At 50.0% G+C, this 115343-nt stretch carries 105 protein-coding genes (1 of these 105 only partly in view); 87 read left to right on the top strand and 18 right to left on the bottom strand.

Going from position 1 to position 115343, the window contains the following annotated elements:
* The 4 genes from H8B09_RS22790 to H8B09_RS22775 form a co-directional block, all read left to right on the top strand.
* Nucleotides 1-347, top strand: partial view of a BrxA/BrxB family bacilliredoxin gene (locus H8B09_RS22790; protein WP_110046026.1) — the 3' portion only. The gene continues 88 nt to the left of window position 1, outside the view; the window shows 347 of its 435 coding nt (coding positions 89-435); its start codon lies beyond the left edge, outside the window; the stop codon is at nucleotides 345-347.
* A gap of 39 nt (nucleotides 348-386) precedes the next feature.
* Nucleotides 387-1196 (top strand): NAD(+) synthase, encoded by an 810-nt coding sequence (nadE, locus tag H8B09_RS22785; protein WP_191205889.1) that lies wholly within the window; start codon nucleotides 387-389, stop codon nucleotides 1194-1196.
* Nucleotides 1197-1315: 119 nt separating this feature from the next.
* On the top strand, nucleotides 1316-1729 hold the full coding sequence (acpS, locus tag H8B09_RS22780; RefSeq protein WP_191205888.1) for a holo-ACP synthase: 414 nt from the start codon (nucleotides 1316-1318) through the stop codon (nucleotides 1727-1729).
* A gap of 104 nt (nucleotides 1730-1833) precedes the next feature.
* Nucleotides 1834-2046, top strand: a complete 213-nt coding sequence (locus H8B09_RS22775; RefSeq protein WP_191205887.1) for a hypothetical protein — start codon at nucleotides 1834-1836, stop codon at nucleotides 2044-2046.
* Between the two features lie 48 nt (nucleotides 2047-2094).
* Here H8B09_RS22775 and H8B09_RS22770 read toward each other — a convergent pair whose 3' ends face one another.
* Nucleotides 2095-2451 (bottom strand): c-type cytochrome, encoded by a 357-nt coding sequence (locus tag H8B09_RS22770; protein WP_191205886.1) that lies wholly within the window; start codon nucleotides 2449-2451, stop codon nucleotides 2095-2097.
* 147 nt (nucleotides 2452-2598) lie between these two features.
* On the opposite strand from H8B09_RS22770, the gene H8B09_RS22765 reads away from it, so the two are divergent.
* The 3 genes from H8B09_RS22765 to H8B09_RS22755 are packed head-to-tail and all read left to right on the top strand — an operon-like array spanning nucleotide 2599 to nucleotide 5430.
* A complete protein-coding gene (locus H8B09_RS22765) occupies nucleotides 2599-3531 on the top strand; it encodes an AraC family transcriptional regulator (RefSeq protein ID WP_191205885.1) in 933 nt (310 codons plus the stop codon).
* Entirely contained in the window at nucleotides 3518-4789 is a 1272-nt protein-coding gene (gene mutY, locus H8B09_RS22760) for an A/G-specific adenine glycosylase (protein ID WP_191205884.1), read from the top strand. The genes H8B09_RS22765 and mutY overlap by 14 nt, the downstream gene beginning before the upstream one ends.
* 5 nt (nucleotides 4790-4794) lie before the next feature.
* Nucleotides 4795-5430, top strand: a complete 636-nt coding sequence (locus H8B09_RS22755; protein WP_191205883.1) for a bifunctional 4-hydroxy-2-oxoglutarate aldolase/2-dehydro-3-deoxy-phosphogluconate aldolase — start codon at nucleotides 4795-4797, stop codon at nucleotides 5428-5430.
* Nucleotides 5431-5578: 148 nt separating this feature from the next.
* Here the strand turns inward: H8B09_RS22755 and H8B09_RS22750 are convergent, their stop codons facing one another.
* Nucleotides 5579-6112, bottom strand: coding sequence for a GNAT family N-acetyltransferase (locus tag H8B09_RS22750; RefSeq protein ID WP_191205882.1), 534 nt, complete (start codon nucleotides 6110-6112; stop codon nucleotides 5579-5581).
* A gap of 131 nt (nucleotides 6113-6243) precedes the next feature.
* Here H8B09_RS22750 and H8B09_RS22745 point away from each other — a divergent pair, with 131 nt between their 5' ends.
* Nucleotides 6244-7125 carry a LysR family transcriptional regulator gene (locus H8B09_RS22745; RefSeq protein ID WP_191205881.1) on the top strand — a complete coding sequence of 294 codons (882 nt, stop codon included), beginning with the start codon at nucleotides 6244-6246 and terminating at the stop codon, nucleotides 7123-7125.
* Between the two features lie 126 nt (nucleotides 7126-7251).
* Here the strand turns inward: H8B09_RS22745 and H8B09_RS22740 are convergent, their stop codons facing one another.
* Nucleotides 7252-7740: a hypothetical protein gene (locus H8B09_RS22740; protein ID WP_191205880.1), complete on the bottom strand. Its 489-nt coding sequence runs from the start codon at nucleotides 7738-7740 to the stop codon at nucleotides 7252-7254.
* Between the two features lie 287 nt (nucleotides 7741-8027).
* Between H8B09_RS22740 and H8B09_RS22735 the strand changes: the two genes are divergently transcribed.
* The 19 genes from H8B09_RS22735 to H8B09_RS22645 all read left to right on the top strand — a co-directional run bounded on the left by H8B09_RS22735 (nucleotide 8028) and on the right by H8B09_RS22645 (nucleotide 29989).
* Nucleotides 8028-8567, top strand: a complete 540-nt coding sequence (locus tag H8B09_RS22735) for a GNAT family N-acetyltransferase (protein ID WP_191205879.1) — start codon at nucleotides 8028-8030, stop codon at nucleotides 8565-8567.
* Between the two features lie 94 nt (nucleotides 8568-8661).
* A complete protein-coding gene (locus tag H8B09_RS22730; RefSeq protein ID WP_191205878.1) occupies nucleotides 8662-9525 on the top strand; it encodes a transporter substrate-binding domain-containing protein in 864 nt (287 codons plus the stop codon).
* A gap of 63 nt (nucleotides 9526-9588) precedes the next feature.
* On the top strand, nucleotides 9589-10383 hold the full coding sequence (locus H8B09_RS22725; protein ID WP_191205877.1) for an amino acid ABC transporter permease: 795 nt from the start codon (nucleotides 9589-9591) through the stop codon (nucleotides 10381-10383).
* Complete coding sequence (locus tag H8B09_RS22720) at nucleotides 10373-11083, top strand: amino acid ABC transporter permease (protein ID WP_191205876.1); 711 nt, start codon at nucleotides 10373-10375, stop codon at nucleotides 11081-11083. Before H8B09_RS22725 ends, H8B09_RS22720 begins: the two co-directional genes overlap by 11 nt.
* The gene (locus H8B09_RS22715; RefSeq protein ID WP_191205875.1) at nucleotides 11080-11832 is read left to right on the top strand and encodes an amino acid ABC transporter ATP-binding protein; all 753 of its coding nucleotides are present in this window, start codon (nucleotides 11080-11082) and stop codon (nucleotides 11830-11832) included. Before H8B09_RS22720 ends, H8B09_RS22715 begins: the two co-directional genes overlap by 4 nt.
* Before the next feature lie 16 nt (nucleotides 11833-11848).
* On the top strand, nucleotides 11849-12865 hold the full coding sequence (locus H8B09_RS22710; protein ID WP_191205874.1) for an LLM class flavin-dependent oxidoreductase: 1017 nt from the start codon (nucleotides 11849-11851) through the stop codon (nucleotides 12863-12865).
* A 32-nt stretch (nucleotides 12866-12897) separates the two neighbouring features.
* Entirely contained in the window at nucleotides 12898-14106 is a 1209-nt protein-coding gene (locus tag H8B09_RS22705) for an amidohydrolase (protein ID WP_191205873.1), read from the top strand.
* Entirely contained in the window at nucleotides 14103-15281 is a 1179-nt protein-coding gene (gene solA, locus H8B09_RS22700; protein WP_191205872.1) for an N-methyl-L-tryptophan oxidase, read from the top strand. The genes H8B09_RS22705 and solA overlap by 4 nt, the downstream gene beginning before the upstream one ends.
* Nucleotides 15282-15296: 15 nt before the next feature.
* Complete coding sequence (locus tag H8B09_RS22695; RefSeq protein ID WP_191205871.1) at nucleotides 15297-15938, top strand: DinB family protein; 642 nt, start codon at nucleotides 15297-15299, stop codon at nucleotides 15936-15938.
* Nucleotides 15938-17266, top strand: coding sequence for an LLM class flavin-dependent oxidoreductase (locus H8B09_RS22690; RefSeq protein ID WP_191205870.1), 1329 nt, complete (start codon nucleotides 15938-15940; stop codon nucleotides 17264-17266). The genes H8B09_RS22695 and H8B09_RS22690 overlap by 1 nt, the downstream gene beginning before the upstream one ends.
* A 2-nt stretch (nucleotides 17267-17268) precedes the next feature.
* The gene (locus tag H8B09_RS22685; RefSeq protein WP_224753895.1) at nucleotides 17269-18525 is read left to right on the top strand and encodes a M20 metallopeptidase family protein; all 1257 of its coding nucleotides are present in this window, start codon (nucleotides 17269-17271) and stop codon (nucleotides 18523-18525) included.
* Nucleotides 18526-18807: 282 nt separating this feature from the next.
* The gene (locus H8B09_RS22680) at nucleotides 18808-20163 is read left to right on the top strand and encodes an LLM class flavin-dependent oxidoreductase (protein ID WP_191205869.1); all 1356 of its coding nucleotides are present in this window, start codon (nucleotides 18808-18810) and stop codon (nucleotides 20161-20163) included.
* A 300-nt stretch (nucleotides 20164-20463) separates the two neighbouring features.
* On the top strand, nucleotides 20464-21816 hold the full coding sequence (locus H8B09_RS22675; protein WP_191205868.1) for an LLM class flavin-dependent oxidoreductase: 1353 nt from the start codon (nucleotides 20464-20466) through the stop codon (nucleotides 21814-21816).
* A gap of 18 nt (nucleotides 21817-21834) precedes the next feature.
* Complete coding sequence (locus H8B09_RS22670) at nucleotides 21835-23505, top strand: ABC transporter substrate-binding protein (RefSeq protein WP_191205867.1); 1671 nt, start codon at nucleotides 21835-21837, stop codon at nucleotides 23503-23505.
* A gap of 18 nt (nucleotides 23506-23523) precedes the next feature.
* Entirely contained in the window at nucleotides 23524-24450 is a 927-nt protein-coding gene (locus H8B09_RS22665) for an ABC transporter permease (protein WP_191205866.1), read from the top strand.
* A gap of 18 nt (nucleotides 24451-24468) precedes the next feature.
* Nucleotides 24469-25365: an ABC transporter permease gene (locus H8B09_RS22660; RefSeq protein WP_191205865.1), complete on the top strand. Its 897-nt coding sequence runs from the start codon at nucleotides 24469-24471 to the stop codon at nucleotides 25363-25365.
* A gap of 15 nt (nucleotides 25366-25380) precedes the next feature.
* Complete coding sequence (locus tag H8B09_RS31080) at nucleotides 25381-27471, top strand: ABC transporter ATP-binding protein (protein WP_191205864.1); 2091 nt, start codon at nucleotides 25381-25383, stop codon at nucleotides 27469-27471.
* Nucleotides 27468-28922 carry a DHA2 family efflux MFS transporter permease subunit gene (locus tag H8B09_RS22650; RefSeq protein WP_191205863.1) on the top strand — a complete coding sequence of 485 codons (1455 nt, stop codon included), beginning with the start codon at nucleotides 27468-27470 and terminating at the stop codon, nucleotides 28920-28922. Before H8B09_RS31080 ends, H8B09_RS22650 begins: the two co-directional genes overlap by 4 nt.
* Complete coding sequence (locus tag H8B09_RS22645) at nucleotides 28922-29989, top strand: LLM class flavin-dependent oxidoreductase (protein WP_191205862.1); 1068 nt, start codon at nucleotides 28922-28924, stop codon at nucleotides 29987-29989. The genes H8B09_RS22650 and H8B09_RS22645 overlap by 1 nt, the downstream gene beginning before the upstream one ends.
* Before the next feature lie 848 nt (nucleotides 29990-30837).
* On the opposite strand, the gene H8B09_RS22640 is transcribed toward H8B09_RS22645, so the two are convergent.
* The 4 genes from H8B09_RS22640 to H8B09_RS22630 form a co-directional block, all read right to left on the bottom strand.
* Complete coding sequence (locus H8B09_RS22640; protein ID WP_191205861.1) at nucleotides 30838-31872, bottom strand: dienelactone hydrolase family protein; 1035 nt, start codon at nucleotides 31870-31872, stop codon at nucleotides 30838-30840.
* 137 nt (nucleotides 31873-32009) lie between these two features.
* Nucleotides 32010-32132 carry a cytochrome bd oxidase small subunit CydS family protein gene (cydS, locus tag H8B09_RS30920; RefSeq protein ID WP_263576150.1) on the bottom strand — a complete coding sequence of 41 codons (123 nt, stop codon included), beginning with the start codon at nucleotides 32130-32132 and terminating at the stop codon, nucleotides 32010-32012.
* Nucleotides 32133-32150: 18 nt separating this feature from the next.
* The gene (locus tag H8B09_RS22635) at nucleotides 32151-33170 is read right to left on the bottom strand and encodes a cytochrome d ubiquinol oxidase subunit II (protein ID WP_191205860.1); all 1020 of its coding nucleotides are present in this window, start codon (nucleotides 33168-33170) and stop codon (nucleotides 32151-32153) included.
* Nucleotides 33167-34537 carry a cytochrome ubiquinol oxidase subunit I gene (locus H8B09_RS22630; protein WP_191205859.1) on the bottom strand — a complete coding sequence of 457 codons (1371 nt, stop codon included), beginning with the start codon at nucleotides 34535-34537 and terminating at the stop codon, nucleotides 33167-33169. The genes H8B09_RS22635 and H8B09_RS22630 overlap by 4 nt, the downstream gene beginning before the upstream one ends.
* A gap of 456 nt (nucleotides 34538-34993) precedes the next feature.
* Here H8B09_RS22630 and H8B09_RS22625 point away from each other — a divergent pair, with 456 nt between their 5' ends.
* From H8B09_RS22625 to H8B09_RS31075, 6 genes are all read left to right on the top strand, one after another.
* The gene (locus H8B09_RS22625; protein ID WP_191205858.1) at nucleotides 34994-35917 is read left to right on the top strand and encodes an ABC transporter permease; all 924 of its coding nucleotides are present in this window, start codon (nucleotides 34994-34996) and stop codon (nucleotides 35915-35917) included.
* Nucleotides 35918-36010: 93 nt separating this feature from the next.
* The gene (locus tag H8B09_RS22620; RefSeq protein WP_191205857.1) at nucleotides 36011-36319 is read left to right on the top strand and encodes a hypothetical protein; all 309 of its coding nucleotides are present in this window, start codon (nucleotides 36011-36013) and stop codon (nucleotides 36317-36319) included.
* A 45-nt stretch (nucleotides 36320-36364) separates the two neighbouring features.
* Complete coding sequence (locus H8B09_RS22615) at nucleotides 36365-37252, top strand: carbohydrate ABC transporter permease (protein WP_191205856.1); 888 nt, start codon at nucleotides 36365-36367, stop codon at nucleotides 37250-37252.
* A 107-nt stretch (nucleotides 37253-37359) separates the two neighbouring features.
* A complete protein-coding gene (locus tag H8B09_RS22610) occupies nucleotides 37360-38967 on the top strand; it encodes an extracellular solute-binding protein (RefSeq protein WP_191205855.1) in 1608 nt (535 codons plus the stop codon).
* Between the two features lie 205 nt (nucleotides 38968-39172).
* On the top strand, nucleotides 39173-41446 hold the full coding sequence (locus tag H8B09_RS22605; protein WP_191205854.1) for an AraC family transcriptional regulator: 2274 nt from the start codon (nucleotides 39173-39175) through the stop codon (nucleotides 41444-41446).
* A gap of 169 nt (nucleotides 41447-41615) precedes the next feature.
* Complete coding sequence (locus H8B09_RS31075) at nucleotides 41616-42794, top strand: transglutaminase domain-containing protein (RefSeq protein ID WP_191205853.1); 1179 nt, start codon at nucleotides 41616-41618, stop codon at nucleotides 42792-42794.
* An 83-nt stretch (nucleotides 42795-42877) separates the two neighbouring features.
* Here the strand turns inward: H8B09_RS31075 and H8B09_RS22595 are convergent, their stop codons facing one another.
* The 4 genes from H8B09_RS22595 to H8B09_RS22585 form a co-directional block, all read right to left on the bottom strand.
* Nucleotides 42878-43612 carry an SDR family NAD(P)-dependent oxidoreductase gene (locus H8B09_RS22595; RefSeq protein WP_191205852.1) on the bottom strand — a complete coding sequence of 245 codons (735 nt, stop codon included), beginning with the start codon at nucleotides 43610-43612 and terminating at the stop codon, nucleotides 42878-42880.
* Nucleotides 43613-43664: 52 nt separating this feature from the next.
* Entirely contained in the window at nucleotides 43665-44090 is a 426-nt protein-coding gene (locus H8B09_RS22590) for a hypothetical protein (protein WP_191205851.1), read from the bottom strand.
* 588 nt (nucleotides 44091-44678) lie between these two features.
* Complete coding sequence (locus H8B09_RS30915; RefSeq protein ID WP_263576149.1) at nucleotides 44679-44801, bottom strand: hypothetical protein; 123 nt, start codon at nucleotides 44799-44801, stop codon at nucleotides 44679-44681.
* Between the two features lie 6 nt (nucleotides 44802-44807).
* The gene (locus H8B09_RS22585) at nucleotides 44808-45962 is read right to left on the bottom strand and encodes a virulence factor (protein WP_191205850.1); all 1155 of its coding nucleotides are present in this window, start codon (nucleotides 45960-45962) and stop codon (nucleotides 44808-44810) included.
* A gap of 206 nt (nucleotides 45963-46168) precedes the next feature.
* On the opposite strand from H8B09_RS22585, the gene H8B09_RS22580 reads away from it, so the two are divergent.
* From H8B09_RS22580 to H8B09_RS22550, 7 genes are all read left to right on the top strand, one after another.
* Entirely contained in the window at nucleotides 46169-47248 is a 1080-nt protein-coding gene (locus H8B09_RS22580; RefSeq protein WP_191205849.1) for a Gfo/Idh/MocA family protein, read from the top strand.
* A 264-nt stretch (nucleotides 47249-47512) separates the two neighbouring features.
* A complete protein-coding gene (locus H8B09_RS22575; RefSeq protein ID WP_191205848.1) occupies nucleotides 47513-49135 on the top strand; it encodes an ABC-F family ATP-binding cassette domain-containing protein in 1623 nt (540 codons plus the stop codon).
* Between the two features lie 166 nt (nucleotides 49136-49301).
* Complete coding sequence (locus H8B09_RS22570) at nucleotides 49302-49970, top strand: zinc ribbon domain-containing protein (protein WP_191205847.1); 669 nt, start codon at nucleotides 49302-49304, stop codon at nucleotides 49968-49970.
* 138 nt (nucleotides 49971-50108) lie between these two features.
* The gene (locus H8B09_RS22565; RefSeq protein ID WP_191205846.1) at nucleotides 50109-50453 is read left to right on the top strand and encodes a hypothetical protein; all 345 of its coding nucleotides are present in this window, start codon (nucleotides 50109-50111) and stop codon (nucleotides 50451-50453) included.
* Nucleotides 50454-50467: 14 nt separating this feature from the next.
* Nucleotides 50468-50626 carry a hypothetical protein gene (locus tag H8B09_RS22560; RefSeq protein WP_191205845.1) on the top strand — a complete coding sequence of 53 codons (159 nt, stop codon included), beginning with the start codon at nucleotides 50468-50470 and terminating at the stop codon, nucleotides 50624-50626.
* Nucleotides 50627-50872: 246 nt separating this feature from the next.
* Nucleotides 50873-51796 (top strand): cation diffusion facilitator family transporter, encoded by a 924-nt coding sequence (locus H8B09_RS22555; RefSeq protein WP_191205844.1) that lies wholly within the window; start codon nucleotides 50873-50875, stop codon nucleotides 51794-51796.
* A gap of 399 nt (nucleotides 51797-52195) precedes the next feature.
* Nucleotides 52196-53281, top strand: a complete 1086-nt coding sequence (locus H8B09_RS22550; protein WP_191205843.1) for a C40 family peptidase — start codon at nucleotides 52196-52198, stop codon at nucleotides 53279-53281.
* A gap of 247 nt (nucleotides 53282-53528) precedes the next feature.
* On the opposite strand, the gene H8B09_RS22545 is transcribed toward H8B09_RS22550, so the two are convergent.
* Complete coding sequence (locus H8B09_RS22545) at nucleotides 53529-54452, bottom strand: helix-turn-helix domain-containing protein (RefSeq protein ID WP_318152710.1); 924 nt, start codon at nucleotides 54450-54452, stop codon at nucleotides 53529-53531.
* A 159-nt stretch (nucleotides 54453-54611) separates the two neighbouring features.
* On the opposite strand from H8B09_RS22545, the gene yicI reads away from it, so the two are divergent.
* From yicI to H8B09_RS22505, 8 genes are all read left to right on the top strand, one after another.
* Nucleotides 54612-56936, top strand: coding sequence for an alpha-xylosidase (gene yicI / locus H8B09_RS22540; protein ID WP_191205842.1), 2325 nt, complete (start codon nucleotides 54612-54614; stop codon nucleotides 56934-56936).
* Between the two features lie 328 nt (nucleotides 56937-57264).
* The gene (locus H8B09_RS22535) at nucleotides 57265-59091 is read left to right on the top strand and encodes a sensor histidine kinase (RefSeq protein WP_191205841.1); all 1827 of its coding nucleotides are present in this window, start codon (nucleotides 57265-57267) and stop codon (nucleotides 59089-59091) included.
* Nucleotides 59084-60754, top strand: coding sequence for a response regulator transcription factor (locus H8B09_RS22530; protein ID WP_191205840.1), 1671 nt, complete (start codon nucleotides 59084-59086; stop codon nucleotides 60752-60754). Before H8B09_RS22535 ends, H8B09_RS22530 begins: the two co-directional genes overlap by 8 nt.
* A gap of 275 nt (nucleotides 60755-61029) precedes the next feature.
* Nucleotides 61030-62304, top strand: a complete 1275-nt coding sequence (locus tag H8B09_RS22525) for an ABC transporter substrate-binding protein (RefSeq protein WP_191205839.1) — start codon at nucleotides 61030-61032, stop codon at nucleotides 62302-62304.
* Between the two features lie 113 nt (nucleotides 62305-62417).
* Nucleotides 62418-63302, top strand: coding sequence for a carbohydrate ABC transporter permease (locus H8B09_RS22520; protein WP_191205838.1), 885 nt, complete (start codon nucleotides 62418-62420; stop codon nucleotides 63300-63302).
* Nucleotides 63302-64126: a carbohydrate ABC transporter permease gene (locus H8B09_RS22515; protein WP_191205837.1), complete on the top strand. Its 825-nt coding sequence runs from the start codon at nucleotides 63302-63304 to the stop codon at nucleotides 64124-64126. Before H8B09_RS22520 ends, H8B09_RS22515 begins: the two co-directional genes overlap by 1 nt.
* 163 nt (nucleotides 64127-64289) lie before the next feature.
* The gene (locus H8B09_RS22510) at nucleotides 64290-65285 is read left to right on the top strand and encodes a type II CAAX endopeptidase family protein (RefSeq protein ID WP_224753894.1); all 996 of its coding nucleotides are present in this window, start codon (nucleotides 64290-64292) and stop codon (nucleotides 65283-65285) included.
* Nucleotides 65286-65404: 119 nt separating this feature from the next.
* A complete protein-coding gene (locus tag H8B09_RS22505) occupies nucleotides 65405-65695 on the top strand; it encodes a hypothetical protein (protein ID WP_191205835.1) in 291 nt (96 codons plus the stop codon).
* A 260-nt stretch (nucleotides 65696-65955) separates the two neighbouring features.
* Here the strand turns inward: H8B09_RS22505 and H8B09_RS22500 are convergent, their stop codons facing one another.
* The 4 genes from H8B09_RS22500 to H8B09_RS22485 form a co-directional block, all read right to left on the bottom strand.
* A complete protein-coding gene (locus H8B09_RS22500; protein ID WP_191205834.1) occupies nucleotides 65956-66390 on the bottom strand; it encodes a GNAT family N-acetyltransferase in 435 nt (144 codons plus the stop codon).
* A 179-nt stretch (nucleotides 66391-66569) separates the two neighbouring features.
* A complete protein-coding gene (locus H8B09_RS22495) occupies nucleotides 66570-67487 on the bottom strand; it encodes a 5'-nucleotidase (protein WP_191205833.1) in 918 nt (305 codons plus the stop codon).
* A gap of 438 nt (nucleotides 67488-67925) precedes the next feature.
* Nucleotides 67926-69338, bottom strand: coding sequence for an NAD-dependent malic enzyme (locus H8B09_RS22490; protein WP_191205832.1), 1413 nt, complete (start codon nucleotides 69336-69338; stop codon nucleotides 67926-67928).
* Between the two features lie 119 nt (nucleotides 69339-69457).
* Nucleotides 69458-70579 (bottom strand): MGDG synthase family glycosyltransferase, encoded by a 1122-nt coding sequence (locus H8B09_RS22485; RefSeq protein ID WP_191205831.1) that lies wholly within the window; start codon nucleotides 70577-70579, stop codon nucleotides 69458-69460.
* Between the two features lie 240 nt (nucleotides 70580-70819).
* Between H8B09_RS22485 and kapB the strand changes: the two genes are divergently transcribed.
* From kapB to H8B09_RS22470, 3 genes are all read left to right on the top strand, one after another.
* The gene (gene kapB / locus H8B09_RS22480; protein WP_191205830.1) at nucleotides 70820-71212 is read left to right on the top strand and encodes a sporulation phosphorelay system protein KapB; all 393 of its coding nucleotides are present in this window, start codon (nucleotides 70820-70822) and stop codon (nucleotides 71210-71212) included.
* A 452-nt stretch (nucleotides 71213-71664) separates the two neighbouring features.
* The gene (locus H8B09_RS22475) at nucleotides 71665-72255 is read left to right on the top strand and encodes a TetR/AcrR family transcriptional regulator (RefSeq protein WP_191205829.1); all 591 of its coding nucleotides are present in this window, start codon (nucleotides 71665-71667) and stop codon (nucleotides 72253-72255) included.
* Nucleotides 72256-72392: 137 nt separating this feature from the next.
* Complete coding sequence (locus H8B09_RS22470) at nucleotides 72393-74471, top strand: YhgE/Pip domain-containing protein (RefSeq protein WP_191205828.1); 2079 nt, start codon at nucleotides 72393-72395, stop codon at nucleotides 74469-74471.
* A 905-nt stretch (nucleotides 74472-75376) separates the two neighbouring features.
* Here H8B09_RS22470 and H8B09_RS22465 read toward each other — a convergent pair.
* Complete coding sequence (locus H8B09_RS22465) at nucleotides 75377-76684, bottom strand: stalk domain-containing protein (protein WP_224753893.1); 1308 nt, start codon at nucleotides 76682-76684, stop codon at nucleotides 75377-75379.
* Nucleotides 76685-77126: 442 nt separating this feature from the next.
* Between H8B09_RS22465 and gltB the strand changes: the two genes are divergently transcribed.
* The 3 genes from gltB (at nucleotide 77127) to H8B09_RS22455 (ending at nucleotide 82571) form a co-directional block, all read left to right on the top strand.
* A complete protein-coding gene (gene gltB, locus H8B09_RS22460) occupies nucleotides 77127-81722 on the top strand; it encodes a glutamate synthase large subunit (RefSeq protein WP_191205826.1) in 4596 nt (1531 codons plus the stop codon).
* Between the two features lie 477 nt (nucleotides 81723-82199).
* Entirely contained in the window at nucleotides 82200-82325 is a 126-nt protein-coding gene (locus tag H8B09_RS30910; protein ID WP_263576148.1) for a hypothetical protein, read from the top strand.
* Between the two features lie 93 nt (nucleotides 82326-82418).
* Nucleotides 82419-82571, top strand: coding sequence for a hypothetical protein (locus H8B09_RS22455; RefSeq protein WP_191205825.1), 153 nt, complete (start codon nucleotides 82419-82421; stop codon nucleotides 82569-82571).
* A gap of 145 nt (nucleotides 82572-82716) precedes the next feature.
* On the opposite strand, the gene H8B09_RS22450 is transcribed toward H8B09_RS22455, so the two are convergent.
* Nucleotides 82717-83094 (bottom strand): helix-turn-helix domain-containing protein, encoded by a 378-nt coding sequence (locus tag H8B09_RS22450; RefSeq protein WP_191205824.1) that lies wholly within the window; start codon nucleotides 83092-83094, stop codon nucleotides 82717-82719.
* A 267-nt stretch (nucleotides 83095-83361) separates the two neighbouring features.
* Here H8B09_RS22450 and H8B09_RS22445 point away from each other — a divergent pair, with 267 nt between their 5' ends.
* The 33 genes from H8B09_RS22445 (at nucleotide 83362) to H8B09_RS22285 (ending at nucleotide 115295) form a co-directional block, all read left to right on the top strand.
* Nucleotides 83362-84120 carry a tyrosine-protein phosphatase gene (locus H8B09_RS22445; protein ID WP_191205823.1) on the top strand — a complete coding sequence of 253 codons (759 nt, stop codon included), beginning with the start codon at nucleotides 83362-83364 and terminating at the stop codon, nucleotides 84118-84120.
* 40 nt (nucleotides 84121-84160) lie between these two features.
* Complete coding sequence (locus tag H8B09_RS22440; protein WP_191205822.1) at nucleotides 84161-84910, top strand: YveK family protein; 750 nt, start codon at nucleotides 84161-84163, stop codon at nucleotides 84908-84910.
* Nucleotides 84891-85580, top strand: coding sequence for a CpsD/CapB family tyrosine-protein kinase (locus H8B09_RS22435; protein ID WP_191205821.1), 690 nt, complete (start codon nucleotides 84891-84893; stop codon nucleotides 85578-85580). Before H8B09_RS22440 ends, H8B09_RS22435 begins: the two co-directional genes overlap by 20 nt.
* A gap of 241 nt (nucleotides 85581-85821) precedes the next feature.
* Nucleotides 85822-86718, top strand: a complete 897-nt coding sequence (gene galU / locus H8B09_RS22430; RefSeq protein ID WP_191206084.1) for a UTP--glucose-1-phosphate uridylyltransferase GalU — start codon at nucleotides 85822-85824, stop codon at nucleotides 86716-86718.
* A gap of 12 nt (nucleotides 86719-86730) precedes the next feature.
* On the top strand, nucleotides 86731-87426 hold the full coding sequence (locus H8B09_RS22425) for a sugar transferase (RefSeq protein WP_191205820.1): 696 nt from the start codon (nucleotides 86731-86733) through the stop codon (nucleotides 87424-87426).
* A 22-nt stretch (nucleotides 87427-87448) separates the two neighbouring features.
* Complete coding sequence (locus tag H8B09_RS22420; protein ID WP_191205819.1) at nucleotides 87449-88387, top strand: GDP-L-fucose synthase family protein; 939 nt, start codon at nucleotides 87449-87451, stop codon at nucleotides 88385-88387.
* A gap of 16 nt (nucleotides 88388-88403) precedes the next feature.
* Nucleotides 88404-89399, top strand: coding sequence for a GDP-mannose 4,6-dehydratase (gene gmd, locus H8B09_RS22415; RefSeq protein WP_191205818.1), 996 nt, complete (start codon nucleotides 88404-88406; stop codon nucleotides 89397-89399).
* Between the two features lie 70 nt (nucleotides 89400-89469).
* The gene (gene pssD / locus H8B09_RS22410) at nucleotides 89470-89943 is read left to right on the top strand and encodes a PssD/Cps14F family polysaccharide biosynthesis glycosyltransferase (protein WP_191205817.1); all 474 of its coding nucleotides are present in this window, start codon (nucleotides 89470-89472) and stop codon (nucleotides 89941-89943) included.
* Nucleotides 89940-90437 (top strand): PssE/Cps14G family polysaccharide biosynthesis glycosyltransferase, encoded by a 498-nt coding sequence (gene pssE, locus H8B09_RS22405; RefSeq protein WP_191206083.1) that lies wholly within the window; start codon nucleotides 89940-89942, stop codon nucleotides 90435-90437. The genes pssD and pssE overlap by 4 nt, the downstream gene beginning before the upstream one ends.
* A 14-nt stretch (nucleotides 90438-90451) precedes the next feature.
* Nucleotides 90452-91735, top strand: a complete 1284-nt coding sequence (locus H8B09_RS22400) for a TolB-like translocation protein (RefSeq protein WP_191205816.1) — start codon at nucleotides 90452-90454, stop codon at nucleotides 91733-91735.
* A gap of 10 nt (nucleotides 91736-91745) precedes the next feature.
* Nucleotides 91746-92882 (top strand): glycosyltransferase, encoded by a 1137-nt coding sequence (locus H8B09_RS22395; protein WP_224753892.1) that lies wholly within the window; start codon nucleotides 91746-91748, stop codon nucleotides 92880-92882.
* Between the two features lie 20 nt (nucleotides 92883-92902).
* Nucleotides 92903-93799 (top strand): ATP-grasp fold amidoligase family protein, encoded by an 897-nt coding sequence (locus H8B09_RS22390; protein WP_318152707.1) that lies wholly within the window; start codon nucleotides 92903-92905, stop codon nucleotides 93797-93799.
* Between the two features lie 47 nt (nucleotides 93800-93846).
* The gene (locus H8B09_RS22385) at nucleotides 93847-95022 is read left to right on the top strand and encodes a glycosyltransferase (RefSeq protein WP_191205814.1); all 1176 of its coding nucleotides are present in this window, start codon (nucleotides 93847-93849) and stop codon (nucleotides 95020-95022) included.
* A gap of 74 nt (nucleotides 95023-95096) precedes the next feature.
* A complete protein-coding gene (locus H8B09_RS22380) occupies nucleotides 95097-96554 on the top strand; it encodes a flippase (RefSeq protein WP_191205813.1) in 1458 nt (485 codons plus the stop codon).
* An 18-nt stretch (nucleotides 96555-96572) separates the two neighbouring features.
* Complete coding sequence (locus tag H8B09_RS22375) at nucleotides 96573-97916, top strand: hypothetical protein (protein ID WP_224753891.1); 1344 nt, start codon at nucleotides 96573-96575, stop codon at nucleotides 97914-97916.
* Between the two features lie 51 nt (nucleotides 97917-97967).
* Nucleotides 97968-99338 (top strand): UDP-glucose dehydrogenase family protein, encoded by a 1371-nt coding sequence (locus tag H8B09_RS22370; RefSeq protein WP_191205811.1) that lies wholly within the window; start codon nucleotides 97968-97970, stop codon nucleotides 99336-99338.
* Nucleotides 99319-100359 (top strand): SDR family NAD(P)-dependent oxidoreductase, encoded by a 1041-nt coding sequence (locus H8B09_RS22365; protein ID WP_191205810.1) that lies wholly within the window; start codon nucleotides 99319-99321, stop codon nucleotides 100357-100359. The genes H8B09_RS22370 and H8B09_RS22365 overlap by 20 nt, the downstream gene beginning before the upstream one ends.
* Before the next feature lie 129 nt (nucleotides 100360-100488).
* Entirely contained in the window at nucleotides 100489-101862 is a 1374-nt protein-coding gene (locus H8B09_RS22360) for a sugar phosphate nucleotidyltransferase (protein ID WP_191205809.1), read from the top strand.
* Between the two features lie 21 nt (nucleotides 101863-101883).
* Nucleotides 101884-102984 carry a hypothetical protein gene (locus H8B09_RS22355; protein ID WP_191205808.1) on the top strand — a complete coding sequence of 367 codons (1101 nt, stop codon included), beginning with the start codon at nucleotides 101884-101886 and terminating at the stop codon, nucleotides 102982-102984.
* A 36-nt stretch (nucleotides 102985-103020) separates the two neighbouring features.
* The gene (locus H8B09_RS22350) at nucleotides 103021-104214 is read left to right on the top strand and encodes a nucleotidyltransferase domain-containing protein (protein WP_191205807.1); all 1194 of its coding nucleotides are present in this window, start codon (nucleotides 103021-103023) and stop codon (nucleotides 104212-104214) included.
* Between the two features lie 274 nt (nucleotides 104215-104488).
* Entirely contained in the window at nucleotides 104489-106429 is a 1941-nt protein-coding gene (locus H8B09_RS22345) for an asparagine synthase-related protein (RefSeq protein ID WP_191205806.1), read from the top strand.
* 30 nt (nucleotides 106430-106459) lie between these two features.
* Nucleotides 106460-106642: a paeninodin family lasso peptide gene (locus tag H8B09_RS22340; protein WP_191205805.1), complete on the top strand. Its 183-nt coding sequence runs from the start codon at nucleotides 106460-106462 to the stop codon at nucleotides 106640-106642.
* 90 nt (nucleotides 106643-106732) lie between these two features.
* Nucleotides 106733-107659 (top strand): ATP-binding cassette domain-containing protein, encoded by a 927-nt coding sequence (locus H8B09_RS22335; protein ID WP_191205804.1) that lies wholly within the window; start codon nucleotides 106733-106735, stop codon nucleotides 107657-107659.
* The gene (locus H8B09_RS22330) at nucleotides 107656-107952 is read left to right on the top strand and encodes a lasso peptide biosynthesis PqqD family chaperone (RefSeq protein WP_191205803.1); all 297 of its coding nucleotides are present in this window, start codon (nucleotides 107656-107658) and stop codon (nucleotides 107950-107952) included. The genes H8B09_RS22335 and H8B09_RS22330 overlap by 4 nt, the downstream gene beginning before the upstream one ends.
* 66 nt (nucleotides 107953-108018) lie before the next feature.
* On the top strand, nucleotides 108019-108459 hold the full coding sequence (locus H8B09_RS22325) for a lasso peptide biosynthesis B2 protein (RefSeq protein ID WP_191206081.1): 441 nt from the start codon (nucleotides 108019-108021) through the stop codon (nucleotides 108457-108459).
* A gap of 9 nt (nucleotides 108460-108468) precedes the next feature.
* Nucleotides 108469-110271, top strand: a complete 1803-nt coding sequence (locus tag H8B09_RS22320) for an ABC transporter ATP-binding protein (protein WP_191205802.1) — start codon at nucleotides 108469-108471, stop codon at nucleotides 110269-110271.
* A 9-nt stretch (nucleotides 110272-110280) separates the two neighbouring features.
* Nucleotides 110281-111243: an LCP family glycopolymer transferase gene (locus tag H8B09_RS22315; protein WP_502572616.1), complete on the top strand. Its 963-nt coding sequence runs from the start codon at nucleotides 110281-110283 to the stop codon at nucleotides 111241-111243.
* A 96-nt stretch (nucleotides 111244-111339) separates the two neighbouring features.
* Nucleotides 111340-111813 (top strand): hypothetical protein, encoded by a 474-nt coding sequence (locus tag H8B09_RS22310; RefSeq protein ID WP_191205801.1) that lies wholly within the window; start codon nucleotides 111340-111342, stop codon nucleotides 111811-111813.
* Nucleotides 111810-112223 carry a hypothetical protein gene (locus H8B09_RS22305; RefSeq protein ID WP_224753889.1) on the top strand — a complete coding sequence of 138 codons (414 nt, stop codon included), beginning with the start codon at nucleotides 111810-111812 and terminating at the stop codon, nucleotides 112221-112223. Before H8B09_RS22310 ends, H8B09_RS22305 begins: the two co-directional genes overlap by 4 nt.
* Before the next feature lie 281 nt (nucleotides 112224-112504).
* Nucleotides 112505-112993, top strand: coding sequence for a hypothetical protein (locus H8B09_RS22300; protein ID WP_191205799.1), 489 nt, complete (start codon nucleotides 112505-112507; stop codon nucleotides 112991-112993).
* A 147-nt stretch (nucleotides 112994-113140) separates the two neighbouring features.
* Complete coding sequence (locus tag H8B09_RS22295) at nucleotides 113141-113467, top strand: hypothetical protein (protein WP_191205798.1); 327 nt, start codon at nucleotides 113141-113143, stop codon at nucleotides 113465-113467.
* Between the two features lie 123 nt (nucleotides 113468-113590).
* A complete protein-coding gene (locus H8B09_RS22290) occupies nucleotides 113591-114505 on the top strand; it encodes an ABC transporter ATP-binding protein (RefSeq protein WP_191205797.1) in 915 nt (304 codons plus the stop codon).
* On the top strand, nucleotides 114498-115295 hold the full coding sequence (locus H8B09_RS22285) for an ABC transporter permease (protein WP_191205796.1): 798 nt from the start codon (nucleotides 114498-114500) through the stop codon (nucleotides 115293-115295). Before H8B09_RS22290 ends, H8B09_RS22285 begins: the two co-directional genes overlap by 8 nt.
* Nucleotides 115296-115343 lie beyond the last annotated feature (48 nt).

Genomic DNA, 115343 nt, shown 5'->3' with positions numbered 1-115343 from the left:
CGCCGGAAGAAGTGCAAGAAAGCTTCGACAATGCCAAGGGCACGACGCTTGTTGTCGTTAACTCCGTATGCGGCTGCGCAGCGGGCCAATGCCGTCCAGGCGTTGCGGAAGCGCTCCAGTTTGATGTAGTGCCGGATAACCTGTATACGGTATTTGCTGGTCAAGACAAAGAAGCGACGGCGAAGGCACGCGAATATTTCGCGCCATACCCGCCATCGTCCCCTTCGATCGCACTGATGAAAGACGGCGAGCTCGTACACTTCATCGAGCGTCACCAGATCGAGAACCGTTCCGCAGCTGATATCGCAGCAGATCTGACTAATGCATTCGACCGCTTCTGCCGGTAATTTTTCAAAGATCCAGATGTCAGGAAGGAAGTTAGAACGATGAGCTTGCAGCGCGAAATTATTGAACGGTTCGGCGTTCAGCCGACGATTGACGTCGATGCGGAAATTCGCAAACGGGTCGATTTTCTGAAGGAGTACGTCCGCAAGTCTGGCACGACTGGACTGCTCATCGCGATCAGCGGCGGCATCGATAGTGCTGTTGCTACGGGTCTGTGCAAGCAGGCTACCGATGAGCTGTCGGCTGAGACGGGCAAGGAATATATTACGCTCGGCGTTTTCCAGCCGTACAATGAGCAGGTGGACATCTCTGACAGCTACGCTACAGCAGACGCATTCAACCTGACGCATCGGGTGGAGACGGATATCGGCGAGACGGTCGATGAGATCGCGCTTGAAGTAGAGCACAGCCTGAAGGCAATCGGTATCAGCCGTCACCTGAGCCGCGGAGGCAAGGGCAATGTGAAGGCTCGTACGCGCATGGTGATGCAGTACGCTATCGCATTCGACATGAACCTGCTTGTTGTCGGTACGGATCACGCATCCGAAGCGCTCACAGGCTTCTATACGAAGTGGGGCGACGGCGCCGTAGATATTACGCCGCTTAGCTCGCTTAACAAACGTCAAGTTCGCCAAGTTGCAGCGCGCCTCGGCGTACCGCAAAGCGTTCTCGATAAGGCGCCTACCGCAGGCTTGTGGGAAGGTCAGACGGACGAGAATGAGCTTGGCATCACGTATGAAGATAACAGCAACTACCTCGAGGGCAAGGAGATTGCGCCTGAAGCCCGCGAGAAGCTCGAGAAGCAATATTTGCGTACAGAGCATAAACGCTCACCTATTCCAGGCATCTAGAACGGTGCATCGAAGAGGGAGGAAGCCGGGTGACGGCCGTGCAGCAGCGCGGCGGCCCGGTTTTGTTGTTTTCTGCCCACTCAAGTTTTCAGAGTGTTAGTCGAACGGAGGAAGCGTGCTTGATTATTGGAATTGGGCATGACATTGCCGATATCGATCGGATTGCGGCGATTCTGGGGAAGCCCACGGGTGCCAAATTTATCGACCGGGTGCTTGCAGGTGCAGAGCGGGAACGTGCTGCAGCATTGACGGGAAGAAGGCTGGCTGAATTTGTTGCAGGAAGGTTCGCGGCGAAGGAAGCGGTCGTAAAGGCGCTCGGCTGCGGCATCGGCACGATAGCAGGGCTGCACGATATCGTAATCGGGCGGGACGAGAGAGGCAAGCCGGAGGTGCTTCTGTCGGCGTCTACATTGCACAAGCTTGGCTGGGAGGACGCTCAAGATTCTGGCAGAGTGATTCGCCGCGTTCATGTAACGATTACGCATGATCGGGGGCTCGCTTCTGCCTTCGCTGTTGCAGAACAACTCAGTTGAGTTGAACTAGTAATCGTTCGCGCCGTGGTATATCGGCTGCACCATCTGCCCATAGTAGGAATAGATTGCAACGAATACTAGCGGATGCAAAGGGGCGGATGTCGATGAATCAGCGTTGGACGACGAGCAGAACGAGATTCAAAACAGGCGCAAGTGTCGTATACGACGGCTTATATACCGATAGCTGGGGCGGACAACTCGTATTGTTTCGCGGCGACCGGTTTCCAAGTCATCCGGAAGCGGGACCTACGACATGGACATATGCCAGATTTGGAAACCGCTTACGCCTTGGTTCGTATGAGGAGTATGCACAATAGCTGGATTGCCGCAGAAACCTAAGCCGGACAGCATGATGCTGTTCGGCTTTATTGCTGTTTCGAGAGCCAATCAGCCAGTTTGTCGATATCGTCTGCTGACAGCTTGCTTGCGAATGCAGGCATGATGTCGCCGCCGTTCGTAATTTGCTTCGCAATCGCTTCTTTCGTCATTCTGCTTCCGACGGTCCGAAGATCGCTATCGGGGCCGACCTTGCCGCTTAGGTCGGATGCGTGGCAGCTGATGCAGCGCGCGTTGTACAGGGCGATTGCTTCCTTAGAACCTTCGAGCGAAGCTGAAGATTTGGATTGGCTGCCACAGCCTGCTAGAGCAATTAATGCAAGGGCTGCCGCCAGAAGCTTCCAAGGCACTGTACGCGACATGGCGGTACTTCTTATTTTGGTCATGGTTAAGCCTCATTTCTCGCAATATTTACCTATGAGTATAACATAATGTTTTTTAACTTCTCATTGCTGCGGAGTCTCTTTATAATTGGGGAGAACAACTACGACGCACAATGACAGCTTTGAATCTAACATTAGGAGTTTACAAACTTGATATACGACGACTTATTGCTCAGAAGGTTGAACCAGATCGAGGTCGAGCATGCATTAAGCGGTATTTCGCGCAAAGACTCCGGTTGGACGTATGATGCGAAAAATTCGGATCTGACCCGCCTGTTCTATCCTGTCAACGGGAAGGGCTGGCTTCGCATTGAACATAAAGAGTTTGTTATGGAACCGGGGTTTCTCTACATGCTGCCTGGTTCTGTGGATCTGGCTTATGGCACTGCAGGCGATGAGGAGCTAGTATTCTACTGGACTCATTTCAAAATGAACCTAGGCGGGTTCCAACTGCTTACGGAGCTTGACATTCCGTTCGTTGTTGCCGCGCCGGACAAGCATGAGGCCACAGATTTGTACGAGAAGCTGATCGGGCTGCAGCAGGTGGATACGCTGCTGCAGAGCTGGCGTACGAGAGCTGTGCTGCTGGAGCTGCTGGCCTGCTTCTTGGAAGGGGCAGGGCTTGAGCAAGCGTTCATGAACAAACGTGACAAGTTGGATCCGTTCCGGGATTCGCTTGCCTATATCGAGGAGCATCTGTCGGAGAGCATATCGATCGAACAGCTGGCTTCGATCGAGTGCATGCATCCGAATTATTTTACGACGATATTCAAAAGCGTTGTTGGCTCGTCGCCGGTTAATTATATGAATGAGCGGCGACTGGAGCAGGCGCGGACGCTGCTGGAGCAGACGACGCTCAACGTATCCGACATCGCGGGCAGGATTGGGATGCAGAATCATTATTTGTCCCGCTTGTTCAAGCAGCAGTACGGCATTACTCCTCGCCGTTACCGGGAGCTGTCGCAATCGATTGATGGCGCCATGCAGCCGATTCCAGAATTGCAGCGTCAGGCTAGAATGGAAACGGTGAAGAATACGGTCGAGGGAGTTAGGCAAGGAGTGGAAGCAGATGAGCGGGACTGAACTAGAGCAGGAGCTGTCGCAAGCGGAGTTGGCAGCGTTCTTCGGAAGAGAGCTGCTGGGCTGGTATGACGTTGTGAAGCGGAAGCTGCCTTGGCGGATCAATCGGGACCCGTACCGCGTGTGGGTATCGGAGATTATGCTTCAACAGACGCGCGTGGATACGGTTATTCCGTACTATGAGCGTTTCATGCAGCGGTTTCCGACGGTGCAGGCGTTAGCTGAGGCGCCTGAAGAGGATGTGCTGAAGCATTGGGAAGGGCTCGGCTATTATTCACGCGCACGCAATCTGCAGGCTGGCGCTCGAGAGGTAGTGGAGCGTTATAACGGAATCGTGCCTGACGATGCCGCATCGGTCGCATCGCTCAAAGGCGTTGGCCCCTATACAGCAGGTGCGATTATGAGCATTGCATTCAACCGATCAGAGCCGGCAGTCGATGGCAACGTTATGCGGGTGCTGTCGCGCTTCTGGCTGCTGGAAGACGATATTGCAAAGCCGGCGACGCGGGTGAAGATCGAGAAGTTAGCACGTTCAATCATTCCGGAAGGACGGGCTGGCGATTTCAATCAGGCGCTGATGGAGCTGGGTGCGCTCGTCTGTACGCCGAAGTCACCGGGCTGTCTCACTTGCCCGGTGATGGAGCATTGCGCAGGCAGATTGGCAGGCCGTGAGGCCGAGCTGCCGATTAAGACGAAGGCGAAGCCGCCGCGTCCGGAATGGCGGCTGGGCGTTGTGGTTGAGGGCAGCGGAGAGAATGCAGGACGCGTACTCGTTAGACAGCGTCCGGATACAGGGCTGCTCGCCCGCATGTGGGAGCTGCCGCATGTGCTCGTGCCGAAGGATGCGGAGAAGCGTCTTCGCAGCGACAAGAGCGAAGCGGAGAGCGAGCGTGAGCAAGCATCGCTTGCGGATCTTCTTGCCCGGATGCTGCACGAAGAAGCGGGGCTGCTCATCCGCCCGCTTCGTCATTGGACCAAAGCGGAGCATGTATTCAGCCACATCCATTGGCATATGGATGTATTCGAAGCGGACCTGCCATCGATCGGCGCCGTAGCGAGTGGTGATGTTAACGCATCTGAGCAAAGCATACTTGCTGAAGGACTCGGCCTCGTTGCAGAGGCGACAAGTTCATACGAAGGGGATAAGAAGCTGCCTTCCGGGTATGCTTGGATTGGTCCCGAGGCGATGGACACGCTGGCTTTTCCGAATTTGTTCTTGAAGCTGCTGCAGCAGCACTGGGGGATTAAAGGAAGGGGATAGAAGGAATGAGCGAACTTCTAGATATGCTTCATCAGCACAAGATCGTCGCAATTCTTCGCGGCATTGAGGCTCAGAATGCTGATCGGGCTGCGCAAGCGATTATTGACGGCGGCGTTCGGCTGCTGGAAGTGACGATGAACACGGAAGGCGCAACGGCCATTATTAATCAATGGCGGACGAAATTCGGCGACGGCGAAGCGCGCATTGGTGCGGGCACGGTTCTCGATGTGGAGATGGCACGCGAGGCAGTAGCCGCAGGCGCGCAGTTTCTCATCTCGCCGAACCTTGACGAAGAGGTCATTGCGTATGGTGTGGAGCGCGGCATCTCGGTATGGCCGGGCTGCATGACGCCAACGGAAATCGTTCGCGCTTGGAAAGCTGGAGCAGAAGCGGTGAAAGTATTCCCGATGGCCTCCCTAGGGGTCAAATATCTCGCGGAAATTCGCGCGCCGCTGAACAACATTCCGATGCTTGCAACAGGCGGCGTCGATATCGACAACATCGGCGACTACTTCCGCGCTGGCGCTTGCGCAGTTGGCATGGGCAGCAAGCTCGTGAATCTGGATTGGATTCGCGGTGGCGAATACGATCGCGTAACTGAGCGAGTCCGTCAGTTCGTGGAAGCGGCAGCTTCGGTGTAATTAAACAGGCAGACTGCTTAGCGAAGTATGAACGAATGAATCTTATAGCAAGCGGGAAGGGCGAGCAGAGAGCGGAATACGCTGTCTGCTCGTTTTTTCATTACGGGGAAATAGTAGTATGTCGGGGAAGTGGCTTGGGGGTTAAACGTTAGATTCGAAGCGCGGCTTCATCCAGCTCGATCCGGAAACCTTTCACGAGCGACTCACCGTTGTATATGTCGGTTTCATAGGCCCGCTCGAAGCCGAGATGCTCATACAGCCGGACGGCGGCGCTCATCATATCGGAGGAGTGGAGATTCAGGCGCCTCGCCCCAAGCTCGCGCGAACGACGGATGGATTCTCTAATGAGCAGCGTTGCAATGCCTTGGCCTCTGGCATGAGGGGATACGGCTAGGTACCGGATGACCGGATTCGGGATATGTAAGTCCGAACGACCGTAAGCTTCCTCCGAAGACGCGAACAGCTGGACGCTGCCGATAATCGCATTGTCCTTCTCCGCAATGATTCGCGCGATTGGCTGTCCTTCGTGGAATGACGCCCGAATCGCCTCCTTGTATGGCTCCCAGCGTTCGCTGGGGAGTTCATCCGCATACTGACCGTACGCATCCAACAGCAGTTGAACGAACGGCTCGTGATCTTCCTCTCTCGCATCTCGAATGATGATGTCCCCCTGGTTGCTCATCGCGGTCGCTCCTTTAATTGTGGTATTTTACAATTACTATATTCCATAATTCCGATTAATCCTATATGATAAAGATAATTTCTAATGCGCAATAGAAAAGGTCTATCGTTGACCACCTGAGGGGGATGCGAATGAATATTGAGAACATGGAAGCCTTTGTGTATGTCAATCACTATGGCAGCTTCAATAAGGCAGCCGAAGTGCTGTACCTGTCCCAGCCATCCGTCACCGCCCGTATACAGACACTTGAACGCGAGTTGGACTGCCGGCTTTTCGACAGACTGGGCAAACAAATCATGCTGACGGAGAAGGGAAAGCAGTTTCTTCCTTACGCGCAGCAGATCCTTCAGATCATTCAGAAAGGGCGGCTGCATCTGCAGGAGAAGGGGGCGCGCCCGCAAGAGCTGCGCATCGGAAGCACCGTGTCGGTATCGAACTATTTGATTCCGGATCTGGTGCCTAGGCTGAAGCAGCTGTTCCCGCAGCTTCGGTTCAAGCTGACGACTGCGCCGACCGACGAGCTTGTGCGCAAGGTTTTGGACCGCGAGCTGGATATTGCTTTTGTCCGTAAGGTAGCCCATCCGTCGGTCCAATCGTACCCATTCTATGAGGATCCGATTAAGTTATATGTGTATGAGGGGCATCCTTTTGCCTCGTTAGGCAAGGTGTCTATTCAGGAGATCCGCTATCAGTCGCTGTTGTTCTTCGAATGCGGGTCGCTTGATTGGCAGCGGCTGCACCGCGTGTTCGAGCAGCTGGAGTATTCGCCGAACATTATGTTCCATGCCGACAATTCGGAAACGGCCAAGAAGCTTGTTCTGCAAAAGGTAGGCATCTGCTTCCTGCCGGGCTTGTGCGTCAAAGAGGAAGTGAGCCAAGGCCGTCTCATTCCGATCGAGATCGAGGAGACGAAGGGCATCTCGCTTCATACGAATCTAATCGCGCTCACCGGCGAGAACGAGGAGTTCATCGAAGCGCTGCTGCCGAAGAGCGTGAGTTTTTATAGTATTTAAGTTACTATTTCATTGCATCCATAAGAAAAAAATATTAGTCAGGATTAATAGGGGAACCAGAGAAAACAAAAAGGACTTCGTCTCCAGCTAAACGTGGAATACGAAGTCCTTTTTCGTTCCGTTCACTCAGAAGCTTATGGAAGTTGAATGCTCCTTTACCATAGCGCTAGGTGTGCACCTTACCGTTCCATATTTCGACGATTGGATGTCCATATCGTATACACATACTTGTTTAAGTACTTGATAACGATCATTGATTCGAACGACCGAATATTCTACTGAGGGTAAGGGGCCAAAATCATCATCATATTTTAATTCTACGGAGGCCGTTGCCCGATCAGGCGAAGAGATATCCAAGTTTTGAATGGTAAAACCAGCAAGCGGCACTCCATCGCGATTGCCTGTCTTCATGATTTCCGTAAAATAATCATTAAATATAAGCTGGGCAGTTTCATGTGGGTTCTGCTGGAATTCGTCCACGGATCGACTTGTCTTTTCCTCTAAGGAATTAGTATTGCCATAAGCATTGGGGAATGAATACCCCGAACATAGAACAACTGCCAATGCGATAAAGAGACCGAACAAGATGGATGTATACTTTTTATTTACTAACATTTTTAACCTCCGTTTCTATATGCATGTAAACTACATAATATACGGTCTTAGAATGGATTATGTTTCATACGATCCAACGACTTGCCCAACTCCTAGCTAAATGCATTTTCTCCAAACCTTCAAACCGCGCTCCACCAATCACCATCCGTACAACCTATCGAACAATCAATCGAACAATAGAGAAAGTCTATTAGCGGGAATGCACGGCGGATGATACATTAGTAACATCCTAATCCTTACTAAGCTTATAGGAATTATTTGATTCACGAATTTAGAGGGGTGGAAACATGAGTGAACGGTTTCGGCAGGCGGGAGTCGAAGATGCAGAACGACTCCATGAAGTGATCCACGAGGCGTATTCGCTTATTCGCAAGCTCGAGCTGAAATGGCCGGCGGCGAATGCGGATGTGTCGCAGATTCGGGACAACATCGTGAACAACGAGTGTTACGTGCTGGAGGCGGACGACCGCATCGTTGCGACGATTACATTGTCCAAGGGAGACGAGGTGAAAGCAGTTACCGAGTTTCCATTCATCAAATGGTTCGCCGTTCATCCGGGCGAGCAAGGCAAAGGATACGGAGATAAGCTGCTGAACTGGGTCGAGACAGCGATCATTCGAGACAAAGTCGGCGCCGCGGCTGTGACGCTCGGAACAGCTGAGAAACATCCTTGGCTGCTGCCCATGTACAAACGCAGAGGATACGAGACCATCCGAGCGTTCGATCCGGGCAACGGCGACGGCACGATGCATCTGCTTCGTAAGGTTGTAGATGCAGCGGCGTACGCGCTGTCCAGAGAAGCGGCGGGCGAAGTTAGCGCAAGCTGATCACATTTTGTACCAACCACAACTACGAACAATCGAACCAATAAACAATAAACCATTAAACCATTAAACCATTAAACCGTTGGGGGTTATCACGATGAAGAAGATGAACAAATTCAGGAAACCGCTGCTTTACTCCGCAAGCTTGATGCTCGTACTGGTGGCTGCAGGATGCGGCTCGTCAGATAAATCGGCAAGCACGTCAGGTGCGGCGACTTCAGATGCTGGATCGTCCACTGGCAAAGTAACGAAAATCGTTGTCGGAACAGGCACAGCCTTCCCGCAAGTGTGCTTCTTGGATGAGAACGGCAAGCTCACGGGCTTCGACGTAGAGCTCGTTAAGGAAATCGACAAACGCCTGCCGGACTATGAATTCGATCTGCAGACGATGGAATTCTCGAACCTGCTGCTCAGCCTGGAGACGAAGAAGATTGACTTCGTAGCGCACGAGATGGAGAAAAACCCTGAGCGCGAGCAAAAATACTTGTTCAACAGCGAGCCGTATGCGCACTGGCGGAACAAAATCATCGTAGCCAAGGACAACGATTCGATCAAGACGCTCGATGATCTCGCTGGCAAGAAGGTGCTGACCGGCGCAACGAGCGCAGAAGCGCAAATCCTTGAGAACTACAACAAGGATCATGACAAGAAGATCGATATCGTGTACGAGAGCGGTGCGGCTAACGATACGGTCAGCCAGATTACGAGCGGTCGCGTCGATGCGACGCTAGGCGCGGACTTCACGTTGTCGCTGACCGATCCGAATGGAAAGCTGAAGACGGTTGGCGATGACCTGTCCGAGGCAGACATCCTGTTCGTCTTCCGCAAGGATGACCCGGATTCGAAGAAGCTGTCGGATGCGGTTGACGTTGCGCTGAAGGAAATCAAAGCCGACGGCACGCTCGGCAAGCTGAGCAAGCAATGGCTGGGCGGGGACTTTACAGCAGATGCGTCCAAGTAATCTGACCACACGGTCTAGCGGTCACTTAATCTAGCAACATATTAAGAAAGGGGAGAGCGCAGGATGGAGTATGGCTTCGATATCGCCTACGTGTACAAATATGTACCTAAGCTGCTGAGCACCTTGGATCTAACGCTGCTTATCGTGGCGGGGGCCATTGGTACGGGGCTGATCATCGGCTTGCTCGTGGCGCTGCCTCGTCTATACCATGTGCCGGTGCTCCGGCAGCTGTCGCAGGTTTACGTTTCCTTCTTCAGAGGAACGCCGGTACTGATTCAACTATTCCTGTTCTATTATGGTTTGCCCGAAATCTTAAAGCTGATCTATATCGACGTTACGAAAGTGCCGGTACTCTACTTCGTCATTCTCACGCTTGGCCTGCACGCGGGCGCCTTCATATCCGAGACGATCCGCGGGGCGGTCATCGCCGTCAATCGCGGACAGGTGGAGGCGGCCTACGCGGTTGGCATGACGGGTTACCAGGCTTTTACCCGAATTATACTGCCGCAGGCGCTCGCCATAGCGGTCCCGGTGTTCTCCAATCTTGTTATCGCAATGCTGAAGGAGACTTCGCTTGCCTTCACGCTTGGCGTAATGGAGATGACGGGCAAGGCGCAGTCGCTGGGCGCGCTGTCGCAGCATTTTCTCGAGACGTATCTGTCTCTCGCTATCATCTATTTGATCATCAGCATCCTGTTGGAGCGCATTCTGCTGGTTGTCGAGCGCAGGCTTCAACGGCATATGCGCCGTGACACGCCGAACAGAAACTGGCTGGGCATCCGCCGCTGGCTCCCGCTTAGACGATTAACACAAGAGCTTAATCTGGACAAAAAGGAGGTTCCGCACTATGAAGCTTGATCCTTCTTTTATCTGGACCGCGTTCGTGAAGCTGCTGTCCGCGATACCGACGACACTGGAGATTACGTTCGTATCCGTGTTCTGCGGTCTCATTATCGGTACGATAACGGCGCTTGCGCGCATCTATCGGATTCCTGTGCTTGCGCAGCTGTCCTCGGGCTATGTGACATTCATTCGTGGAACGCCGATGCTTACGCATTTGCTGCTCATTTATTTTAGCCTGCCGATGTTGATCGATGGTTTGTCCTCGGAGTTTGGGCTGGGGTGGAACTCCGCCCGCATTCCGATGATCGCCTTCGCCTTCGTATCGTTCTCGATTACAGCGGGCGCCTATATGTCGGAGGTTGTACGCTCGGGACTGTACGCGGTTGACCGGGGGCAGATGGAGGCTGCGCTATCCGTTGGAATGACGACGCCTCAGGCGCTCCGCCGAGTCGTTTTTCCGCAAGCTTTTGCTGCAAGTCTGCCGAACCTGTCCAACTCGTTGATCGGGATGCTGCATGGTTCGACGCTCGCTTTTACCGTGTCGGTCGTCGATCTGAATGCGAAAGCGCAAATCGTTGCATCAACGAACTGGAAGTTCTTCGAAGCTTACTTGGCGGCTGCGCTTATTTTCTGGGGACTGACGCTGCTTATTGAACGTATTACGGCATTCGTTGAACGCCGAATCAATGTGTACAACCGGGGAGGGGTAGCATGATTAAGCTGCGCGGCATTCGCAAATCGTTCGGCCGACAGGAGGTGCTTCAAGGCATCGACCTGACCGTCGAGAAAGGCGAGGTCGTCGCGATCCTGGGTCCTAGCGGTTCAGGCAAAACGACGCTGCTTCGCTGCATCAATTATCTCGAGAAGCCAAGTGACGGCACGATTCATATTAGCGATTTCTCCCTCGACTGCAAGCATGCGGGCAAGAAAGAGATTCATGCCCTAAGGCAGCGGTCGGCAATGGTGTTCCAGCAGTATAACCTGTTCAACCATAAGACGGCGCTCGAGAACGTAATGGAAGGGCTCGTTATTGTCAAAAAGCTGAGCAAAGACGAAGCTCGCAAACGGGGTATTCAGCTTCTGGAGAAAGTTGGACTCGGGGCGAAGCTTGATTCCTATCCGAGCCAGCTGTCCGGCGGTCAGCAGCAGCGTGTCGGCATTGCTCGGGCGCTTGCGCTTGAGCCGGAAGTGATTCTGTTCGATGAACCTACCTCCGCGCTTGATCCAGAGCTGGTCGGCGAGGTGCTGGCGGTTATACGCCGCATTGCGAAGGAAGGCATCACGATGATCATCGTGACGCATGAGATGGGCTTCGCGCAGGATGTTGCCAATCATGTTGTATTTATGGATGGCGGCGTCATTGTGGAGGAAGGCCCTCCATCCGAACTGTTCGTCAATCCGAAAGAGGAGCGGACGAAGCAGTTCCTGAAGCGGTACACGCCGGAGTTCAGCTACTCGATCTAACTTGGGAGGGAATACGATGACGATTGCAATCAGTATATTGGATCAAAGCCCGGTGTATCCCGGCGAGACGAACGAGCAAACATTCGCTCATACGCTGACACTGGCTCAGAAGGCTGAGGAACTTGGCTTCCGCCGTTTCTGGGTTTCGGAGCACCATGACTCCGACTATGTAGCCGGTTCTTCGCCGGAGGTGCTTATTTCATACTTGTTAGCCAAAACGAATCAAATTCGCATCGGCTCAGGCGGCATTATGCTGCAGCATTACAGTCCGTATAAGGTGGCGGAAAACTTCCACGTTCTAGCAACGCTGGCGCCGGGCCGCGTGGACCTTGGCGTTGGCAGGGCGCCTGGCGGACTGCCGCGCAGTACGCAGGCACTCCAGAAGGGCGTGTCCGATCCGCAGACGCTGACGGACAAAATCACCGAGCTGCGCGATCATGTCGCCGGCGGGCTGAAGCTGCCGGAAGGCGACCCGCTTGCTGGCTTGCGGGCAACGCCGATTCCGTCGGTTGCGCCGGAGCTGTATTTGCTCGGAGCATCGGATAGCAGCGCAGAGCTCGCTGCAAGCCTTGGTTTGCCTTATGTGTTCTCGATCTTTATCGGAGGCGACGAGCAGGCGGGGGTCGATTCGATCGTGAAGTATCGCAATCAATTTAACTACGAGCATGGAACGCAGCCGCATGCCATCCTCGCCTTAACGGCAATTGTAGCGGATACGGATGAAGAGGCGATCAGTCTTATTCCTCCGAACAAGCTGGTTAAAGTGTATTTGGCTGACGGCCGTAAAGTAACGCTTGGCACGGTCGAACAGGCGGAAGCCTACGGCCAGCAATCCGGCCAACCGTATACGATTGATGAGAAGGATGCCCAAGTGACGGCAGGTTCCAAGGAGACGGTAAGAAGCAAGCTCCTTGCCTTGCAAGAGGCCGCGGGTGTGGATGAGTTCATTATTACGACGAATATTGCGCCTTTCGAGCAGCGGATTCGGTCCTATGAGCTGCTGAGCGAGGCTTTCACGGAAGTTAAAGCATAACAGAGTATTGGTTTGGAGAGGGAGGCGCACGGATGAGTAACGAACAAGAGCTTCTTAGCGCGGCGTCGCTGGCAAGTCGACTAAGCGACATTCGCAGAGAGCTGCATCGCTACCCGGAGCTGTCGAACGAGGAATTCGAGACGACGGCCCGCATACGGCGATGGCTTGAAGCAGCCGATATCCGAATCGCCGATTATCCGCTGCGCACCGGCATTGTTGCGGAGATCGGAGGACAGAACGGCGGCCCGATTATCGCGCTGCGTGCGGATATCGATGCACTTCCGATTCAGGAGGAGACCGAACTGCCCTTCGCTTCCGCTATCCCAGGCGTGATGCATGCCTGCGGCCACGATTTCCATACTGCGTCAATCTTAGGCGCAGCGTATTTGTTGAAGGCGCGGGAAGCGGAGCTGACTGGGACGGTGCGGCTGTTGTTCCAACCAGCTGAAGAGAAGGCGGCTGGCGCGCGGCGCGTCGTAGAGAGCGGTGCGCTGGAAGGCGTTCGGGCTGTCTTCGGTTTGCACAATAAACCGGATCTGCCCATCGGGACGATCGGCATCAAGGGCGGGCCGCTTATGGCTGCGGCTGATGGCTTCGTGGTCGAAGTGGAAGGCAAAGGTTCGCATGCTGCAGTACCATCAGCTGGCAATGATCCGATCGTTACGGCAGCGCATATCGTGACGGCGCTGCAGTCGATCGTCAGTCGCAATGTGAATGCGCTGGACAGCGCGGTCATCAGCGTGACGAAGCTTCACAGCGGAACGGCATGGAACATTATTCCGGAGAAAGCCGTGCTGGATGGCACGGTCCGCACGTTCGATGAAGAGGTGCGGCGCCTTGTACTGAGGCGATTCGATCAAGTTGTTCAAGGCGTAGCAGCGGCGTTCGATACGAAAGCTTCGGTCCGTTGGATCGAAGGGCCGCCGCCGGTAAGCAACGACGAGGCGCTTGCCGCACTGGCATGGAAGGAAGCTGAAGAGCTTGGTTTGCTCCCGATTGTGCCTGTGCCATCGCCTGCTGGTGAAGATTTCGCCGTTTACCAGCAGCATGTGCCTGGGCTGTTCGTGTTCCTCGGCACCGAAGGTCCGCATGAGTGGCATCACCCGGCCTTCGATCTAGATGAACGCGCGCTGCCGATCGCAGCTGATTTCTTCGCTGGCATTGCGGTTCGTGCACTGGCAGGGCTTGCTGCCCAGGACGCAGCTGTTGTGGGCTCTGGCGAAGGAGCGGTGCTCGGATGAGTGGATCGGAAGCCGCGACGTCTATCTATGATGTTGTGATTGTTGGCGCCGGCTCGATGGGAATGAGTGCTGGTTATCATCTGGCAGCCAGCGGTTTGCGGACACTGCTGATCGATGCATTTGATCCGCCGCATAACGAAGGCAGCCATCATGGCGAGCCGCGGCTCATTCGGCATGCTTACAGCGGAGGCGAGAGCTATATTAAGCTTGCGCTGCGAGCACAGCAGCTGTGGGAAGAAGCCGAAGCGCTGACAGGCGTGAAGCTGCTGGAGCGGTCCGGCGTGCTGAATATAGCGGACTCCGAGCTGTATTCGTTCCGCGGTCGGTCGGATGATGCTGAGAAGCTGGGCGTCGCGACCGAACTGCTGAATGCCGATGAAATTCGGCATCGATGGGCGGGGTTGACGCTGCCTGATCGATTCGAGGCAATGTATGAGCCGAATGCCGGCTATCTGTACAGCGAGCGATGTGTTGCTGCTTATCGTTCCCTTGCATTGGCGCATGGCGCCGAGCTGCTTGTGAATACAGCGGTGACGGGAATTACCGCTCGCGAAGGCAGCGTGACGGTTCATACGGCGCAAGGCGATTATGATGCGGGAAGCGCGATCTTAAGCGCAGGCGCTTGGTTCAGCACGCTTGCTCCGTTCGTACAGCTGCCGATTCGAGCGGTTCGGAAGGTTGTCGGATGGTTTGATACGCAGGGCAATGATTATGATGCCGGACGGTTTCCTGGTTTTACGTTTGGGTCATCGCTTGGCGGTTTCTATGGCTTCCCTAGCATTGGCGGAGCGGGAGTTAAGATCGGTCGCCACGATGGCGGGGCTGCTTGGCAGCCTGGTGAGGCGGCGGCTCCATTCGGCGCTTACGCGGAGGATGAAGATGATCTGCGTGCGGCGCTAAGGGCGTTTATGCCTGCTGCTGAAGGCAGATTGCTGCGAGGCGCCGTTTGCAAATACGAGCTGACGCCGGATGAAGGCTTTATCATCGATCATCATCCAGAGCATCGACATGTTTACATAGCCGGGGGCTTCTCCGGCCATGGATTTAAGTTTTCAAGCGCTGTGGGCGAGCTGTTGTCGGACCTTGTACAAGGGATTAAGCCAGCAGCGACAGATATTCGCACGTTCTCGCTGGCACGATTCTCGTCGCCGGTGTCATCGGCAAGCCATACTTAATTGGAGGGAAACGAAATGAGTGAAGTGAACATTCAAGCGTATCTGGATACGCATCTTCAGCTGACCCAGGCGATTGCCGGATTAAGCGAGGAAGAACTGAAATGGAAGCAGACGGAGGCCAAATGGAGCGTAACGGAAGTGCTCGCTCATCTCGCCGATCACAATATCGTCGTATCGTTCCGCATTCGTGATATTCTGGCGGGTACGCAGGCACGACTGCCGGCTTTTGATCAGGACCAATGGGTCGCTGGTCAGCACTCGAACGATGGCAATGCAGATGACATACTCGCGCTCTTCTGGTCGCTTGTTCAATATAACGGACTGCTGTTTGCGCGATTGAACGAGCAGGACTGGGATAAGACAGGCGTGAATTTCAAAGGCGAGACCGTTCGCGTTCGCGATATTGTGCGCGGGTTTACGAATCATGTCCATCACCATATCGGACAGATCGAACGCATCAAGAACGCCTATCGGAATCAAGACGTTGCGGCATCATCGGAGGCCTCGCTTACTGAGACGGCTGCTTCGGGATCATCCTGCTCGATTAGTTCAGTGCCCGCAACAGATTCCTCATCCTCTTGCTCGATATCGTCGGCATCTCCTGCCGCGTCTTCGTGCTCCGTCGCGCCGGCATCCGCGCAAGGAGGGAATGTCTAATGGCACAGCGCAAACAATTGAAGCTGGGCGCTATGCTGCACGGCGTCGGCAGCAGCACGTCCTTATGGCGGCATCCGGAGATTCAGTCTGATGCCAGCGTTAATTTTGAACTGTACAAATCGTGGGTGGAGAAAGCGGAGGGCAGCAAGTTTGACCTCGTGTTTATTGCCGACGGTTTATATATTAACGAGAAATCGATTCCTCACTTCTTGAACCGTTTCGAGCCTCTGACGATTCTTAGCGCACTTGCTGCGGTCAGCAAGAAGATAGGACTCGTCGGCACTTTGTCGACGTCTTATAGCGAACCTTTCACGGTTGCGCGCCAATTCGGATCGCTTGATACGATCAGCGGCGGACGCGCCGGCTGGAATATCGTGACTTCGCCTCTCGAGGGCTCCGCGCTGAACTTCGGCAAGAAAGAGCATCCCGATCATGCCAAGCGGTATCGGATTGCGACGGAGTATTTGGAAGTGACGCGCGGTCTATGGGATTCATGGGAGGACGATGCGTTCGTGCGCGATAAGGCGTCCGGCGTATTCTTCGATCCGGCGAAACTGCATGCGCTGAATCATGAAGGCGAGTTCTTCTCGGTCAAAGGGCCGTTGAACATCGCTCGTTCGAAGCAGGGCCATCCGGTTATTTTCCAAGCGGGCTCCTCAGAGGTTGGGAAGGATTATGCGGCGAAGCATGCGGATGCGATCTTCACGGGACATGAGACGGTCGAAGAAGCAATCGCGTTCTACCAGGATGTGAAGCGCCGTGCGGCAGGTTTCGGACGGAATGCGGACGAAGTTCTTGTATTCCCGGGCATCGGTCCGGTAATCGGCAGCACGGAGGAAGAAGCTGAACGCAAATACCAGGAGGTCGTCGAACTCGTATCGCCTGAGAATGCGCTTCTTTATCTTGGCCGTTACTTCGAGCATCATGATTTCTCGCAATATGAGCTGGATGCGCCATTCCCTGACCTTGGTGATCTTGGACGCAACAGCTTCCAGAGCACAACGGATCGCATCAAATCGGTTGCGAAGGAGAAGGGTTTAACGCTGCGCCAAGTGGCGCTAACTGTTGCGACGCCGCGTCCTGCTTTCATCGGCACGCCGGAGCAGGTGGCGGATAAAGTACAGGAATGGTTCGAAGCGGGTGCTGCAGACGGCTTCATGGTCGGGTCGTCGGTACCGCACGGTCTCGAAGATTTCATTGAGCAAGTAGTGCCGATTCTGCAGGCGCGCGGGCTGTTCCGTACCGAGTATGAAGGCGATACGCTGCGCGGCAATCTTGGATTGCCGATTCCAGAGAATCGCTATGCGAAGTCGGCCGAGCGGGTGTGAGCTTGAGTTTACGGGAGACAATCGAGGCTGCCGGGTGGGAGGAAGCGCAGGCGCTCCGCAGTATGCTGAATTTCGCAGATTCCCTTCACGAAGAGCTTGTTGCTATTCGGCGGGATCTGCATGGGCATCCTGAACTGCTGTACAGCACGGACCGCACAGCGAGTATCGTAGCGGGGTTGCTGGAGGAGTGGGGGCTGCATGTCGTGACAGGCGTTGGTCCGCATTTCGGCAAAGGCGTGGTCGGTACGCTGCGCGGGTCGCTGCCGGGCGGAAGGACGATTCTGCTGCGCGCAGACATGGATGCGCTGCCGATCCAAGAGCTGAATGAGATCGACTATCGATCCGAAGTCGATGGCGTGATGCATGCTTGCGGGCATGACGCGCATACGGCAATGCTGCTTGGCGCCGCGAAGACGCTTGCTGCTCATCGGGACCACTGGGCGGGTGAAATCCGCTTCGTCTTCCAGCCTGCGGAGGAAGGCGCGCTGCCAAGTCCGCTGGATGGACGGCTGCTCTCGGGCGGGCGAGACATGATTGAAGCAGGCATACTGGACGGTGTCGATCGATGTTATGCGCTGCATGTGTGGCCGGAGCTTGCCGCGGGAACGATCGGCATTCACGAGCGTTATGCGATGGCGGCTTCTTCGCATTTTCATGTAACGCTGCAAGGGAAGAACGGTCATCATAGCACGCCGCATCTCGCTGTCGACGCGATTCAGATGACAGCGGCATACATTCAGGCGATCAATGGCCTAATGGCGCATGGTGTCGATCCAACCGAATCGGCGGTGCTTGCGTTCGGGACGGTTCAGGCGGGAACGGTGATCAATGCGATCGCAGAACGAAGCGTCATCTCGGGTACGTTCCGCGCATTCAGCAAGGAGACAGTAGCTGCGATTACGGAGGGACTGCATCGCCATGCGCAGGCAGTATCGCTGTCGTATGGCGGCTCTTATGAGCTGTCGTTTCGCGAAGGCATTGCCGTCGTCAATGATGCAGAGGCAGTACGGGAAGTCATTCGTAGCGGGGCTGCAATAGTAGGACGAAGCCGTATGCTGCAGTTGGATGCGCCAAGTCTTGCGGGCGAGGATTTCGGTTGGTATCTCGAACGCGTGCCGGGCGCATTCATTCTGCTCGGCTGCGGCAACGCCGAGCAGGGCATTACCGACGGACTGCACCGCCCGCGGTTCAATCTGGACGAATCCGTGCTGACGCACGGGGTGAAGCTGCTTGTTCACCTCGTCGTGGACGGACAATAAAGATGAAACACGATGTTCGAATAGACCAGCCAGAGTGATCTGGCTGGTTTTTTGGGTTCTTTAATTCAATTCAAATGGCAGCGATAAGAGACGCCGAAGGCTTGTCGAGCTTATCCGATAGATTATCGCTAACGCTCCATAGAAGAGATTGATAACGCATTGTGCAGTCGAAACTCGAATGGTAAAGTATTGCAAGATAAATTCGCACTAAACAGCTAGGTTAATATAAGATTCGTTCCGCTCCGCTGAGCTTATAAAATTGAAACAATGAGGTGCATGATCATGTCAAACAAGGGGAATAAACGAATACTCAGACTAGGGGTTGCTATTCACGGTGTAGGCGGGGGCACATCGGGCTGGAGACATCCTGACATCCCTTCCGATGCAAGCGTCAATATCGGTTTCTACAAGCAGCAGGCGCAGAAAGCAGAGGAAGGCAAGTTCGATTTCGTATTCATCGCGGACGGCTTATACATTACGGAGAAATCGATTCCGCACTTCCTGAACCGGTTCGAGCCGATCACGATTTTGTCGGCGCTGGGCACCGTGACGAGTCGGATCGGGCTGGTCGGCACGCTGTCCACCTCGTACAGCGAACCGTTCACCGTAGCGCGCCAATTCGCCTCGATCGACCACATTAGCGGCGGGCGTGCCGGCTGGAACGTCGTAACGTCTCCGCTGGAAGGAAGCGCGCTTAATTTCGGCGGCAAGCCGCACCCTTCGCATCCTGACCGCTATCGGATCGCAGAAGAATATTTGGAGGTAGCGAAGGGGTTGTGGGATTCATGGGAGGATGACGCGTTCATCCGAGATAAGGAGAGCGGCGTCTTCTTCGATCCTGAGAAGCTGCACCGTCTTAATCATAAAGGCGAGTTCTTCGCCGTGCAGGGTCCGCTGAACATCGCGCGTTCGAAGCAAGGTCAGCCGGTGATCTTCCAGGCAGGCTCGTCGGACAGCGGCCGCAATCTGGCAGCGAAGACGGCAGACGCCGTATTCACAGGACACGAGACGCTGGAGGAAGCGCAGGCGTTCTACCGCGATGTGAAGGAGCGGGTGGCGAAGGAAGGACGCAATCCGAATCACACGCTGATTTTCCCAGGCATCGGTCCGATCATCGGTCGTACGCAGGAGGAAGCGGAAGCCAAGTATCAGCAAATCGCGAGCCTCGTGACGATCGAGAATGCACTCGACTATCTGGGCCGGTTCTTCGAACATCATGACTTCTCGCAATACGAGCTGGATGCGCCGTTCCCGGATCTGGGCGATTTCGGCTCGAACAGCTTCCGAAGCACGACGGATCGCATCAAACAACGCGCGAAGGAGCACAATTTGACGCTCCGAGAGGTTGCGCTGCAGTCGGTGACGCCGCGCAACGCATTCATCGGCACACCGGAGCATGTGGCAAATCTGGTGCAGCAGTGGTTCGAGGAGGAAGGCGCGGATGGCTTCATTATCATGTCGAGCTATCCGGGCGGTTTGGATGATTGGGTGAACTTGGTTGTGCCGATTTTGCAAGAGCGCGGCCTATTCCGTACGGAATACGAAGCGGACACACTGCGCGGTAACCTGGGCATTCCAGTGCCGGAGAATCGTTATGCGACAGTTCGGAAGCAGGCGGGCGCAGCAGCAGTGAACTAAGAGCTGTTGAATTCGGAATAATGAAGCCGAATGGTCATCCTGCAATCGGGTGGAATAACCTGGGACTTGATTTACCTACCCGGTAATCAAGTCCTTTTTAATATGGCGGGGGGCTTGCGGCAGCTTATCCGATAGATCATCGCGAACTGTCTATAGAAGAGATCGATAATGCATTGTGCGGACCAAATCGGGGTGATAGAGTATTGCCAAGGTTAATTCCTACTAAACAGATAGGGGAATATAATATTTACTCCGTTAACGGAGATTATTTCAAATAAACCATAAGAGGTGTTCATAAACATGGCGAACAAATCGAAGAAACGTGAACTCAAGTTAGGCGCAATTATCCATGGTGTAGGCGGGGGCACATCGGGCTGGAGACATCCCAATATTCCATCGGATGCGAGCGTTAATATCGGCTTCTATAAACAGCAGGCGCAGAAGGCGGAGGCTGGCAAGTTCGATCTAGTGTTTATCGCAGATGGATTGTATATCACGGAGAAATCGATTCCTCACTTCCTGAATCGCTTCGAGCCGATCACCATCTTGTCCGCGCTTGCGACAGTTACGGAGCATATCGGGCTGGTTGGTACATTGTCTACATCATATAGCGAACCGTTCACGGTATCGCGCCAGTTCTCATCCATCGATCATATTAGCGGCGGCCGTGCTGGCTGGAACGTTGTTACGTCGCCATTGGAAGGAAGCGCGCTTAATTTCGGCGGCAAACCGCACCCTGAGCATTCCAAGCGGTATCAGATCGCAGAGGAATACCTCCATGTAGCCAAGGGGCTGTGGGATTCATGGGAGGACGACGCCTTTATTCGCGACAAGGAAAGCGGTGTATTCTTCGATCCTGAGAAGCTGCACCGTCTCAACCATAAAGGCGAGTTCTTCGCTGTACAAGGTCCGCTGAACATCGCGCGTTCGAAGCAAGGTCAACCGGTGATCTTCCAGGCAGGCTCATCGGAAAGCGGCCGCAATCTGGCGGCGAAGACGGCGGATGCTGTATTCACGGGTCATGAGACGCTGGAGGAAGCGCAAGCGTTCTACCGCGATGTGAAGGAGCGGGTGGCGAAGGAAGGGCGTAACCCTGATCATACGCTGATTTTCCCAGGCATCGGTCCGATCATCGGCAGCACGCAGGAGGAAGCAGAAGCGAAATATCAGGAAATTGTAAGTCTCGTTACGATCGAGAATGCGCTTGATTATCTAGGCCGTTTCTTCGAGCATCATGACTTCTCGCAATATGAGCTGGATGCGCCATTCCCGGAACTCGGCGATCTAGGCTCGAACAGCTTCCGCAGCGGAACGGATCGTATCAAGCAGCGCGCGAAGGAACTGAATTTAACGCTCCGCGAAGTGGCGCTCCAAGCGGCAACGCCTCGCACCGCATTCATTGGCACGCCGGAGCGTATTGCCGATCTGGTGCAAGAATGGTTCGAGGAAGAAGCGGCGGATGGCTTTATCATCGGGTCTGGCCTGCCTGGAAGCTTGGATGATTTCGTTGACTTGGTCGTTCCAATCTTGCAAGAACGCGGCGTGTTCCGTACGGAGTACGAAGCGGATACGCTTCGCGGCAACCTTGGCCTTCCAATTCCAGAGAACCGCTATGCGGCAGCCCGCAAACAGACGGGTGCAGCTGTTAATTAACCGATAAGGAGCATTCCTATGAGCCGAAGAAAACCATTCATTCAATCCGCTGCCGTACTGCTTGTTCTCGCATTGGTGCTGGCGGCGTGCGGATCCAATAAGGACAAAGAGCCGAGCGCCGCTGATCCGGCGCAGTCTGCTAATACAACGAACACGGAGAGCGCATCGACGTCCACCGCGGTGCAAGGGGGAGAGCTGACCTACGCGCTGGCTACTTCGCCTGATTCGCTTGATCCTCATCGCAGCGGCTTGGCTGTTGCTGTGCGCGTTATCCGCACGATTTACGATTCGCTTGTTGTTCAACTGCCCGATAATACGATCAAGCCGTGGCTTGCTACATCATGGACCGTATCTGATGACGGCAAGAGCTACACGTTCAAGCTGCGCCAAGATGTGAAATTCCAAGACGGAACGCCATTCAATGCTGAAGCGGTCAAATACAGCTACGATCGGATTCTCGATCCTGCGACCAAAGCAGCCAATGCGGTTGCGCTTATCGCACCGTATGAATCATCCGAAATCATTGACGATTATACGATTAAGCTCAATCTATCGACGCCGTCTCGGGCGTTTCTAGGCAACTTAAGCCAAGCGCTGCTAGGGATTGTATCGCCTACGGCTGCGAAGAAGTATGGCGATCAGTTCGGACTGAACCCTGTTGGTTCAGGGCCATTCAAGTTCGTGAAGTGGAATCAGAACGCAGACATTGAGGTTGAGCGCAACCCTGATTACAATTGGGCGCCTGAAACTGTAGACAACAAGGGCACACCTTATCTGGACGGCATCACGTTCAAAATCATTCCGGAGGAAGCGACCCGCATCGGCAGCGTGCAGAGCGGTCAGGTGCTGGCGGCAGAGACGGTGCCGCCTCAGAATATCGTTGCGCTTAAGGATGATAAGAAGATTCAATTGCTTGGGGCGAACACGGTCGGTCTGCCGTATACGCTGTTCTTCAATGAAGAACGTCCGCCATGGAACGATGCGAAGGCAAGACAGGCGGTACAGCTGGCAGTCGACGTAGACAGCATAGTGAAGACGCTCTACCTAGGCACCTATGAACGTGCGTGGTCCCCGCTTTCGCCGGGAACGTTCGGTTACGATTCTTCGCTTGAGAATGGCGTGAAGCCGGATCTCGAGAAGGCGAATGCGCTGCTCGACGAGCTTGGCTGGGTGAAGGGCGCAGACGGCATTCGTGAGAAGGACGGCAAGAAGCTGACGATTCATTACGTGGATGGAACGCCGAACCGCGAGAAACGCAATGATATCGCCGTCATTATCCAGCAGCAGTTGAAGGCGGTCGGCATCTCTGTTGAAGTCGAGATTACGAAGGATGTCCGTACCGTCGTGAATACGAACGGCGCCTATGATATCTATGGCAACAGCCAAGTTAACTCGGATCCGAACGCACTGTATGCGTTCTACCATACGCCGGCTCCTAATGGCAAGAAGACGTTGTCGCGTCTGTCGGATCCAGCCATCGACAAGCTGCTCGAACAAGGGCTAGTCGAGAAGGACGATGCGAAGCGTGCGGATATTTACAAACAAATTCAGCATTACCTAATCGACCAGGCGGTCATTCTGCCGATCTATGTATTCCCGTATACGGTGGCAGCAGATCGTTCTGTACAGGGTATCGTGTTCGATACGCTTGGTTATCCGATCTTCAACTCAGCTTCAATTAAGAAGTAAAGGAAGGAGCCTAATAGGATGGCAGGTGTACTTGCAAGACGACTGTTCTCTTCCGTGCTCGTAATTGTCGGTTCACTCATTCTAGTGTTTGCCATCCTGTATGTTCTGCCAGGCGACCCGACGGACACGATTGTCGATCCGTCGATCGCTACGCCGGAGATGGTGGCGAACCTGCGGCATCAGCTTGGAGTCGACCAGCCCTTCTATATCCAATTTGCTCGATATTTCAGCCATATGCTGCGCGGTGACTTCGGTCAATCTCTTATGAATTCCGAATCCGTGTTGGGCAAAATACTCGACAGCTTCCCGGCTACGCTGGCGCTGACAGCTGCAAGCTCGTTCGTCGCCGTTACGGTTGGCCTTGTGCTTGGCGTCCTGTCGGCCATTCATCGCAACCGTCCAATCGATCTGATTGCCCGAGTCGTTGGTTTGTTCGGCATCTCGATGCCAACCTTCTGGTCGGGCATTCTGCTCATTGTGCTGCTCAGCTTGAAGCTGGGCTGGTTCCCCGCGATGGGCTCGGACGGCTGGCGAACGCTCGTGCTGCCAGCCATTGCGCTTGGCTTGGTCGGTGCGGGCTTCATCGTTCGGATGGTCAGGAGCAGCATGCTGGACATTATCGATGAGCATTTCATCCTCACATTACGATCCAAAGGATTAACCGAACGTGCTGTTATGTATAAACATGCGCTTCGCAATGCGCTGATCCCTGCCATTACGATGATCGGCATGTTAGTCGGCGAGATGCTGGCTGGAACGGTTGTCATTGAGACTGTATTCTCGCGCCAAGGAATCGGACGCATCATCGCTGACGCGTTGATGGCCAAGGATCTTCCTGTGGTGCAAGGCGTTATATTTTTCTCTGCGTTCGTTTATGTGATCGTGAATACGCTTGTCGATCTGTCGTATACGTTCATCGATCCGAGGGTACGGCGTTCGACATAAGAAAGGAGATGAGCCTACATGCGGGAAGCGGTAACGGCCAGCACAGTCTGGCGCAGAGGGGGAAGCCGCCGGCTCTTTACGTTCAGGCTGCGGCGACTGGCGGCGGCTGATTCATTCTTGATCGGAGCGGGCATCATCATTGCGTTTATTATTGCCTGTGCATTGGTGCCTTCATTGATCGCGCCCTACTCGCCGACAGCGATGCTGACGGACAGCATTATGCAGGCTCCGAGCAGCGCGCATCTGTTCGGCACGGATTACTTCGGCCGCGATATATTCAGCGTTGTCGTATATGGCAGCCGCGACTCGCTGTTCATCGGCTTCGCCTCTGTTATTGTCGGAGGCCTGGCAGGCGGAGCGATTGGAGCGATTGCGGGTTATGCGGGTGGCTGGGTCGATAGCCTATTAATGAGATGCAACGATATTCTGATGACGATACCTGGCATATTGCTGGCGCTTGCGATCGCGGGCGCGTTAGGCAAAGGGTTGTTCAACATCGTGCTCGCTGTCGCGGTTTCTTCTATACCTGGCTATGCGCGCATAATGCGGGCCCAGATTATTAGCATCAAGGGGCGGACGTTCATCGCTGCATCTCGTTCAGTGGGTGCGACCCCGTTTCATATTTTCTGGAAACATGTCCTGCCGAATGCATTATCGCCATTGCTGGTTATGGCTGCGATCGGTGTCGGTACTGCGATATTGACGGGCTCGGGCCTTAGTTTCCTAGGACTTGGCGTTCTTCGTGAAATTCCAGACTGGGGGACGCTGCTCTCGCAGGGGCGCGGATATTTGACGGTTGCATGGTGGATTTGTACGTTTCCTGGTTTAGCGATTACGTTGTTCGTGCTGGCCGTCAATATTATCGGAGATCGGATGCGGGACCGTCTGGATCCGAAGAAAAACGCAAAAGGATAAAGGGGAGAAGCGACCGTGGGAGCGCTGTTGGATATTCAAAAGCTGTCTGTCGATTTTCAGACGAAGCACGGTCTGCTGACGGCTATAACGGAAGTTACCTTCTCCATTCAGCCGGGAGAAACCGTCTGTCTGGTAGGAGAGTCGGGAAGCGGGAAGACGGTTACGTCTAAAGCCATAATGCGGCTGATCGAGCATGAGCAGGGCAGAATTACCGAAGGCAGCGTGCTGTTGTCCGGACAGGATGTGGCGAAGCTGCCGGAAGCGGAGCTGCGACGCATACGGGGCAAACGTGTCGCCATGGTATTTCAAGAACCGATGGCGGCTTTCGATCCGGTGTTCACGATTGGGCAGCAAATTGCCGAAACGATTGTGCGTCATGAGCGAGTTGGCAAACGTGAAGCATGGGAGAGAGGCGTACAGCTGCTGAAGCGGGTTGGCATTCCGGAGGCGGAGCTGCGAATGAAGCAGTATCCGGGCGAATTGTCTGGCGGGATGCTGCAGCGGGCTATGATTGCGGTGGCGCTCTCGTGCGGTCCTGAGCTGCTCATAGCCGACGAACCGACGACTGCGCTGGATGTGACGATTCAGGCTCAAATCTTGCAGCTGCTGCAGGAACTAAAGCGGGAATTCGGCATGTCCATACTGCTCATTACGCATGATCTGGGCATTGCGGCCGAGATTGCGGACCGCGTTATCGTGATGTATGCAGGGCAGATTGTCGAGCAGGGAGTGACGGAGGAGCTGTTCGCGCAGCCGCTTCACCCTTATACAAGGGGGCTTCTTCAATCCGCTGCTCCGCTCGATAGTGTCCGAGGCTCGCGGCTATATGCGATTAAAGGGTCGATCCCGTCTTTGGCTGCACTGCCAACCGGCTGCTTATTCCACCCTCGATGCGAGCATGCTACCGATCGCTGCCGGGCTGAAGCACCGCCGCTCGATCATCGAGGGGATAGAGAAGTAGCGTGCTGGCATGTTGACTCGGTGGTCGAGGCAGCTGTTGATGGGCATAGTGCTAGTGGCGCCGTTATTCATGAGGTTGCAGCGAAGCGGCAGACCTCGATTCGTTTAATTGAGGAAGATCCTGCAGATAGCGGGCAAAATGTTAAGCAGCCTGGAGTGTCATCACCTTCACCATCATCAGACGTATTGTTTGAAGCGGTTAACCTACATAAATACTACCCGCTCAAACGTAAGAGTCTCACGGCTCCGCGTTCTTATGTGCGGGCGGTTGATGATGTCTCCTTCACGATTCGTAAGAATGAGACATTTGGTTTAGTCGGCGAATCGGGGAGCGGAAAGTCGACGCTTGGCCGTGTGCTGCTTCAGTTGGAGGAGGCAACGTCGGGGAAGATTCATTTTCAAGGGACAGAGCTGACTTCTCTATCTGCCGCCGAGCTTAGACCGCTCCGCCGGGAGATGCAAGTTATTTTCCAAGACCCGTATGGTTCGCTAAGTCCGAGATGGACGGTTGGCGACAGCATTGCTGAACCGCTTAAGGTGCATGGTGCGTTGTCTGCTGCTGAGTGCAAGGAGCGCGCAGCGGAGCTGCTGCAGCTGGTAGGTCTTGATGCCGCAAGCGTGAACAAGTATCCTCACGAGTTTTCCGGCGGACAGCGTCAGCGAATCGGCATTGCCCGGGCAATAGCGCTTAACCCGAGCTTTATTCTTGCTGATGAAGCTGTATCTGCGCTTGATGTTTCGGTGCAGGCGCAGGTTGTTAATCTGCTTCAGGATCTGCAGCAGAAGCTGGGACTGACGTATTTGTTCATCGCGCATGGCTTGCAGATCGTTAGGCATATCAGTGATCGGATCGGTGTTATGTATTTAGGCAAATTGGTTGAGATTGCACCAAGCGAAGAGTTGTTTCTGCGCCCGGCGCATCCGTACACGCGTCTGCTCATTGATTCGATTCCGCACTCGGTTCCTGGACAGCGCCGTGATACGCCGCTTCTGCAAGGCGAAATTCCATCTCCCTCCAACCCGCCGAGTGGCTGCCGATTCCATACCCGATGCCCATTCGCTACAGCACGCTGCAGAGAAGAACAACCAGCGCTTCTTCCGCTGGATAAGGATCGATATGTGGCGTGTCATTATTCACTTGTATGAGACGTGTGCCAGTTGTACCCTCAGAGCCTTTAGCCTCTTATCCAGCGTTCTGGCCAGTGCTTGCAGCCATATTCCTTGGCTCCTTCGCTGGGATGTATCACGTGGTATCGCTTAATGTCTCAATTCCTGGCTTTATTCATATCTTCAATACCGAGCTTCGCACTGTGCAGTGGATGCTGACGGGGTTCACGCTCGCCAGCGGCATCATCGTGCCGGTCAGCGGCTTCGCCATGGACCGATTCGGCTGCAAACGGCTGTTTCTTATGGCGATTGGTGGCGTCACCGTCAGCTCCATACTGTGCGCATTGGCGTGGAATGTTCAGACGCTTATCGCGTTTCGAATTATACAAGGGTTGTTCTGCGGGCTGATCCAACCGATCTCGCTCGCATTAATTTATCGCACGATCCACCCGAAGCGGCAGGCTTTTGCCCTGAGCGTCTGGTCTTTCTCGACTGTGCTTGGCACAACGATTGGCCCGACGCTAAGCGGTTTCCTGCAGACGGTGGATTGGCATCTCATCTTCTTGGTGACCGTCCCCGTTGGCGTAGTCGCATGGGTTGTCGGTTATGTTATTCTGCCGCAAGATTGGGTAAGCACGGCGGCGCAGCTCGATTGGCGTGGCTTGCTGTTCGCTACGGCCGGAAGTCTGCTGCTGCTCCTGTTATTCGGCAATATGAGTCATTGGGGCTGGCATAGTGCGCTTACTTGGAGCATGCTGCTTGGGGGCAGCGGCTGTTTTGCTGCCTTTATTGTGCAGACGCTGCGAAGCGATCACCCGCTGCTGCAGCTGCGCTTATTGAGCAATGCGCAATTCGTGCTAAGTCTGGCGGCATCGCTAATTATGTCATTTGGTCTTTATTCGGTTGTTTATTTCCTCCCGCTGTTTCTTGCTGAGCTGCAGGGGCTTACGCCCCTCGCGACAGGGCTGGTCTTCCTGCCTGCGGCGGGTTGTCTAACGATAGCAACCTTCGCCTCAGGCCGATGGTACGACAAAGTCGGGCCGGCGAAGCTGATGATTGCTGGCGGGGCTATTTTGTTCATCACAACCTATTACTTCAGCGGCATTCATGCAGGAACGAGCATAGCGGCCATTATGTTCTGGCTGGCACTGCGCAATATCGGCACAGGGCTTGCAATGACGCCAGCAACGAATGCGAGCATGTCGTCGGTTCCGCAGCAATGGCTTGGTCACGCTTCCGCCATGTTGAACTGGCTGAGGCAGGTCTTTAATGCGATGGCGCTCGGTATCTGTACGTCTTTGTTTTATGCACGGATGAACTTCCATCAGTCGAAGGCAGGGGAATCCTATCAAACCGCTTATGTCGAGAGTGTTCATGATGTGTTCCTGTTATCGAGCATCATTGTGGCATGTGCTGTACCGATTGCCATGCTGCTGGGCAAGCGGCTGACCGCTGCTTCAATCCGTACCCCGAAGGGAAGCGAAAGCTAATGAAATTCATATGGTTCTCTCTCGTCATGAATCTAAGAAATCCGGTCACGGGGGAGCAGTTCACAACAAGCGCGAAGTTCGAGAACATCATCAAACAGGCACAGCTGACAGAAGAGTTGGGATTCGATGGTTATGGAATCGGCGAGCGGCATGGTGAACCGTTCCTGTCTGCTTCGCCTCCTGTGCTTCTAACGGCGATTGCTGCAAGAACGTCTCGCATCCGGCTGCTAACGGCTGTAACCGTGCTTAGCGTTCTTGATCCTGTGCGGGTGGCGGAGGATTATGCGACGTTGGATCATCTAAGCGGAGGACGGCTGGAGCTCATTATCGGCAAAGGCAATGATCCGCGGCATTATCCGCTGTTCGGTATAACGGAGGAGGAGCAGTGGGACTCAATGGCGGAGCGGTATGAGCTGCTAAGAAGGCTGTGGCGGGAGGACAATGTCACGTGGCAAGGCCAATATCGGCCGCCGCTTCAAGGCGTGACGACACAGCCGAGACCGCTGCAGCAGCCGATTCCGATCTGGCACGGCAGCGCCTCCAGCACGCGGTCGACCGAGCTTGCCGCCAAGTATGGCGAGCCGATTTTCTCATCGAACAGCTTTCATCCGCAGGCCAAATATAAGGATCTGATCGAGCATTATCGTGAGCAGCTTGCCTATTACGGTCACGATCCGAGCAAAGCAGTCGTCGGCGCAGGCGCTGGCAGCCTGTTTATTGCGAACACGACGGAGGAGGCGATTCGGCGGTACCGTCCTTACTACGATGCGCATCAAGCAACGGCTGCTGCCCAGCATAACAAGTCTCCTTTTACCTCCCTTGAGGATATGATCGAGCGTGGTCCAAGTCTGGTCGGAAGCCCGGAGCAGATCATTGAGAAAATATTGAACTACCAGCAGGCTTTCGGGCACCAAGTGCTGTCACTAAGCGTGGATGGACTGACCGAAGTCGAGCAGCGGGAGCAAATGCAGCGCTTCGCGGAGGACATTGCGCCTGTGCTCAGGCGAGAAGTGCCGAGCACGGTGTGGGAGGATGCGAGGAAGCCGGGTTCCGTGGAATTGGTGTAGCGATTTTAAAGTGCAGTGTAGTAAGGAAGGTGAAACGGCGAGGTGGCAGGTGGGTGAGACGTTTGGGCAAGCTAGCGGTTGCAGCAGTGCTTATTTGAGTCATAATGGTCCTTTCCCGATTGTAACGGTTGTGGTTGGACCTCATTGCCCCGTTTACACAAGAAATAGATTATTTAAGGTGAAATAGCCTTGTTGGGAACCGTTAGCGGTTGAGATCGTTGATTTTTCTGCGAATAGCAACTTTGGCAACCGTTGAAGCCCTATGGTCCTCCACTTACAGTTAGCGTCACACAAATGAGAGTAGATATATAAGTCTGCAGACATGGGAATTACCGAGGGAATGGTACGCAACTTGATAAAACGGGTGTTTGCAAAGACCAATATTGGCGACAAAGGTGAATTCATTCGACGTTTCAGTGTTTATTTGTAATAACTAAAGAGACGGAATAACAAACAAAAGCCTGCGGCATCTGCCGCAGGCTTTTGTTTGCAGAAGGCTTTACCTTTGTGGTCTTTTAAACATAAGAATCAGGTTAAAAACTAAAGAAACGATGGACAACCCCAGCGTGATATAGAAAATTTTGCTGCCGTCGCTTAGACGAATGATGGAGAAGACGAGCACAGCCAAGCTGATGATTAAGTTGAAAATATATCGAAACACGGTGATCTTCCTTTCGACGTGAAATACCATTAAGCAGTATACCACAATTTGTCCTGATCTCAGACACAAAAAAGGAGCCTGCAGCATTCGCTGCAGGCTTGTTGAAGTTTTATATAATAAGGGGGGTCTTGTCATTTATTATAGAAATGCTAGATGAAATAAACCTGAGTAGAACATTACAGAAACATTACAAATTCGGAACCGCTTCCAATTGCTGTTTCATCCAATCGAACGATTGCCTGCCGCTCACCTCGTGCCCGCCCTCGAACAGATCGTATGCAAGCCGATCCTCAGCATTTGCATCCCCATACAATCGTTGAAGCTCAGACACCGCCTGTCCAAACCCTTCAGCTGGAAAAATAGGATCACGCCTGCCCGATTCAAGGAACAGTGGGCGCGGTGCGATCAGCCCAAGCAATTCAGGAAGCTCTGCCTCAGCCAGAACACCAGGCGTGTAATTGCAAATGCAGTGCCGAATATCCCAGATGCTGTCCTTAAATGTATTCGGATAGCCGATTAACAGTGCAGCTCGAATGCGTTCATCGAGCGCCGCAGCCGTATAACCAATAACCGATCCGCCGGAGAAGCCGGCAATTCCGATGCGAGTCGAATCTACATCAGGCCGAGTTAAGAAGTAATCAAGTGCGCCGAATAGCTCGGTGACACGCAGCCCGGTTAATGTCCGACCGAGCATAAGCAATTTAGTCGCCATCATATAGCAGGAGTTGGGCGCATTCGGGTCGCTCTCCTGATCGCTTGCGAGCCGCCGCTCGCCAAATCCAATAACGTCAGGTGCAATAACAATCAAGCCGCGTTTCACGAGTTGTATGGCAAAATGCGAATGGCCGCCCGTGCCCGTCGTATCCAACTCTCCGTCTGCCGTCATCCCGCAAATCTGTTTGCTGCCATAACCGTGACCATGAACGGCAACAACTCCCGGCAACTGTCCGCTCGCTCCATCAGGAATTAGCACATACGCTCCGAACGTCAGCCCCTGTACGGCAGACAACTCAACCCGTTCTCGAATATATCCGTCACATACGGTCCGCTCCAGTAAGACTGGCTCATGCGCAATTGTCCGTTCGAAATCTCCAAGAGAACGTCTAAGTAATCCGAGCAGCTCCGATCTGCGTTCCTCTGACGATTGCTCTGCAGCTTTATGCTCTCTTACGACCTTCTGATCTTCATACCATTGTACGAGAACCGCATCTGCTTGACGCATGATTTGCCCTCCTTAAGGTCACATCTGCCTTAATCATAACGGGATTCACAAGGAAATGAGAAGTGTGATCAGCGCGAAAGTGCACATAAGCCGAAAATGTTCATACACCTGTTGCAATCCGTTCTCAAGAGAACGCCTTAATCCTCAGAAGGAGCAGCAAAGTGCCCCTTCGCGCCCAACCAGAATAATAAGCCGAGCGACAGTGCGATGAAGGCAAGCGGCGCGTAGAAAATCATCATCTCATCAAGAAATCGTTCCATTTCACTCCACACTCCTCGTTATTTTTTCAGTTTCCCCTGCACATACTTGGCGTCGAATAAAAACAACCGCATAAGCAAATATAGAGAAGGTACAAGCAATACGAACCCAAGCACGAAAGCGATGATGAGCGCTGAAGCCATCGCCGGGCTCGTGAAGTGATCCGTGATCTTCAAATAAGGATAAAGAAGATACGGCAGGTGGCTGGCGCCGTAACCGAAAAACGCGAAGCCGAACTGCAGTAGGACGAGCATAAACGACAAACCCAGCTTTTTGCGTTTCCACATGAGCCAGCCGGCCCCGATATAGCATAGCGTCGAGAGCGCGAACATCCACCACAGGCTGAGCATGCCCTCGTAGTGCTCGGAATTGTGGCCCCGAATGGCATAGAAGACGAGGAAGCTGCTCAGAATCGTCGGCAGCATCCAAGCGAGCGCATAGCGTCGAAGCTGTTCGAAGGCTGCCGTATCGCCCGCTTTGGAAGCATAATAGCTTAGAAACATGGCGGAAATGTATAGCACGCTAACGATGGATAACAATACGACGGACCAAGCATACGGACTAGTCAGCAGATCAGCGAACAAGAAGCGGACACGATTGCCGTCCTCCGATATGAACCCGCCCTCGGAGATGGTTAGAACCGTCGAGAGCGAGGCGGGAATCAGCAGTCCGCTTGCTCCGTACAGAAACATGTACAGCGATTTGCTGCCAAACCCGTAGGAGTTAAAGGCATAATAAGAGCCTCGCACAGCAAGCAGCACGATCGCCACGCTGCCCGGAACAAGCAGAGCCGTTCCATAGTAGTAGGCCGTATCCGGGAAGAAACCGACCAGTCCGACGAAGAAGAAAACAAGAAACACGTTCGTCACTTCCCAGACGGGGCTTAAATATCGCTCGATAATGGTGCGGACCTGCTGACGCTGTCCGGTCAGATGACTATAGAAGCTGTAAAATCCAGCGCCGAAATCGATCGAAGCGACGATCAGATAACCGAACAAGAACAGCCATAAGATGCCGATTCCGAGTTCCTCCAGGCTCATTGCGGTTCGCCTCCTTCCAGACCCATGGCGATCATTTCATCTTCCGCGCGATTAGAGCGGAACATTCGAGTCAGCACGATGACGGAGCTGATGCCGAGCACAATATAGAGCAGAACGAAGATGACCAGCATCGTATCGACATGGGCGGATGTCGTCGCTCCTTCCGATGTGCGCATCAGACCGCGAAGCAGCCACGGCTGCCGGCCGATCTCGGAGAACACCCAGCCGTGCTCGATTGTCAGCATGGCCAGAGGCGCTGCGGCGATGGAACCGCGGAGCAGCCATTTGTTCGCATACAGCTGCCGCTGCGATCGGCGCCGCAGCAAATAGAACAGAAACAGCGCAAGCACAATGCCAAGCATGCCGACCAGCATCATCTTGAGATCGAACAAATAATGGATGTACATCGGCGGGCGATCGGCTTCCGCGAATTCGTTCAGGCCGGTCACCGTCCCGCTTGGTTTATCTTTGGCTAAAATGCTGAGCAGATACGGGATTTTGAGGGCATATTTCACCTCGTTATCCTCCGTTAAGATGCCGCCGAATACGAAGGGGGCCTTGTCCGTCGTTTCGAAATGCCATTCCATCGCCGCGAGCTTCTCAGGCTGGTATTTGGCCAAATATTTGCCGGAGAAGTCGCCGATCACAGCCGTAGCGGCGAAGAATACGAGCGCGGCAACCATGGTCAACTTGAATGCTTTCTTATAATAGACGTGGCGTCTGCCCGCTAGCAGCGACCACGCTGCGATGGCTGCAAGGATGAATGCGCTGGTCAGGTATGCGGAAGCGAGTACGTGCGCCACCTTCGTAGGCGCGGCCGGACTCAGCATGGCTGCCCAAGGGTTGATATCGACGAGCTGTCCGTCAAGGAACTTCACGCCGGCGGGCGCATTCATGAAGGCGTTCACGACCGTAATGAACAGGGCGGACGCCGACGAGCCGATAACGACCGGAATCAACAGCATGAAATGAAGCCAACGATTCTTAAACCGGTCCCATGTATACAAATAGATGCCTAGGAAGATCGCCTCGAAGAAGAAGGCGAAGGTCTCCATGAACAGCGGAAGCGCGATCGTCTGTCCGGCAGCCTTCATAAATGTCGGCCACAGCAGGCTGAGCTGAAGACCGATTGCGGTCCCGGTGACGACGCCGACGGCAACCGTGATGACGAAGCCCCTCGACCATCGACGGGCGAGCAGCAGGTAGTGAGAATCGCGGCGCTTGATCCCGATGAATTCCGCAAGCGCGATCATCAACGGCACGCCAACGCCGATCGTGGCAAAAATAATATGGAAGAATAGCGTGATGCCGGTCAACATTCGACTGAGCTTAACCGGATCGTAACTATCGTACAGCCATTGCAGCATGGTAATCCCTCCAGGTCACAGTCTTCTGATCCAAGCCAGCAGCATAATAACGGCAACGAGAATGCACAGCCCAACTAAACGTCTCTCTTGTTTTCCGATTCTCAGCTGGTGGTTGTTGCGCATAAGGTTCATCCCTTTCCGTTTTTTAAAGTGGTTTGTTTGATGCCTTTATTATATGTGATTTTTTTCACTAATGATGTGGCGAACCGATGAAGGAAGCTTGTCTAATGTATGACGGAACGTAAAATTTCAATTCGTCTGCTTATGGAAGCCGGATTGTAGAGGGGTTGAGACGTGTGAACAGCGCATAAGTGCACAAAAGCCGAAAATGTTCATATGCGAAGAGGCGAATAAGTTCATATTTTCCGCGAACCTTCTCTTTCTGGCTTGCCGGCTGTCCGACTACACTGAGTGCAGCACCTGATCGATACATGATCGAGGAGAGGAGAGACCAGCATGCTTCGAAAGAGAGGATTTATGTACGAACTCGTTAAAAACCGGCTCATGTTCATAATGCTGATGCCAGCGCTGATCTTTTTTCTAATTAATTCGTACATCCCGATGGTCGGCATCTATTATGCGTTCACCCGGTTCGATTTCAACACCAGCTTGTTCAACAGCGAATTTATCGGTTTCGAGAACTTCAAGTTTCTATGGCGCTCCGGCATCCTGAAGCGGCTGACGCTCAATACGCTCGGGTACAACCTTGCATTCATTGTCCTGAGCAACGTATTCGCGATCGTCTTAGCCGTGCTGGTCAGCGAGCTGAAGCTCAAATGGTTCAAGAAGCTGACGCAATCCGTTCTGTTCTTGCCGTACTTCATCTCATTCGTTATCTTAAGCGTTATCGTCTATAACCTGTTCAACTACGAGAACGGCTTTCTTAACACTACATTGAAAGCGCTTCATATGGAGCCGGTCGACGTCTACAATACGCCGTGGGTATGGGTACCGCTCATCGTCATCTTCTATCTATGGAAGAATCTCGGCTACAGCATGATCATCTATCTCGCAGCCATTACAGGGATAAGCGAAGAGTACTACGAGGCGGCGAAAATAGACGGAGCGAATATATTCCAGAGGATATGGCACATCACGATCCAGATGCTCAAAACAACTTTCATCGTCCTGCTGCTATTCTCGCTTGGCAGTATTATGAAAGGCCAATTCGACCTGTTCTACCAGCTCGTCGGCAACAACGGCGTTCTCTACAATGCAACGGACATTCTTGACACCTATGTCTATCGTTCACTCAAAGTAACATTCGATATGGGCATGGCTACATCCGCAGGCCTCTACCAATCCGCCTTCGGCTTCATACTCGTCATGACCGTCAACTATATCATTCGCAAAATAAACGACGACTACGCCCTCTTCTAAAGTCGCGCAGCGACAACCAAAGAGGGTCGCGCAGCGGCCCGGGCTTCGCCGTTGCGCAGCAACGATCGCGCTGCTTGCAAGTCCCTTCGTCGCATGGCGACGGAATCCCGCGCTGCTAAGGGCAGCGCAGCGAGCCCATCGACGACGGTAGTCTGGGGAGATGGGCGAGCCAAGTTCCCCGCCCCGCGGCGCAGAGGGGCGGGCAGGGCGGCAAGCGAGCGGAGCGGCGGAATCGTTCTGGAGAAGCGTCAGCGGTCGCCTTTGTCCACGGATTGCTACAGATTAGCGATCTCACAAGTTCAGGGCAATCCGGGGACAACAGCGATCGGAAGAATGATCCGCCGCGCAGCGGCCTCAGCCGCCCAGCGGAACAGCTGTGAAGCAGCACCGCACTTTGTGTAGCTCCCGCACTTCAGCATTTTTCACCACTACAGAAGGAGGTCTCCCATGAGCACCACCCCAACCGATCGCTTATTCCGAACGTTAGCCTACGTCGTTCTCATCATCGGCAGCTTGTTATGCTTGTTCCCGTTCCTGCTCGTCATCTCGGCGTCGCTCACCCAGAATGAGTCGATCATCAAACACGGATTCCACCTTATCCCGGAGGCATTCTCCCTGGAGGGTTACCGATTAGTGTTCCGATTCCCTGATCAAGTGCTCCGCGCCTACTGGGTGACGACTGTAACGACTGTCGTTGGCACGCTGCTCGGCCTGTTCATCATCACGATGACGGGTTACGTCCTGCAGCGCCGAGACTTCAAATACCGTAACATGTTCAGCTTCTACATCTACTTCACGACGCTGTTTGGAGGCGGTCTCGTACCTTGGTACATTCTGCTCACCAAATATTTGAAGCTGACAGATACGTATACCGTGCTCATCTTCCCGGGACTAATGACGCCATTCCTCATCATTCTGATGAAGAATTTCATCCGCTCCGCCGTTCCCGACGAGTTGTTCGAATCATCGAAGATCGACGGCGCGAATGACTTTACAATCTATTACCGCATCGTGCTGCCGCTATCGCTGCCTGGCATCGCCACAGTTGGCCTGTTCCTGGCACTAGCGTATTGGAACGACTGGTTCCTGTCATCGCTCTTCATTAACGATCAGCATATGTACCAGCTGCAATTCTACCTCTATAACGTCATCAATACGATGTCGTTCGTGACGCAGATGGGAGCAGGCACCGGCGTATCGCTTGGTACGGACATTCCGACAGAGTCAACGAAGATGGCGATGGCGCTCGTAGTAACAGGACCGATTATTCTGCTGTATCCGTTCGTGCAGCGGTATTTTGTCAAAGGACTCACGATTGGCGCAGTTAAAGGGTAATGACCGTAACCACCGGTTACATCCATCGAGAAGAAATAAGGCGACAGCTTGGCTTCTCGGGGGTTAACATATTGTCTAATGAACCAATCCAAAGGGAGGATTCATTCATGCTTAGATCAAGAAAGCTCGGGATGTCCATCTTGTCCACCATGCTTGTTCTTACTGTCGTGCTATCCGGCTGCGGCAAATCCGAAGACAAGACAGACACATCTTCAAACACGACCGACAACACGGGGGATACGAAGACAGACACGAAGACGGATACGCCGAAGGAAGATGACAGCACGAAGACGGGCATCGATACATCGAAGCCGGTAGAACTGCAATTCTACATGCTTGGCGACGCACCGAAAGATCTGCAGAAGATCCAGGACCTCGTGAATCAGATGGCGAAGGAAGAATTGAATACGACGGTTAAGTTCAACTACACGACATGGACCGACTGGGATCAGAAGTATAAGCTGCTGCTCTCCTCGGGTCAGCCAATCGACCTTATCTTCACGGCGGACTGGACGCAGTTCCAATCGTATGCGAAGAAAGGTGCTTTCCAAGACATTACGGATATTTTGCCTAAAGCAGCGCCTGCACTGCAGCAGTACGTACCAGCTGACATGTGGGATGCGGTGAAGATCGATGACAAAATCTACACCGTTCCAGCAACGTACAAAGAATACGTAACGCTTGGCTTCGTGTATCGTGAAGACCTGCGTGCGAAATACAACCTGCCGAAGCCAGTTGACATGGCGACGTTCGAGGAATACCTCGATGGTATCAAGAAGAATGAGCCAGACATGATGCCACTGTCGATGAACTCCAACGTACGTGACAACCTGATTGCGCCTATCCGCGATCTGACGCATGATGCAATTGGCGCGACGCCATACGGACTCGGTATCAAATACAATAGTCCGTCCGATGTTTATTCGTATTGGGGCTCTGACGAGCAGGTGCAGGACCTTACAATCGTACAGCGTTGGCAGCAGAAGGGCTTCTTCGCGAAGAACGTCCTCAACGTTAAGGATACGATGCAGGATCCAGTTATCAGCGGCAAAGCAGCGGCGATTATCGGAGATAACCCAACTCGTTTCAATGATACGCGTCTGAAAATGAAATCGGCTCATCCAGATTGGGAGCTCGCTTACTATCCATTCCCTCTGGCAAAAGGCTATGCAACGCCGGTTCATCCGATCCATAACGGCTTCGCTGTTCCGAAGAGCAGCAAGAACGCAGAGCGTGCGCTCGCATTCTACGAGAAAATGGTTCTCGACAAACGTTACAACCAGTTGACGGAGTACGGCGTTGAAGGTACGAACTACAAAGTAACCGAGGGCTACTATGAAATGATTGGCGACAGCACGTCCAATGGCTTCCCGCGTGAAGGCATGAACGGCTGGGCATGGCGTAATCCGGAATTCATGTTGTTCGACAAGGACTTCGACGGCGTTAAAGAGATTTTTGCATCGCTGGACAAAATCCAATCGCCGGATAAGTTCACCGGCTTCGCGGAGGACTACACGCCTTACCAAGCGGAGAAAGCGGCGGTCGAGCAGGTGGAGAGCCAATATTTTGCACCGCTGTATGCGGGCTTAGTTGATAATGTGCAGGAAGGCTTGCAGACCGCAATGGCGAAGGCGAAGCAGGCAGGACTGGAGAAGATCCACGAAGAGTATAAGAAGCAGTGGGCGCAATATGTAACAGCTAACGGAATTAAGTAAGGCGCTCTTGAAAGGCGAAGGCGTCGGCGTCCCCCGGATCGTTCGGGCGGGCGTCGGCGCGTTCCTTGCTATAAGCGGGTGTAAACTTGCGAAATTAGGTCGTACGCATCATAAATCACATCGAAAATCGCATTGAAAATCGCATTGACTGAAACCCCTTTCACTCTTACAATCTCGATATACCGATAGGACGAGGAGGAGCCGTATGCGTCTGAAGCATAGCGAAGACAATGGCAAGCTGTTTATTCGATTGCTCCTGAGCATCACGCTCTGTATTGTAGTGACGCTGATCGTCTCTTCTGCTATTTTGTTCACATTGTTCAATCGGATCGCGCTGAAGCAAGTGTATCAATCCGACCTTGCTGCGCTTAATCAGACGAGCAAAGAGGTTGTCGGGATGACCGACAGCGCACAATCGCTTTCGTTCCAGCTATATCAGAACTTGAACATTTCGAAGCTGATGTTCTATGCTAACCCGAATATTTACGACTCTGTCGCTGCTATGCGAGAGCTTAGCAACTACTTGAGTTCAATGCCTTTTATCAAATCGATCTACGTTTACAACCCAAACTCGCGTTATGTGTATCTAGCTTCCAATGCGAAACAAAGCGGTCTTCTCGCGCCAAGCGAGCTTGCCGATCAAGATATATTGAAGATGCTTGACGACTACCAGGACTATAAGCCGTTCACCCCGATCCCACGGACGATACCGATTGATGTTGATTCGACGGAGAGGCAAGCTGTCTATACGTATTTGTGTTATGACGCGATTGGGCTGACTGACAAGGTCAACTCGGCGATTATCGTGAATATTGATGCGCAGTGGATTAACCGCGATATCGGCAGCCATGTCGGGCAAGCGACGAACGGCAAATCGTTTATTATCGATAACCGCGGCAGACTGTTGTCCGGCGACGATCTGCTTGTTGGTCAATCGGGTGACGAAGCGACGACGCTCATTCGGCGTATTGTTGCTGATGCGGATTCGGGTTATTTTATCGGCAAATCCGATGGGGACAAATCGCTCATCTCGTACACGAAGCCCGACTCGTTGGAATGGCGGTACGTACGCATTACGCCTTATCGGGATGTGACGCGCCAGGTAAACGGCATTCGCGTGTTGACGATTGCTGTAGCGGCAGCGATTCTCGCTGCTGGCTTGATCGCTTCGTTTATTTTGTCGCGGCGGCTGTATATGCCGATTGGCCGGATGGCTAGTCGGATGCGTACGCTCGAGACGGAGAAGCGGAACAGTCTTCTGACGCTGCGGCAGGATTTGCTGCGCAACCTTGTTTTGGGGCGCGAAGCGCTTAATCCTCGGCCGCTGCGCAGACGGATGGACGATTTGGGCATCGAGTTCGATTTTCAGAATGAGTATCGGATGGCGCTGCTCGCGATTGACCGGTTCCAATCGTTCTCGGATACGAGCGGCCCCGATGCGCGTGTCTACAAATATGCGATTATGAACATTTGTTATGAGCTGGCGTCCCAGTCTTACAAAGTTGAGACGATCGATATGGATGCTGATGGCGTGCTGCTGCTTCTTGGTAGTTCGGCTGCTGCTCCGTTCGATGATGTCGTACTGCTCGAATCGGTGCTGCGGCATATTCAGCAGGCGGTGCTTGAACATTTGCGCATTGGCGTCACTATTGCTTATACAGATGTGGACAATCACACGGTGCACGTGCATACGATGTATAAGAAGGTGAAAGAAGCCGCACAGCACCGACTGTTCGCTGGATACCGTTCGCTCATTCGAGCGAGCGATGTGATTATACCGATGCTGAAGGAGTACGTCTATCCGGTCGAGAAGGAGAGGCGGCTCATTGAAAGCGTGGCGGCAGGCAAGGTGGAGGAAGCGATGCAGCTTATCGGCTGCATGGTTGACGAGACGCGCAGTCATTCCGTTCAGGTGGCGCGTTGGCTGCTGTCTCATCTCACGATGGTGCTGACGAATGTGTTGCATTCGCTCCAGCGGAGCCATGCGATCGTATTCGAGCGGAGCCCGGAGCATATGCTCGCGGTTAGCGACCAGCCATTCGAGACGCTGCAAGAGGCGGAGACCGCCTTCCAATCGCTGCTTGAAGAAGTAAGAGAGAAGCTGGCCGAGAAACGGAGCATGCGCCACGAGGATCTTATCAAGCACATTCATCAAATGATTGAAGAGCACTACGGCGACTCCAATTTGTCGCTCAACTGGATTGCGGATAAACTCGATTTGTCGCCGAGTTACGTCGGACGTATCTATAAGCAGATTACGCTTAACGCGCTTATCGACGTGATCAATTCTGTACGTATGGAGCGCTCGATTGAGCTGCTCGAAGGCACGCATTATTCGGTAGCTGAGATTGCGGAGCGTATCGGGTATACGAACCCGTCGTATTTCTATCGCATGTTCAAGAAACACTACGGCGTCACGCCAACCGACTACCGTCGACGCATTGCCATAGATGAAGGCGGCGCGGCGGCGAAAGGGTAGGGGCGATTATCTGCTAGGTTGGTCACTTGGATAGGTGTGAATAGGATATATTCGTGTATCCTATTCGGCGCATCTCCTTATCACATCCTCAACGTCCCGATGGTTTCCGTTCCCATAGGTTCGGTTATAATGATGCTAATGAGCAACATTGTGGAAGGAGAGGATGGCCGTGCGGGTCACTCGAGTTGTGCTGCTGGCCGTCATTGCCGGTGTGTTGGGAGGGAGCCAGTTGTTTAATTATTGGAAGCAAAAGGTGCGTCCTATCGCAGTTGACGCAGCATCCGGCACCGAAGCGCTTGCAGCATCTGCAGAAGTGAAGAACGAGAAGTCGCTGACCGAGTTCATTAAGCAGCAGCTTCAGACACACACCGAGCGGGTATCCGTCGCAATGCTTGGTGCCGATCATTCGGAAGCGGCGCTTAAGCAAGCGTTAGCTGATGCGACGGCGACCGATGACTACATCGCATATATTATCGACTCCTACTATTACACGATACGCGAGACTTCACTCCGAACGGATGTGGATCTGCGCATTCGTTACCGAGAGTCGGCAGAACAGACGGCTGAGGTCAACCGGATTACCGATCGGGCGCTGCGTAACATTATGAAAGACGGAATGAACGACCATGAGAAGGTGAAGGCCATCCACGATTGGGTTGTCGACCGCGTAGAATATGATCATTCGCTTCAGAAATATACCGCTTATGAAGCGCTGACTACTGGAAAGGCAGTCTGCCAGGGCTATGCGCTGCTCATGTATAACATGTTGACAAAAGCGGGCATCGACAATGTCATTGCAGCAGGAACGGTGAACACCGGGGAGCATGCATGGAATATGGTGAAGCTGGATGGACAGTGGTACCATATCGATGCTACATGGGATGATGCTGCGATCACTTCAACCTCGGGCGTTGATGCGGCGCAAGGCGCGATTTTGCGCAGCCAATATCGTTACTACCTACTGACTGATGAGCAATTGCGGAAGGATCACCAGTGGACCAAATCGTATCCGAAGGCGGTCACCGTGTATGCGGATGCGCTTCGCAAACGAATGCAGACGGTACCAAGGGAAGCGGAACGTATGGCGAAGCTTGAGTCTGCAGTTGGTCTGGATTGGCTGAAGCCAGAGCGGACAGCGAGCTCCGTCACTTCGCTTGCGAATAAGCTTGCGGATATGTCGGAACGCGGGAAGCGGGAGCTGCAGGTGCGGTACACGAGGGGCGATTCGTGGAACGAGGACATTCGCGCCGCCGTTCGGCAGGCGGGCATCCGCGACGGTTATCAGGTACGGAGCACACCTTACGGTACCGACGGCTCAGTATTGCTGGAACTGAAGCTTACTGCATAAGAGGTATGATAATACGGCCTAGTCGCGCTCCGTGTGGAGATGATTAGGCCGTTTCTTGTAATGCCTATGTAAAAATTCTGATGTTACCACCCTTTGACAACTTTGCCGTGCTCGAATCTGTCGAATAGGAAGGTTATTATTCGGTCTGCCGCATAGCTTGTACTGGCTAACTTGATTGTACCTGCGCTTTTATCCGTGATCACCGATTGTTCGTACATGCGAGTATCGGTTGCGCCAGGTCGAACACCCATGATTCTGACGTCCCTTTGTTCGACTCCGATTGCCTTTACGAATGTTTCGAGCCCTGCTTTAGAAGTAGAGTAGCAGCTTAGCATAGGTTTCAAGTTAAAGGACAGACCGGATGAAATGTTCATGATCCGCTTATCGACCTTGAACGGCTCGGTATACTTGATGAAACTCGACGTTAAGAGCATGGGTGCAACTAAGTTAATGTTCATATGAGCGATGATGTCGTTAGGTTCGCTTCCGCTTGAAACTTCAACAGGTTGAACCACTGCTGCATTATTAACCAAATAGATGGATTGGATAGCGGATTCATCAATGGTCCCGATGATTCGTTTCATTAAAGCGTCGATTTCATGCACATTGATCAAATCAATAGGAAAGTAATCAATCGGTGCATTCTTGGATTCGGCTAAAGCGACTAATTCATGATTCACTTCTCTTGATATGCATAACAGATGGTGGTCTGATGACAGAAGCTTCTCGGATAAGGCTCTTCCAATACCACGCGATGAACCGGTAACGATGAAATATTTCAGCCTAATCAGCCTCCAGTGATCCTTCGAACTTTGCAACCATCTCTTATAATAGAACTAATGTTCGTAAATGTAAATATCAACCATATCATTAAACGTTGTCGAGTTTACTTACTTTTGCCGGGAAGTCCTGCGCTGCTTGGTTGATGAATGCTGTAATCTCAGATGGTTCGCCAAGCACCTTCATGCTCCATAACGAATTAAATTTGATGTTCAGCATCGATGGATCAAGTCTCGTAATCGACTGGAAGCCCAATATAACGCGTGACCCATTGAGATAGAGATATCCTTGCTTCCATTCCACGGTGTTCTTCTTGAAATACAGAAGTCGGAAGAGACTAAACAAATATAAGACAAAGATCAAATTACATATGGATAAGAAAAGCTTCAAGCCGCGGTTCTCAGAGGGGGCCAGCGAGAAATAAAGATCAAACTTCTCATAGGTCAGATAACCGAATAAGAAAATGAACAAGACGAGCAAGCCTAGCAGCTTGCTGGAATGTTTGCCGATAAGCATGGAGATACGCTCCTTTAGAGGTTGTGAAAACTCACTTTTAAGTTAATTCACTCTATTTGAAATTTTAACCAAGTCAGTAATGATTTCAATACCCGTTTGGTTATATACAAAAAAGTAGCCTGCGGCACCGATCGCCGCAGGCTTTTCAATATCTATTTCATAAAGGGGGGTCTTGTCACTTATTATGCTGGGCGAAGCTGAAAGGAAGCTGAAACGGTTATTACAAGTCTGTGACAATGTCGCATCAGCTTTGTTACATAGGCAGCATTCATGACGCTAAACCATATAGAAGGCAAAAAAGTAGCCTGCGGCAACCGAACGCCGCAGGCTCAATATCTATTTCATAAGGGGGTCTTGTTACTTATTATGCTGGGCGAAGCTGAAAGGAACCTGAAACGGTTATTACAAGTCTGTGACAATGTCGCATCAACTCTGTTACATAGGCAGCATCCATGACGCAATACCGATGTAAGGGCAAAAAAGTAGCCTGCGGCACCGATTGCCGCAGGCTGTTCAATATCTATTTCATAAAGGGGGGTCTTGTCTGTTAGTATGCGGGCAGAAGCTGAAATGAACCTGAGACGTTTATTACAAGTTGATTACAAGTTTCTTGCCGCATCGATTATCATCCGATTGCTTCGCAAATTGTATCGGTCCGTTATCTGAGTCCGTTACAGCACCTGAATATGCATCTGCAACTGCAATTTCCACTTTCGGTTACTCCGCGTCGCCTCCGCGATTGCGCTGCGTCATTTGCTGCCAGACGGAGCCGGCCGCTTCCTCGCCGCGCTCGATGCGCTCGACAGCCATTCTCGCCTGCAGCGAGATTTCGAATTCGGCGTCTTTCTCGGCTTCGCGCAGCACATCCAGAGCGCGCTCGTCGCCTGCTTCGTAGAGGAATCGAGCTGCGCGCCAGCGTACAAGCTTGTTCTTGTCGCGCAGCGACTCGATCATTGGCTCGATCGCCGCAGGATCGCCGATGTCGGACAATGTATCGCCAGCCGTGCGGCGGACGGATACAGACTTGTCCTTCAGCGCTGTGAACAACAGTGGCATAGCCTCTGCGCTGCGAAGGTCGCCCAGATAGACGACGGCAAGGCGGCGGATCGATGCGTTCTCGTCCGCAAGCGCACGCTGCAGCATCGGCAGCGCCTCCGGCGTCGACTCGGCCAGTCGATCCAGCGCGGCATAACGCTCCTGCCAATCGGCAGCGTCGAACTTCGCAAGAACCTCTTCGGCTGTCAGCGGGGTAGGACGAATCGGTGCTTCTACGACTGCATCCGGGCCTTGCGCCTGCGAAGCCGCTACCAGCGAAGCGACCCGCTCCTCCGTATACGCCGCTTCAAGCTCGCGTACAATATCGGCTGCGATTTCTTCCGGTTCGCCGTAACGAATGCCGAACTCCTCAAGCTTGCGCTCCCGTATGAACGTCGTGCCGGCTGCCGCCTGCACGGCATCGGTGAAGCGCTGTCCCATTGCAGCACGCACTTCGCGCTCACCGATTCGTACCCGTATCTGCATCGGAATGCCGCGGTAGAATTGCACGAGTACATGCGCTTCACCGAAGCCGTCAGCGGACGGAGCCGCCCCGATTGCAGTTGAAGCGTCTGCGTCGTCACCAGCTAGCAACCGCCGGGCTTCGGACAGTATGCTCTGCCAGTCCGCATTCGGCTTCCGATCTAGGGCGATGAAATCCGCGGTACGGAATAGGCTTTTGACCCCATTGATGGCGAGCAGTGCTCGAATGATCTCCGATGCGCCTTCGGATTTATCCGGCAGGTATGTATGTCGATGTCCGCGAGGCAGTGTCTCGTCGACGTTCAGCTTCATTGAATTCGGGCTTGGCGTTGGCTCTATCGATAACAATTTCATGGAATAGTCCTCCAATCATTAGATGTTCGTCATGAGTAGTTTACCCGATCTTGAGTTGGGATGCGAACGGATCATATCGACGAACTTTTGATAATAAAGTAAATAACGCAGCAAATTCGGACAAAACAACACCAATTAGGCGCAGTGCAACCGTTTGCTTCATAAGGTTATAATAAACGTATATTCCAAATCGGAGGCATACAACTATGACGATTAATTCTCCATCCCGTATTCGTTTCGGCATTATCGGTGCTGGTGCAATCGGCGCCGTTCATATGGAAACCTTGAATAAGTTGGGCGACGTGGCAGAGCTTAGCGCTGTAACCGACACGTATTTGCCGCTAGCGGAGAAACGTGCAGAAGAACATTCGATCAAGACCGTACACGTGTCTCCAGAAGCACTGATCGCTGATCCTGACATCGATGCGGTTGTCGTTGCAGTGCCGAACCAGTTCCACGCACCTCTGACGATTGCTGCCTTGGAAGCGGGTAAGCATGTGCTGCTCGAGAAGCCGATGGCGATCAGCTCGGCGAAGGCGAAAGAGATCGTCGATGCCCAGCGGCGTACGGGCAAGACGGTCATGATTGCGCAGCAAATGCGCTTCACGGGTCTGGCCCGCGCAGTGAAAGCCTTGATCGATGATGGCGCTCTCGGACGTATTTACAACATTAAGACGGGTTGGCTCCGCAAAAAAGGGATCCCGGGCTGGGGCTCCTGGTTCACCCAAATGGACATGGCTGGCGGCGGTCCGCTGATCGATATCGGCGTTCATATGCTCGACCTGTCGCTGCATTTCGTTGATAGCCCGAAGCCGGTATCCGTATTCGGCACGACTTATTCCGAGTTCGGTCCGCATAAGCGCGGCATTGGCACTTGGGGGACGCCGAACTGGGACGGCAAGTATGACGTTGAAGACTTGGCTACGGCGCTTATCAAGCTGGACAACGGAGCAACGCTGTCACTCGACGTTAGCTGGGCAGCGCATGCTGCGGATCTGACCGATGAGCCGTTTATTCATTTGATGGGTACGGAAGCGGGCGTATCGATCATTGGCAATGCGGCGACGCTTGTGAAGCACGAGAACGATGAAGTGGTGAAGCAGGCAATCGAGCCGTTGGACAGCGTTAATGAGCGTGAGCTGGTTGCGAGACATTTTATCACGTCTATCCAAGAAGGTACGATGCCGATTTCGTCCGTTATTACGGGCTATACGAACAATCGGATTCTGGATGCCATCTACGAATCGTCGGCCAACGGCGGCGAAGTGAAGCTTAGCTGGGACTAAGCGGCATCTATTATATGCATGTCATCCATAGCTTTCTGGCTGAGCAGTCGGCTGGAAAGCTTTTTTTGATTAGCATGATCCTGTTGCTGGCTGGAATTCCCTGGATGATAATGGACGCAGACAGAGACGGAGGGGGAGAGATGAACAAGTTTAATAACAAATTTGCAAAAGAACAGTTTATCCCAATCGCACTCGTTATGACGAACGAGCGTTTCTGTGCTATAATAACCTGATGAACACGTTTGAGAGGACGGGATTAAATCAATGATAAGCACGACTGGCGTATCGCTTCGTTATGGTAAGCGACCGCTCTTCGAGGATGTTAATATTAAGTTTACACCAGGTAACTGCTACGGTCTGATCGGCGCGAATGGCGCTGGTAAGTCGACGTTCCTTAAAATTCTATCCGGCGAGATCGAGCCTAATACAGGCGAAGTCCATATCGCTCCAGGCGAACGGATGGCGGTTCTGAAACAGAACCATTACGAATACGATGAGTTCCCAGTCATCGAGACGGTCATGATGGGCCATAAGCGCCTCTATGACGTTATGCAAGAGAAGAACGCGCTCTATGCGAAAGCTGAATTCACGGACGAGGATGGCATCCGCGCTGGTGAACTCGAAGCTGAATTCGCTGAGATGAACGGCTGGGAAGCAGAGTCCGAAGCGGCTGAGATGCTGAATGGCCTCGGTATCTTCACGGATCTCCACGACAAGCAAATGAAAGAACTCGGCGGCAACGAGAAAGTTCGCGTATTGCTCGCTCAGGCGCTATTCGGCAGCCCGAACATTCTGCTGCTCGATGAGCCTACCAACCACTTGGACATGGAATCGATCCACTGGCTCGAGAACTTCCTTTCGAGATTCGAAGGCACTGTAATCGTAGTCAGCCATGACCGTCACTTCTTGAACCAAGTATGTACGCACATCGCCGATATCGACTTTGGCAAAATCCAAATGTACGTCGGTAACTACGACTTCTGGTATGAGTCCAGCCAGCTGGCGCTCACGCTGCAACGCGACCAGAACAAGAAGAAGGAAGACAAGATCAAAGAACTGCAAGCGTTCATTCAGCGCTTCAGTGCGAATAAATCGAAGTCGAAGCAAGCGACGTCGCGTAAGAAGATGCTCGATAAGATCTCGCTCGACGACATCCGCCCTTCGAACCGCAAATATCCGTTCATCAACTTCAAGCCAGAGCGTGAAGCTGGTAAGCAACTGCTGCTAGTAGAAGGCTTGACGAAAACGATCGATGGCGAGAAAATTCTCGACAACCTGACGTTTACGGTGAACAAAGGCGACAAAATCGCACTCGTTGGTCCGAACGGTCTGGCGAAGACGGTACTGTACCAGATCATTATGGGTGAGCTTGAGCCGGATGAAGGCTCCTTCCAATGGGGCATTACGACGACGCAAGCATACTTCCCTAAAGATAACTCGGCTTACTTCGATGGCGTGGACCTGACGCTCGTTGACTGGCTCCGTCAATTCTCGAAGGATCAGGATGAGACGTTCATCCGCGGTTTCTTGGGCCGCATGCTCTTCGCGGGCGATGAAGGCATGAAGAAAGCAAGCGTATTGTCCGGTGGCGAGAAGGTTCGCTGCATGTTGTCCAAGATGATGCTGTCCGGTTCTAACGTACTCGTTATGGACGAACCAACGAACCACTTGGACCTCGAATCGATTACGGCGCTCAACAACGGTATGATCGACTTTGACGGTACGATGTTATTCACATCGCATGACCATCAGTTCGTTCAGACGGTAGCGAATCGTATCTTCGAGATTACACCGAACGGTCTGATCGACCGTACGATGTCTTACGACGAGTATCTGGAGAATGCGGATGTGCAGGCGATGCGCGCCCGTATGTACCCAGCTGAATAAGCTTAATCGTACGCGAAATGACCTCAAGTTCCACTGTGAAGTGGAGCGCGAGGTCTTTTTTCTGGAGGGGAGTCGGCTCCTTAACTCCTGAGAATGATGCAGGTTTGTGCAACCAGATTGAATGGCAGACGTAACGGTTATATGAAGAGAAAGGGAGGCGATACAGATGTCTATTTTCGACAAGATGAAGCAAGGTGCCTCGGATGCGGCCCGTAAAGCACAGCAAACGCTTGAGATCGCGAAGTTGAACGGTCAGAAGTCGTCGCGCGAGAAAGATATGAGCAAACTGTATTCGCAGATCGGAGAAGCCGTATTCGAAGCGCATCTGTCCGGGGAGCATGAAGCATCGGCAGAGGTCATTGAGGCTTGCTGCGAGAAGCTGCAGATTATGAAGCAAGAAATTGAAATGATTGATCTTAAGATTCAGGCGATCAAGCTGGAGAAAACCTGCGCTTGCGGCACGGTTGTCCCGCTGAACGCCAAGTTCTGTCCGGACTGCGGCACTCGTTTCGCAACGGAACAAGATCTGAAACCTGAGATGTCGAGCGGCGAAATTCGCGTCATCTGCCCGAACTGTGATACGGAGAACGAGCTGATGGCCCGCTACTGCACCGATTGCGGCCATGAGCTGGGCAAGATGAAGCCATCTTTGTCGAAGACGACCACGCAGGTTGTAGACCCTGAGCTGGAATCGTACGTAGATTCCGATCCGGTTGTGGAGACTTACGAAGAGAAGGACCGGGATTCGCAAGAGCAGGAGGATCAACTGAAGCGCCGCGAGGACAGCAACAATGGCGGCTGGGGCGGATTTACGTTCGATAAGTACGATAAATAGTAGTAACAGCTGTGAGAGACCTGCCCGGTAACGGGTGGGTCTATTTTTATTTTCTGTTAATTTATGTGTATGTTCGTTATAGTCTCAAGTGATTTTACAAATATTTGATACCTTTTAGAGTTACAGGGTAATACTAAAGTGTTTAAGATGGTCATACGAGGTGATGATGAAATACAGGGGTGTATAGCTCTGGAAATTAAAGAGGACCATATTTTTGTTCATCTGATCGAATCTGCTCCTCATAACTTCAAGGGTAAAATGTTTGACCTGATCGGTGAACATTTGTTGGGCTTTGCATGTAAGATTAGTGAGGAACTCGGATACGAAGGAGCTGTCGCTTTTCAGTCCAAAACAGGACCTAAATCTTTGCCCTTAATGAGATATTATGTTGGTCATAGGATTAGAGCAGATCATTTGGGTCATGGATATATGATTATTGATGGATCTTCAGCCAAACGTTTGATTATGATATACTCTACATAAGGGGTGACGAACATATGAACAAGAAAGATAATTTAATGAAATCTCTTGATGACGTTGCTCGTCTTGCTGGTGGATACGTAAAACAATCTCTCCCTGTCGATAATCCGGAACGAGACCGATTAATATCTGAGGCCCTCTCTAAACGTAAAACCGCACGTATTGAAAAAGTTTGAATATAGATAGTATTGATTAAGCCCATACCTCCTCGGTAATGGGCTGTTTCTCTTTACATAGAATACATTGGAGGGTACAACGGGTACTCCTATCCAATCAGTTATGATTGTTACCCATTTAGTTGAGCTTGGTCAAACTTGTTGCGCCTGGGTTAGGAAGGTTGAGGTTTGACAACAATGTTGCTCTAGACCCACACGATTGCCGTCAGGTATGATACCGTTATTGGAAATTTGGAGGTAATCGCTGTGACGAATGAAAGCCAATATGCGGAGATCAAGCAAGGGGAGAAAGGTGCCTGGATCAGCATCGGCGCCTATCTGGCATTGTCTGCTATTAAGCTTGTTGCGGGTTACTATTATGCCTCTCAGGCGCTTACAGCGGACGGCTTCAACAACTTGACGGATATTGTGGCGTCGACGGCAGTGCTAATTGGGCTGCGCATCTCGCAGAAGCCTCCGGATAAGGACCATCCGTATGGGCATTTTCGAGCGGAGACGATTGCGGCCCTTATTGCTTCGTTTATTATGGCGACGGTCGGCCTGCAGGTGCTGATTGATGCGGTCCGGGCATTGTTCCAAGGGACGGGCGAAGCGCCTAGTCTGACTTCAGCATGGGTTGCGGTCGCTGCGGCTGCAGCTATGATGTTCGTATATACGTATAACAAGAAGCTGGCCAGCCGAATCAACAACCAAGCGCTAATGGCCGCGGCCAAAGATAATCGATCTGACGCGCTTGTCAGTATTGGCGCAGCGGTCGGTATTTTTGGCGCGCAGCTGGGTTTTCCTTGGCTCGATACTGTTGCAGCATTCGCAGTTGGCATCATCATTTGCAAGACGGCGTGGGATATCTTCTACAGCTCGACTCATGCGCTAACGGATGGGTTCGACGAGAAGGAGTTAAACACACTACGGGGAACGATTGCGCGTACCCGAGGCGTTCGGGAAATCAAAGACATTAAAGCCCGCGTACACGGCAGCAATGTTCTGATTGACGTCATCATCACCGTTGACCCAACGCTGTCGATCGTAGAGAGTCATCGGATCAGCGACGAGATTGAGCAGCGGATGGAGCGCAAACACAACATTATGAGCGTTCATGTTCATATGGAGCCCTCTGAGCCAACGGTAGCATCTGTTGAACAGGAGGATCGAACGAATTCGATTGTCTAACATTAGTTCCATCATCAGCATGAGCCTGCCGCAAAACGCCACAGTAACGCATCGTTTGGAGTATGTAAATGTTTCCTGTGACGGCATCTTTTACGTCAGTTAGTTCGTATGGACTATATTGGGCAAACGCCCAATAAGACACCAATTATGAGACGATTTCAATGAATATTGCATGGTCAACGTCAAGCCAGTAGCAGAATATGAGAACGATGAGAAAAGCGCCCATTCGGCGCTTTTTATTTTGGCCCATAAGCGGTTAGATTCGACAAGGTTCGATATGCCTAGATTGGTAAAATCCACTTTGGGAAGAACGTCAGATGCTCGTCCTTTCGATCACCTCGTACAATGGGATTATATTTCCACACCACAACAAACAATCCTATGGAGGGAATCAAACCAATGCTTACTACTTCATGGAAGAAACCGCTCCTAACGGCTTCAATGGCAACAATGCTCGCATTTGGATCACTCCTCGTGCCGGCAGCAGACGTCTTCGCAGCGCAGGTCGGTACGGCAACTGTACAATCTGGCGTCAATATGCGCACCAGTCCATCCACTTCGGGCAGCATTATCCGAATGGTGAAGAAGGGTGAAAATCTGGTTGTACTTGAGAAGACGAATTCGTATTGGTACAAAGTTCAAGATAGCAGCGGTAAAATCGGCTATGTATCAACTTCAAGTGAATATTTGAACGTTACCTTGTCCAGCAGTGGCGGCAGCACGTCGACACCAGCAGGAACGACAACCGCGACGGTGCTGTATGGCGTTAATATGCGGACAAGCCCGTCAACATCGAGCAGCGTCATCCGGATGCTGAAGAAAGACGAGCCAGTCGTCGTGCTGGAGAAGACGAATGCCAGCTGGTATCGCGTTCAAGAAACGAACGGTCAAGTTGGTTACGTCTCTACCGACAGCAAATATTTGAAATTAAACGGCAGCGTGCCTTCGGGCAGCGGCACAGGTTCGACCGGTGGTTCATCCTCTAGCGGCGGCACATCCGGCGGTTCGTCCAGCGGTTCAACGAGTGAGGCGGACGCTTATCGTGCAGCACAGATCGAGAAAGTAATCGCAACGGGCATGAAGTACTTGGGTACGCCATATGAGTTTGGTTCGGATCGCAACACGACGACGACGTTCGACTGCTCCGATCTGTTCCGTCAGATGTACCTGGAAGGCATCGGCCTTAAGCTTCCTGCGGACTCCCGCGGCCAGGGCGAATACGTGAAGAGCAAAGGCAATGCCGTCTATGACTGGCATCAACTGAAGCGCGGCGACATTCTTGTATTCATGGATTACAAGGGCTCCAAGGCTTCCGACTACGCAGGTATCGATAAATCCAAGCAGCGTATCTCGCACGATGCGATTTACTTGGGTGACGGTCAGATTCTGCATACATATTCCAAAGAATCCGGCGGCGTGAAGATTAGCAGCATCGAAGGCACGCACTGGGAATACCGCTTCATCTATGGTGGCAGCGTCATCTAATTGTTGGACGAGCCATCGGAAGGCTAACGAACCACAGCGAGCTTATTCGGCGCAATAAGGGCACAATAAGGTGCTAACGAACTTGGGAACTCTTATTTGCTATAAAATAAGGCCTTCAGGCCGGATGCAGCATTAATAGAGCATACGAGGTTCGTTAGAAACTGCAGATCTCCGTATCAGCGTATTAATACTGTTGGAGTTCGTTAGAGGCTAGCAGGCGGTGCGCTAGAGTGCGCATCACTAGTCCTCAATCCATATCAGCAGCATCCAATTCACGAGACGACTCTTTCCGATATTCGGAAGGAGTCGTTTTGTGCTGTTTGCGAAACACTTTAATGAAATAACTGACATGCTCGAAGCCGACCTCGAGAGCGATGTCGGAGATTTTGCGGTCGGTGTCACGCAGCAGCTCAGCCGCACGGCGCACCCGGTAACTGTTCAAGTAGTCGATCGGCGTTTTGTGCGTCATCGATTTGAAGAAGCGGATGAACTGTCCCTCGCTCATCGGAACGAGATCGGCAAGCTCTCGAATGCGAAGCGGTCGGTCGTAGTGCTGCTGCATATGGACGATAATCGTCTTCAGCCGATCGATCTTGACGACTTCGGCAGCATTAATCGCAGAACGTTTGCGCCACTGACCGGCAGCGGCAATCTCGGAGAAAATAAGCAGCAGACGTCCCTTAAGCGCAGCCTCGAAACCGAGCGCTTGACGATCATAGGCTTCCATAATAGCGTGCAAATGATCGAGCACGGCCTGTCCCCATTCCGTGTCCGGTTTGATGTGCCTTGGAAGCGTGCGGCGTTTCTCTTGCAGCGGTGCAATGAAACCAGCCTGAACGGCGTCATAGCTTGCGCCAGCGAGCCACTGCGCATCGAATACGATTGCGCAGAAGATGCAGGGAGATCCATTATGCGAGTGTCCGGCGTGCATGTCGCCGCCGTCAATGTAGACGGCTTCGCCTGCGCGAACGATGAGGTAGTCGGTATCGATCTGGAACTGGACTTCGCCCTCCAGCACGCAGAAAAATTCAGCCTCCTGGTGCCAGTGTGTATCCAATATGGGCTCTCCAGCTTCCCGTTCAATCAAGTAGGTTGCCATGGGGAGCATCGCATCGCCGTGCAGGCGGTCCTCGCGTAACGTATTCTTGGCGTAGAGATCCATCGTTGGCATTCAGCCTTTCTGTCATGGATGAATAGGTAAGATCAGAATCGTGCTATAGTTACTCATAATTATGATAGTTAGACCGAATAGAAGTCAGTATAATACTACTATATACGTTAATACATGCAATTCCTATCCTATAATGCATCGAAAGGATGAAACCAAACCATGAAATTCCATGACGGTAACTGGCTTATTCGCGAAGGCTTTAACGTAAAAGCAGCTACTCAAGCGCATGAGGTAGAACGTAACGGCGACGATCTTACCGCTTATGTTTCTCCAATTCCGATTATGACCCGCGGCAACATGCTGGATACGCTGCAGTTCACGGTGAAATTCCATTCGCCGGCACCAGGCGTTATCGGCGTTAAGCTGATTCACTATGCAGGCGTTGTTGAGCGCGGACCGAAGTTCGAGCTGACGCCGCAATCGGCTGGCCACGTAACGATTACGGAAACAGAAGAAGAAACGATTCTGACGAGCGGCAACCTGAGCGCACACATTCGCAAAGGCGCGGAGTGGAGCGTTGCGTTCTACCGCGGCGGCGAACGTCTGACGGGCAGCGGCCCTCGTTCGATGGCCTATATTACAGAAGGCAAAGACCGCAGATGGCTGCGCGAAGAGCTGGATCTCGGCGTAGGCGAGTTCATCTACGGCCTTGGCGAGCGCTTCACGGCATTCGTTAAGAACGGACAAGTTGTCGACCTCTGGAACCAAGACGGCGGCACAAGCTCTGAACAGACTTACAAGAACATTCCGTTCTACGTTTCGAACAAAGGTTATGGCGTGTTCGTCAACCAGCCTGAACTCGTATCCTTCGAGGTTGGTTCGGAGAAAGTAAAGAAAGTGCAATTCAGCGTTGAAGGCGAATCGCTCGAATACTTCGTTATCGACGGTCCTTCGATCAAAGAAGTACTGGGCAGATATACGGATCTGACTGGCAAGCCAGCACTTCCTCCGGCATGGTCGTTCGGTCTGTGGCTGACGACTTCGTTCACGACGAACTACGACGAAGCTACGGTTAACTCTTTCGTAGAAGGCATGGCTGAGCGCGATCTGCCGCTGCACGTCTTCCACTTCGACTGCTTCTGGATGAAGGAATACCACTGGACGGACTTCAAATGGGATGAGCGTACGTTCCCGGACCCAGTCGGCATGCTGAAACGCCTGCACGAGAAAGGTCTGAAGATCTGCGTATGGATCAACCCTTATATCGCACAACGTTCGCGTCTGTTCGAAGAAGGCAAAGCAAACGGCTACCTCGTGAAACGTCCGAACGGCGACGTATGGCAGTGGGATCTGTGGCAGCCAGGTATGGCGCTCGTTGATTTCACGAACCCAGCAGCATGCGAATGGTATGCAGGCTACCTGCGTGACCTCGTGGACATGGGCGTAGACAGCTTCAAAACAGACTTCGGCGAGCGCATCCCGACGGATGTTGTATACCATGATGGCTCCGACCCTTACAAAATGCACAACTTCTACACGCAGCTGTACAACCAAGTTGTATTCAACGTGTTGGAAGAGAAGCTTGGCAAAGGCGAAGCAGCATTGTTCGCACGTTCGGCTACGGCTGGCGGTCAGAAGTTCCCTGTACACTGGGGCGGCGACTGCTACGCGGACTACGAGTCGATGGCAGAGAGCCTCCGCGGCGGCCTGTCGCTCGGTCTGTCCGGCTTCGGCTTCTGGAGCCATGATATCGGCGGCTTCGAGAACACGGCGCCTACGCACGTATTCAAACGCTGGCTGCAATTCGGCTTGCTCTCGAGCCACAGCCGTCTGCACGGTTCGAAGTCGTACCGGGTACCTTGGGCTTACGATCAAGAAGCAGTTGACGTTACGCGCTTCTACACGAAGCTTAAGAGCCGTCTGATGCCTTACCTGTTCGACACTGCAGGACAAGCGACTGAGCTTGGTGTGCCATCGCAACGCGCAATGGTCATCGAATTCCAGAACGATCCAACGACGGAATTCCTCGACCGCCAGTACATGCTCGGCGACAACCTGCTCGTGGCACCGATCTTCTCCGAGAGCGGCGACGTGCAATACTACCTGCCGCAAGGCGGTACGTGGACGCATGTGCTGAGCGGCGAGACGAAGCAACCAGGCTGGTACAAAGAAAACTACGGTTTCGACAGCCTGCCGCTGTTCGCGCGTCCGAACTCGATTATCGCATTTGGCGCGAACGAGCAGCGTCCGGACTATGACTATTCCAATGGTGTAGACTTCAATGTCTATGCATTGGAAGACGGTCGCACGGCTACAGCTACTGTTCGCGACATCAAAGGCGCTGTCGAGACGACAGTTTCCATCGCTCGCGAAGGCAAAACGATCACCGTAGCTCTGCAAGGCAGCGGCAAAGCATTCAGCGTAACGCTGAACAGCATTGGCGAGATTGCATCGGCAAGCGGCGCATCCGCAACGGTTGACGGAGACTCCGTGATCGTCCCTGCTGGCGAGAACAACGTGACGATCACGATTACGCTGGCTTAATGAAGGCGTAGTTTCAAGAATAGCAATAAGGAAGCCTCCAACTTCACGATAAGTGAGTTGGGGGCTTTTTTGCGGATAGCTGCAAGGCGGATTGTTTGGTCAAGTGCGCATTCGAGGGACGAGCAGGGAGTCCCGTTGTATTTTGTTAAGCGGAACCCCAGGTTTTCGTGTAAAATGGACCTCGGCCAACCGAGTTCTCGTAGACGCGCATCGAATTAGGGGCAGCAATAAGAGGTTCAAACACATCCCGTATAGCTGCAGGGTGCAGTTGGTAAATTACGTACATCATATACAACGATGCCGCTGAGTTCGCGAAAGGAGCATCACTATGCAAGCACTACTTAAGCGGCTGTGGGATCGGCCGGCGAAGCTGCGCAATCGGCTTATTTTCGTATTCTCGTGGATCGTATTGTTCATCGTACTCATTCCTACGCTTATTTCTTACCGCCAATCGACGCAGACGCTGAGGCAGCAATACATAGACAGCCACAGGCAGATCGTCAAGCTGATCCACGAGAACATCTCGAGCTATGCGGCGCAGATCGACGAGCTGTCCTTATCCCCGCGAAAGGACGAACAGTTCATGAACGCCCTTTACGGAGACAGCTATACCGAGCGAATGTACATACAGAATGAGCTGCGCAATCTGTTCTACTCGCGCAATGATATCGAGACGTTATCGATCTATACGCCGATCAACGGGTTGAACTACGTTGCCTCGCGATCCTTCGTTAACATTAAAGTAGAAGAGAATCCATCGATCTCGCATGAACCATGGTATCAGAAGGCAGCGTCCGGTCCGCGATTTCTAAGCATTGAACCGGGAGGAGTAACGGGGGAACTGACGAGCCATGGCGATCGACCTTTTCTCGTCTATCATCGCATGATCATTAACATCGCCGACCGCAAGCCGATCGCATCGGTATCTATTACGCTGAACCGTTCGGAGCTGGACAAAATCGCCTCGGAGCTCAGCGAAGACAGCGAGGCCATCGCAGGGCTGTTCAATGAAGAAGGCGCTTCGCTCGCGCTATGGGGAACCTGGTCGCAGCGACAGCTGGAAGCCGTTGCAGCAGCCTCCCTGCAGAGAGAGAAGCTGGATTTGGAGGCGAATCCGTCCGAACAATCCGTTCAGCAGAGCCTTCCTATTAGCGGCGTTCAGACGCTTCTGCTGTCCAATACATTGCCGAGAACGGGCTGGACGCTTGCTACGCTAACCCCGCAGAGCGTGCTGAAGAAAGATGCGGCCAAGGTTCGAACCTTCAACCTGATGCTCGGCATCGGCTTGTTCATCGTGTTCCTCATCATCGTGTCGATCGTCGCGAATGCAATCACCGGACGGTTGAAGCAGCTGTCCATTCGCATTGGGCGGCTCGGGGACGGCAATTTCAATGTCATTCCCGAGGTTGCCGGCAATGATGAGATTGCGGGTCTGTCGCGCAAATACAACCAAATGGTGCTCCGAATTGACGAGCTGATTCGCGAGAAATACGAGTCGCGTCTTAATGAGCGCAACGCCCAGCTGAAAGCGTTGGAGGCGCAGATCAACCCGCATTTTCTATATAATGCGCTGCAAGCCATATCGACGAAAGCGATTATGGGCAACAATATGGACATCTATGATATGGTGGAGGCGCTCGCTGCGGCACTTCGCTACGGGATCAAGGAGGCTGATATCGTCAAGCTGGAGGACGAGCTCGCTCACGTCGAGAACTACTTGATGATTCAGAAGGCGCGATTCGGAGAGCGGTTGAATGTAGAGTACGAGATCGCATCCGGCATCGGCCGCAGCGAGATTCCGAAGATGTCGCTTCAGATCTTGGTGGAAAATGCGATCAAACACGGCCTCGAGCAAATGTCTGAGCCCGCAACCATTCGGATCGAAGCTGCGGTTATCGGTCATTTCTTAACGTTCGCTGTGCACGACAATGGGCCCGGCATTACGCCGGAACGGCTAATGCAGGTGCGAGAACGTCTCGCGCGCGAGAACCTAGCGGAATACGGCGAAGGCATTGGCTTGAATAATGTTTATACGCGCATTCGGCTTATGTATGGGGAAGAAGCGCAGCTGCTGATCGACAGCCGACAAGGCGAGTGGACGAGCGTCGCGGTTCGGCTGCCGCTGACGGAGGAGGAGAACGAAACGAATGTATAAAGCGCTGCTAATTGACGATGAGCAACCCGCCATTCAGGCGCTGCGCGTACTGGGCCAATGGGAGTCGCACGGCATAGACACGATATTGGAAGCTTCCGATGGACGGCAAGGACTCGACATGTTGGTGATGCACAAGCCGGACATCGTCATGGTCGATATGAAAATGCCGCGTATGATGGGCACTGAATTTCTTGGAGAAGCGGTGCGTCTGCATCCCGATGCGAAGTATGTCGTCGTGAGCGGCTTCGATGATTTTCAGTATACGAAACAGGCGATTAAGGCTGGGGCGCTCGATTATTTGTTGAAGCCCATCAAGCGTCAGGAGCTTAATGGCGTTATCGAGCGGGCGGTTCAAGAGCTGCAGGCAGATGCCAATGCGAATCGCAAGAATATTGCGAGCGGCATTTTGTACAACATCTCCGCTCCGCTTCTTAAAGAGAAGCTGTTCGCCGATCTGATGGATAACAGCGGACGTTATCATCAGATGGAGGAGCTGGAGCATCTGCTGCACTTGGATGCGGAGAGGACGACGGCTATGCTCGGCGCGGTGCTCGTTCTTAATCTGGATGACGTATGTCAGAGGCGGTTCAAGGGAGACGCGGCGTCCTTCTATTATGCATTCACGAATGGGATGAATGAGTTGTGCGGCGAAGATGCATTCAGCTTCAAGCGAGCGAAGGGAGCACAGGAGATCGTCGTCGTGCTTCCGATGGCGGAAGGAGCGGGGAATGAGCAGCGGACGGCAGTTATTCGCCAGTTTCTTGCGGCATTGCACAAGCTTGGCGGAATGTTCGATACCGTCTGCGCAGCGGCAGTAAGCGAGGGCATCTATCGGCTGGATGCGTTGAATGCCGGTTATGAGGATGCGAGCCAGCAGCTTGAACAGGTGAATCTGCTGCAGCGCGCGGGCAAGGAGGAGCAGCTGGTTTATAACGAACAGCTGGGGCGCGACGCGGGAGAAGACGCGCGGAGGGAAACTTCCGTGCAGATTGCAGCCGCTATTTCACTGTTGACTCGCAAGGAACCGTTCCTCCAGGCGCTGGAGTCATCGGGCTTTCGTTACGCAGAGCAGCAGTTGGAGGAATATTGGCAGATGGTTCTCGCGGCGGCTGATTTTCCGATCGAGAGAGTGCGAATGTCCATCATTGAGCTGCGAATGCTTGCGGAAGGCGCGATCGACCGGTTCTCGGTATCAAGGGAGGAACGGCAGTCGATACTGATGAGCTTCGATAGCGTCCTAACGGGCAGGGTGTTTACCTGCGCTGCTCTCCATGAGATTACGATGAATTGGTTCCGCACATTATTTGATCGTTTGGCCGAGCGCGGGAAGCCTGATGACAAGCTGAGCCCGGACAAAATCAAAGCCTACATCGATGCGCATTACGCCGAGGATCTGTCCATTGCAACGTTCACGCGGCAGTATTTTGTAAGCAAGGAGCATTTGCTCCGCGTGTTCAAGGGGAAGTACGGCTTCGGCATACACGAATATACGACGAAGGTGCGAATGGAGCAGGCGAAGCGTCTGCTTGCGGACCCGGACGTTCGTATTCAATCGGTTGGCGAGCAGGTCGGCTTCGAGGATGTGAACTACTTCCGCAAGGCGTTCAAGAAGCATGTCGGACTATCGCCAAACGAGTATCGCGAGCAGAAGCTGAATTCATGAGAATGCTGGGGGACACCGTTAACGATTATAGTGCAATCATACCGAGCGGACAGTCTAAGCTTTCGGTATTTCCCAACATTTCCGCAATCACCCGTTAACCCCCGTTTGTGTGGTGCAAACGGGATTTTTGGCATGCCATTACTTGCGTACTGTCACTTTTTTACCCCTATTCGTGCACTTCTGTGCATTTCGGACATCCTCATCATTTGTTTTAATTAGTACATCGGCAGCGCACATTACAGATGCGATGCACATACAGAAGGGGGCTTCTTCTAATGAGCAGATTCAAACGTTTCGGTTCGTTGGCACTGGCTGCTACACTTACAGTTGGTCTGTTGTCGGCATGCGGATCGTCGAATAAAGATGAGGCAGCAGGCGATGGAAACAAAGACGTAACGATTAGCATTCTGCAATACGCTCCAGAGATGTCGGATGCGCTTCACGCGATGACAGATGCATACACCAAAGAACATCCGAATGTGAAATTCGATATTACGATTCACCAAGACGACTACTTCACGCTTCTGAAGACGCGCATTAACTCGGGCGATGTACCGGACATTTTCATGACGGGCGCTTATAACGATATCAGCACTTATCAAGACTACTCCTACGATATGACGAATGAGCCGTTTATGAAAAATATCGTCGATACAGCGAAGACAGGCGTAACGCTCGACGGTAAAGTGCTTGGCTTCCCGCTCGTGCTGCAAGCGCACTCGTTCATCTACAACAAAGACTTGTTCGCTCAAGCGGGCATCACGGAACTGCCGAAGACGCTCTCCGAGCTTGATGCCGCAGCGCAGAAGCTGAAGGACAAAGGCATTACCGCATTTGCTAACGGCTACAAGGAATGGTGGGTGCTTGAGCAGACGTTCACGCAGACGATGGCACCGGTTGGCGGCGACTATCAGCAGCTGTTCGCGGACATCAACGACAAGAAGAAGAAAGTCAGCGACATCCCAGATGCAATGAACATCTTCGACCTGCTCGATATTACGACCAAATACGGCAATGCGAAGCCGCTTGAAACGGACTTCAATACGCAAGTATCGCTGTTCGCGCAAGGCAAGGCAGCTATGATGCACCAAGGTACTTGGGCAGAGGACGCAGTACTCAAGCTGAACCCGAACATCAAGATGGGCTTCCTCGCAGGTCCAGTTGGTACAGATCCAGCTAAAGCCGGTCTGATGGTAGACTCCAACATCACGTACCGTGCGAATAAAGATTCGAAGAACCTTCAGGAAGTGCTTAAGTTCTTCGATTGGATGACGACGTCCGAAGCGGGCAAAAACTTCATCCCGGTCGGCACGAAGCAGATCTCGACGGTTGCAGGCGCTCCATTCCCGGAAGCGCAGCTGGCGAACGAGACGAACGAGTTCCTCAAGAACGGCGTTACGTACCCTTGGGTGAAAGGCTACTGGCCAGACGGCTACGAGCAGCAAGCGGGTCAAATTCTGCAGAAATACCTCGCAGGCGCACTCGACCGCGACGGTGCGAAGGCGGAGCTTGACAAGACTTGGAACAAGCTCGTAGACGCTAAGCAATAAGAGCAACTAAGCAGCATTTAAGCAACTGTTGATGCCGGAGCCGGAAGCGATAAGCGCAAGCTGAACCTTCCGGCTTTGTCGTTTGATTTTTCCCTTGAAGGAGTTGATTCACCATGGTAGGTTCCAAATCGCGCAAGCGACTGCTCGAGCTTCTCGTATTCGCAGGACCTGCGGTTCTGCTCATCTTCATCGCGGCGGAGCTTCCGTTCTTGATGAGCATTTATTATTCGATGACCAAATGGAATGGTATCTCGAAACATATTACGTTTACTGGACTACGAAATTTCCGCGAGCTGTTCACAGACGATAGCACGTTCTTCCCGTCGCTGTGGTTCACGTTCAAATATACGTTCTTCAATGTCATTGCTACGAACGTTGCTGCCATTCTTCTGGCACTTGGATTGTCCAAAGCACTTAAGACCGCGAACGTTCTTCGCGCCGTATTCTTCGTGCCGAACATCGTCAGCCTTGTCGTTATCGGCTTTGTTTGGAAGTTTATTTTCTCGCTCGGCACGACCTCGCTGTATGAAGCGACGGGCTGGGGCTTCCTAGAGTGGAGTTGGCTCGGCAGTATCAAGCTTGCGTTCAGCTCGGTATTGATGGTTAGCGTATGGCAGGCTGTCGGCTTCTACATGATGATCTATATCACGGGCCTATCGTCCATTCCGGACGACATTAATGAAGCAGCTGAGCTGGATGGCGCACGCGGCTTCCGCAAGTTCTTCGCGATTACGCTGCCGCTGCTCATGCCTTCGTTCACGGTAGCGATGTTCATGTCGCTCGCGAACTCGCTCAAAGTATTCGATATCATCTACACGCTTACGTTCGGCGGACCTGGCGATTCGACGCGCAGCTTGTCGCTCGACATCTACACGGAAGCATTCGTTAACAACCGTTATGGCTATGCTACGGCCAAGTCAATTGTATTTGTACTTATCGTTCTGATCATTACGGTCGTGCAAGTGAAGTTCTTCAAAAGCAAGGAAGTGGAAGCCTAATGACACGCAAACGGAGAAACCTTATAATCGTCGAAATTGTGCTGTTGGTCATCGCTTGTTTGTTCGTCTACCCGTTCTTGCTCGTTGTCATTAACAGCTTGAAGCCTTATGCGGAAGTTATGACGGACGTAATCGCATTACCGAAGGCATGGGAATTCGAGAACTATAAGCAAGTATGGCAGCTGATGGACTATCCGAAGCTGTTCGGCAACACGTTGTTCGTCACGGTGGTCAGTATTGCAGGTATCGTCCTGTTCGGTTCGATGGCGGCGTACAAGCTCGTTCGGACCAAAAGCTGGCTGAGCACGCTGCTGTTCTTCGTCTGCATCGCGCCGATGATGCTGCCGTTCCAGTCGTTCATGATTACGCTCATCAAGCTGTCGAAGAACCTGCATCTGATGAACTCGCTGCCGGGCCTGACCTTCATCTATTGGGGCCTTGGCTGCCCGCTCGCGGTCTTCCTGTTCCACGGCTTCATCAAGTCGATTCCGTTCGAGCTCGAAGAGTCCGCGACGATCGACGGCTGCTCGCCGTACCGGACGTTCTTCAGCATTATTTTCCCGATCATGAAGCCGGTAACAGCCACTGTCGTTATTTTGAACGTCATGTGGATCTGGAACGACTTCCTGCTGCCGCTCATTATGCTCAATGGCAATCAAGCGACGCTGCAGTTGGCGGCATACCAGTTCTTCGGTCAGTATAAAAGCGAATGGCAGTTTGCGCTCGCAGCCGTTGTTCTAACGACGTTGCCTCCGGTCATCTTCTTCCTCATCATGCAGAAGAATATCATGAAGGGCATGGTCGCAGGCGCGGTGAAGGGTTAATGGCATATGGTTGAAGGATTGAAGCAGCCCGCGTATAGCGGGTTGTTTTTCTTTAGCGAAACTTAACGGTAATCGGCTGTTTGCGCTATTGAACTCGCTGTTAATGGCGACTACCATGAGAAAGGAATGTTGTGGTATAAAATGTTAGCCTGAGGTGGGTCCAATGATGGTGGGTAAGCGTTTGAGTGCGGCGGCGGCAGGTTGGATTTTTCTCGTTTCTTATACGGCAGGTGTGATTTTCTCTGCGTCATTCTCTTCACGGAATGTGGACGGAGAATACTCGCTTGGCCTATTCCTTATTCAGGTGCTGATCGGTAATGTATTGTTCTTTTTACTGCCGGGCGTCATTTGGACCCGCTCGAGAGGGGTGTCGCTGAAGCAGACGCTGCGGCTGCATACCGTGCCGTGGTCCGTGGTTGGCTTAGGCTTGTTACTGTATGCGGTCAGTCAAGTACCGATGTTGTTCTTGCATCAGTTGACTGAAGCTGCGTTGACGTTGTTCGGAGATGCATATAAGCCATCAGATTATCCGATCGCGGATAATGTAGGCACATTGCTGCTGCTCTTGTTATGCATTGGTATTATTCCGCCACTATGTGAGGAGCTGCTGTTCCGCGGTGTGTTGCTGTCGGGCTTCGAGCAGCGGGGCGCACTGTTTGGTATTGTCATGAGTTCAGCAATGTTTGCGTTGTTCCACGACAATCCATACCGTCTGATCGAGCTATTCGCATCGGCGCTTGTATCGGCACTAATCGTCCAGCGATCTGGCTCGATACTGCCTGGTCTGGCTATCCATATGGCGACGAACTTAACTTACGTGTTAGGTTCTTACGCTCGAGGCGGAGATCTCGTACAAGGTGTTTCTTCGGGCGGAAGCGTGAATGTGCCGATGCTGCTGCTGGTTGGCGTCGCATCGCTGCCGGCAATCTATGTGTGCTGGCTCATCCTGAAGCGGATGGAAGGGATGATGGCAAGGTCGAGGGAACAGAGTGGCTCGGGAACCGCGAGAACGGATGAAGCTCGAGGACGCATAGAATGGCTGAATGGGAGCCGAGAGGATGCTGCAGCAGGGAAGAGTCGATTGGCTGCGAGATGGGGTTGGCTTGTGCCAATCACGCTTGCTGTCATCGTCTTCATTGTGAAAGCGGTAGTGGGGTAGCTCAGCGGTTATCGCATGAACGTAGGTTTAATACTGGCTATATTCGGTTACATAAATAAGAAACCTTTACCTTACAGCACTCGTCCACATAGGTGAAACTCATCGAAAGGGTGGAGTGAATGAATTACGCGATAATCGCCTGCACGTTCCTCCTGTCGGCATATGTATCGATTCGGGTTATGAAGAGTACTAGGGATCAGTGGTTAGGCATGGCGGCAGCGCTGGTGCTCAATTCGGTCATCCTTGGATCGTCGGCGTGGCTGCTGCTGAGGACAGATGAGCAGATGAGGGTGTTTGGGATTGACCATGCGAGTCGATATACGCTTATCATCGCTCTGCCGGTCATTACGTGGATACACTTCCTGATGCTTTCTTGGGTTAGAAACCGGATAGGGCAACGCCACGGCTAAGCTAATCGGGTTCGGTTCCAATTAAGGGCTTTGCCCGTTCACTTCTTATTCCAACTGTGCTATCGTACAAGTAAAGAAGCCGAGTGCGGCAAACACTCGGCTCAACAATTGGCTTGGACGGGCTAATCCTTTCTAAGTTGCATGGAGATTAAAACCCACCTTTGGCGGTCAACCTTGGGGTGGGTTTTTACTTTCTCTTGTTGTTGGTAGTTCAGCTCCTTTTGAAGGGAAACCATGCCCACCGAAGATTCGGTTGAAATCTAGAGTCGTTTAACAAATCCACGCTTATTACCCTGGTATCCGATAGATTCATAAAACCTATGGGCTTGTTCACGCGTTTCGCTTGAAGCCAAGATGACATAAGCGCACTGATTTTTCTTAGCAAATTCCTCAAGCGCATTCATAAGTTTCGTGCCAATTCCTTGTCCTTGATGCAACGGTGAAACAACAACATTCTCTACAAGCAAGTAAGGCAGGCATTCACCAACTATATCCGGACAAACAATGCCCATGGCAGTTCCAATTACCTTCTCGTCGATGCAAGCTACCGCGACCCAATAGTTTGACTGCTCATTGATAAGATCTAATTGTTCTTGAACCTTCTCAATATTGGATTCAGTTCCGATGAATGCGACAAACAATTCTGATAAGTCTCTAGCGTCTTCTTTTTGCGCTCTTCTAACGATGATGTCCATGGCTTCAGCTCCAGCTCCGTGGGATTAGGATGATTTGCTAAAGGCTCGCATGCGGCCAGGAGTGAAACGCCCAGTAGGGTGGATTGGCTCGAGCTGCTTGCCGGATTAACGGTGGTCGAGTCGAATTCATTTACGTAGATGGTGTTATACGATTTCCTTCGTTGCTTGTAATTCTCGCATCACTTATTTACAACTCCGAAGGGGACATGGACGGAAGGGGAAGTTCTTGCCACGCCTTCGATATGGCCAACTTGATCGTCAAAGAAAATATGCGGTCTAAAAACGCTTAGCACTCTGATTTTCTCAATTCCACCAAGAAAAAAAGCCTCATCGACTCTAATATCAAACTGTCTAAGAGTAGTTATCACTCTTTCATGAGCTGGCGCATTTCTAGCGGTTGCAATTGCCAATCTGATCCTTGATTTATAATCGGGATCAGATTGATTTTTTTGAATTTCTCTTTGTTGTAGCTTAGAAATTTCTGTAAAGAATCGCATTAATGGCCCTGCCGGGAGCGGCTGACTAGCTAATTCCTTCTCATGGTAATGAAACTTTTCTAGAGCTCCGTTCTGAAAAATGGACTCGGCTGAATCATCAGCTATGATCCCATCGAAGTCAAACGCTAAACGAATTTCATTATCCTCATTGTCATCAATATAATCAGAAGGATAAATACATCCTGCCGGATAACCATGCTCCACTGCTTCCTTAACATCCTTGGGGTTACCAGATAAAAACAAACAAGCATTAAAGGAATCCATGTATTTAAACGGGTTATTTCCAGTGACGAATGCGGCACGACTAATTCCTAGCTCGTAATGTTCGATTGACTTAAACACTCTTAATCCCGTATCGGGATCATTCCTTGATAATAGAATGACCTCAACAAGCTGGTCCTCGGGTGTATTAATCTTCAGCAATCTTTTAATAAGTGGAAATGCAACGCCTGGTGCCAGAATTTCGTTTTCTTGTGCCCTTTGATAGATGCGATAAGCTTCTTCTCCATTATCTCTAAACACACGGTCGGATTCTGTAAGATCAAATAGAGCGCTGGAGGCGACCGCTATTACAAATTTACTGTCAATATCAAAAGGCATTGTCATCATCCATTCAGTTGTTTATGTACTTGCAAGAGATTTCTTATTACTCGCTATCTATAGGCTGATGAAGATTATTCGACTTCATCGTCCATAATCCTCCAAATAATAGCGGAAGAGGTATGGTCGTATTGCGTTCGGTAGGAGCGAACGAGAGAGTGAGGGAGTAGGAGGTATAGATTAGAGAATGGCGATAGGAGCAGATGTAGGATATCGGTGCGCATTGCAGAATGTGCAACAGAAACAGTAGAAAAAGTCGAAAGCCGAGCAGTCCGTTGCATAATGTGCAATGGATTACTCGGCTTTAGGCTTATATGGGGCTAGAAAGGTTAGCGAGGGGCAAATTCTATTGTACGAAATTGGTGTGCAAAGGGCGCATAGTTATAGGCTATTCCGTTGCACAAAATGCAATGGCACATGATGCACGGTCCGTTATTATTACTCCCGCTGGCGGCGAGCAACGCCGGAGCGCCTCGCGGCGTCGATGACGCGGCGGCGGACTTCTTCGACGACGCGCGCGTTGAACACGCTCGGGATGATGTACATGCGGCTGAGCTCATCGTCGCTAATGACGGAAGCGATGGCTTCGGCTGCAGCCAGCTTCATTTCCTCATTAATAGTGGATGCACGGCATTCGAGCGCCCCGCGGAATATACCCGGGAAGCACAGGACGTTGTTAATCTGGTTCGGGTAATCCGAACGACCCGTTGCGAAGACGCTGACGATGTCCTCAACCTTCTCTGGACGTATCTCAGGCTCGGGGTTCGCCATCGCGAAGACGACAGGATCAGGCGCCATCGTTAGCACATGCTCGCGGGTGAGGATACCGCCGGCTGACACGCCGATGAACACATCCGCACCTGCTACAGCTTCTGCGAGACCGCCGGATACGCGCTGTGGGTTCGTATGCTCGGCATACCACTGCCAGGTCGGATTATCGTACGTATTGTTCGCATTCAGAATGCCGCTGCGGTCGACACCGATGATGTTTGTAGCACCGCCTGCCAACAACATCTTGGTGCAGGCTGTGCCTGCCGCGCCGATGCCGCATACAACGATACGGGACGAAGCGAGCGTACGTCCTGACAGCTTCAATGCATTAAGCAGTCCAGCGTACAGCACGACTGCTGTTCCATGTTGATCATCATGAAAGACCGGTATATCAAGCTCATCCCGCAGCCGCTGTTCGATCTCGAAGCAGCGTGGGGCAGAGATATCTTCAAGGTTAATACCGCCGAAGGCAGGGGCTATATTGCGGACAGCTGTAATGATGGCTTCTGTATCTTGCGTATCCAGACAAATCGGGAACGCGTCGACGTCCGCGAACTGTTTGAACAGCATCGCTTTGCCCTCCATAACAGGCATGGCTGCATAAGGGCCTATGTTACCTAGACCAAGCACTGCGCTTCCATCAGAGACGACAGCTACGGTGTTGCGTTTGATCGTCAACGTGAACGCCTTAGAGGGGTCTGCGTGAATCGCCTGACAGACACGCGCGACCTCGGGCGTATATACCCGCGACAGGTCGTCGCGGTTCTGGATCGGCGTCTTGGGTTGAATCGTGATTTTGCCGCCGAGGTGAAGCAGGAAGGTGCGGTCTGAGACGTTAACGAGCCGAATGCCGGGAACAGCAGACAGCGTCTTCGAAATGCGGTCGATGCTAGACGTCTCGGCTACCTTGACCGTTAAGTCACGGACAGTCTTGTCGCGTCCTGTCTGAATGACGTCGATCGCGATAATGTCGCCGCCAGCCGTTTCTAGCGCTGCAGCTGCGGCGCCAAACCCTACCGTACGCGTATCGATCTCAAGGCGAATAATGATCGTTTTGCCATCTAAACTTTTACCTTCCATCCGTACCCCTCCCGTTCCTATGGGCTAACTATACCCTGCAGCGAGTGGAAATATTCCTGCCCTAGGCGAACGGATCAATGACTTCCTAACTTCTAACGGACAATAAAAGAAAACAGCCGTCACTGCATAAATCGCAGGACGGCATCCGTACATTCTCGCGGATCATATTGTTCATTGCGTTTGCGCAGCAACGCTTGTCTAAACTCTGCGAAGGCCTCGCATTCTTGAATACGCTTAAACCATTTATCGATCGTATCGCGCGTATTGAGCATTTCGGCAAAACCATTTTGCACAAAATATTCGCTGTTCTCTTCTTCTTGTCCAGGGATCGGCTTGTAGAACAACATCGGGAGCCCTTTACTCAAGCCTTCCGTGCATGTCATGCCGCCAGGCTTCGTCACGAGCAAATCGGCTACATCCATCAGCTTGCTTACCTCGCGGGTAAAGCCGAGGATATGGACATTCGGATGATTGAAGCGCTCCTCTTGCAGCAGCTTCTCCTTCATCTTCTCATTGCTTCCTACGCAGACAATCAGCTGCACGCGATTGCGCCATTCCGTCATATAATCGAGCAGTTGGTCGTCTTCGTCCATCAATCCCCAGCCGCCGCCCATAACGAGCACTGTTGGCATGTCCCGCAGGCCAAATTGCTTCAGCACCTCGCTGCGATCATTCGTCTGCCAGAAGCTCGGATGAACCGGAATGCCGGTTACTTCGATCCGCTCTCCTTCAACGCCGCGCTCCATCAGCTTGCGCTTTACCTTTGGCGTGGAGACAAGGTAATGATTGACCTCCTGACTGATCCAAGTGCCATGCGCATCATAATCGGTAATGACGGTGCAGAGCTGCACATCTTCCTGTCCGAGTCGTTTCAATCGAGACACAACGGCATTCGGGACCGGATGCGTGCAAATAATCAAATCAGGCTTTAATTGATCAATAACTTGCGACGTATGGGTGTAAAATACACGGTGCAGAGCAAGCTGGGTAAACCGATTGAGCGATTTATGATAATTACTTCTATACATCATGCCGACCAACTTCGGCTGTTTGCTGACAGTCTTCCTGTATGCCGATACAATTAATGGACCAACGACTGGGTTAAGAAACTTCCCCAGTTCAATGACGCGCGTCTGAATAGCCGGCGACGAAAGACGGAGGCCGACTGCGAGCGCGTAGGCGGCTTGAGTATGTCCTGAACCGAACCCTTCGGAGAGCAGTAGCACCCTTTTCTTACGCATGGACTCCCCCACTTTTCTAAACCGCATCATTAATAAAGCCGCAAACGTGCACGCGGCGATAGTCATATTACCATATTACGATGCTTTTGCCCGTAAACACAAGATCACAATTGAAGCTTGCATTAGATGTAGGCATTAATTTAATCTAAATTTTAGGTTTCAGATCGTGTGCGCGCGATCGTTCATCATCGAATTGCTTCGATTGAGGTATTATCATATGGAAAGGTTGTGGAGTATAAGATGAAGTTTTCGCAGCAGAATCAGCCGGAAAAAGATCAGCTGGTGCGCATGACCTATAAGACGGGTGTGTACGCAGGTAAGGTTTGGGAGACAGGCGGACCACGCGCAGTCGTGCAGGTGCTCGCGGTGCTGAAGCATCCGCAGCAGGGGAATTTGCACTGCCCATACGATCCAGACGTACCGATGTTCCACGAACGCAAGGCGCTCAGCTATACGGAGAAGGCGCTGTGCGTGTATCAAGATCTAGAGCCATTCCACGGCGAGGTGCCGGATTACCAAGCGTCGCTGGTGCGCGCACTGGAAGAAGAAGCAGCTGATCTGGACAGGCTCAAACGTTGGGCTGAGCGCGGACTAGAGACGCTGTCCATCGTGAAGCGGGATTATGGGATGTAATAGCTAGCTAAAGGGCGCCGCTGCGGGAGTGGCGGAGGAGAGGCGTAGGTGCAGCAATGCACCTACGTTTGGTTTAGTAGGTGTAGAAGTGCACTTACGTTGGTAAAAGAACGGAATGATGGTGGATGTAGGGTGCAGAAGTGCACTTAAGGTGTGCGACAAACGACGGGCTCGCGGAAGTAGATGCAGAAGTACACTTACATAGGTGAGAGTGAGATCGAGCGGCATTGCCAAGCTGCCAATAAAAAAGTAGTGAAAGTGACTTGAATGCAGCGATGAATCGTGGTAACATTTTGTTTGACCAACTGACCGAAATTGAATTCTGGTCAGTCGGTATTGGAAGGTTGACCGAAGCAAAGCGGGATACCCATTAACGTGCCGTCACAGGAATGAAGGTAACCATATATTTGCGAGTTCACAAATTACGATTTGAAGAAAGGAGCGGTGATCAGATGGCGGAGAAGAAAACGGTAGACCGCAAGGTGCTGATTGTTGAAGCTGCGGCGAAGTCGTTTACGATGTTTGGTTATAAGGCAACGACGATGGAGCTGGTAGCTAAGCTTGCTGGTGTGGGCAAAGGAACAATCTATACGTTTTTTGCGACGAAGGAGGAGCTGTTCGGCGAAATCATTCGTCGGCTAACGTCGGAGATGAAGGCGGTTGTCGTCGGCCGGATTGAGGAGAACCGCTCTTTCTTCGACAATCTGACGGATGCGATGTATGGCGTTCTGCAGTTCCGCGAAACGCATGAGCTGGTTGTCAAACTGACGCAGGAAGAACGCGAGGTTGGGACCTCGATAGTAAGCGAAGGGCTTGGGACGCTCGAGGATGCGGTCATTGGTTTCATCGAACGCGAGATACGCGCTGCGCAGGAGAAAGGCGAGCTAAGAGATGTGAATCCGTCGATCACGGCTTTCATGATGATCAGGGTGTATCTGGCGCTTGCCGCTGAGTGGAGCCGCAGGCACGCACCGCTTACGAAGGAAGAGGTAGCCGAGCAATTGACGGGGCTGTTCAAGCATGGTATTTGCGCGAAGGGTTAACGGCCCGATGCGTTGATATAGATAGGTAGTTTATTGAGGAAAGAGCGGATAACCGCTCTATTTTTCACCAATAAAATGACCAAATGAGCAAAACGGTCAGAATGTTCTGACCGAAGCTAATAAAGGAGGACGCCTCTATGCAGGGCATGCGCTTATTCGGGCAGGAGTTGCTCGATATTGTAAGAAACAAGAAGGTACTTATATCTGTCATTGGTATTTTGTTCATTCCGATTATGTACAGCGGGATGCTCGTCGGGGCGTTCTGGGATCCGTATGGACGGACGAATGAGCTGCCGGTCGCGGTTGTAAATGAGGACGTAGGGGCGGAGCTTAATGGGAAACAGTTGGCTCTTGGCAGTGAACTCGTCGATAACCTGAAGGACAACGATAAGTTCAAGTGGGCTTTTGTCGATAAGGACGAGGCGGAGGCTGGCGTAAAAGACGGCCGTTATTACCTCGCGCTCGAAATTCCTAGCGACTTCTCGAAGGAAGCGACGACGCTTATGGATGCTGAGCCGACGCCTTCGAAGCTCACCTACGTGACGAATGAAAGTCTCAGCTTCACCGCATCGAAGATCGGCAACGCGGCGATTACAGAGCTGAAATCGTCATTGTCTAAGGAAGTGACGAAGTCGTACGCAGAGACGATGCTGGAGCAGTTCGGCAAGGTTGCCGACGGCTTCGCGGATGCAAGCGATGGCGCTGGCAAGCTATCGAGCGGCGCAACGGAAGCGAAGGATGGCGCGGCGACTTTGCAGCGCAATCTGGAGAAGCTTGCGGATGGCACGCTGGGGCTTCAGTCCGGCGTAAAAAAAGTAAGCGACGGCGCAGCGCAGGTCGCAAGCGGCGCGGCGTCGCTCAGCAAGAGCGCGGCCGAGCTGGGAAGCGGGCTCGGCAAGCTGCATGAGGCGTCCGGCCAATTAACGGCCGGCGCAGGGAAAGCGGCCGATGCCGGCGCGAAGCTGGCATCGGGAGCGAAAGCGGCGCATGAGGCGGAGACGAAGCTCGCCTCGGGCGCCGCGCAGCTGGCGGCGCAGCTGGATGCCTTCGCATCCGCAGCTGCCGCTGGCGGAGCCGCCGAAGGCGGCGATGCTGCAGCGGCGCAGCAGGAGGCGCTGCAGCAGTTGATCGCCGCGGCCAAAGCTGTGGCCGCCGGCGCAGACGGGCTCGCGACCAGCGGCGGCCAATTGGCCGCTGGCGCGAGCGAGCTGCAGCAGGGGAATTCGACCCTGCTGCAGGGGTTGACCGCCTTCGACGCGAAGCTCGAAGGCGCAGCGAACGGCGGCGCGAAGCTTGCCGGCGGAGCCGCGCAGCTCGCGTCGGGCGCCAAGCAGGCCGCCGCTGGCGCAGCCGCGGCAGGTGCTGGCGCCGCTGAGCTCGCGAGCGGCTCGGGGCAGCTCGCCGATGGCTCGGCTGCATTGACGGACGGCGTCGGCAAGCTCGCCGACGGATCGGCAGAGCTCGCGGATAAGCTCGGCGAGGCATCGAGCTCGACATCGGAGCAGCTGTCGACTGACGGCAGCAGCAACGAGAAGAAAGCCGATATGTTCGCAGGTCCGGTTGAAGTGAGCGAGAAGAAGCTGACATCGGTACCGAACTACGGAACTGGTTTTGCTCCATATAGCTTGGGTCTAGGCCTGTTCGTTGGCGCACTGCTGTCGACGATTGTACTGCCAATGCGCGACAGCGCAGGACGCCCGCGTAACGGCGGCAGCTGGTTTACGAGTAAGGCGCTGTTGTTCATTCTCGTCGGCATTGTTCAGACCTTGCTCGCCGATGTGATTCTGCTGTATGCGATCGGACTTGAGGTACAAAGCGTGGGTTGGTTCATTGGACTTAGCCTTGTAACGAGCTTGTCCTTCATGATGATTATCCAGTTCTTCGTTACACTGCTGGATCAGCCAGGCCGTTTCATCTCGATTATTATCTTGATTCTGCAGCTGACGAGCAGCTCGGGTACGTATCCTAAAGAGCTTGTACCTGCTTGGCTCCAGACGGTTGGCGAATGGATGCCAATGACGTATGCAGTAGCAGGCTTCAAGGCAGCGATCTCCAGCGGCGACTTCGCGCTCGTTCGCAGCAGCATGGGGACGCTCGCCATCTACGGCGCTGTCTTCGCGGCATTGACGCTTGGTTACTTCATGCTCAAACACAAGCAGCAATCGCGCAAGAACGGCGGAGAAGGCAAATCGCAGCCAACACCGGTTACAGCATAACTAATATATTGTACAAAACGCTAGGTGCACTTCACGTCGCACCTGGCGTTTTTGTCGTTTCGGCACACGTAAACATTTGATAATGAAATCCGCTGGATTGGATGCGTAGGTGCAAAACTGCACCTACGTAGAGCAGAGAGCGCCGAAATGATGAACGTAGGTGCAATACTGCACCTATGTAGAGCCGAGAGCGTCGAAATGATGAGCGTAGGTGCAAAACTGCACCTACGTAGAGCCGAGAGCGTCGAAATGATGAGCGTAGGTGCTAGACTGCACCTACGTAGAGCTGAGAGCGTCGAAATGGTGAACGTAGGTGCAAAACTGCACCTACGTGGAGCCGAGAGCGCCGAAATGATGAACGTAGGTGCAATACTGCACCTATGTAGAGCCGAGAGCGTCGAAATGATGAGCGTAGGTGCAAAACTGCACCTACGTAGAGCCGAGAGCGTCGAAATGATGAGCGTAGGTGCTAGACTGCACCTACGTAGAGCTGAGAGCGTCGAAATGGTGAACGTAGGTGCAAAACTGCACCTACGTGGAGCCGAGAGCGTCGAAATGATGAGCGTAGGTGCAAGACTGCACCTACGTAGAGCCGAGATCGTCGAAATGGTGAACGTAGGTGCAATACTGCACCTATGTAGAGCAGAGAGCGTCGAAATGATGAGCGTAGGTGCAAGACTACACCTACGTGGCACTGAGAGTACCGAAATGGCAAGTCATTATCGAGCGCAATAAGGTGCAGAAATACAGTTGGTCTACGCTCCGCAACGCAGAGCCAGCAGGCAATATGCATCCGATATAAATAAAGCTTGGCACGCACCGCCGCCAGTTCCGTATCGGAACCTGCGTAGGCACACGCCAAGCTTTTATGACATATTTTGAATAAGAATGAGCTACATGACTAATCACTTATTAATGAAGGCCGTCTTAAGGGTACCGCGATAAATGACTTGGAAACCGAGTCCATCAGACAACGCAGCAAGCGGGAGGTACGTCTTCGTCTCCTTGCCAACTTTCTGCAGGTAGGCTGGCGTGTCGAGCGCAACCGTTGTGCCGTTGATGACCATCGTCTTAGCGCCGATCGTGATGGCAACGACACGGTCACCAAACGTAACGGTTGCTGTCTGCGTCTTGCCGTCCCATTTGAGCAGGGCGCCCATCGCGTCGGTAATGTCGCGCATTGGAACGTACGTCTTGTTATTTTTCAACACAGGCTTGTTTGCCGTTTGCAGTTCTTTGCCAGCTACGACAACGGATATTGGCACATCGGCCGCACGCGGCGCAACTTCGCGATAGTCGCCCCAGATGGCTTGACTAAACGATTTGCCCATCGATGTGTAGCCTTTCGCGTTCGGATGGAAATCGCCTTTGGCTACCGTCGTATATTCGAGCTCATGGCCGAGGAATGGATCGCCAACATGAGCGACGCGTACGTTGAAGCCTTCATCCGTCAATTTCTTGGCGACATTCTCAATGCGGGAGCGTACGTCTTGACTTGCTTGAGCAAGCGCTTGATAAGCTTCCTCGCTAATGAGCAGTTTGTTGTGTGGTGCAGGGTTATACAGGTCAGACACGACGATTTCGGCTTTAGGATTAATACCGATGACTGCACGCAATGAAGCTTCAAGCTGCTGCTCGAAGATAGGAAGCATCTCGGCAACTGCCGCCGCGCCTGTGCCATCCTTCAGTTTATCGAATACGGTTAGAAAATCGTTCGAGCCGGTCGTAATCGTCACGAGATCAGCCGCTTCCAGATCAGCGAACAGCTGTGGCGTCGCTGCAGCAAGTTGATCAATGCGAGGATCCTTGGACGTTCCGAATGGCAAGTCAACCGCCTTAACAGCTTCGCCTTTCTCGGCTGCTTCAATATAATGCTGCAGTCCTTCCGTTGTCAGGCCAAGGATGCCATAGTGGGACACTGAAGCACGAAGGCCGTGGAACAATGCTTGTTCGTACACCCGTTCAACATAACCGTATGGGACAGGATTCGCTTCCTTCTCCATTCCGTTAATGTATCCAACGGTCAACGAATCGCCGACGGCGACGATATGATAGTCGTCAACGGCCTGCGCGGAAACGGCAGAACTGGTGGTAACTGTCTGAGCTTCAACTATATTACTAGAATGAGGCAAAGATGTGCCGCCGAAGATGAGAGCAGCGGCTAAAGCGGATGCTGTTGTGACGCGCGAAATTTCCATGAACTTTTTGACCAATTCTTTTCACTTCCCCGTCTAAAGTTAAAATATTTAAACACTAAAACCCGTACATAAAATCTATAAATCTATTAAATGTTCGGATTTAGCGCAAAGAAACGTTTATGAGGCCTAAAAAAATTTTAAATTGCGCGGAATTTGCTACAATGATAAGATTATTAAATAAAACGTCTGATAACGGGTGAGCACAGATTACGTGAATGTAAGACGAATTTTTCAAAATCCAAGGAATTTTAAGTTGCCAGCTTATTCCTAATATTGGGTTTTGGATTTCTCCGGTATGAAATGCACTGCTCTGTTGAGAGGATAGCAGCAGTCGTTTCACCTCGGCGCCTAATTTCCATTCTATGATAAATGATAACGGAAATGAAGTGACAATCGTCGCGTTCGTACTCGCCGACTGGTAGACCAAAAAATTTTCGATATAGAAAGGTTGATTGCAATGAGCGAGAATATTTTTGGCTTGCCTCCGAAGCAGGGTCTCTATAATCCGCAGTATGAGAAAGATGCTTGCGGTATGGGTTTCGTGGCGAACATCAAAGGACGGAAATCACATAAGATAATCCGCCAGGCACTGACGCTGCTTGAGAACATGGAGCACCGCGGCGGTCAAGGCAGTGAACCGAATACAGGTGACGGCGCAGGCATTATGCTGCAGATTCCGCACGAGTTCTTCAAGGCAGAGATGAAACAGCAGGAGATCGAGCTGCCGGCTGAAGAACAATACGCGGTAGGCATGCTGTTCCTCCCATTGGAAGATGAGCTGCGCAACGAACAGGAGCGCAAGCTGGAAGCGATTATCGCTGAAGAAGGTCAGCAGTTGATCGGTTGGCGTACGGTACCAACGAACGACAGCAAGCTGGGCGCATCGGCATTGAAGGTGAAACCTTTTGTCCGGCAAGTATTCATTGGTCGCAATGCGGCACTCAAGGACACGTTGGCATTCGAGCGCAAGCTGTATGTCATTCGCAAACGTGCTGAACTTGCGATCCGTTTCGGCGGCGGAGAGGGTGCAGACCGTTTCTACTTCTCCAGCTTGTCGACGAAGAAGATCGTTTATAAAGGGATGCTCACGACGGAACAGGTACGTTCCTTCTACCAGGAGCTGAACAACGAGGATGTTGTAACGGCAATCGCACTCGTGCACTCGCGCTTTAGTACGAACACATTCCCAAGCTGGGAGCGCGCGCATCCGTTCCATTATTTGATCCACAATGGCGAGATCAACACGCTGCGCGGCAACATCAACTGGATGCATGCACGCCAATCGCTGTTCGAGACGGAATTGTTCGGCGAGGATCTGGCGAAAGTGAAGCCAATCATCAGCCCTGACGGTTCGGATACAGCGATGTTCGATAACGTACTCGAGTTCATGTATCTGTCCGGCCGCTCGCTGCCGCACGCAATGATGATGATGGTGCCAGAGCCATGGGCGAACCATGAGACGATGAGCGACGAGAAGAAAGCATTCTATGAATACCATGCTTGCCTCATGGAGCCGTGGGACGGACCGGCGGCAATGGCGTTCACGGATGGCCGAATGATCGGCGCAACGCTCGACCGCAACGGTCTGCGTCCAGCGCGTTACTATGTAACGAAGGACGACCATATCATCCTTGGTTCGGAAGCAGGTACGGTTGAGATTCCGGCTGAAGATATTTTGTACAAAGACCGTCTCCGTCCAGGACGCATGCTTCTCGTTGATACAGAAGCTGGACAGATCCTGTCAGATGAAGAGGTTAAGCTGAAGATCGCGCAAGAGAATCCTTACCGGGAATGGCTCGACGAGCATCTGGTAACGCTTGAAGATCTGCCAGAAGCGCCAGAAGTGCCTGAACCGGATCATGATACCGTGCAGCAGCGCCAACAGGCGTTCGGCTTCACGTTCGAAGATATTCGCAAAGTTATCGAGCCGATGGCAGCATCGGGTCAAGAACCGCTTGCTTCTATGGGTTACGACGCTCCGCTGGCTGTTCTGTCTGAACGTCCGCAGCGTCTGTACAACTACTTCAAGCAGTTGTTCGCGCAAGTAACGAACCCGCCGATCGATGCGATCCGCGAGGAGCTCGTAACGTCGACGGTGACGACGATCGGTACGGAGCGCAACCTGCTCAACCCAGAGCCAGAAAGCGCACGTCACATTACGCTCGATACGCCTATCTTAAGCAACGAAGAGTTCGCGAAGCTGCGCCATGTACGCCGTCCAGGCTTCAAGGCGATTACGCTGCCGATCTTCTTCGAAGCAGCGAAGGGCGAGGAAGGTCTGCGCGAAGCGATTCAGCTCATGTGTGAAGCAGCAGACCGTGTCATTGCCAAAGGTCATAACATTCTCATTCTGTCCGACCGCGGCATCGACCGTGACAACGCAGCAATTCCAGCTCTGCTGGCTGTATCTGCGCTGCATCACCATCTGATCCGCCAAGGTACACGTACGCGAGCTAGCATCCTGCTGGAATCCGGCGAGCCGCGGGAAGTGCATCACTACGCACTGCTGCTCGGCTACGGCGTGAGCGCAGTTAACCCGTATCTCGTGTTCGAGACGCTCGACGACATGATCAATGAAGGTATGCTGCGTGGCATCAAGCATGAGAAGGCAGTTAAGAACTATATCAAAGCGGCAACGAAAGGCGTTGTTAAGGTCCTGTCGAAGATGGGGATCTCGACGATCCAATCGTACCGCGGCGCTCAAATCTTCGAAGCAGTCGGCTTGAAGAAAGAACTGATCGATCAATATTTCACTTGGACGGAATCCCGCATCGGCGGCATCGGTCTCGATACGGTTGCCGAGGAAACGCTCAAGCATCATAACCGCGCCTTTGCAGAGCAAGAGGGAGCGGAGCGTGAACTCGACTCCGGCGGTGACTACCAATGGCGTAAAGACGGCGAGGACCACCTGTTCAGCCCGCAGACGATTCACACGCTGCAGATGGCGTCGCGTTCGAACGACTACAAGCTGTACAAGAAGTTCTCTTCACTCGTGCAAGGCGAGAATCGCAAGCATATGACGCTGCGTTCGCTGCTTACGTTCAAGCAGGGTCGCACGCCAGTGGCATTGGAAGAAGTCGAGTCGGTTGAATCGATCGTGAAACGCTTCAAATCGGGTGCAATGTCTTACGGCTCCATCAGCCAAGAAGCGCACGAGAGCCTTGCAATCGCGATGAACCGTCTCGGCGGCAAATCGAATACGGGCGAGGGCGGCGAGAATCCGGATCGCTTCATTCCGGATGCGAACGGCGATTCCCGTCGCAGCGCGATCAAGCAGGTTGCATCGGGCCGTTTCGGCGTAACGAGCAACTACCTTGTGAATGCGGATGAGATCCAGATCAAGATGGCGCAAGGCGCTAAGCCAGGCGAAGGCGGTCAGCTGCCAGGCCTGAAGGTTTACCCATGGATCGCTAACGCGCGGGGTTCAACGCCGGGTGTAGGTCTGATCTCGCCTCCTCCTCACCACGATATCTATTCGATTGAGGACTTGGCAGAGCTGATTCACGATTTGAAAAATGCGAACCCACGCGCACGCATCAACGTTAAGCTCGTATCCGAGGTTGGCGTTGGCACGATCGCAGCTGGCGTTGCCAAAGGCCGTGCTGACGTCATTATGGTCAGCGGCTACGATGGCGGTACGGGCGCATCGCCGATCAACTCGCTCAAGCATGCGGGTCTCCCGTGGGAGCTTGGTCTTGCTGAGACGCACCAGACGCTCATGCTGAACAACCTGCGCGACCGTGTCGTTATCGAGACGGACGGCAAAATGATGAACGGCCGCGACGTCGCAATCGCAGCATTGCTCGGCGCTGAGGAATATGGCTTCGCAACGGCTCCGTTGATCGTGCTTGGCTGCGTCATGATGCGCGTCTGCCAGCTCGATACGTGTCCGGTTGGCGTGGCTACGCAGAACCCTGAGCTTCGCAAGAAATTCATGGGCGATCCAAGCCATGTCGTGAACTACCTGCGCTTCATCGCAGAAGAGCTTCGTGAGATCATGGCAGAGCTCGGCTTCCGTACGCTGAACGAAATGATCGGCCGCGTCGACCTGCTCGAGACGAAGGAGCTTGTAGAGAGCAGCAAAGCGTCCCAATTGGACCTGACGCCGCTTCTGCATCAATTCGAAGTGCCGGAAGGCGCAGCGCGCCACAACGTGCAGGAACAGAACCACGGGCTCGAGTTGTCGCTTGACGTGACGAAGCTCATCCCGGCTGCTGCTGCGGCGCTTGAGAGCGGTGAGAAAGTGCGCGGCACTTTCCCAATCCTGAATACGAACCGCGTAGTGGGTACGATTCTGGGCAGCGAAGTGACGACGCGTTACGGCGCGAAGGGCTTGCCGGAGGATACGATTAACTTCCACTTCGTTGGTACGGCGGGTCAAAGCTTCGGTGCATTCATTCCGAACGGTATCACGCTCTCGATCGAAGGCGATTCGAACGACTATGTCGGCAAAGGTCAATGCGGCGGCAAAATCATCGTTGCTCCTTCACCGAAAGCAACGTTCGAAGCAGAGAACAACGTCATCATCGGCAACACGGCATTCTACGGCGCAACGAGCGGCGAGGCTTATGTACGCGGTATCGCGGGCGAGCGCTTCGCTGTACGTAACTCGGGCGTTAACGTCGTCGTAGAGGGCGTAGGCGACCACGGCTGCGAATACATGACCGGCGGACGCGTCGTCGTCCTGGGCGGCACAGGCCGCAACTTCGCGGCTGGCATGTCCGGCGGTATCGCATACGTGCTGGATGAGGCTGGCGACTTCTACCGCAACTGCAACCTCGAGATGGTGCTCCTGGAGCGCGTAGAGGAAGCACGCGACGAGGCAGAGCTGCGCGGCATGATCGAACGCCACGTCGAACTAACGGGCAGCGCGCCAGGCAAGCGCGTCCTGGGCGACTGGGAAGCGAGCCTGAAGAAGTTCGTGAAGGTTATTCCGAAGGACTACAAGAAGATGCTGGATCAGATCCGCAAGGCCGAGGACAACGGCTACGAGGGCGACGCAGCGCTTCTGGAAGCGTTCGAGGCTAATAAGCGCGAATTGGCACGGGTGTAATATAGGAAGATAGTGAGAAGGGCCTGCTGAAGAGATTCAGCGGGCCCTTTGTCATGTCTTTGGAAGCATATATAATAGAAGGGGAAATTTACGTTCTTGTAGTTACAAATTGTATCAATCTGTGTATAATTGTTACATATAGTATCAAGTACTTATTATTTACTGGGAGGTCGCATGATTATGGTTCGAAGCATTTAATCGCTGTATGAATTTGTAACAATTACAGGTTGAAGCCAATGAAAGATCTAGTAGGAAGCAAGTGGATGAACATTAGGAATAAGATATGTTGATTGTCTTTAACGTGGATGTTATGGAATATTATATAAATATTTGTTAAAGTCTTACCATTCGACAAAATAAGTTATAGAAAGCGGTTACGTCGGACAAAGCTTCGACAGCTTTTGTAAATTGCGCCTTATATAATAGGACTATCGTATTTCAAAAAGTAGTTTGTTGTTAGCAAAGGAGCGAGGCGCTGTGCTGTTAATGCTTGAGAGAGTACATACTGATGAGAACAAGGATGATCGTAAACCGATCGATATCCGAGTCATTTTGGAGCAATTAGGAATTGATCCAGAGAAGTGGAAGAAGTCTCGTACATAGCAAGTACTACACTAAATATTTACTACATATATATATACCATACAACATAGAACATAAGATTTACAGAGAAAATAGAGAGTAGGAGTCGGAGAGATGAATCCAATCCATTCCCCAAGAGAAGAAAGCCCAGCGTCTGACCGTGTGCAGCTAGATGTTAGAGCCCTTCTGGATCAGCTTGGTATCGAACCGACACGCCTGCCAGAGGAATTGCGTGTAAGACTCGAGAGAGTCGCAGAGCAGCGTTAACAGCGCTCTATTAGGTGAAGGGTGTAGATGAGAGAAAGCCTCGGAGACGGGGCTTTTTCTTTGTCTGAGGATATGTTAGAGGTAGAAAAAAACCCATCGCAAGAGACGATAGGCTGTCTGGATGACACTATAATGTACTGAAGTTTTAGCGTAATGAGCGTTCCGCTCGGATAAAGGCAATGAAGCGCTTGGCTTCTTCTTGCGATAGCTTCATGCCATCAAGACTAAGTGCAAATTTCTCTAATATATCATCTTCAGAAAGTTCAACTTGGTCGGCGCTTTGAACGAATTCTCGAACCTCCGAATCAAGAACGACTTCCTGACGATTCGTACGACCGACAAGATAATCGATCGATACTTTGAACAGATCGGCGAACTTCGTAAGCGTCTCCGTATCAGGCTCACGGCGATTTTTCTCATAATGCGACAAAGCAGCACGTGAGATTCCTAATAAATGAGAGGTCTGTTCTTGCGTCCAGCCACGCTGCTCACGCAGTTGTGCGATGCGCGTTCCGATGTCCATCCTTTCCCTCCTATCACTCAATAATTTCATATTAATACGGATTAGAAATAAATACAGCGCTTGCAACAAAACGTCGCATTTTTTTTGAAAGTACATATGAAAAACGCTTGACATGTTACATTTCGTATCGTAAAGTTAGGGATATAACAGATACGGATTGTATCGACAAAGATGTTATTATCTTAGACAAAAAGTCGGCTGTTTAAACATTTTTGATCATGAAGTTACACACCAGCAACACAAAAAGATCACAGTCAGGTGACGCATATGATCGAAATGCATACTCACATTTTGCCTGGTCTGGATGATGGGGCAAAGAGTAAAGAAGAGGCGCTCGAGATGGCGCTCCAAGCGAGCGAACAGGGGATTCGGGACATCATTGCGACACCTCATCATGGGAATGAAGTCTTCGAGTCGCCACGAGAAGTAGTTCTCCAGCACGTAGAGGAATTGAACGATTTCATTGGTCAGCATGGGGTTCAGGTGACAATTCATTCGGGCCAAGAGATAAGGGTGAATGCGGGATTGGTTAATGAATTGGAACAAAATAAGTTGCTCACATTAGCCAATAGTAAATATATATTGCTTGAGCTGCCGCATAATCATGTTCCGAACTATTTTCTAGACCTACTTTTTGAGCTAACAATCCGAGGCCTGGTCCCCATTATCGCACATCCCGAGCGAAATAAGGAAGTTGTTGAAACGCCCGAACTTATTGAACAATGGATAGGGCAGGGAGCATTATGTCAATTAACTGCCCATTCGCTCACAGGACAATTCAGTCGGAGGATCCAGAAGCTTTCCGTGCATTTACTCAAGCGTAAGATGATACATTTTGTATCATCCGATGCTCACAATTGCCATACTAGGGCGTTTGCCCTTCGTGAAGCGTATCGTCTTACTGAGCGAGTAATTGGAAGAGGGGGGATGAATCGACTTAAAGAGAACAGCCGACGGTTGCTGGCTAATGAAGAGATCGTTATTGATGAGCCGATTAAGGCGAAGCGACATCTTTTATTCTGGTAATTATTAACTATCATCATTGCCTAATTAGGAGGTTTCGGTTGTGGAATTGAAACAAATTATGCAAATCATTCGAAAAAGATTGTTGCTTATTACTTCGATTGTTGTGATTGTCAGTGCATTGGTAGGAATAAAGAGCTTTATGTTTACGGAAGATGTCTATCAAGCTAACTCCAAGCTCATCGTCAGTCAATCCTTTAATGTTAACGGCACAGAGATGATGGATTATTCCAATATACAGTCGAATATAAAGCTTATTAATTCATATAAGGAAATTATATATTCATCCGCTATATTGAACAAGGTTGTAAGTGCACATCCAGAGTTGAACGAAACACCTGTTGGTATTGCTTCGAAGCTTGGGGTATCAAGTGCCAGTGATTCACAGGTGATGAATATAGTTGCGGTTGATACGAATTACAGGCACGCTGCCGAGATCGTTAATGCAGTAGCGATAGTCTTTAAACAAGAAATTCCAAAGATAATGAAAGTGGATAACGTAACGATTCTATCCGAAGCGGAAGTAAATGCATTCGCAGTTCCAACTAATAGCAGTCCGTTTAAAGCGGTTATTCTTGCTTTCATCGTATCGCTAATGCTGGCTGTTGGACTGGTGTTCCTTCTTGATTATCTGGACGACACGATTAAGTCAGAAGAGGATATTGTTTCGGCACTCGAGCTCCCGATGTTGTCCTATATTTCGAGAATAAGTAAGTCTGAATTGAAGGTTCGCAGGACACGCGGAGTTCAACAGAAAGTAGGTGAAGGTGTATATGCGACAGCCAAACAGTGAACATAACCTTGTGACTATAGTGAACCCAAAGTCTCCAATTTCAGAAGCATACCGTACACTGCGAACGAATATCCAATATTCTGCGGTAGATAAGCACATTAAAGTGTTGATGGTTGCATCAGCCAAGTCTGGAGAAGGTAAGACGACGACGATTACTAACCTTGCTGTCACTTATGCACAGGAAGGTAAGAAAGTACTGCTAATTGATGGTGATCTACGTAAGCCGTCGCTACACCATCTGTTTCAAATGTCTAACCGAGTTGGTCTCACGAGTATATTGTTCAACCAACAATTGCTGCCTGATGTGATACGCGATACTAACGTAGATAATTTGTCTGTCTTGACATCTGGTCCAATTCCACCGAATCCTTCTGAGATTCTAGGGTCACAGCGAATGCTATCCCTATTGGATGAGTTGCATGAGATGTTCGACCTTATACTGTTCGACACGCCACCGGTCCTAGCTGTGACAGATAGCCTTGTAATTTCATCATATTGTGATGGGGTCGTACTGGTTGTACTGGGAGGAAAAGTGAAGAAAGGGCTTGTGCAGAAGACTAAGGCAAGTCTCGAGCATGTGCAGGCAAAGATTCTCGGTGTTGTGTTAAACAATAACTCACGGAGCAAGTCTAGCGGGCATACCTATTATTACTACGGCAGTAATGAATAGAGCCAAATGAGTGAGTATGTGCTCTAGGTAATGTCTACTGAACCTTTATCACTGTAGGCACTCGGTCACGCTGTGGGTCAATGGACCTTAGACGTACATCGTCGGGGGTGTGATGTGAGGTTGGGTTAGATGCCCTAGTTAACAATTAAACAAACATAGAAACATGAGTTAGACCGCTTTCATGGAAAGCGATTTAACTCGTTTTTTTATTCAAAAAGAGAAATGATAGGGTGTGGGAATAATGAAAAAAGTACGTAAGGCAATCATTCCAGCAGCAGGTTTGGGAACGAGATTTCTCCCAGCGACTAAAGCCATGCCTAAAGAAATGCTTCCGATTGTAGACAAGCCGACAATCCAATATATCGTCGAGGAGGCGATTGCGTCTGGAATCGAAGACATTATTATCGTAACGGGCAAGGGCAAGCGGGCGATTGAGGATCATTTTGATTCTGCATTTGAATTGGAACACAATCTGCTCGAGAAGGGTAAGTTGGGGCTTTTGGAGGAAGTGAGGAAGAGTTCAAAGGTAGAGATTCACTACATAAGACAAAAAGAAGCCAAAGGGCTTGGTCATGCGGTCTGGTGTGCACGGAATTTTATTGGAGATGAACCATTTGCCGTGCTCCTTGGCGACGATATCGTACAGGCGGATATTCCTTGCACGAGGCAATTGATCAACCAATATGAACAGGTAGGAAAATCGGTAATCGGTGTCCAAGCTGTTGCAATTGATCAAACAGAAAGATATGGAATCGTGGACCCTATGGAGACGGAAGATGCTAAGCTCGTGCAGGTTCGAAATTTAGTCGAGAAACCACCTCTAGGTTCTGCACCATCCAATCTTGCGATTATGGGAAGATATGTGTTGACCCCAGCCGTATTTGGTTTTCTTGAGCTGCAAGAGACTGGAGCCGGCGGTGAGATACAACTGACGGATGCCATTCAGAAATTAAACGAGCTAGAAGGCGTGTATGCATATGATTTCGAAGGAGTTCGTTATGATGTTGGCGAGAAGCTGGGCTATATTATGACCACCCTTGATTTTGCGCTACAAAGGAAAGAACTTCGATTACCATTGCTGACGGCTCTGGAAGAGATATTGGAGGGTGTGAAGGTAGCAAAGTTGAATGACTGGTAAGGAGGAATGGATATGGCTATTCCGCAAAGGAATGAAACAGAGATCGCATTAGAAACGAATGCATTTCATTCATCGCTAGCGCCGGAACATACAAGAGATATGACCGGATATCTAATGCTCAAGCGAGCTATGGATATCATCGGAGCCACTGTTGGATTGCTTCTGTTGCTGCCATTATTTATCGTCGTGGCTATATTAATCAAGATCGAGGACCCTGGCGGTCCTGTTTTTTTTCATCAAGTTCGAGTTGGCAGGAACGAAGCAACTTTTCGAATGTATAAATTCCGTTCAATGGTTTCCAACGCGGAAGAATTGTTAAATAGTTTGCTTAGCCAGAATGAGATTAGCGGTGCGATGTTCAAGATGAAGGAAGATCCAAGGATTACAAAGGTAGGAAGGTTTATACGAAAAACCAGTATCGATGAGCTACCGCAGCTTTGGAATGTAATCCGAGGCGACATGACCCTAGTAGGACCAAGACCGCCGTTACCGCGTGAGGTGAATCAATATACGAGCTACGATAAGCTCAGACTCAAGGTAAAGCCAGGTTGCACCGGGTTATGGCAAGTAAGCGGCAGAAATGAATTGAACTTCGATCAAATGGTTGAATTGGATTTGGAATACATTAGAAGAAGAAGCACTATATTTGATTTAAAAATTGTGATCAAAACAATAAAAGTTTTGACAGGTTCGAAGGATGCGTACTAAAAAATGAATTTGAGGTGGTCCTATGGAGCACGATTCGAGGATTTATGTAGCAGGACATAGAGGCTTAGTCGGATCGGCCATTTTAAGAGCATTAGAGAACATGGGATATAAAAATTTGATCTATCGTACTAGTGCAGAATTGGATTTAAGAGAACGCGATCAAGTTCAACGCTTCTTCAATGCGCAGGCTATTGATTATGTATTCTTAGCTGCTGCTAAAGTCGGCGGCATAGTTGCAAATAACGATTACCCAGCTGATTTCATTCGGGACAATCTCCTCATTCAAACAAATGTTATCGATTCCGCGTATCGTGCGGGAGTAAAGAAATTAATGTTTCTGGGGTCTACATGTATTTACCCCAAATTCGCTCCACAGCCACTTAACGAGGAATCATTATTGACAGGTGATCTTGAACCAACGAATAAGCCATACGCAATTGCTAAGATCGCCGGAATTAATATGTGTCAGTCCTATAACCGCCAGTATGGAACCAGATTCATATCTGTTATGCCGACGAACATGTATGGGCCGAATGATAACTTTGATCTGAAGACGTCCCATGTGCTGCCTGCACTTATACGGAAGTTTCATGAGGCGAAAGAGAGTGGTGCAGAATTTGTTGAGGTATGGGGAACAGGTGAGCCAAGACGTGAATTTCTCCACTCAGATGACCTGGCGGAGGCTTGTCTATTCTTGATGGAACACTATGAGGATAGCGACATTATTAATGTCGGGGTAGGCGAAGATATCTCAATCAAGAATTTGGCTGAATTAATCAAACGTATTGTTGGCTACGAGGGCGAGCTTAGATTCAATCACGCGATTGCGGATGGAACGCCAAGGAAGCTGGTCGATGTATCGAGGATTAACAGACTTGGCTGGCAAGCAAAGATTCCACTAGAAGAAGGAATTAAAGAAGCCTATTTATCTTTCCAGAAGGAATTTCTAACTACCATATAAAACGGGGAGAATACATATGAAAAAACGAGCGTTAATAACGGGTGTTACAGGACAAGATGGATCGTACTTGGCAGAATTCTTGCTTGAGAAGAATTATGAAGTGTATGGGTTAAGAAGAAGAACAAGTACACCCAATTACGAGAATGTAGAGCATATCAAGGATCGAATCAAATGGATCTCCGGGGATTTAACAGATCTTGCTTCATTAATTGAAGCTGTACGAACATCCAATCCTGATGAAGTATATAACTTGGCGGCTCAATCCTTCGTTGCTGCTTCATGGCCGCAACCGCTTCTAACTGGTCATATCACCGCGCTTTCAGTTACGAATATGCTTGAAGCGGTAAGGATCGTCAAACCGACAGTGAGATTCTATCAGGCTTCCAGCAGTGAAATGTTCGGTAAAGTCGTAGAGACTCCGCAGAAAGAGACCACACCATTCTATCCGCGTAGCCCTTACGGTGTGGCTAAGGTCTATGGACATTGGATCACTGTAAACTACCGGGAAAGCTTCAATATGTTTGCTTGCTCAGGTATATTGTTCAACCATGAATCCCCTCGTCGTGGGTTGGAATTTGTTACTCGTAAAGTAACGGATGGCGTAGCAAGAATTAAATTAGGTCTGCAAAACGAGCTTCGAATGGGCAACTTAGACTCTCTGCGTGACTGGGGCTTTGCGGGCGATTATGTGAAGGCTATGTGGCTGATGCTGCAGCAAGATGAGGCCGACGATTATGTAATCTCGACTGGCGAGATGCATTCGGTTCGGGAGCTGCTTGAGGTGGCATTCAATCATGTAGGATTAAACTACGAGGATTATGTGGTTATCGATCCGGAGTTTACGCGCCCAGCCGAAGTGGATCTGTTACTTGGTGACTGCTCGAAAGCCAAAGAAAAACTCGGATGGAAACTAGATGTAGGGTTTAAACAATTGATTGAGATGATGGTAGATGAAGATATGAAGAAAGTGAATAAAATCATTCAATTGAGCAATATGGAAGTCAGGGTTTAATCATTCATGTAGAAATATGTTGGGTTCATTTGATTCATAAGAGAATGAATTCAATCCGGAGGTTCAGAGAATGGGGATCGAAAAACCCAAGAAGGTTCCTAAACTGTGTTTCGTATCTTCATCCGGTGGACATTGGGAGCAATTGCAAAAGCTGCAGCCGTTAGCGCATAAATATAAGTTTTTCTTTGTAACGGAGAGGACACAGTTTGATGCACCACTTGCCAAATATCTCATGCTCCAAACGGATTTGAAGGACAAACTGATGTTATTAAAAATGATGTGGAATGCGTTATACGCCATATTCATCTGGGTAAAAGAACGGCCCGATTTTGTAATAACTACTGGTACGATGGTTGCTTACCCATTCTATTTATTAGCAGTACTCTTTCGAAAAAAGTTCGTTTTTATTGAGACGTTCGGAAGAGCTGACATGCCAACTGTTGCAGGTAAAAGAATGGAAAAGCACTCAGACCTCTTTATTGTACAATGGGAAACACAAAAGAAGCATTATGAAAAAGCCGTATATGGTGGGTGTTTGTATTGATTTTTGTAACAGTTGGATCAAGAAATTACCCTTTTGATCGGTTATTTATCAAGCTTGACGAGTTATGTGAAAAGGGAGTTATTACGGAAGAAATTTTTGCACAGATAGGTACATCCACTTATCAGCCTAAACATTATACATACAAGAGCTTTATCTCTCAGGAGGAATTTTCTCAAAAGGTTATTGAATCTGATCTTGTAATTAGCCATGGCGCTTCTGGATCCATTATGAAAGCATTAAACGCGAGCAAGAAGGTTATCGCAGTTACAAGACTTCAGAAATACGGTGAGCATATAGATGACCATCAAATTCAGAACAATGAGGCATTCGGAGCTAATAAATACGTGGTTCCTGTGTATGAAATGGAAGAGCTAGATAACGCTATTAGGTCCATTTACGAGGGTACCGCTGATCTCATACCATGGGTCAACAAGGAACCGATGGTTATTATCAACATGATTGATAGGTTTATTCAGGAAAACGGGTTTAGTTGATAGGAGGTAACGTAATGGGTTTTGCCGCATTGGAGGACAGAGGAAAAAAACTGCTAGAACAGTTTCCAATGGTTAAGAGAAGCTGCAAAAGAGTATATCAACTTTGCATGTATTCCATTTCAACGAATAAGCTCAAATCTGATGGGGAAATAATCCGAGTTTCCCCAGATGATAAATATGAATATTTCTATGGATATTATGATAAATCCCCATGGGACGCAACAGACCGATATATGATATGCCTTCGGGTAAATAATGCTTACAATTCTGTAGCGCCTAAAGAACAAGGAGAATTAGTTGTATTAGACACTAAGAATCAAAATGCGGTAATCAAAATCGGAACAACACAGTCTTGGAACGTTCAGCAGGGATGTATGGCGCAATGGCTGGGTCCTGACTACGGAAGCAAGATTATATATAACGATTATCGTAATGGGAAGTACTGTTCCGTTATATATAATCTACAAGAAAGAAAAGAAGAAAAGGTTCTTCCTATGCCGGTTTATGATGTATCCAAAGACGGTGCTTTTGCGTTGAGTCTTGATTTCTCAAGACTTCACCAGATGCGTCCTGGTTATGGGTATTCCAATCTTCCAGAAATAACTGCCGGAGTGAAGTGTCCTGATAAGTGCTGTATTTGGAAGATGGAATTAGCTACAGGTAAAGTGACTGAGTTGCTGAAATATACGGATTTGGCTGCATTTGAATCAAGACCGGAAATGGAAGATGCCGATCACAAAGTAAACCATTTGATGATTAGTCCGAATGGAAAACGTTTTATGGTGTTACATCGTTGGTTTCAGAATGGGCGAAAGTTTACCAGACTGGTGACGGCAAACTGTAACGGTACCGATCTATTTAATTTAAGTGATGATGTATTTGCCTCCCATTGTTATTGGAAGAATGATAATGAAATTTTATCCTTCCTAAGAAAGGAAGCAACCGGTAATCACTATTATTTAATGAAAGACAGAACCCATGAATATAAGATGCTCTGGCCAGAACTAAATACGGATGGCCATTGCAGTTATTCGCCAGACGGGAATTTTATCATTACAGATACATACCCGAATAGAGAAAGAATAGCGTCTGTCTATCTTTGTACTGAAGCTGGAGTGCAGGGAGAAGCGAAACGGATCGCGAGAGTTTTTGCTCCATTCAGATATGATAATGATGTAAGGTGTGATCTGCATCCTCGTTGGAATCATGCCGGAGATAAGATTTGTATTGATTCAGTTCACGAAGGAAAGCGGGGGCTGTACGTTATTCCCTTGCCTTCATGGAATAATGCGCAGTGAGGTGCCAAACATGAGTAGATCTAGAATTGCATATATTGTAACGAATTGTAAAAAGACCGGTCCGATGAATCAGACACTGAATATTATTAGAAATTTAGATCGTAAGCTCTTCGATCCGGTATTAATTACACTATTTCCTGAAGTCAAATCTAATACCTTATTAGAAGAATTTAAAACGGAATGCAGCAGCATTCATTGCCTTAACATGAATAAGTATCAATCCATTCTGATCGGAAAGAAAAAATTGAACGGGCTTCTTGCAAAAATTAAACCCGATCTAATTCAAGGTGTAGGTATGCCTCCATATACAATGAGTCTCAGTTATAGAGATACCAAACACTTGGTGACGCTCAGGAATTATTGTTATGAAGATTATCCGGCGAAATATGGAAAAGTGCTGGGACCTATCATAGCAAATAAGGACATGCGGCTAATTAGACGGCAAAGCAATAATGGAGAGGTCTTTGTTACTTGCTCAAGCAGCCTCTCAAAAATCTACAAAGATAAGCATGGCTTGAATTTCGGATTTATAAGAAACGGCGTAGATATAACCCGTTATTCGAAAACCTCTGACTCAACGAGAATAGACATGAGGACTAAATTAAATCTCCCTTTAAACAAAACGATTGCGATTTATACAGGCCAGATTAATGAAAGAAAAGACCAAAAGTCTGCAATTGACGGGGTTTTGGCAGCAAAAGATAAAGACAATCTAGTCTTGCTTTTGCTTGGTGCAGGAAGCAATTACGAAGCATTGAAGGAGAGATATAAATCTTCTTCCAATATCGTGTTTGTTGGAAGTGTCTCTAACGTCAGTGACTACTTACAAGCTGCTGACTTCTACATTTCGACAAGCAAATCCGAAGGTATGCCGAATGGAGTTTTGGAAGCAATGTCCGTAGGCTTGCCTGTGTTGCTTTCCGATATTCCGCAGCATAAAGAATTATTCGACATTTCCAATGATATTGGACTTATGTACCGACTTGGAGATATGAGTAGTCTGGTAAATACGATTAACGGTATGATGCAAGCAGATTTGGCCAAGATGGCTGAAATCAGCTATCATGCGGTAACAGGAAACTTGACAGCACAAATCATGAGTAATAGTTACCAGAAGCTATATAATCAAATCCTGCAATTAGGTTAGGTCCTGGAAAGGATAAACCTGTGAAAGACTACAAATTATATGCTTTATTTGCACTTGGAAGATTAATACAGGGATCGGTTTCTGCCGATAGCCGGTATCTGAAGCTCCTATATCGTTACCGTATGGGAAAAAAACTGAATTTGAATGATCCCCAAACGTTTAACGAGAAGCTACAATGGCTGAAGCTTTATGATAGAAACCCCCTGTATACAAGGCTTGTTGATAAGTATGAGGTTAGAAAGTACATAGCTGAAACCATTGGGGAGCAATATTTAATTCCTTTGCTCGGAGTATGGAACAGCTTTGACGAAATAGATTTCGAGCGATTGCCAAATCAATTCGTGTTGAAGTGCACGCATGATTCAGGTGGATTAGTGATATGTAAGGATAAATCGAAGCTAGATCTAAAACAAGCGAGAAGAAAAATCAATCATTGCATAAAGAAAAACTATTTTTATAACACCCGTGAATGGCCGTATAAAAATGTTAAACCTCGAATCATTGCTGAACAATTCATAAAGGATGATATCGATGATGATTTAAAGGATTATAAATTGATTTGTTTTAATGGCGAAGTAAAGTGTACGTTTGTTTGTACGAATAGGCATACCGGTGCTGGATTACATATGACCTTCTATGATAACGATTGGAGAGTAATGCCCTTCGAAAGGCATTATCCAAAAGAAAGTGTACCGATTAGACGGCCAGCTCATTTCGAGAAGATGAAGGAGATAGCGGAGCAGCTTTCATCTCGAATGGCATTAGTTCGAATTGATTTCTATGAGGTAAAGGGAAAGTTATATTTTGGGGAAGTAACCTTTTATCCTGGCTCTGGGTTTGAAGAATTTACACCGGACAGTTACGACTATTTATTAGGGAGTTGGATAAACCTTAGCAAGGTTCATCAGACGACTTAGTGAATGCCTAGCTTGGGTACCTACACTTGGAAGGGATATTGTGATACATGACAAGAAAAGTTGTAATCTGTGGGAATTTTAATTTCCCTAGAGGTAGTGCTTCCGCCAACTATATCCAATACATGGCGCTTGCATTGATAGAAGGTGGCTTTGAGGTACATATTATATCATCTATAGAAAGATCCTTTCTTCAAAAGCAAGGTGATGCTAAGGAGCTCCATTATAAAGGAATTCACCTTCATCAGATCGTGTTCTCCGATAATAAATATTATAAAAATTATCAACTTCAATTTTTACAAGGCAGCATGATAACCAAGGAGTTAGATAAAATAGGGTTGAAGGATAATGATATTATCTTTGTTTCCTCCAGCGTGAGAACCCTTCAGAGGAAAGTCAGAGAATATGCTAATAAACATTCCTTGAAAACCATTACGTGCATTTTGGAATGGTACGAGAGTTCATTTTATAAATATGGAAAGCTGGATTTTCGTTACTGGAGATACCTGGATATGTTTAAAAACGTATATCCAATGCAGGATGCACTTATCCCTATTAGTACATATATCAATGATCATTTCGAGAAGCAAGGCTGCAGAACGCTGCTTCTTCCAATTATGGCCGATATAAGTGAATACCCTAAGACAGAAAGAAAAGAACATACGAAAAAGTTTGTCTTTCCGGCGAATGGGAAAATGAAGGACGATTTAAATGTTATGCTCGAAACGATCGCACTGGTACACGAAAACGGATATAAGAATGTTGAATTTCATTTCAGTGGAATTAAGGAGAGCACAGTTCGAGAGTACTTTAAGGACAAATTTGATCGTCTGAATAACAAGCTATTCTTTATTCACAAATGGATGGATTATGACGAGCTAATTCAACTCTATAGAGAAATGGACTTCTTGCTGCTTGCCAGAAAAACCTCCCAACAAACGCTTGCCAACTTCCCTAGTAAGGTTCCAGAAACCATGAGCTACGGTGTTATTCCAGTTGTATCACGAGTTGGGGATTATACAAACCTATATCTAAGAGACAGTATTGACAGCATTCAGTTTCCAGAGAATAGCCGAGAATCGTGTTATAACGCCATTGTAAGAGCGATCTCTCTGTCCGAAGAGGAACAAAAGGCGATGTCGAATAACGCATACCTTTGTGTTAAGGACAGATTTGATTATTCGAATTGGGTACCACAAATTAAACGTTTTTTTGATGCACTTTGATCTTAGTCGCGTACAGGTTTTGAAGAATACTGCCAAGCATTAGGATACTATGTAATAGGAAGCAGTGTGCAAATATGAGTATCAAAAAAAATTATTTATTCTTTCTGAGTTTCCAGTTATTAAACATATGCTTACCTATTATCACAACTCCATTTGTATCGAAAACATTAATGGTCGATGGTATAGGGAGATATTCTGTATCCACTGCAATTGCTAATTATTTTGTTCTATTTGGAATGCTGGGGATTTCAATTTACGGCAGCAGACAGATCGCATATGTCAGAGACAATCAAGAGAAGGTAAATCAAACTTTTTGGGAAATATTCATGCTGCAATTCATTACAATGGGAGCATCTATTACAGCCTATTGTGTGTATTGTGGTTTTTTTGTTTCTGACAAAAATATGATCGTTTCATTGGTTCAAATCATTACATTATGTGCATCTCTGATAGATATTTCTTGGCTGTTCGCTGGCTTAGAGAATTTCAAAAAGATAGCAGTCAGAAATATTATAGTAAAGCTTTCTGGCGCAATCCTTATTTTCTCCCTAATAAGAGAGAAGAACGATTTATGGTTATATGTAATGATTCTTTCTTTATCTACATTATTAGGTCAAGCGGTGATGTGGAAAGAAATTGTTGGGAAAGTTTCGTTCATAAAGCCTTCTCTGAAAAATGTAAGAGTGCATTTGTTAAGTACACTCCAATTGTGGCTGCCAACTGTAGCAATCAGTGTGTATACCTCGATGGACAAAGTCATGCTGGGCTATCTTACTTCTGATATCCAGGTGGGTCTTTATGAAAGTTCAGAGAAGGTAGTAAAGATAGTGACGACGATCACGACGACTTTAGCAATTGTTACAGTACCACGAATATCGAACATCTACATCAATAATGATGCGGACAAATTCAACAGCATTGTGAAGAAATCATTCTCGATGGTGTCTTTTATTGCTATCCCAATGGCTTTCGGAATCATGGCAGTAAGGAATACATTTGTGAAATGGTTTTTTGGACCTGGGTTTGAAGATGTATCTAAGCTATTGGTGATCAGTACCTTCCTTGTCATAACATTAAGCTGGTCAAGTATTTTCGGGAAACAAGTATTGGTTTCGTGTGGAAAAGAAAAATATCTAACATTAGCAGTCAGTTGCTCGGCTGTTCTAAATGTGCTATTAAATACGATTTTGATAGTACGAATTCAAGCAACAGGGGCAATACTTTCATCGGTAATCGCTGAATTCACAGGCATGTTCATTATGATGTATTTTGCTAATAAATATATTAAGGTTAAGAGTTTGTTCAAGAATATACCTAAATATTTTATATGCAGCGGTCTCATGTATTTTGTTTCATATTATGCCGGGAATGGTGTAAGCAATTCGGTTCTTGCAACGCTGGTTCAAGTGGCAGCCGGTGCAATCGTATATCTAGTTTTGATGTTGGTTACTAAAGATCCGAATTTATCATTTGTTATCGAGACTGTTCAGAATATGTTTAGGAAAAGAACTAGAGCTACGAATAGTCTATGATGAAGGTGTGAGGGTTAAATGGAGGGACATGCAATAAATAAAAAAGGGATCTCAGCTTCGACAATTACAATGATTTTCGTAGCTGTATTATTTATTGAGAGTCTTTTGGTATATTATCATGCTGCATGGAGGCCAACGGTCTACTTAAGATATGCAAAGAGCATGATCCGTACTGATTATTCGAACTTGTTATTTATTATGGGGTATTCAGGACTAATATTTATGACAATTATTACTGCGAATAAGATAAAGATCAGATTGTCTCAGCTCTTTATTGTATATATTTTGATCATTTGCAGCATGGTTTGGACAATGTTATCTATTGGCAAGTTTTCTATTGCTAACATTTTGGGCAGTCAAACTCCAGCGACTGTCTTTTTTTTAATGGTCTTTTATATACTTGCTTATGACAATGGTTTTTGGAGTAAATTCAACAAAGCACTTTATTGTGGTGGGGTTTTCTATTCGCTACTGTCATTTATTGATGCGTTAGGCTTCGTTATTCGTTATGGATTTACCAATAAGTTGACAAGTTCACCGGCATTAACTTATCTGTCGTATGCGATATTTATGCTGGCCATATATATCGCCATGAACTTCAAATTCAGGTTCCGTGATATTGTTATATTATATGTATCTGAATGTCTGCTGCTCACTGTAGGTATTATTGCATTAAGCAGGGGTTGGATAATCCAGGTAGGCATATTACTTCTTTTTTCCATACAGAAATTGGGCAGTTCGTCTGGAAACAAAATTAGGAACATAATATTGGTTTGTATGATTGCGGTCTTAGCTTGGTTTGCAATATCAAACAGTGTTTCTACTGCAATTTCTTCGCTCTTTGATCGCGGTACAGAGGATACGAGAACAAACCAACTAGATGATTTCTTCAACCAGGTATCCTGGAGGGAATTGGTAAAAGGTGGTGGAATGGGAGCCACTTATGATTTCGGCAGTAGATTGAATTATCAATTTATCGATAACCAAATACTGTTTATTGATTTTAGGTACGGAGTGCTAGCATGTGTATTTTATTTAATGTTCTTCTTGAGACCTTTTTTCAAGCACTTTTCTATTAAGTCTCAAAAGTACATGTTATGCGTTCCAATATTTATGTGGCTCCTTGCAATGATGGGAGTTTCAACTTATTTTAATGTATCAAATAATGTACTTCATCTATGCATGATTATATATGTCGGGCGACTAAGCTACTATATGGACTCAAAACTAGACTACAGGAGTTCTACTGACACTGAAACCAATAAAGTGATCATGAAAGTTAATCGAAATGTGTTGGTTCCTTCAGTAAAGATTGGCCGAGACTCTAGGATACGAAGCGCCCAAGAATTAAACGGATCCTAAGCTTGGTGATTAATCATTTCAACTAATATTTAGATTAAGGGGGGCCAAACCATGGTCAGAATCGCAGTAGCAGGAACAGGTTATGTAGGCTTAGTCGCAGGTGTGTGCTTTGCTGAGGTGGGGCATCAAGTAACCTGTGTAGATATTGATGAGAATAAGGTAAACGTAATGAGATCCGGTGTTTCGCCAATATTTGAAGCGGGCTTGGAAGAACTGATGCAGAAGAATTATTCTGCTGGTAGATTGAATTACACTACCGATTATCAGTCAGCTTACAGGGATGCGGATGCAATCTTTATAGGAGTCGGAACTCCAGAACAGCCGGATGGGTCAGCTAATCTTTCCTACATTGCTACAGTTGCAAGACAGATCGCAGAATCGGTTGAGAAGGATTGTTTGGTCGTAGTTAAATCAACAGTACCAGTCGGTACGAATGATAAAGTAGAGCAATTTATCCGTGATTTCCTGGTTAACGATGTGAGGGTGGAAGTTGCATCGAATCCAGAGTTCTTGGCGCAGGGTTCTGCGGTACATGATACGCTTCATGCAGATCGAATTATTATAGGGACAGAAAGCAAATGGGCTCAAGAGATGCTGATGCAGATCTATGAGCCTTTTCATTTGCCCATCGTTTCTGTAAATCGAAGATCGGCTGAAATGATCAAATATGCATCCAATGATTTTCTTGCCCTTAAGATTTCGTACATGAATGATATAGCGAATCTTTGCGAATTGGTAGGGGCCGACATTCAGGATGTTTCTCGAGGTATGAGCTTCGATGAGCGGATCGGAAGCAAATTTCTGAATGCCGGTATTGGTTATGGGGGTTCCTGCTTTCCGAAGGATACCAAGGCATTAGAGTATATTGCCAAACAGCATGGATACGAGTTAAAGACGGTTAAGGCTGCCATCGATGTCAACGAAGAGCAGAAGAAGATTTTGTATAAGAAGGCAAGTAAAAGGCTCATTACCTTGCATGGACTTAAGGTAGCGGTACTAGGCTTGACCTTCAAGCCTGGAACCGATGATTTGAGGGAAGCCGCATCGCTTGAGAATGTTCCATTGTTGTTGGAACAAGGTGCTGATATCTATGCATATGACCCTGTTGGGGCGGAGAACTTTGCCAGAATATACCCGGAAGGTAAGCATGGAAGAGGCAGTATCACGTATGTCGATCATATCGAACATGCGTTAGATGGGGCCAATGTCTGTTTCATTTTCACTGAATGGGGAGAAGTAAAGGCAATAACTCCGGAAATGTATAAGAAACTAATGAGAACTCCGCTTGTGTATGATGGACGTAATATTCACAGTGTCGCACAGATGCAAGAGGCGGGGGTAGAGTATCATTCGATTGGAAGAAAACATACGAGTAAAGAAGGTTCGAAGGAGTTGAAGGATAATGAATTACAATACTCTTGATACAAGTAAGACCTATTTAGTAACGGGAGCAGCAGGGTTCATTGGCTATTATTTAGCTAGAACACTGTTGGAACAAGGATGCCGTGTCATCGGCATCGACAATGTTAATGATTACTATGATGTAAACCTTAAGCATTCTCGGTTAGAGCTGCTGAAGCCCTATGAGAAATTTACCTTCATTAAAGGTGATATATCAGATAAGGATACGGTTATTACTGCGTTCGAAACTTATAGGCCTCATGTTGTCGTCAATCTAGCTGCTCAAGCCGGTGTTAGGTATTCCATTGAGAATCCGGATGCCTATATTCAAAGCAATATTATTGGCTTCCATAACATTCTTGAGGCATGCAGACACTTCCCAGTGGATCATCTTGTATATGCATCTTCAAGCTCTGTCTATGGTGCTAATCGTAAGGTGCCATTCGAGGAAACTGATATCGTTGACAATCCGGTTTCGCTATATGCCGCTACCAAGAAATCCAATGAATTAATGGCTCATACCTATAGTCATCTGTATAAAATCCCAGCAACCGGGCTGCGTTTCTTTACGGTATATGGACCGTTGGGCCGTCCAGATATGGCCTATTTCGGGTTCACGCAGAGCTACTTCTCAGGCAAGCCCATCAAGATCTTCAATAATGGTGATTTTGAGAATGACCTTTATCGTGATTTTACTTATATTGATGATATTGTCGAAGGAATCGAACGCTTGCTTAATAATCCGCCGACGGATGAGGAGAAGGCTCCTCATCGAGTGTTTAATATCGGAAATAGCAGCCCAGAGAAATTGATGACGTTTATTGAAACGCTGGAGAGATGCCTAAGCCTTTCATTAGGTACGAAGGTTGTATTCGATAAGTCATTCGAACCGATCAAACCTGGAGATGTACCCGCTACATATGCTTCAACGGATTTACTAGAGAAGGCTATTGGGTTCAAGCCAAAGACTTCCATTGAAGAAGGGCTGCAACGATTTGCAAATTGGTATTGTGAATACTATCAAATGAGCTTCTCCAAGTAGAGCGAATTGGATTGCTCTTTTCTAAATGAAACGAACCGAGTAGGTCACTTACGAAGTGAACCTTTTTTTTGTGCCAATTTTCATGATTTGCAATGTGGAAATTGCTGCAAAACGAATGGAGTGGTGAAAGTGAAACTCATTTTATTATCCGGTGGGTCAGGTTCAAGGCTATGGCCGTTATCCAACGATGCACGATCGAAACAGTTCCTGAAGGTGTTGGAAAATAAAGACAGCCAGTTTGTTTCAATGGTTCAGCAAGTATGGGGACAGCTTGAAAGCAACAACTTGACGAAGGACAGTTATATTGCGACTAGTCAAACGCAGGTAGAAATGATGCAAAGCCAAGTCGGCAGTCATGTTCCGTTAATTATTGAACCAGAGCGCAGGGATACCTTTCCTGCGATCGCGTTATCCGCCGTTTATCTCTATTCGATCAAAGGGGTTAGTTTGAACGAAACGATTGCCATACTCCCTGTAGATCCATATGTAGAGAATCATTTCTTTGAAACGGTCAAACAGCTGGAAGATACATTGAATGAATCTAAGGCTGATCTCGCGTTAATTGGCGTTATGCCTACCTATCCATCCTCTAAGTACGGGTACATTATTCCTGAGAGATGCGATGACCCAGTTGAAGAGGGATATAAACGAGTAAGCTATTTTCGTGAAAAGCCGTCGGAGGTTCAAGCTGCCGATCTTCTAACACAAGGGGCCTTGTGGAATTGCGGCGTATTCGCATTCAAGCTAGGCTACTTGATTTCCATTCTTGAACAGATGGATCTTCCGATTCATTACGACGAATTGAGCAGACAGTATCAATCAATGCCGAAAATCAGCTTCGACTATCAGGTTGTCGAGAAGACTGCCAATATCGTAGTAGTTCCATACGATGGGTACTGGAAGGACCTCGGGACTTGGAATACATTAACCGAAGAAATGAAAAACAACCAAATTGGCAAGGGAATCATAAGCGAAGATTGTGAGAATACACACTTAATCAATGAAACCGATATACCGGTATCCATTATAGGTCTGTCGAATATTGTGGTTGCAGCCAGCCCGGATGGAATACTGGTCTCTACGAAGAGCGCAAGTACGCGAGTAAAGGATTATATTAATTACAATCAAGGGCCTAAATATGAAGAAAGAAAATGGGGCTGGGTAAAAATACTTGACGACCAGCACTATGAGGATGGGCGTTGCGTCACTACCAAACGTGTAGGCATCCGAGCTGGGGAGAATCTCAGTTACCGAATGCATGTATACCGCGAGGAAGTATGGACGATTGTGAAGGGTGAAGGAGAGTTCATCCAGAACGGTAATTACATGAAGGTGAGTGCAGGCAATATTCTTCATATCCCGATGAAAACCTTGCACAGCCTGCGAGCTGTCGAGGATATTGAGATGATCGTTGTTCAGAGCGGACGGCAGCAAGAGGAGAACCAAATCGTTGAGCTTTTCAACACTTGGGAAGAAATTACATCCAGCTGCTATAAAGTATAGTTCAGAGGCTAGGGATTCATAATGAGGACGATATGCTATTACATCTCTGATTATGGATATGGTCATGCGACACGAGGCATTGCGATTATCCGTCGTTTACTGAAGGATGTCAACGAGCTTAGATTAATTGTTTGTTCTGCGAAGCCATTAGCTTTTATCCAGCAGTCCTTGCTTGATATAACAGTACCGATCGAATATCGAAAGTGCTCAAGTGACCTTGGCTACATCCTGCAGGAAGGCTCGATCGAACCCGATTCTGAGAGGTTTGGGAAAGTTTACCTATCTTATTTGGAGAACATGCCGAGCCAGATTGAAAGCGAAAGGCGCTTTCTATATCAAGTAAAAGCTGATCTCGTCATTTCAGACATTTCACCGGTTCCAATTGTAGCAGCAAAGCTTGCTGATATTGCTTCCATGGGAATATCGAACTTTACTTGGCATACGGCATACAAACAAATGACGGATGAGAAGATGCTTGAACCTCTGTACGATGCCTATGCGAATATGGATTACTTTGTAAGTCTGGCTGGCGGCACCGCAGAGCCTCGATGGGGGAGACTTGGATACATGGAGGCCGGCTTTTTTTGTCGTGCCTTGCAAGAGGAAGTGGTTGCTCGACTGCAATCACAATATAACCCTCAGAAAGAAAAATTAATGATTTTCTTTGCCATCGGCATGAGTATTCAAATCAACGATCTTCAGCAGATGGCGATGTGGAACGATCCGACATGTCTCTTCGTTATTTCCAGCAGTCTGGACATTGACGGAGACAATATCATTCGTATACCTGAGGATGTTACAGAATCACAAAATTATATGGCAATGTGCGATATTGTGATTACGAAGCCAGGGTGGGGAACAGTCGGAGAAGCAGTGACCTTAGGAAAGCCGCTGCTTCTCTTGGACCGGTCATCGATGCAAGAGGATCGCAATACGATAGAGGCATTGCATGATGACTATCCTTATCGACGAATTACTTGGCATCAATTACAGACTTTGCACGTGACAAGGGCCTATGTTGGCGCCATTCAAGATGTGGGTGCAGGACGAAGATCTAGAATAAACAAAGACAATGCGATCGAGGATATTATTTCTTTTATCGAATCAGTTCTAGAACGATAAAGTGATGATTAATTTGTAGAAGAGAAGGGGATGTTGATGGTTAATGGAATAGAACTTAGTATTAATTCCTTTCCGATTGAACTACAGTTACTGCTTACAATTATCAGAAAAGAATCGGCATCTGTAGAGCAAGAGATTAGAAGCTTACTGGACAAGTCCATCGACTGGGATAAGTTTGTTCAATTAGCCTTTCAACATCGAGTCTATCCGGTTGCAGCATCTAACATATTGAGCAGCTATAAGTCCTTGTTCCCGATTGAAGTTACCAAGCAGCTGAATCAGATGTACATGCATAATACTTATAGTATGTTAAGATTAACAGCCAGTATGGAACAACTCTGTAAAGACCTTGAGTCTAATGGTATTAAGGCACTTGTACTCAAAGGGCCAGTGCTTGCGGAGGCGTTGTATGGAGAGTTTTCACTGCGTACCTCCAAGGATATCGATCTACTTGTGCCTGAACAAGAATTTGAACGAGCTGAGTCTATCCTCTTGCAGCATGGGTATAAGCCTGATAAGGAAACGACGCAATTATTAAAAAGTGTTATTCGTAAGAGACATAACCTTCCGTATACGCATCCGGATACAGGCGTGCAGGTTGAATTGCATTGGCGTATGAGTTCCAATACGTATAAAGAGCCATCATTCTCTGAGCTATGGCAGCGCAAGAGGACCACGACTAAAACCAACTTTCCCGTCTATTATCTTGGTCAAGAGGATTTATTTGTTTATCTGGTGCTGCATGGCGCACTGCATGGATGGTTTCGATTACGGTGGCTAGCGGACATTGATCTCATGCTGCGGCGTACAGACCTGAACTGGGCTTTCATTACTGAGAGCTTTCGAATGAAAGATAGCATGCACGTATTAGTCCAATCACTCTTGCTATCGGATTCTATATTCCGTTCGCCTATAGAGAGCTCCGGTATAAAAAATAGAGAAATTCATGCGAGGTCACACAAGCTCGCTAAAGAAGCGATCAAGATGATCAACGAGCATGTCCATATAATAGAGCGTCAAACACCGGAAGAGCTTAAAGCTTATATTAAGGGGTATAAAACGCTATTGATGTCACCTGGGCAAAAGTGGAGGCAGATGTTGAGCAGGTTGTACCCTAGCTCCTACGACGCCGAACTTCTGCCTCTTCCCAAGTGGCTCCACTTCATGTATTTCCCGTTACGCCCATTCCTATGGGCTTGGCGCAAGAAGAAGCAGCGAGCTGCAGCATAGTATGATAGTAAAAATAAATTCGTAAAAAGTTTCAAAAAGATCAAACCACTCGAAGAGTTGAAGCGTATATAATATGAGAGCGTCAAATGCAGAACTAATGCAGTCAGTCATACTTAGATAAGCCCAACTGTCGATTGCTGTAAATCTTTAAAGGACCACAACATTTTTTTTGAATTCATAGTTACAATGTGTATCATTTGTTGTATAATTGATACATAAAGTAACGTTGATTGATTACATCGAATTATCGCATATAGGAGAAGTGGAGGAGCCTATGAGTGCCATCCTAGGTATTCACAATCATCATCAGGGACAAATATCTAGCGATGAGTACCATATGCTTACCGAGGTACTGCATTCGTACCAGGTAGATACGATCAGCAGCTGGATGAAGGATACGACGCTGCTCCTATGCGGAGAGAAGCGATTCCTGCCTGACGAGTATTATCAAACGATGCCCTACGTCGACGAGAGTAGTGGGCTTGTGATAACAGCGGATGTCATTCTGGATAATCGGGAGGAGCTGTGCGAACGGCTGGGAGTATCGGCTGCTCGTCGCATCTTCATATCCGATTGCGAGCTGATCCTACTCTCTTATCAGAAGTGGGGAGCGAATGCTCCGCGATATATGATTGGCGATTATGCGTTTGTCATATGGGATCAGCGTACGCAGACGATGTTTGGGGCCCGTGATCATTTTGGCAATCGTACATTGTACTATACGCGAACTTCGAATCAATTTGCCTTCTCGACTATGATTCGGCCGTTGCTTCGACTGCAGGGAGTTCGAGGGACAATTCGTGAATCTTGGCTGGCGCAATATCTGGCGATTCCCATTGTTTTGGATTCCGTGGATTGTGGCGAAACCGTCTATGAAGATATAGATCAGCTTCCGCCCGCTCACCGATTTACATTCGTCGCAGGTAATCTAACGGTTTCTCGTTACGCAAGTTTTGTGCTTCCGGAGCCTCTAAAGCTGCGTTCAGACGGGGAATATGAAGAAGCTTTTCTCGATGTATTCTCACAGGCGGTCAAATCGAAGCTTCGCACGAATCGGCAGATTGGAGCCCATTTGAGTGGAGGGCTTGATTCTGGATCCGTTGTTAGCTTAGCAGCTCGAGAGTTGAATGGTGTTAATCGAACGTTACATACCTTCAGCTATATTCCGCCGGATGATTTTGTCGACTGGACCTCAAGAGGCCGACTGGCGGATGAACGTCCTTACATACATGAGACCGTTCGTCATGTCGGAAGCAATATCTCTGATCATTATCTAAACTTTCCGGAGAAGAGTTCATACACCGAGATCGACGATTGGCTCAGTCTGATGGAGATGCCTTATAAATTCGGTGAAAACTCGTTCTGGGCAAAAGGTATATGTGAAGAAGCGGCTCGACAAGATGTTGGCATTCTTCTTACCGGCGGTAGAGGTAATCATACGATCTCCTGGGGATCCGCTGTTCATTATTATGCCTACCTATTGAAACAGTTCCGCTTCATGAGATTAAACCAAGAGCTTAAGCACTTCGGAAGAATTATGGGAATGGGTAGGAAACAGCTTGTTCCAATCGTTAGTAGGCTGGCTATGCCGATATTGGAGAAAATCCAATCAAGAGGAACGGCTTCAGAAGATCCGCAGCTGATTCATCCGGACTTCGCTAGATCGACTAAAGTATTCGAGCGGTTAAAGTCATCTGATGTTGGAATCAATGGTTTCTCACAGGACATCAGGGATGAACGGATGCGATACTTCAATGTGCCGTCGGTCAGTAGTATGCAGGGCACGGTTGCGACGAAGCTATCGCTTCGGCTCGGGGTCTTGGAGCGTGATCCAACGATCGATCCGCGAGTTGTTCAATTCTGCTTGTCTGTACCGCTCGAGCAATATGTGCAGCAAGGGATGGATCGTGCATTAATTCGAAGAGCGATGAAGGATCGGCTTCCCGATCAGATTCGATTGAATCAGCGTACCAGAGGCATTCAAGCCTCGGATTGGGTTCATCGAATTCTGCCGGACTGGGACCGATTCGTAGAAGAGCTTGAAGCGATAAGTCGTGATAGCCGAGTTGCGGGCTTATTGAACCAACAACAAATGCTCAAATCGCTGGATAAAGTAAGAGGAAAACTAGGGCCGGAACTGGCCTTCGATCCGGATATGAGACTGCTCCTTCGCTGTATTGTCATTCATCGATTCTTATCTAATCAAATAGCATAAACGTAAGGCTTTGAAAGGAGGTGAAAAACAATGACAAAACAAACTTGGGCAACTCCAGTTGTTGAAGTGCTTGATGTTAAGGAAACGATGGCAGGCAGCGGCGGTCCTAACATTGACCTGTACTTCACGGACCACCACTTCGAGAACACGAAGGATCCAGTCGGTCCTCAACCAGGCGGTACATGGGTAATCGGTCCAGACCCACGCTCGTAATCATTACTTACTGCATGATCCCGTACTTAATTTGTACCCTAATAAAGGTTTCTTTTATTAGGGTACAATCCCAGGGAGGCTGGAACAGTAGTGGATGCATACAAGGCATTCGGTTTAACGATTCGAAGCGAGATTATGCTTCCTGAATTGTTTGAATTATCAGATTTCGATAACGATAAGGAAGCAGATGTGCAAATCATTCTGCAGGACTTGACGTCGATCCCTGAAGTCGCGCAGCTCCCGAATAATGGCTGTCGCTATCAGGCGCCGAACTTCTATTTTAAGTTTGATGATGCCGCAATCTTCTGTGTCAGCGCGAGAACGATTACCGCTTCTCCGTTTCCTAATTGTAATGAAGCTGCGCTTCGGCTGTATATACTTGGAACTTGTATGGCGGTTATCCTGCTGCAGAGAAAGATATTACCTTTGCATGGCAGTGCTGTTGTCATTGATGGGCAAGCTTATGCAATCGTAGGTGAATCGGGAGCGGGCAAGTCGACATTGGCTGCAGCCTTCCTCCAACAAGGCTATAAGATGCTTACTGATGATGTCATCGCTGTAACGATGGATGATGTTTCAGGACGGCCTACTGTGATCCCATCCTATCCGCAGCAGAAACTGTGGGAGGAAAGCGTCAGTCAACTTCAGATGAAGGATCACGACTTCAATGAGCTCTATCAGGATAATGAACGAGTCAAATTCGCTGTGCCCGTTGCGGAGCAATTCGAGACTGTGCCAGTGCCGCTTGGCGGTATCTTTGAATTGTCAATTTCGGGTGAAGGCCTGGTCGTGTTGAAGACCGTTACTGGTTTGGATCGCTTTCCGCTCTTGCTAACGCATACCTATCGGAATTTTCTTGTGTCTATTCTGCAAATGAAACAATGGCATTTTGCATTAAGTGCTCAGCTGGCTGAGAAGGTGCCCGTGTATAAACTAAGAAGGCCGATGGTTGGAATGACTGCGCATGAGCTTGTCGAATGTATAACAAATGAAATTAGGGAGGGTGTAACTTTATGAAGTCTATCTCATTGACTGATATTGTATCCCAGGCGAAGGGGAATCTCGCTAGCCAGATGGGTGGCGAAACGGTCATGATGAGCATCGAATCCGGTAAGTACTACAATCTTGGTGAAATTGGTGGACGCATCTGGGAATCGATCGCTGCACCTGTTAGCGTAAGCGAGCTTGTCACAAAGTTAACGGAAGAGTACGACGTGTCGACAGAGGATTGCACAGCGCAGGTTATTTCTTTCCTCGATAATCTAGCCAGCGAGAACCTCGTCGTTATCCAAGCAGCGGCAGCGATTTAACGGACTCTTAAGCAAAGGAGACAACACATCGTGTGGAGAGTTGTTAAGAAAATAATAGCCATGCCGATGGAACGCAAATGGCTGTACGCCGAAGCTTTCTTGTACCTTGGATGGGCGCGCGTACTGAAACAGCTGCCATTCGCGAAGGTTGCTCCGACATTAGGCGTTCGTACGGAAGAGTCCTCGTTCGCTCATGATCCATCGCAGGATCGGATTCTGGCTGGTGTTTCCACAGCGATTCAGCGCATGAGCCGTCATACTTGGTGGGAGAGCATGTGTATGGTAAAGGCAATAGCAGCTATGAAAATGCTGGAACGCCGCGGTATATCTTGTACCCTATACATGGGTACGGCTAAGGATGCAACAGGACGAATGATTGCTCATGCGTGGCTGCGAAGCGGTCCGCATTATTTGACGGGTTATGAGGAAATGAGCAAATTCACCGTCGTCGGCAAGTTCGCCAACAACGGACATCGGAAGAAACAGTTGGAACACGTAAGGGGATGAACCGATCGGATGTCTGAGCTTATCTATTATTTGAAGAAGCTGCATACTGTGTCAGGTATAAAGCTATATATCAATATGATTGGGATGATGCTGATAAGCTCGATAGAAGGTGTCTCCATCTACCTGCTCATTCCATTGCTTGGATTGACGGGTATTTTTAATTTGGGCTCATTGACGATTCCATTCCTCGATCAAGTGAATAGCTTGGTGCTGCGAATTCCGGAGCACGCGCAGCTCATTACAATGCTAACCTTATATATTCTTCTTGTTATTACACAAGCCATTGTTCAGCGTAACCAGACTGTACTTAATACTCGAATATTGCATAAGTTTATTCGCTACCTGAGATTATCCACCTATAAAGGCTTGATTCAAGCGGAGTGGAAGTTTTATCTGCGAACTCGTAAGTCCGATATCAGCCATATTCTTACGAATGAGATCGTACGGATTATTGTTGGTATGGGTATTATTATGAAGCTGGCCACCACAATGATCTTCACCCTTATCCAAGTAGCATTCGCCTTATGGCTCTCCTACAAGCTAACCCTCCTTGTGCTGCTGTGCGGCGGCCTGATGGCCTTCTTCTCAAGACGATTCACCCAACGTGCGAAAACAATTGGCGATGAGACGACCGAGCTTACCAAGACATACATAGCCGGCATCACCGACCATTTCAATGGGATAAAAGATATCAAGACCAATATGCTCGAGCGAGAGCATTACAACTGGTTTCTAGCTCTGTGTAAGAGATTGGAGAGCAATTTCGTCAAGTTTGCGAGTTTGCAGACGGGTACGCAGTTGTTCTATAAAATAGCATCCGCCATTCTAATTGGCCTCTTCATCTATATCTCCTTCGAGGTGCTGCATGTTTCCGGCGGGCAGTTGATGCTCATCGTTGTGATTTTCTCGAGGTTATGGCCGAAATTCATTACGATACAGAATAGTTGGGAACAGCTGGTTAATTCGTTGCCGGCATTTCGAAGTGTGCGGGAATTGCAGAAGGAATGCGAGGAGACCAAAGAATTCGAGCTTAGAGACTTGGATGATGAACTACGGTTTAATCTGAAATCGGCGATTGAATGTCGCAACATATCATATCGATACGATAAGAATAAACCTGAATTCGCCTTAAAGGACGTGAATATACACGTACCAGCGAACAGCATGACTGCTATCGTAGGCAAATCGGGCGCTGGTAAAAGTACGCTGATTGACCTGCTTATCGGACTTGTGCGTTCCGAGAGCGGGGAGGTGCTGTACGATGGGGTTGCGCTTACCGAACGCAACACGCTCGCGCATCGTAAGATGGTCAGCTATGTCCCGCAGGATCCGTTCTTGTTCCATTCCAGCATTCGAGACAACCTGAAGCTGGTCGACCCGCATGCCATTGATGAACGGTTATGGGAGGCCCTTCGTTTCGCGGCGGCTGACGATTTCGTCAGGCAGCTGCCGGACGGACTTGATACGATAATCGGCGACAGGGGCATCCGATTGTCTGGCGGCGAGCGGCAGCGTCTTGTTCTTGCACGAGCGATTCTGCGAAAGCCATCAATTCTCGTGCTTGATGAGGCGACTAGTGCACTCGATAACGAGAATGAGGCGAAAGTACAGGCGGCGCTGGAACGTCTGAAAGGCACGATGACAATCATCGTTATCGCACATCGACTGTCGACGATCCGTAACGCTGATCAGGTTATCGTGATTGAGCAGGGCCGTGTTGTGCAGCAGGGAGCCTATCACCAGCTGTCGACCGAGACGAGAGGGACATTCAGTCGACTGCTTTCTTATCAGGAAGCAGGAGTAAATTCGTAAGCTTGTTAAATAAGACAGGAGGGCTCCCCAATTTCACGCAAATGGAAAAAGATCATTATATGGACGGCTTCATCCATAACACTTATTATCCTTGGCGTTGTCAGCTATGTCATCTATGTCGCTGTTCAGATTGAGCATACGGCAACCAAAATCTACGAAGAACCTACCCGTCCCGTCTACGTCAGCAAGGACCCTGAAGCAACTCCGCTGCCGACGAAGCCCGTCTCCATTAAAGACAAGGATGCATTCACCGTCCTTATGCTTGGGGTCGATCAGCGGACGAACGACCCGGGGCGTTCGGATACGATCGTCGTGATGTCGGTCAATCCGAGTAAAAACTCCGTTCTCATGTTCAACATCCCGCGGGATACACGAACGGAAATCATCGGGCACGGTACAACGGACAAAATCAATCACGCTTACGCATTCGGCGGCGTCGATATGTCGCTTCAAACGATCGAGAACTTCCTCGACTATCGAATCGACTACTATGTGAAAGTCAATATGGAGAACTTTAAGACGTTCATAGACTTGATCGGCGGCGTAGAGGTAAACAATCCTTTTGCCTTCGATTATGAGGGACATAGCTTTGCGCAAGGACCTCTGGAGCTGGATGGCACGCTAGCATTATCCTATTCCCGTATGCGTTACGATGATCCGCGAGGCGATTTCGGCCGCAATACGAGGCAGCGTGACATTCTTCAATCCGTCATGCATCACGCCGTCAACATTCAGAACGTGACGAAGATTCAATCCATTCTGGATGAGGTCGGCAATGGCGTGAAGACGAACATCACCTTTGACGAAATGAAGACGTTTGCCACCGATTATCGCTCGGTGATCGATCATGTCGATACCGTTGAAATCAAGGGGACCGGCAAAATCATCAACAAGATCTGGTACGATATCGTGACCCCAGAGGAGCAGACTCGAATTCACAATTTGTTGAAAGAGCATCAGCAAGCGAAATAAAGGCCTTTCTATGTCTATGTGGATACAAATTGTATCATAATAATGATTACTCTATTTAAAATACAATCCATTTTGTATCAAAAAAGGAGAATCCCGATGTCCCACGTTCCCGTACAAGCTAGCCGTAAGCTGAGCACCGTTCAGAAAGAATGGATGGCCAGCAACGATCTTGCTGTTCTTTTATCCATTGATAGCGTCCGTGGCAAGTCCGTTGAGTCTGGGGAAACGGCAGTGAAGCCGATCTGGATTAGTGATTCCAGCCTGCAGTTTCTGCTGCCGCTCAATCTGCCTATTAATGAGCAGTATATCGTTCGCCTTCAAGTTACAATTGACGGCCGTCGTACGATGCTGTTGGGACGGTTAACGTGGAGACGTAAAGAGAAGAAGGGTTTCCTATACAGCTGCCAATTCACGGGCGGCCAGCTGAAAAGGCTGCATTGGAATCTTCAGCTAGCATGGAAAGTAAGGCTGAATATGAGCACGGAAGAGCGTCGGCGGAGCTATGAGCGCAGCAATCTGCTGCTGGATTCGGGAGTTGGCCGAGGGCTGCTCGTTGATGTGATCGGATGAGTTCGACGAAGCGATCGATACGAATTCGCATGGAAAGCGGCACGGTCGCACATGTATCGATATGCAGCGTAGATGGCCGGCCGGTGCAGACGAGAGCGGCGAAAGTGTTCGTGAACTATTTGAGCGCGGACAGCATCGAGTTTATGACCTATTTGAAGCTGCAGGCTGATAAGCGGCTGGAGCTGCATTTTGACCTCCAATTCAATGAGTGGCACTTTAGCTTAGTAGGTGAATTAGCGGTGCACCAATGGAAGCGCGATGGCAATCAGTATGTTTATCAATGTGCGCTGCAGCCGGATCCGCAAATTCGTACAGCGATTATACGAGCGCTCGAGCAGATGCTGCAGCGGATGAACCCATCAGCGACCTTCGTGCATGCGATATACCGCAGACATGAGTCGGCGCTCTAGCTGTGAGTGCCAGCTTGTATGAATAAAACGTTCTGAAAAAAAACCTCTCTCATACAATTGTAGTACGTGTTCAAAAAGTCGGGTTTTCAGCACCGAGAAGCTTACGAGAACCTGAAGAAGGAGGAGCAGAGTGTAGGCAAAACCTACATGAGCACCGGACTTCGAAGGTGAACGTAAGATTCGATGTCGAATAAGCTCCTTGAGTTGCTTCGTGATCAAAAGACGACTTTTTGAACTTCCTCTAGTAGGGACAAACCTGCATTGGATGGGAGGGAGAGCATTTGGCCTGGCGATCCAGAAGACGCCGCTATGCGAAGCAATGGCTCCTTCTTATAGGCATCGTCGTCGTCTGCGGATGGCTGACCACGAAAGGGCTTCATCTGCTGTTTACAACAGGACGAGCAGAGGAAGCGGAGCATGTCGTGGATAAGTTCTACAAGCTGGAGCAGGAAGGCGACTACGGAAGCTCATGGGAGCTGCTTCATTCCTCGATGAAAGAGCATTTTCCGAAGGATGAGTACATCCAGAAGCGCGCACATATTTTTATGCAGGACTTCAAGTCCGATTCGTATCTATATGAGCTTGGCAAGTCAAAGGCATTATCCAGCCTTCAATTGAAGGAGAATGGCAAGGATCTCGAGCTGGATCATGTGTATGCCGTTAAGGTGACACAAGATTTCGACACATTGTACGGTCCCATTCAGTTGGTTCAGATGTGCTATGTGGCGGAGGAAAATGGTGAATGGTCATTACTTTGGAAGACGGAGTAAGGAATAACGACAAAACTCGGGCGTCTCTCTTGACATTCATCGATATTTGTCATAAATTTAACTTAAAAGATACGGATTGTATCGAATTTGTTAGAGTATGATACGTATGGTATACAAAAATGTCAAAAAAAGCGGAGATGAGCGGCTGTGCATGAATATAGCGAGCAGTTTTACTGCGTTTGCTGCAATCAGTTGTTAGGAAGAAAAGAAGCAGACATTTTGTTCCGTACCGGCTACTTCCGGGTTGTATACCCGCTGGGATGCTGTGTAGCGTGCGAGCGGCGAGAGCGTCATACGACCGAGCTGCCGGATCATCCGCGACTTGTTACAGGTGCGCAAGTATTCCGTATTGAACCGCTGACCGATATGGGGAGTGCAGGGATTGGCGTACACCGTATTGCATCGGGCTCTGATGTTCCACTCTATTGGAATGACCAGATGGACAATAAGAAAACAATGAATCTCTACCATTAAAGGTTCGCCGTCCACACCGTCCAAGTGTGCCGGCGGACCTTAAGTTTTATTAAATCAATTTATTGCGGCTACCAATTCGTGTATAATTAAAAAATTGGTAATTATATTTGAGGAGGCAGCGCAATGAGTGAACCGATTGTTCAATTGTCGAACGTTACGAAGCGAATCGGCAATCGAACTATTATCGATCATCTAACACTCGATTTGCACCCTGGTGAAGTTTACGGATTTCTAGGACCGAACGGTTCCGGTAAGACAACGACCATTCGGATGATGGTCGGTTTGATGAAGCTCACTGAAGGTCAAATTACGATCAAGGGACATAGCATCGCGGACAATTTCGAGAAAGCGATTCGTCAAGTTGGCGCAATCGTCGAGAATCCGGAGATGTACAAATATATGTCCGGCTACAAGAATCTGATCCACTACGCTCGGATGGTGCCTGGCATTACGCGTCAGCGTATCGATGAGGTCGTGAAGCTCGTCGGACTGCAGGGACGCATTCACGATAAAGTGAAGACGTACTCGCTTGGCATGCGTCAGCGTCTTGGCGTAGCGCAGGCGATCATGCATAAGCCATCGCTGCTCATTCTCGATGAGCCGACGAACGGTCTGGACCCTGTCGGCATTCGCGAGCTGCGCGATTACCTTCGCCATCTGGCGAAGAGCGAAGGCATTACCGTCTTCGTATCCAGTCACTTGCTCAGCGAGATGGAATTGATGTGCGACCGTGTTGCGATTATTCAGAACGGCAAGCTGATCGATGAGCGGGTCATATTGCAAGATGGTCCAGCGAAGGATGCTGTCGGCCGTTATCGGTTCGAAGTCGATCGTCCGGCCGAAGCGCTCGAGCTGCTTGCGCAGCACTCGGCTGTTGTGACGAAGGATGGAATCGAACTGGATACAGACCGCGAGACGGCAGCATGGATCAATGCGCAGCTCGTCTCGGCAGGTCTCAAAGTATATGGCTTCCGTACGCATGTCAAATCGCTTGAAGAGCAGTTCTTGGAAGTAACGGGAGGTGAGACGGTTGGGTAACTTCATGGAGTTGGTACGCAATGAGAATATGAAGATCTACTCCCGTCTGCGTACGTGGATTATGATGGGCATTATGCTTGTCATCATGCTGGCTGCTTCGATTGTGGTGCTGTCGATCGGCGAAGGCGTTAAGTCGATGTGGACGGTTCTGCTCAACGAGGTTATGGCCGGTACATCTCTCGTTACGATCTTCACGGTTATCGTCGCGGCAGACAGCGTGGCGGGCGAATTCTCCTCGGGTACGATTAAGCTGCTGCTTATTCGCCCTTGGTCGAGATCGAAGGTACTGCTATCCAAGTACATTTCGCTTCTCCAATTCGCTATATTCTTCCTTGCTGTGTTGTTCGTATGGACATATCTCTGGAACGGTATATTCTTCGGGTTCTCATCCGGCTCGATGCAGGAGCTGACGACTGAGCAGGCAACTGGATCGGTATGGGGCTACGTGCTGTCGGGCCTTGGTCTTCAGTACGTCAGCATGGTGCTGACGACGATCACGATCTCATTCCTGCTGTCGACGGTATTCCGCAGCGGCGGCTTGTCGATCGGTCTCTCGTTATTCCTGATGTTCATGAGCGACACGCTTGCTGGCCTTATGTCCTTGATCGACAAACCATGGAAAGATTACTTCTGGTTCATGCAGAGCAATCTGACACAGTACTTGAACAATGCGTCTGATGTAACGCATGATCACACGATTATGTTCTCATTGGCCGTTCTCATTGTGTATTATATCGTGTTCATGTTCATCACTTGGTGGCAGTTCACGAGACGAGACATTACGTCTTAATAAGAGAAGAAGCAGCTCGGTCACGATGACCGGGCTGCTTCTTTGTTG

This window comes from Paenibacillus terricola (genome assembly GCF_014779765.1).
Classification (GTDB): Bacteria; Bacillota; Bacilli; order Paenibacillales; family Paenibacillaceae; genus Paenibacillus_T; species Paenibacillus_T terricola.
This window is presented reverse-complemented; position numbering and strand designations above follow the sequence as displayed.

Excerpts from the sequence above, each read along its gene's own strand:
- nadE (WP_191205889.1), top strand. The coding sequence starts at position 387 with ATGAGCTTGCAGCGCGAAATTATTGAACGGTTCGGCGTTCAGCCGACG.
- H8B09_RS22775 (WP_191205887.1), top strand. The coding sequence starts at position 1,834 with ATGAATCAGCGTTGGACGACGAGCAGAACGAGATTCAAAACAGGCGCA.
- H8B09_RS22770 (WP_191205886.1), bottom strand. The coding sequence starts at position 2,451 with ATGACCAAAATAAGAAGTACCGCCATGTCGCGTACAGTGCCTTGGAAG.
- mutY (WP_191205884.1), top strand. The coding sequence starts at position 3,518 with ATGAGCGGGACTGAACTAGAGCAGGAGCTGTCGCAAGCGGAGTTGGCA.
- H8B09_RS22755 (WP_191205883.1), top strand. The coding sequence starts at position 4,795 with ATGAGCGAACTTCTAGATATGCTTCATCAGCACAAGATCGTCGCAATT.
- H8B09_RS22750 (WP_191205882.1), bottom strand. The coding sequence starts at position 6,112 with ATGAGCAACCAGGGGGACATCATCATTCGAGATGCGAGAGAGGAAGAT.
- H8B09_RS22745 (WP_191205881.1), top strand. The coding sequence starts at position 6,244 with ATGAATATTGAGAACATGGAAGCCTTTGTGTATGTCAATCACTATGGC.
- H8B09_RS22740 (WP_191205880.1), bottom strand. The coding sequence starts at position 7,740 with ATGTTAGTAAATAAAAAGTATACATCCATCTTGTTCGGTCTCTTTATC.
- H8B09_RS22735 (WP_191205879.1), top strand. The coding sequence starts at position 8,028 with ATGAGTGAACGGTTTCGGCAGGCGGGAGTCGAAGATGCAGAACGACTC.
- H8B09_RS22730 (WP_191205878.1), top strand. The coding sequence starts at position 8,662 with ATGAAGAAGATGAACAAATTCAGGAAACCGCTGCTTTACTCCGCAAGC.
- H8B09_RS22725 (WP_191205877.1), top strand. The coding sequence starts at position 9,589 with ATGGAGTATGGCTTCGATATCGCCTACGTGTACAAATATGTACCTAAG.
- H8B09_RS22720 (WP_191205876.1), top strand. The coding sequence starts at position 10,373 with ATGAAGCTTGATCCTTCTTTTATCTGGACCGCGTTCGTGAAGCTGCTG.
- H8B09_RS22715 (WP_191205875.1), top strand. The coding sequence starts at position 11,080 with ATGATTAAGCTGCGCGGCATTCGCAAATCGTTCGGCCGACAGGAGGTG.
- H8B09_RS22710 (WP_191205874.1), top strand. The coding sequence starts at position 11,849 with ATGACGATTGCAATCAGTATATTGGATCAAAGCCCGGTGTATCCCGGC.
- H8B09_RS22705 (WP_191205873.1), top strand. The coding sequence starts at position 12,898 with ATGAGTAACGAACAAGAGCTTCTTAGCGCGGCGTCGCTGGCAAGTCGA.
- solA (WP_191205872.1), top strand. The coding sequence starts at position 14,103 with ATGAGTGGATCGGAAGCCGCGACGTCTATCTATGATGTTGTGATTGTT.
- H8B09_RS22695 (WP_191205871.1), top strand. The coding sequence starts at position 15,297 with ATGAGTGAAGTGAACATTCAAGCGTATCTGGATACGCATCTTCAGCTG.
- H8B09_RS22690 (WP_191205870.1), top strand. The coding sequence starts at position 15,938 with ATGGCACAGCGCAAACAATTGAAGCTGGGCGCTATGCTGCACGGCGTC.
- H8B09_RS22680 (WP_191205869.1), top strand. The coding sequence starts at position 18,808 with ATGTCAAACAAGGGGAATAAACGAATACTCAGACTAGGGGTTGCTATT.
- H8B09_RS22675 (WP_191205868.1), top strand. The coding sequence starts at position 20,464 with ATGGCGAACAAATCGAAGAAACGTGAACTCAAGTTAGGCGCAATTATC.
- H8B09_RS22670 (WP_191205867.1), top strand. The coding sequence starts at position 21,835 with ATGAGCCGAAGAAAACCATTCATTCAATCCGCTGCCGTACTGCTTGTT.
- H8B09_RS22665 (WP_191205866.1), top strand. The coding sequence starts at position 23,524 with ATGGCAGGTGTACTTGCAAGACGACTGTTCTCTTCCGTGCTCGTAATT.
- H8B09_RS22660 (WP_191205865.1), top strand. The coding sequence starts at position 24,469 with ATGCGGGAAGCGGTAACGGCCAGCACAGTCTGGCGCAGAGGGGGAAGC.
- H8B09_RS22650 (WP_191205863.1), top strand. The coding sequence starts at position 27,468 with ATGAGACGTGTGCCAGTTGTACCCTCAGAGCCTTTAGCCTCTTATCCA.
- H8B09_RS22645 (WP_191205862.1), top strand. The coding sequence starts at position 28,922 with ATGAAATTCATATGGTTCTCTCTCGTCATGAATCTAAGAAATCCGGTC.
- H8B09_RS22640 (WP_191205861.1), bottom strand. The coding sequence starts at position 31,872 with ATGCGTCAAGCAGATGCGGTTCTCGTACAATGGTATGAAGATCAGAAG.
- cydS (WP_263576150.1), bottom strand. The coding sequence starts at position 32,132 with ATGGAACGATTTCTTGATGAGATGATGATTTTCTACGCGCCGCTTGCC.
- H8B09_RS22635 (WP_191205860.1), bottom strand. The coding sequence starts at position 33,170 with ATGAGCCTGGAGGAACTCGGAATCGGCATCTTATGGCTGTTCTTGTTC.
- H8B09_RS22630 (WP_191205859.1), bottom strand. The coding sequence starts at position 34,537 with ATGCTGCAATGGCTGTACGATAGTTACGATCCGGTTAAGCTCAGTCGA.
- H8B09_RS22625 (WP_191205858.1), top strand. The coding sequence starts at position 34,994 with ATGCTTCGAAAGAGAGGATTTATGTACGAACTCGTTAAAAACCGGCTC.
- H8B09_RS22620 (WP_191205857.1), top strand. The coding sequence starts at position 36,011 with ATGGCGACGGAATCCCGCGCTGCTAAGGGCAGCGCAGCGAGCCCATCG.
- H8B09_RS22615 (WP_191205856.1), top strand. The coding sequence starts at position 36,365 with ATGAGCACCACCCCAACCGATCGCTTATTCCGAACGTTAGCCTACGTC.
- H8B09_RS22610 (WP_191205855.1), top strand. The coding sequence starts at position 37,360 with ATGCTTAGATCAAGAAAGCTCGGGATGTCCATCTTGTCCACCATGCTT.
- H8B09_RS22605 (WP_191205854.1), top strand. The coding sequence starts at position 39,173 with ATGCGTCTGAAGCATAGCGAAGACAATGGCAAGCTGTTTATTCGATTG.
- H8B09_RS22590 (WP_191205851.1), bottom strand. The coding sequence starts at position 44,090 with ATGCTTATCGGCAAACATTCCAGCAAGCTGCTAGGCTTGCTCGTCTTG.
- H8B09_RS22585 (WP_191205850.1), bottom strand. The coding sequence starts at position 45,962 with ATGAAATTGTTATCGATAGAGCCAACGCCAAGCCCGAATTCAATGAAG.
- H8B09_RS22580 (WP_191205849.1), top strand. The coding sequence starts at position 46,169 with ATGACGATTAATTCTCCATCCCGTATTCGTTTCGGCATTATCGGTGCT.
- H8B09_RS22575 (WP_191205848.1), top strand. The coding sequence starts at position 47,513 with ATGATAAGCACGACTGGCGTATCGCTTCGTTATGGTAAGCGACCGCTC.
- H8B09_RS22570 (WP_191205847.1), top strand. The coding sequence starts at position 49,302 with ATGTCTATTTTCGACAAGATGAAGCAAGGTGCCTCGGATGCGGCCCGT.
- H8B09_RS22560 (WP_191205845.1), top strand. The coding sequence starts at position 50,468 with ATGAACAAGAAAGATAATTTAATGAAATCTCTTGATGACGTTGCTCGT.
- H8B09_RS22550 (WP_191205843.1), top strand. The coding sequence starts at position 52,196 with ATGCTTACTACTTCATGGAAGAAACCGCTCCTAACGGCTTCAATGGCA.
- H8B09_RS22545 (WP_318152710.1), bottom strand. The coding sequence starts at position 54,452 with ATGCCAACGATGGATCTCTACGCCAAGAATACGTTACGCGAGGACCGC.
- yicI (WP_191205842.1), top strand. The coding sequence starts at position 54,612 with ATGAAATTCCATGACGGTAACTGGCTTATTCGCGAAGGCTTTAACGTA.
- H8B09_RS22535 (WP_191205841.1), top strand. The coding sequence starts at position 57,265 with ATGCAAGCACTACTTAAGCGGCTGTGGGATCGGCCGGCGAAGCTGCGC.
- H8B09_RS22530 (WP_191205840.1), top strand. The coding sequence starts at position 59,084 with ATGTATAAAGCGCTGCTAATTGACGATGAGCAACCCGCCATTCAGGCG.
- H8B09_RS22525 (WP_191205839.1), top strand. The coding sequence starts at position 61,030 with ATGAGCAGATTCAAACGTTTCGGTTCGTTGGCACTGGCTGCTACACTT.
- H8B09_RS22520 (WP_191205838.1), top strand. The coding sequence starts at position 62,418 with ATGGTAGGTTCCAAATCGCGCAAGCGACTGCTCGAGCTTCTCGTATTC.
- H8B09_RS22515 (WP_191205837.1), top strand. The coding sequence starts at position 63,302 with ATGACACGCAAACGGAGAAACCTTATAATCGTCGAAATTGTGCTGTTG.
- H8B09_RS22510 (WP_224753894.1), top strand. The coding sequence starts at position 64,290 with ATGATGGTGGGTAAGCGTTTGAGTGCGGCGGCGGCAGGTTGGATTTTT.
- H8B09_RS22505 (WP_191205835.1), top strand. The coding sequence starts at position 65,405 with ATGAATTACGCGATAATCGCCTGCACGTTCCTCCTGTCGGCATATGTA.
- H8B09_RS22500 (WP_191205834.1), bottom strand. The coding sequence starts at position 66,390 with ATGGACATCATCGTTAGAAGAGCGCAAAAAGAAGACGCTAGAGACTTA.
- H8B09_RS22495 (WP_191205833.1), bottom strand. The coding sequence starts at position 67,487 with ATGCCTTTTGATATTGACAGTAAATTTGTAATAGCGGTCGCCTCCAGC.
- H8B09_RS22490 (WP_191205832.1), bottom strand. The coding sequence starts at position 69,338 with ATGGAAGGTAAAAGTTTAGATGGCAAAACGATCATTATTCGCCTTGAG.
- H8B09_RS22485 (WP_191205831.1), bottom strand. The coding sequence starts at position 70,579 with ATGCGTAAGAAAAGGGTGCTACTGCTCTCCGAAGGGTTCGGTTCAGGA.
- kapB (WP_191205830.1), top strand. The coding sequence starts at position 70,820 with ATGAAGTTTTCGCAGCAGAATCAGCCGGAAAAAGATCAGCTGGTGCGC.
- H8B09_RS22475 (WP_191205829.1), top strand. The coding sequence starts at position 71,665 with ATGGCGGAGAAGAAAACGGTAGACCGCAAGGTGCTGATTGTTGAAGCT.
- H8B09_RS22470 (WP_191205828.1), top strand. The coding sequence starts at position 72,393 with ATGCAGGGCATGCGCTTATTCGGGCAGGAGTTGCTCGATATTGTAAGA.
- gltB (WP_191205826.1), top strand. The coding sequence starts at position 77,127 with ATGAGCGAGAATATTTTTGGCTTGCCTCCGAAGCAGGGTCTCTATAAT.
- H8B09_RS22455 (WP_191205825.1), top strand. The coding sequence starts at position 82,419 with ATGAATCCAATCCATTCCCCAAGAGAAGAAAGCCCAGCGTCTGACCGT.
- H8B09_RS22450 (WP_191205824.1), bottom strand. The coding sequence starts at position 83,094 with ATGGACATCGGAACGCGCATCGCACAACTGCGTGAGCAGCGTGGCTGG.
- H8B09_RS22445 (WP_191205823.1), top strand. The coding sequence starts at position 83,362 with ATGATCGAAATGCATACTCACATTTTGCCTGGTCTGGATGATGGGGCA.
- H8B09_RS22435 (WP_191205821.1), top strand. The coding sequence starts at position 84,891 with ATGCGACAGCCAAACAGTGAACATAACCTTGTGACTATAGTGAACCCA.
- galU (WP_191206084.1), top strand. The coding sequence starts at position 85,822 with ATGAAAAAAGTACGTAAGGCAATCATTCCAGCAGCAGGTTTGGGAACG.
- H8B09_RS22425 (WP_191205820.1), top strand. The coding sequence starts at position 86,731 with ATGGCTATTCCGCAAAGGAATGAAACAGAGATCGCATTAGAAACGAAT.
- H8B09_RS22420 (WP_191205819.1), top strand. The coding sequence starts at position 87,449 with ATGGAGCACGATTCGAGGATTTATGTAGCAGGACATAGAGGCTTAGTC.
- gmd (WP_191205818.1), top strand. The coding sequence starts at position 88,404 with ATGAAAAAACGAGCGTTAATAACGGGTGTTACAGGACAAGATGGATCG.
- pssD (WP_191205817.1), top strand. The coding sequence starts at position 89,470 with ATGGGGATCGAAAAACCCAAGAAGGTTCCTAAACTGTGTTTCGTATCT.
- H8B09_RS22400 (WP_191205816.1), top strand. The coding sequence starts at position 90,452 with ATGGGTTTTGCCGCATTGGAGGACAGAGGAAAAAAACTGCTAGAACAG.
- H8B09_RS22395 (WP_224753892.1), top strand. The coding sequence starts at position 91,746 with ATGAGTAGATCTAGAATTGCATATATTGTAACGAATTGTAAAAAGACC.
- H8B09_RS22385 (WP_191205814.1), top strand. The coding sequence starts at position 93,847 with ATGACAAGAAAAGTTGTAATCTGTGGGAATTTTAATTTCCCTAGAGGT.
- H8B09_RS22380 (WP_191205813.1), top strand. The coding sequence starts at position 95,097 with ATGAGTATCAAAAAAAATTATTTATTCTTTCTGAGTTTCCAGTTATTA.
- H8B09_RS22375 (WP_224753891.1), top strand. The coding sequence starts at position 96,573 with ATGGAGGGACATGCAATAAATAAAAAAGGGATCTCAGCTTCGACAATT.
- H8B09_RS22370 (WP_191205811.1), top strand. The coding sequence starts at position 97,968 with ATGGTCAGAATCGCAGTAGCAGGAACAGGTTATGTAGGCTTAGTCGCA.
- H8B09_RS22365 (WP_191205810.1), top strand. The coding sequence starts at position 99,319 with ATGAATTACAATACTCTTGATACAAGTAAGACCTATTTAGTAACGGGA.
- H8B09_RS22355 (WP_191205808.1), top strand. The coding sequence starts at position 101,884 with ATGAGGACGATATGCTATTACATCTCTGATTATGGATATGGTCATGCG.
- H8B09_RS22350 (WP_191205807.1), top strand. The coding sequence starts at position 103,021 with ATGGTTAATGGAATAGAACTTAGTATTAATTCCTTTCCGATTGAACTA.
- H8B09_RS22345 (WP_191205806.1), top strand. The coding sequence starts at position 104,489 with ATGAGTGCCATCCTAGGTATTCACAATCATCATCAGGGACAAATATCT.
- H8B09_RS22340 (WP_191205805.1), top strand. The coding sequence starts at position 106,460 with ATGACAAAACAAACTTGGGCAACTCCAGTTGTTGAAGTGCTTGATGTT.
- H8B09_RS22330 (WP_191205803.1), top strand. The coding sequence starts at position 107,656 with ATGAAGTCTATCTCATTGACTGATATTGTATCCCAGGCGAAGGGGAAT.
- H8B09_RS22325 (WP_191206081.1), top strand. The coding sequence starts at position 108,019 with ATGGAACGCAAATGGCTGTACGCCGAAGCTTTCTTGTACCTTGGATGG.
- H8B09_RS22320 (WP_191205802.1), top strand. The coding sequence starts at position 108,469 with ATGTCTGAGCTTATCTATTATTTGAAGAAGCTGCATACTGTGTCAGGT.
- H8B09_RS22310 (WP_191205801.1), top strand. The coding sequence starts at position 111,340 with ATGTCCCACGTTCCCGTACAAGCTAGCCGTAAGCTGAGCACCGTTCAG.
- H8B09_RS22305 (WP_224753889.1), top strand. The coding sequence starts at position 111,810 with ATGAGTTCGACGAAGCGATCGATACGAATTCGCATGGAAAGCGGCACG.
- H8B09_RS22290 (WP_191205797.1), top strand. The coding sequence starts at position 113,591 with ATGAGTGAACCGATTGTTCAATTGTCGAACGTTACGAAGCGAATCGGC.